This window comes from Oleiharenicola lentus (genome assembly GCF_004118375.1).
Lineage (GTDB): Bacteria > Verrucomicrobiota > Verrucomicrobiia > Opitutales > Opitutaceae > Lacunisphaera > Lacunisphaera lenta.
Genome location: NZ_SDHX01000001.1, coordinates 2,006,127 through 2,121,469, shown reverse-complemented (window position 1 = coordinate 2,121,469; position 115,343 = coordinate 2,006,127). Strand labels below are relative to the sequence as shown.

The 115,343-nt window shown below is 63.1% G+C and carries 75 protein-coding genes (2 of these 75 cut by a window edge); 43 read left to right on the top strand and 32 right to left on the bottom strand.

All coding sequences use genetic code 11. The features are described 5' to 3' along the window. On the top strand, window positions 1-1,144 hold the end of the coding sequence (gene uvrA / locus ESB00_RS08780; RefSeq protein WP_129047324.1) for an excinuclease ABC subunit UvrA. Its footprint begins 4,829 nt before the window's first position; the window shows 1,144 of its 5,973 coding nt (coding positions 4,830-5,973); the start codon falls outside the window, past its left edge; its stop codon occupies window positions 1,142-1,144. Window positions 1,145-1,211: 67 nt separating this feature from the next. Here the strand turns inward: uvrA and ESB00_RS08775 are convergent, their stop codons facing one another. The 8 genes from ESB00_RS08775 to ESB00_RS08740 all read right to left on the bottom strand — a co-directional run bounded on the left by ESB00_RS08775 (window position 1,212) and on the right by ESB00_RS08740 (window position 13,062). Further along, complete coding sequence (locus ESB00_RS08775; RefSeq protein ID WP_164976112.1) at window positions 1,212-2,636, bottom strand: S8 family serine peptidase; 1,425 nt, start codon at window positions 2,634-2,636, stop codon at window positions 1,212-1,214. Window positions 2,637-3,165: 529 nt separating this feature from the next. After that, window positions 3,166-5,427, bottom strand: coding sequence for a recombinase family protein (locus ESB00_RS08770; protein WP_129047323.1), 2,262 nt, complete (start codon window positions 5,425-5,427; stop codon window positions 3,166-3,168). After that, window positions 5,424-5,735 carry a winged helix-turn-helix domain-containing protein gene (locus tag ESB00_RS20235; protein WP_164976111.1) on the bottom strand — a complete coding sequence of 104 codons (312 nt, stop codon included), beginning with the start codon at window positions 5,733-5,735 and terminating at the stop codon, window positions 5,424-5,426. The genes ESB00_RS08770 and ESB00_RS20235 overlap by 4 nt, the downstream gene beginning before the upstream one ends. A 603-nt stretch (window positions 5,736-6,338) precedes the next feature. Continuing rightward, complete coding sequence (locus ESB00_RS08760; protein WP_129047321.1) at window positions 6,339-7,181, bottom strand: ribonuclease H-like domain-containing protein; 843 nt, start codon at window positions 7,179-7,181, stop codon at window positions 6,339-6,341. An 836-nt stretch (window positions 7,182-8,017) separates the two neighbouring features. Continuing rightward, complete coding sequence (locus ESB00_RS08755) at window positions 8,018-8,866, bottom strand: helix-turn-helix transcriptional regulator (RefSeq protein WP_129047320.1); 849 nt, start codon at window positions 8,864-8,866, stop codon at window positions 8,018-8,020. A 315-nt stretch (window positions 8,867-9,181) separates the two neighbouring features. Then, a complete protein-coding gene (locus ESB00_RS08750) occupies window positions 9,182-10,612 on the bottom strand; it encodes a 3-keto-disaccharide hydrolase (protein ID WP_129047319.1) in 1,431 nt (476 codons plus the stop codon). A 9-nt stretch (window positions 10,613-10,621) separates the two neighbouring features. Further along, window positions 10,622-11,257 (bottom strand): response regulator, encoded by a 636-nt coding sequence (locus ESB00_RS08745; RefSeq protein WP_129047318.1) that lies wholly within the window; start codon window positions 11,255-11,257, stop codon window positions 10,622-10,624. Further along, window positions 11,254-13,062 (bottom strand): sensor histidine kinase, encoded by a 1,809-nt coding sequence (locus ESB00_RS08740; RefSeq protein ID WP_129047317.1) that lies wholly within the window; start codon window positions 13,060-13,062, stop codon window positions 11,254-11,256. The genes ESB00_RS08745 and ESB00_RS08740 overlap by 4 nt, the downstream gene beginning before the upstream one ends. Before the next feature lie 330 nt (window positions 13,063-13,392). On the opposite strand from ESB00_RS08740, the gene ESB00_RS08735 reads away from it, so the two are divergent. The 10 genes from ESB00_RS08735 (at window position 13,393) to ESB00_RS08690 (ending at window position 29,331) form a co-directional block, all read left to right on the top strand. Then, entirely contained in the window at window positions 13,393-14,697 is a 1,305-nt protein-coding gene (locus ESB00_RS08735) for a sulfatase (protein WP_164976110.1), read from the top strand. 40 nt (window positions 14,698-14,737) lie between these two features. Continuing rightward, the gene (locus tag ESB00_RS08730; protein WP_129047315.1) at window positions 14,738-16,948 is read left to right on the top strand and encodes a GH92 family glycosyl hydrolase; all 2,211 of its coding nucleotides are present in this window, start codon (window positions 14,738-14,740) and stop codon (window positions 16,946-16,948) included. Window positions 16,949-16,966: 18 nt separating this feature from the next. Then, window positions 16,967-18,451: a sugar MFS transporter gene (locus tag ESB00_RS08725; RefSeq protein WP_218938715.1), complete on the top strand. Its 1,485-nt coding sequence runs from the start codon at window positions 16,967-16,969 to the stop codon at window positions 18,449-18,451. Continuing rightward, on the top strand, window positions 18,448-19,599 hold the full coding sequence (locus ESB00_RS08720) for a PfkB family carbohydrate kinase (RefSeq protein ID WP_129047314.1): 1,152 nt from the start codon (window positions 18,448-18,450) through the stop codon (window positions 19,597-19,599). The genes ESB00_RS08725 and ESB00_RS08720 overlap by 4 nt, the downstream gene beginning before the upstream one ends. Window positions 19,600-19,725: 126 nt before the next feature. Beyond that, window positions 19,726-21,276 (top strand): sulfatase family protein, encoded by a 1,551-nt coding sequence (locus ESB00_RS08715; RefSeq protein ID WP_218938714.1) that lies wholly within the window; start codon window positions 19,726-19,728, stop codon window positions 21,274-21,276. Between the two features lie 64 nt (window positions 21,277-21,340). Next, the gene (locus tag ESB00_RS08710; RefSeq protein ID WP_129047312.1) at window positions 21,341-23,626 is read left to right on the top strand and encodes a GH92 family glycosyl hydrolase; all 2,286 of its coding nucleotides are present in this window, start codon (window positions 21,341-21,343) and stop codon (window positions 23,624-23,626) included. A gap of 1 nt (window position 23,627) precedes the next feature. Continuing rightward, complete coding sequence (locus tag ESB00_RS08705) at window positions 23,628-25,055, top strand: sulfatase family protein (RefSeq protein WP_164976109.1); 1,428 nt, start codon at window positions 23,628-23,630, stop codon at window positions 25,053-25,055. Window positions 25,056-25,086: 31 nt separating this feature from the next. Then, the gene (locus ESB00_RS08700) at window positions 25,087-26,379 is read left to right on the top strand and encodes a glycoside hydrolase family 99 protein (RefSeq protein WP_129047310.1); all 1,293 of its coding nucleotides are present in this window, start codon (window positions 25,087-25,089) and stop codon (window positions 26,377-26,379) included. Further along, complete coding sequence (locus tag ESB00_RS08695) at window positions 26,376-27,788, top strand: sulfatase (protein ID WP_129047309.1); 1,413 nt, start codon at window positions 26,376-26,378, stop codon at window positions 27,786-27,788. The genes ESB00_RS08700 and ESB00_RS08695 overlap by 4 nt, the downstream gene beginning before the upstream one ends. 43 nt (window positions 27,789-27,831) lie before the next feature. After that, a complete protein-coding gene (locus ESB00_RS08690; protein WP_129047308.1) occupies window positions 27,832-29,331 on the top strand; it encodes an arylsulfatase in 1,500 nt (499 codons plus the stop codon). A 23-nt stretch (window positions 29,332-29,354) separates the two neighbouring features. Here ESB00_RS08690 and ESB00_RS08685 read toward each other — a convergent pair whose 3' ends face one another. Continuing rightward, window positions 29,355-30,476 carry an alkaline phosphatase D family protein gene (locus ESB00_RS08685; RefSeq protein ID WP_164976108.1) on the bottom strand — a complete coding sequence of 374 codons (1,122 nt, stop codon included), beginning with the start codon at window positions 30,474-30,476 and terminating at the stop codon, window positions 29,355-29,357. A gap of 397 nt (window positions 30,477-30,873) precedes the next feature. Between ESB00_RS08685 and ESB00_RS08680 the strand changes: the two genes are divergently transcribed. The 19 genes from ESB00_RS08680 to ESB00_RS08590 all read left to right on the top strand — a co-directional run bounded on the left by ESB00_RS08680 (window position 30,874) and on the right by ESB00_RS08590 (window position 58,952). Further along, window positions 30,874-33,867, top strand: a complete 2,994-nt coding sequence (locus tag ESB00_RS08680) for a TonB-dependent receptor plug domain-containing protein (RefSeq protein ID WP_129047306.1) — start codon at window positions 30,874-30,876, stop codon at window positions 33,865-33,867. A 145-nt stretch (window positions 33,868-34,012) separates the two neighbouring features. Further along, window positions 34,013-35,320: a glycoside hydrolase family 99 protein gene (locus ESB00_RS08675; protein WP_129047305.1), complete on the top strand. Its 1,308-nt coding sequence runs from the start codon at window positions 34,013-34,015 to the stop codon at window positions 35,318-35,320. A gap of 23 nt (window positions 35,321-35,343) precedes the next feature. Next, a complete protein-coding gene (locus ESB00_RS08670; RefSeq protein ID WP_129047304.1) occupies window positions 35,344-36,807 on the top strand; it encodes a sulfatase family protein in 1,464 nt (487 codons plus the stop codon). A gap of 51 nt (window positions 36,808-36,858) precedes the next feature. Next, window positions 36,859-38,280 carry a sulfatase family protein gene (locus ESB00_RS08665; RefSeq protein WP_129047303.1) on the top strand — a complete coding sequence of 474 codons (1,422 nt, stop codon included), beginning with the start codon at window positions 36,859-36,861 and terminating at the stop codon, window positions 38,278-38,280. Window positions 38,281-38,416: 136 nt separating this feature from the next. Further along, complete coding sequence (locus tag ESB00_RS08660) at window positions 38,417-39,967, top strand: sulfatase (RefSeq protein WP_129047302.1); 1,551 nt, start codon at window positions 38,417-38,419, stop codon at window positions 39,965-39,967. Between the two features lie 42 nt (window positions 39,968-40,009). Further along, window positions 40,010-42,268, top strand: coding sequence for a GH92 family glycosyl hydrolase (locus tag ESB00_RS08655; protein WP_129047301.1), 2,259 nt, complete (start codon window positions 40,010-40,012; stop codon window positions 42,266-42,268). A 204-nt stretch (window positions 42,269-42,472) separates the two neighbouring features. Then, a complete protein-coding gene (locus ESB00_RS08650) occupies window positions 42,473-43,792 on the top strand; it encodes a glucosidase family protein (protein ID WP_129047300.1) in 1,320 nt (439 codons plus the stop codon). Further along, window positions 43,776-45,515, top strand: coding sequence for a TIM barrel protein (locus ESB00_RS08645; protein ID WP_129047299.1), 1,740 nt, complete (start codon window positions 43,776-43,778; stop codon window positions 45,513-45,515). Before ESB00_RS08650 ends, ESB00_RS08645 begins: the two co-directional genes overlap by 17 nt. A 111-nt stretch (window positions 45,516-45,626) precedes the next feature. After that, on the top strand, window positions 45,627-47,156 hold the full coding sequence (locus ESB00_RS08640) for a sulfatase (protein WP_218938713.1): 1,530 nt from the start codon (window positions 45,627-45,629) through the stop codon (window positions 47,154-47,156). A gap of 78 nt (window positions 47,157-47,234) precedes the next feature. After that, window positions 47,235-48,341 carry a sugar phosphate isomerase/epimerase family protein gene (locus ESB00_RS08635; RefSeq protein ID WP_164976107.1) on the top strand — a complete coding sequence of 369 codons (1,107 nt, stop codon included), beginning with the start codon at window positions 47,235-47,237 and terminating at the stop codon, window positions 48,339-48,341. Between the two features lie 42 nt (window positions 48,342-48,383). Then, a complete protein-coding gene (locus ESB00_RS08630; protein ID WP_129047297.1) occupies window positions 48,384-49,715 on the top strand; it encodes a Gfo/Idh/MocA family protein in 1,332 nt (443 codons plus the stop codon). A 376-nt stretch (window positions 49,716-50,091) separates the two neighbouring features. Beyond that, on the top strand, window positions 50,092-51,267 hold the full coding sequence (locus ESB00_RS08625) for a Gfo/Idh/MocA family protein (RefSeq protein ID WP_129047296.1): 1,176 nt from the start codon (window positions 50,092-50,094) through the stop codon (window positions 51,265-51,267). 26 nt (window positions 51,268-51,293) lie between these two features. After that, the gene (locus ESB00_RS08620; RefSeq protein ID WP_129047295.1) at window positions 51,294-52,211 is read left to right on the top strand and encodes a sugar phosphate isomerase/epimerase family protein; all 918 of its coding nucleotides are present in this window, start codon (window positions 51,294-51,296) and stop codon (window positions 52,209-52,211) included. After that, complete coding sequence (locus ESB00_RS08615) at window positions 52,208-53,188, top strand: ROK family protein (RefSeq protein ID WP_129047294.1); 981 nt, start codon at window positions 52,208-52,210, stop codon at window positions 53,186-53,188. The genes ESB00_RS08620 and ESB00_RS08615 overlap by 4 nt, the downstream gene beginning before the upstream one ends. 37 nt (window positions 53,189-53,225) lie before the next feature. After that, complete coding sequence (locus tag ESB00_RS08610; protein ID WP_129047293.1) at window positions 53,226-54,707, top strand: CoA-acylating methylmalonate-semialdehyde dehydrogenase; 1,482 nt, start codon at window positions 53,226-53,228, stop codon at window positions 54,705-54,707. Window positions 54,708-54,720: 13 nt separating this feature from the next. Continuing rightward, window positions 54,721-55,767: a zinc-binding dehydrogenase gene (locus ESB00_RS08605; RefSeq protein WP_129047292.1), complete on the top strand. Its 1,047-nt coding sequence runs from the start codon at window positions 54,721-54,723 to the stop codon at window positions 55,765-55,767. A gap of 18 nt (window positions 55,768-55,785) precedes the next feature. After that, a complete protein-coding gene (locus ESB00_RS08600) occupies window positions 55,786-57,246 on the top strand; it encodes an aldehyde dehydrogenase family protein (RefSeq protein ID WP_129047291.1) in 1,461 nt (486 codons plus the stop codon). A gap of 19 nt (window positions 57,247-57,265) precedes the next feature. Continuing rightward, window positions 57,266-58,237, top strand: coding sequence for a class II fructose-bisphosphate aldolase (locus ESB00_RS08595; RefSeq protein ID WP_129047290.1), 972 nt, complete (start codon window positions 57,266-57,268; stop codon window positions 58,235-58,237). A gap of 193 nt (window positions 58,238-58,430) precedes the next feature. Beyond that, window positions 58,431-58,952, top strand: coding sequence for an NUDIX domain-containing protein (locus tag ESB00_RS08590; protein WP_164976106.1), 522 nt, complete (start codon window positions 58,431-58,433; stop codon window positions 58,950-58,952). A 260-nt stretch (window positions 58,953-59,212) separates the two neighbouring features. Here ESB00_RS08590 and ESB00_RS08585 read toward each other — a convergent pair whose 3' ends face one another. From ESB00_RS08585 to ESB00_RS08555, 7 genes are all read right to left on the bottom strand, one after another. Beyond that, window positions 59,213-60,331, bottom strand: a complete 1,119-nt coding sequence (locus ESB00_RS08585) for a Gfo/Idh/MocA family protein (RefSeq protein WP_129047288.1) — start codon at window positions 60,329-60,331, stop codon at window positions 59,213-59,215. A gap of 7 nt (window positions 60,332-60,338) precedes the next feature. Next, a complete protein-coding gene (locus ESB00_RS08580) occupies window positions 60,339-61,247 on the bottom strand; it encodes a glycyl-radical enzyme activating protein (protein WP_218938712.1) in 909 nt (302 codons plus the stop codon). An 11-nt stretch (window positions 61,248-61,258) separates the two neighbouring features. Continuing rightward, window positions 61,259-63,496, bottom strand: a complete 2,238-nt coding sequence (locus tag ESB00_RS08575) for a pyruvate formate lyase family protein (protein ID WP_164976104.1) — start codon at window positions 63,494-63,496, stop codon at window positions 61,259-61,261. A gap of 90 nt (window positions 63,497-63,586) precedes the next feature. Next, a complete protein-coding gene (locus ESB00_RS08570) occupies window positions 63,587-64,600 on the bottom strand; it encodes a glycoside hydrolase family 130 protein (protein ID WP_129047285.1) in 1,014 nt (337 codons plus the stop codon). Between the two features lie 172 nt (window positions 64,601-64,772). Further along, the gene (locus ESB00_RS08565) at window positions 64,773-65,822 is read right to left on the bottom strand and encodes a Gfo/Idh/MocA family protein (RefSeq protein ID WP_129047284.1); all 1,050 of its coding nucleotides are present in this window, start codon (window positions 65,820-65,822) and stop codon (window positions 64,773-64,775) included. Between the two features lie 31 nt (window positions 65,823-65,853). Then, on the bottom strand, window positions 65,854-68,148 hold the full coding sequence (locus ESB00_RS08560; RefSeq protein WP_129047283.1) for a TonB-dependent siderophore receptor: 2,295 nt from the start codon (window positions 68,146-68,148) through the stop codon (window positions 65,854-65,856). Between the two features lie 265 nt (window positions 68,149-68,413). Next, the gene (locus tag ESB00_RS08555; RefSeq protein ID WP_246026437.1) at window positions 68,414-69,547 is read right to left on the bottom strand and encodes an aldo/keto reductase; all 1,134 of its coding nucleotides are present in this window, start codon (window positions 69,545-69,547) and stop codon (window positions 68,414-68,416) included. On the opposite strand from ESB00_RS08555, the gene ESB00_RS08550 reads away from it, so the two are divergent. Continuing rightward, window positions 69,546-70,298: a sugar phosphate isomerase/epimerase family protein gene (locus ESB00_RS08550; RefSeq protein ID WP_164976103.1), complete on the top strand. Its 753-nt coding sequence runs from the start codon at window positions 69,546-69,548 to the stop codon at window positions 70,296-70,298. The genes ESB00_RS08555 and ESB00_RS08550 overlap by 2 nt on opposite strands. 123 nt (window positions 70,299-70,421) lie before the next feature. Here ESB00_RS08550 and ESB00_RS08545 read toward each other — a convergent pair whose 3' ends face one another. From ESB00_RS08545 to ESB00_RS08520, 6 genes are all read right to left on the bottom strand, one after another. Next, a complete protein-coding gene (locus tag ESB00_RS08545; protein ID WP_129047281.1) occupies window positions 70,422-72,623 on the bottom strand; it encodes a sodium:solute symporter family protein in 2,202 nt (733 codons plus the stop codon). Between the two features lie 153 nt (window positions 72,624-72,776). After that, complete coding sequence (locus ESB00_RS08540) at window positions 72,777-73,781, bottom strand: Gfo/Idh/MocA family protein (RefSeq protein ID WP_129047280.1); 1,005 nt, start codon at window positions 73,779-73,781, stop codon at window positions 72,777-72,779. A 23-nt stretch (window positions 73,782-73,804) separates the two neighbouring features. Continuing rightward, window positions 73,805-74,602: a sugar phosphate isomerase/epimerase family protein gene (locus ESB00_RS08535; protein WP_129047279.1), complete on the bottom strand. Its 798-nt coding sequence runs from the start codon at window positions 74,600-74,602 to the stop codon at window positions 73,805-73,807. 191 nt (window positions 74,603-74,793) lie between these two features. Continuing rightward, a complete protein-coding gene (locus ESB00_RS08530; protein WP_129047278.1) occupies window positions 74,794-75,825 on the bottom strand; it encodes a LacI family DNA-binding transcriptional regulator in 1,032 nt (343 codons plus the stop codon). 545 nt (window positions 75,826-76,370) lie between these two features. Continuing rightward, window positions 76,371-78,551: a tetratricopeptide repeat protein gene (locus ESB00_RS08525; protein ID WP_164976102.1), complete on the bottom strand. Its 2,181-nt coding sequence runs from the start codon at window positions 78,549-78,551 to the stop codon at window positions 76,371-76,373. 334 nt (window positions 78,552-78,885) lie between these two features. Further along, on the bottom strand, window positions 78,886-81,630 hold the full coding sequence (locus ESB00_RS08520; RefSeq protein ID WP_129047276.1) for a glycoside hydrolase family 95 protein: 2,745 nt from the start codon (window positions 81,628-81,630) through the stop codon (window positions 78,886-78,888). Window positions 81,631-81,741: 111 nt separating this feature from the next. Here ESB00_RS08520 and ESB00_RS08515 point away from each other — a divergent pair, with 111 nt between their 5' ends. The 4 genes from ESB00_RS08515 to ESB00_RS08500 are packed head-to-tail and all read left to right on the top strand — an operon-like array spanning window position 81,742 to window position 87,672. Continuing rightward, window positions 81,742-82,785: a galactitol-1-phosphate 5-dehydrogenase gene (locus tag ESB00_RS08515; protein ID WP_129047275.1), complete on the top strand. Its 1,044-nt coding sequence runs from the start codon at window positions 81,742-81,744 to the stop codon at window positions 82,783-82,785. Further along, window positions 82,782-83,573, top strand: a complete 792-nt coding sequence (locus ESB00_RS08510) for an SDR family NAD(P)-dependent oxidoreductase (protein WP_129047274.1) — start codon at window positions 82,782-82,784, stop codon at window positions 83,571-83,573. Before ESB00_RS08515 ends, ESB00_RS08510 begins: the two co-directional genes overlap by 4 nt. Window positions 83,574-83,587: 14 nt before the next feature. Continuing rightward, window positions 83,588-86,155 (top strand): glycoside hydrolase family 95 protein, encoded by a 2,568-nt coding sequence (locus tag ESB00_RS08505; protein ID WP_129047273.1) that lies wholly within the window; start codon window positions 83,588-83,590, stop codon window positions 86,153-86,155. 11 nt (window positions 86,156-86,166) lie between these two features. Further along, complete coding sequence (locus ESB00_RS08500; protein WP_129047272.1) at window positions 86,167-87,672, top strand: alpha-L-fucosidase; 1,506 nt, start codon at window positions 86,167-86,169, stop codon at window positions 87,670-87,672. A 12-nt stretch (window positions 87,673-87,684) separates the two neighbouring features. Here the strand turns inward: ESB00_RS08500 and ESB00_RS08495 are convergent, their stop codons facing one another. The 6 genes from ESB00_RS08495 to ESB00_RS08470 form a co-directional block, all read right to left on the bottom strand. Continuing rightward, window positions 87,685-89,046, bottom strand: coding sequence for a purple acid phosphatase family protein (locus ESB00_RS08495; protein ID WP_129047271.1), 1,362 nt, complete (start codon window positions 89,044-89,046; stop codon window positions 87,685-87,687). A 416-nt stretch (window positions 89,047-89,462) separates the two neighbouring features. After that, window positions 89,463-92,312, bottom strand: coding sequence for a TonB-dependent siderophore receptor (locus ESB00_RS08490; protein WP_129047270.1), 2,850 nt, complete (start codon window positions 92,310-92,312; stop codon window positions 89,463-89,465). Continuing rightward, a complete protein-coding gene (locus tag ESB00_RS08485) occupies window positions 92,309-93,160 on the bottom strand; it encodes a 3-keto-alpha-glucoside-1,2-lyase-like domain-containing protein (protein WP_129047269.1) in 852 nt (283 codons plus the stop codon). The genes ESB00_RS08490 and ESB00_RS08485 overlap by 4 nt, the downstream gene beginning before the upstream one ends. Next, window positions 93,157-93,861: a 3-keto-alpha-glucoside-1,2-lyase-like domain-containing protein gene (locus ESB00_RS08480; RefSeq protein WP_129047268.1), complete on the bottom strand. Its 705-nt coding sequence runs from the start codon at window positions 93,859-93,861 to the stop codon at window positions 93,157-93,159. Before ESB00_RS08480 ends, ESB00_RS08485 begins: the two co-directional genes overlap by 4 nt. Next, window positions 93,861-96,803, bottom strand: a complete 2,943-nt coding sequence (locus tag ESB00_RS08475; RefSeq protein ID WP_129047267.1) for a TonB-dependent receptor plug domain-containing protein — start codon at window positions 96,801-96,803, stop codon at window positions 93,861-93,863. The genes ESB00_RS08480 and ESB00_RS08475 overlap by 1 nt, the downstream gene beginning before the upstream one ends. A 269-nt stretch (window positions 96,804-97,072) precedes the next feature. Further along, window positions 97,073-98,173, bottom strand: a complete 1,101-nt coding sequence (locus ESB00_RS08470; RefSeq protein ID WP_129047266.1) for a GntR family transcriptional regulator — start codon at window positions 98,171-98,173, stop codon at window positions 97,073-97,075. Between the two features lie 131 nt (window positions 98,174-98,304). On the opposite strand from ESB00_RS08470, the gene ESB00_RS08465 reads away from it, so the two are divergent. Genes ESB00_RS08465 through ESB00_RS08450 form a run of 4 tightly spaced genes read left to right on the top strand, consistent with a single transcriptional unit; the run spans window position 98,305 to window position 102,503 of the window. Further along, window positions 98,305-98,739, top strand: a complete 435-nt coding sequence (locus tag ESB00_RS08465) for an RbsD/FucU family protein (protein ID WP_129047265.1) — start codon at window positions 98,305-98,307, stop codon at window positions 98,737-98,739. 3 nt (window positions 98,740-98,742) lie between these two features. After that, window positions 98,743-99,810: an aldo/keto reductase gene (locus ESB00_RS08460; RefSeq protein ID WP_129047264.1), complete on the top strand. Its 1,068-nt coding sequence runs from the start codon at window positions 98,743-98,745 to the stop codon at window positions 99,808-99,810. 11 nt (window positions 99,811-99,821) lie between these two features. Continuing rightward, window positions 99,822-101,081, top strand: coding sequence for an MFS transporter (locus ESB00_RS08455; RefSeq protein ID WP_129047263.1), 1,260 nt, complete (start codon window positions 99,822-99,824; stop codon window positions 101,079-101,081). Continuing rightward, entirely contained in the window at window positions 101,082-102,503 is a 1,422-nt protein-coding gene (locus tag ESB00_RS08450; protein ID WP_129047262.1) for a PQQ-dependent sugar dehydrogenase, read from the top strand. A gap of 57 nt (window positions 102,504-102,560) precedes the next feature. Here ESB00_RS08450 and ESB00_RS08445 read toward each other — a convergent pair whose 3' ends face one another. Genes ESB00_RS08445 through ESB00_RS08430 form a run of 4 tightly spaced genes read right to left on the bottom strand, consistent with a single transcriptional unit; the run spans window position 102,561 to window position 107,895 of the window. Then, entirely contained in the window at window positions 102,561-104,027 is a 1,467-nt protein-coding gene (locus ESB00_RS08445) for a glycoside hydrolase family 28 protein (RefSeq protein ID WP_129047261.1), read from the bottom strand. Between the two features lie 7 nt (window positions 104,028-104,034). After that, window positions 104,035-105,660, bottom strand: coding sequence for an alpha-L-fucosidase (locus ESB00_RS08440; protein ID WP_129047260.1), 1,626 nt, complete (start codon window positions 105,658-105,660; stop codon window positions 104,035-104,037). After that, the gene (locus tag ESB00_RS08435; RefSeq protein ID WP_129047259.1) at window positions 105,623-107,137 is read right to left on the bottom strand and encodes an alpha-L-fucosidase; all 1,515 of its coding nucleotides are present in this window, start codon (window positions 107,135-107,137) and stop codon (window positions 105,623-105,625) included. The genes ESB00_RS08440 and ESB00_RS08435 overlap by 38 nt, the downstream gene beginning before the upstream one ends. Further along, window positions 107,134-107,895 carry a hypothetical protein gene (locus ESB00_RS08430; RefSeq protein WP_129047258.1) on the bottom strand — a complete coding sequence of 254 codons (762 nt, stop codon included), beginning with the start codon at window positions 107,893-107,895 and terminating at the stop codon, window positions 107,134-107,136. The genes ESB00_RS08435 and ESB00_RS08430 overlap by 4 nt, the downstream gene beginning before the upstream one ends. 203 nt (window positions 107,896-108,098) lie before the next feature. Here ESB00_RS08430 and ESB00_RS08425 point away from each other — a divergent pair, with 203 nt between their 5' ends. The 4 genes in view from ESB00_RS08425 to ESB00_RS08410 are tightly spaced (at most 9 nt apart) and all read left to right on the top strand, a layout consistent with a single transcriptional unit that may run on beyond the window. Then, window positions 108,099-110,228, top strand: a complete 2,130-nt coding sequence (locus tag ESB00_RS08425; protein ID WP_164976101.1) for a glycoside hydrolase family 31 protein — start codon at window positions 108,099-108,101, stop codon at window positions 110,226-110,228. Further along, the gene (locus ESB00_RS19860; RefSeq protein ID WP_218938711.1) at window positions 110,225-112,855 is read left to right on the top strand and encodes a glycoside hydrolase family 88 protein; all 2,631 of its coding nucleotides are present in this window, start codon (window positions 110,225-110,227) and stop codon (window positions 112,853-112,855) included. Before ESB00_RS08425 ends, ESB00_RS19860 begins: the two co-directional genes overlap by 4 nt. Further along, complete coding sequence (locus ESB00_RS08415; protein WP_129047256.1) at window positions 112,855-113,823, top strand: sugar phosphate isomerase/epimerase family protein; 969 nt, start codon at window positions 112,855-112,857, stop codon at window positions 113,821-113,823. Before ESB00_RS19860 ends, ESB00_RS08415 begins: the two co-directional genes overlap by 1 nt. A gap of 9 nt (window positions 113,824-113,832) precedes the next feature. Continuing rightward, on the top strand, window positions 113,833-115,343 hold the 5' portion of the coding sequence (locus ESB00_RS08410; protein ID WP_129047255.1) for an outer membrane protein assembly factor BamB family protein. The gene runs 649 nt beyond the window's last position; the window shows 1,511 of its 2,160 coding nt (coding positions 1-1,511); it begins with the start codon at window positions 113,833-113,835; its stop codon lies off the right edge, out of view.

Sequence of the window (115,343 nt, the reverse complement as noted above, 5' to 3'; positions counted from 1 at the left end):
TCGGGAAATCCCAAACGCCAAAAAACAAACACCAAAGGAGCCAACGTTCGTCGAGCTCACCGGCATCCGCTACCGCAACCTGCTGAACCAGTCCCTCCGCCTCCCGCTCGGCCGCCTCATCATGGCCTGCGGCCCCAGCGGCGCGGGCAAGTCCACGCTCTTCCGCGACATCCTCCATCCTGCCGTCACCTGCGCCATCAAGCAGAAGAAGGCCCGGCTCACCGGCAAGGAATTCGCCAAGCTCACCGGATTCGAATCGGTCGATCCTCAGGATTCAGGCCTCAGGTCTCAGGTTTTCCCGTTTGAAATCCTGAGCGGAGCCCATGGGTTCAAGGGTGTCATTGAGGTGGACCAGGCCCCCATCGGCAAGACGCCCCGCTCCACGCCCGCCACCTACCTCGGGATCTTCGACCTCATCCGTCAGTTCTTCGCCACGCTGCCGGAGGCCAAGATGCGCGGCTACAGCGCCTCGCGTTTCTCCTTCAACACCGCCGGGGGGCGCTGCGAAACCTGCTCCGGCGCCGGCCGCATCAAGCTGGAGATGGCCTTCATGGCCGACTCCTATCTGCCCTGCGACGCCTGCGGCGGTTCGCGCTTCGGCCCTGAGCTGGTCGACATCACCTGGAAGGGCAAGAGCATCGGCCAGGTCCTGCAGCTCACCTTCGACGAGGCCGCCGCCTTCTTCGACTTCCACTCGCAGCTCTCGCAGGTCTGCCGGCTGATGGTGGATTGCGGACTCGGCTACCTCACCCTCGGCCAGAGCAGCCCCACGCTCTCTGGCGGCGAAGCCCAGCGCCTCAAGCTCGTCACCGAGCTGACCAAGGGCCTCGCCAGCTACCAGGAGCGCTCGCGCGGCATCGCCGTGCGCAACCTCTACCTGTTGGAGGAACCGACCATCGGCCTGCACCTCAGCGACTGCGAGAAACTCATCAAGGTCCTGCACAACCTTGTGAACCAGGGCCACACGGTCGTCGTCATTGAGCACCACCTCGACCTCCTCGCCGAAGCCGACTGGATCCTCGAACTCGGCCCCGGCGGCGGCCCCCACGGCGGCGAAATCCTCTACCAGGGCCCGCTCCACGGCCTCACCAAGGTAAAACGCAGTCCCACCGCACCCTACCTGCGCGATAAACTCAAGGTGTGATGCGCCAACCAAAGCGCCGGCTCCGTGGGGAAGCCGGCGCAAAGCCAGGTGGAATTTTGAGATGTCGTTACTCGGTGGCGGCGCGACCGGCGTTCACGCGACCGGCGCCGTAGGCATCATCATTGCCCGGTTTGCCGAGATCATCTGCCGAGGCACGCAACGCGGCCACCACGGCGGCCGGTTTCATGCTGCCGCCGTTGCGCCCGATGATGATGGCAGCCACAGCACTGACATGCGGCGCGGCCATGCTGGTGCCCGCCGACCAGGAATAGCGGTTGCTCGTGCCGATGCGGTTGCTGGGTGCAAACACCATGTCAAAGACCCAGGTGTATTGCGCGATGCCGCCCACGACACTGATATCATTGCCTGGATACATGAAATCGCCGCCGGGCGCGGCCAGGTCGATGCGTGACTGGCCGTAGTTGGAGTAACTGGCGAGCACATCGAGGTCGGTGCCGGCCTGGTTCAAGGCCCACCCGGTCGGACCGGTGGCGGAAACACTGACCACGTGAGTGCAATCGGCCGGCAGCACAAAGTAGCTGCCGTCATGGTCCCGATCGATGGCGGAGTTGCCGGCGGAAACGATGGTGGTCACGCCCTTTTGGTAGGCGTAGGTGGTGGCCCGGCTGGTCGCATTGATGAGGGCGGTGAGCTCGTTGGCGCCGACTTTGTAGTCATCGCTCGGATCGGCGGGCGTGCCGTTGTCGTCGATATAACCGCTGCGAGGAAACTCAGCGCCGAGGCTCATGTTGATCACATCGGCGCCGATGTCGGCGGCATAGACGATGCCCGAGATGATGCCACCGAAGGAGCCGCTGCCGCTCACCGCGGAAAGCACCTTGACCGACACGATCTCGGCCTTGGGCGCGACACCCACCGTGCCCACGCCGTTTGCCGCCGCGGCGATGATGCCGGCCACATGGGTGCCATGATTGAATCCCGTGCCGGTGAAATTGTAGGCCTCGCCCGGCACGAACGATGTGCACAGCGCGGTGTTCAGGTTGGGCGCGATGTCGAGGTGAGCGGAGGCGACTCCACTGTCGAGCACAGCGACGCGCACCCCGGCCCCGGTTTGTCCTGCTTGCCAGGCTGTGCCTGCATCCACCGCCTCGAGGCCCCATTGCAGTGCAGCCCAAGCATCGGTGACCAGCGTGGTGTGGTTGGCCGGCAGTGCCACGGCGTCCTCCAGGGCGAGCCCGTCTATGACCGCCGGCTGCGAGGGTTTCCATTGTGCATCGGGCAGCACCGCATCGAGACCGGCGAGCTTGCCCACATTGGCGACAAACTGCGGCGACGACGATTCCACGATGGCCACGCCGATCTGAGGCAGATGGCGCGTGATGGTGCCACCGGCCGCCGCTACCGCGGCCTCGAGCTTGGCGGGCAGTTTTCCGGCATTGCCAACGACCACGTAGGAACGGGCGTGGACTTGAGAGACGGCCAGCAGAGCGGCCGTGACGATCATCAGACGATTCAGGGTTCGGGAGATCATGTTCGTGATACCTGACTTCTTTGACGTTATGTTGTGTGTGGCGCTCGAACCGCCGGTTCATACGCCCGAACGGCTCGAAGTCGTGTCATAACGCCCTCACCCTGGCACCGCGTCAAGTCGCTCTAATTCTGTTAGTTACATTTCATCATGACCAGTCCTTTTGGCCCTACCAAGAATTAGTGTTTTATGCCCAGAAAATCCACCACCCGCAGAATCCTTGCATGAGCGATGGCCATCCGAGGTGCGGTTTAGCGTTCGAACCGGAACCGCTGGGTACACCCAACCGCGCGCCCTCTCTGGAGGTGCATTGGTTTCTTAAATGAGAACCCAATCGAATCAAATTCGGGCGGCCGCTCGGGTAGATGGCCAGGGGACACCCTCGATTTAAGTTCTATACCCGGCCTGCAAAGGCACCTCCTGTCCGGCGCTCTCGCGAAGCGAATTGCCGAAATAATGAAGCTTGATAAAACCCAACTTCAACAACGGAAGCCCGACATGCGCTTCCTCATCGTGCCGAGCGGAATCAACGCTACGCGTTGGTCGCTATATCGTCGGCCGGGGACTCGGGGTCCGACTTGATCAGCTTTACCGTCGTGTCCGTGTGCAGGGCCTTCCGGTAGGCTTCATCGAAAGTGGATTCCTGCAGTTTGGCGTCCATGGCCGCCATATTCATCAGAGAAACAAGCCCGAAGTGGCGCAGCACAGAAACGGGAGCCTCCTTGAGCTTCTGCTGAATGCCGGGCAACAGGCCGAGCAGGCGCAGGTGATAAGTAACCCACGGAGGCGTCTTGCCGAATTTGGCCGCAATCTCCTTTTTGAGCATCCCATTGGTCCTCATTTCGACTATCGTCTCCATGCGCCCGAGCGGATGCTGCTGCCGTTCGACTTCTTCCGCCGAGGTGTCCTTGGCAGGAAAGGCGTAGAGCTCGGCTTCGGTTGCAAAAGGCTCCAGCAGGCGGACCACGTTGCCCTTCGATCCGGCCTGCCGGATCTCCACGATCAGCGACGTGGGCACCAGTTTCGGCTTACCCCCTTTGGGTTTCGTGATTGTTGAGCCTTTGCTGGGGGAGTTGATCAAATGGAGGCCACACGGGTTCAGGGTGATATCCAGCTTCAGTATGGATGCGCTGGTCGACAAATGCCTGAACTGCGGCATGGAGCGATGCTTGAGCCGATGAACCACGATTTCGGCAACCAACGATTGGACCAGCTCCTTAACGGCGGACGCCGGAAGCTGAGCAGCCAGTTTCCCGAAATCAGCCAGCGCGCTGGCGACCACCTGTGCCGAGGGTGCCCCAACATGGGCGGCTTCGAGTTTCCGGTGCAGGTCGGCCATATCTAGAATCACGGACTCGAGCTTCGCCTGCGTCTCATTGTAGCGGAGCTCCATTTCAGTTCCGATCTTCTTGCCCTCAAACTCCAGCATTCGGTCGAGCGCATTCTTCTTGGACCGCTCCAGCTTCGCGTGCTCTTTCTCCAGGAGCGCAACGCGCTCCTCCAGTCCTTCGGTCAGCCCCGCCTTGTTCTTGGTGGCGAGGGCCGTGATCTCATGGACGATTTCGGGGCGCTTGGGGAGGTCGCTCAAGAAGCGCATGATCACGGTCTCCATCGCCTCAGCAGGCAAGCGACGAACCGAGCATTTCGACAGCGAGCCCAGCTGCTTGATACTACCGCAGATATAGTGCCGGATGGTCTTGCCACTTCCGGAGGTTGCTGCCCCCACTTGCATCGGCAACTTGCAACAACCGCACTCCAACAACTGCTGCAGCAGGTAGTTTGTGGACTCACGCCCCACCCGGAAATTGGTCCTGGCTTGGGCTTGTCGAATAGCTTGGAGCTTTTGCCACTGAGGCAGAGGAATTATGGCCTGAGGCTCCCACATGAAATACCGGCGACCATTTGCGAGCACCAGATCAGGCTTGAAGCCGGCGGTCAGATCATTGACCGCGCGAGGTGCGGGCACATAGCCGGCCATTATCGGATTGCGCAGCGCATGCGAGATCCAGCGCAGGGTGATCAGCCGCGGTTTGCCGACATTTTGAGGACGACGGGAAACGAACCTGCGTTGGGCGCGATCACGGTCGTAACACACCCGTTGAATGTCGGGCGCGAATTGGATCCCCTCCTTGTTCAGCTCCTTGAGAACCCCGAGATCAGACTTATGCTTCTCGTAAAGGGTCGCCATTTTCTGGAGCAACTCTGTGGCCGATCCCCTCACCGGCAAAAGAAAGCCGTTCTCCAAATCAAAGGGATAGGGTGGATCACCACCCTTCCACTGGCCATTTTGCGCCCGCTTGGTCTGGCCTTGAATTGAGCTGTCCCGGTAGATGCCGCACTCGGCCTCAGCGCCGGACATGGTGTCGGTGTAAATCTTCCGTCCCTTGGTCGTCCTGTAATCGATTGCAGGCTGACCGATGTCGATGATCTGGATGTTGGCCGCGGTCATTTCATCGAGGAATTCCAATCCCTCCTTCGCGTTCCGCCCCAAGCGCTTCAAGTCGCGCACCAAGTAACAGGCAATCTTGACCGTTGCCTTGTCCGCCCGCAGCCCGTTGATACCCGGGCGATCAAAAGTAGTCCCCGTGTGCCCGGGATCCTGGTAAATCCTGAATTCCCGTTCGCCGAAAACGTCTGGATGGGCGGCGCAAAAATTCCGGCAGGCTTCGATTTGGTTCTCAATGGAGTCACCCTTGGCCATCTCCTCGGTTGAGACTCGGGCGCCAATCGCAACGGCCCCTTCAGGAAGCTCGTCCTTCTTTAGGGCGCCGAGTTTGCTGGCGAAGGAGCTCATGCGGCTGCGGGTTGACTGGACTGGACCAGCCGGTAGACCCGGTCCCGAGTGCTACCTTGGCTAATAAGCATGCCCTTGGCGACCAGGCGATTCAGCGCCTTGGTGCAGGGAGTGCGCTGAAGACCGAGCTTCGCGCGCAACGCGGCGGGAGACGTGCTCCCGCATTCGCGCAATTCCTCGATGATCTGGTCATCGAGGCTGATGGTAGAGAGCGTGGCCCCGCTGTCTGTGGTATGCTTTGAATCGCCCTGAGTCGGGGCACAGGACAGGGAACCTTGACCCGTCGATGAAGGCAGGGTGCCGGCCATCATTCCGATGACGGCCTCGGCTAGTAAGGCACAAACCCGATCAAACCCAGCCGGGACGGCGGTCGCGATACCAGTGTCTTGATCGCGGTGCCCGGATCCTTGCCCCTTGCGCCACGTCCGCTGATCCGCTCCCGCAGAGGTTGGCGATGTTGTCTGCGCCGATCCGGCGGCCCCATCGTTCGCAGCGCCATGGTCCACCGCCTCACCGTTTGCCGGGGAAGAGGGGGTGCCATGGGCGACAGGATTCTGGGACTGACCTTCCATTATTAGGGTGGAGGGGAGATGGATTGAGCGAGGTGAGAAGCGGTGGATGGTGTTAGTATGCTATGCGGACCGATCGGACTGACTGGCGCGCGACGGTGAACGCCAGGCGATGGATAGGTTTGCGGGAGTGAGCATGAAAATTGGCGGTGTGGGCCGGTGCATATACTAACAATGAATTGAGCACTTCGCGGGAGAGGCCGCGCTGCGCGCCGCCGGGTGTGATGACCATTCGTCTGTATAAAACACGGAAAGCCTTCTATGGTATCATCTTGCTGATACCCTGATTTAGCGCGGGGTCATCTATGAGGCTACATCGACCGATTCGGCTGATAGGGCGCCTCACGAAGCGAATCGTTCAGGCCGGATGGGCGGGATGCGATCCGAGGGCACGAAGAACTGCGGGCGATCATCCCACACAGAGGGGCAACAACCGTTGGCGTCGGCCGCCGCAAGATGGCCGCACTCGCCATCAACCTCCACCGAGTAGTAGCGCTCACAGGGGATGGGTTCGTAGTTACCGACGAGAATCCGCAAGAGGTTCAAGGTGGTCGCCACACTCCATTCGCAATGGCGGGCAATCAGACGGTGTTCGCCACCGTGAAAGGCCGCCCAGAGTTTCTGGCCATTGAAATCGAACCCGGGCGAGGCCACGCCGGCCATGGAAGCGACAAGGCTGAGGGGCAGGCGACCGCCAGGACCGTGGTCGGCGTGGTATTCCGTCAGGTCGAGGTGCGGGTAACCATTCGGGCGATGCTGCGCGGCGAAATTCTTGTTGGCACAGTGCATCTCCTGCGCGCTCATGCGCGCGAGAATGAAGGGAACATCGAACGAGCGTCCCTTTGCGTGAACGAAGGTGTTGCCGTAGTTGGCGAGATGGCGGTTGAACTCCGTCAACTGCTCCTCCTCGCTGCCGGTGTAGGACTTCAGGCGCATCACCGGATCGCCATCCGCATTCTCAACGATATACCCGACGGAAATGCAGATGATGCGCCCGAAATCCGGATTCAGGGAGGCATACTGCTCGTAGGTCAGGCCCGGGAACTTGGACCGCGCCTGAGCGATCAGGCGGTTGATGTTGTCCTGCGCTTGCGGTTCGTAGTCGCAGAGCGCGAAGCGAGGCACCGTCTTGATGGCGAGTGCGACGTGACTGATCTGGTTCAGGCTAGTCAGTTTGGTTTTCATGGTTAGGAGACTGCGACGCCGCTGCGCCAATCGCTCAGCGCAGGGCTTTGCGCGCGGTGTAGTTCGAGTTCAGGGTGATTTTAGTCATGCAAAGAGATAGCGGCTCCTTAGGCGTGCTCCGCGCAGTCCACCGCTTTGTTCTCTAAATCTTCACCACCAGCGTTTTGCCTGGTTAATCAATACCTGGCGCCAGTATTGAGATGGCTTTACGGCCCAGCCCGGAGAGGACCAGCTTAAGCTCTCTATGCGGTCCGCTAATCCATGAGTGGTCGGATCTCGTTCCGATTGCGCGCAGGCATCTAGACAGCGAATTTTCGGTCCCCAATGATCGGGCCCTAACCTCCTATGAGATAAACGACCAAGATTACCCGCCGGCAGGTGATCCAAGCCTTCGACCTATGGATGAAACGACGCGCAGCGCTGGCGTGGAAGTATCCTTATTCGAATTATCACCGGACCGTGCCTCATGGCCCGCAGGTGACCAAGAAGGCACTCCCACCTGCGCTGACGATGAAGTCCATCGCCGAGCACTGTGGCATCTCATACTCCACCCTCCTACGACTGACTGAAACAGATTTCAGAGTTTCGGAATTCAAGCGGCTGAAACTTGTTACATTCGCAAATCGTCACTATCGTTCGTAGCGATCCCCTCCCGGTGGGGGGATTAGATTCCATGCCCCCGGGTGACCCTGCGCTTGATTGAGTGACGATAAAACAACCGCCCGATGGTTTTGCGATCTCGGGTCGGTGCATTATTGGCAAATGCCCCAAGTTTCGATGCGACTATCGCTGCCATTCAGCCTTGTTGCCGGTCTGATCGGAACGCTGTTTTTTCACTACAACGCCCGCGAGGGCGGATGCCCGAAATAGCGTCGGTAAACACGCGAGAAATGATAAGGATTGGCGAAGCCAAGCGCGTCACTGACCTCTTTCACCCGCTGTCCACGGTAACGCAACATCTCCTGCGCCCGACGAAGTTTTAACTGCAGAAGATACCGAGCCGGACCGGCCCCAAAATTATTCCGGCAAAACGACGTCAAATGGCGAGGGCTCATCTTGGCCTCGACAGCGAGATCTGCCACCGTGGGATTCGTTCGGAGGTGACGATCAAACACCACCTTGATCGCCTCTCGTCGGGCCTCGGCGTGAGGAAGGCAGCGAATTGTCTCGCTCAGGCTCGACTCAGGCAACCCGCGCACAAGACGCCAAAATAGTGCCTCTAGCAGGCTGTCTTGCACAGCCGCTGAATGCGGGGCCTTCTGTTGCGCCTCCCTGCGGAGTTCCCGCATGAAAAAGGTATCCCGCAAATAATTGCCCGTGCAAATCTGGCCCGCTGGGTGAGTATCATCCCGAAACAGCGAACGGGCAGCCTCCCCCTGGAGCATTCCCGTCAGGCGAAAATGCAAAACGTAGTGACGCTGCCCGTCGCACAGGTGGTCCTGATGCCAATCCCCCGGCTTGATCACAAGCACCTGACCATCCACCAGCGTGAGCTGCTCTCCATTGAGCTCACAACGATAAGGTCCGCGTTCGACCAGGATCACCTCGTAGTTGGTGTGCTGGTGCCGCGGGTACTCGTAATCACCCTCCATGCTCAGCAGGTGGAAATCCTCGAAAACCGGGCGGATCCGGGTGCCGTCATTGCCAGCCTGAGGCCGGCGGAAGCGCTGCTTGTTAACGCGCATGAAAGGGATTATACTGCGCGAAATAGGTATTCCTTAGGGGACGAGTGCAACTGCGAAAACGATATTCCGGAGCTCAGCCGCGACGTGATGAATGTGGCTCAATTCCAATAAGGCCTGGCAAACCATCCATCTGAAATGCATGGCCCGGTCCCCTTGCCACGCAATGCGACTGAGCGCACCTGATCTGTGCGATGGTACTGCGCAGACCGGGGAGATCGCGCCAAAGACCGCAAGGAGCAGATCAGCCAGCACCGTCTGGCCCGGTGCAATCCGGGCACTTTCCTGATGATATTCTAACGGGGTGCCGTGGAAAAATCAGGGCCCGACGATGGCGCGGACCTTGACGTTGCGGAACGACACGGCGTCGCCGTGCTCCTGCAACAGGATATGGCCACTCGGCCATTCGCCGAAGCCGGGAATGTTCTTGTACTTGCTCGCCGCCACGGCGGCGCGGAACGCCGGGGAATCACGCTCGTACTCCACCACCTTGGTGTCATTGAGCCAATGCTCGACGTGGTTGCCCCGGACCAAAACGCGGGCGGTGTTCCACTCGCCGATGGCGTTTGGTTGCTTGCTGGCGGATGCGGGGATAAGGTCGTAGAGGGAGCTGACGGTGCGGTTGCCGTCGCGGCCGAGCTTGGCGTCGGGGTGCAATGCATCATCCAGGATCTGGAACTCCAGCCCGATGGCCGAGCCGACCGCGGCTTTCGCGCCGGTGGCGGTGATGGCGGCCAAGCCGGGTTGGACGAAATACTTGATGCCGCTGTTCGCACCCGGGGTGAGCTTGAAGTCGACCAGCAGCTCAAACTCCGTGAAAGTCTCGCGCGTGATGATGTCGCCGCCACCGACGGCTTCCTTCCCACCGCTGTCGAGCACGTTCAACTGGCCATCTTGGATCAACCAGCCATGGGCGGGAAACTCCTCCCCCTTGGCGCTGCGCCAGCCCGTGGTGGTCTGTCCGTCCCAGAGCAGGCGCCAACCCGCGGCTATTTCCTCGGGGGTAAGCGTGTTTGCCGCGGATTTCGCCGGAGCCTTGACTTCCGTGATCGTCAGATTTCGCCAGCGCACCTGGGTACCGTTCTTCTCCACGTCCTTGCCGATACCGTGCACTTGCAGCGCAATAAAGCCGTGCGAAGTCATGGAGTCCTTCAACTCGGCGCAGGGCGTGCCGTTGAGCCAGGTACTGATGGAATCGCCGACCGCCTCGACGCGGACATGATTCCAGTCGTTCGGCTTGAAAATCTTCCGCCCCCGTTCGCTGAAGGCGCGGCCGTTCGGGCCGGTCTGGCCGTCGTCGGGCACGAGCCAAGCCCGCCGGGCCTCGTCGAAGATGCCCGCGCTCCACATTCTCTGCCGCTTCACGTCCGGATCGATCTCGATCTGGTAGCCATGCACCCGCTTGGCGGGGATCTGGATCGTGCGTCCCTGCCACTCGACGGTCTTCGCCTCGTCGAAGACCTCGCTGCGAATCTGCACGCCGGAGTTCAACTTCGGGTCCACCTTGAATTCGTATTCCAAGATGAAGTCGCCGTAGTTCTGGGCCGTGCAGAGAAAAGTGTTCCCGGTATCGAGCACCGATGTGCCAACGATTTCGTTGCCCTCGATGGCATAGGTCGCCTTGCCTCCGCGCTGCACCCAGCCTGAGAGGTCGCGGCCGTTGAAAAGCGGAACCGGGGTTTGGGCCTGGCACACCAGAGACAGTGCGCAGGTGAACAAGGCCGAGTTGATGATGGATTTGTGGTGCATGCAGAAAATTTACTCCGGGTGCTGGCGAAGGTATTTCACGATCGCCTCGGCGCGGCTGCGCACATGCAGCTTAAGATAGATGTGGTTCACGTGCGTCCGCACCGTTTCCAGACCTATGCCGAGTTGGTCCGCCACTTCCTTCAGAATCAAACCCCGTACGAGCAGATTGAGAATCTCGGTCTCACGAGGGGAGAGCCGTTCGGACTCCGCTGCCGGGGCCGCGCTCCGATGAAAAAACTGCACGACCTGACGGGCGATGTGCGCGGACATCGGTGCGCCGCCTTGCTGGACGTCTTGAAGAGCGCTCAAGAGCTTTTCCGCCGCGTCCCGCTTGACCAGATAGCCGTTGGCTCCCGCCTTCAGGGCCCGGAATACACTGTCGTCGTCCTCGTAAACCGTGAGCATGAGCACGAGCAGAGACGGCACGATAAGCTTAAGCCGCGCCACACACTCGATACCGTTCAGGCGCGGCAGATTGATGTCCATCACCGCGAGCTTCGGCTGCAGCGCCGGGATCTCACGCAACGCGACCTCCGCCGAACCGAAGGAGCCGAGCAGCCGCAGCCGTTCGTCCATGTTGATCAACGCTGCGAGATTTTCCCGCACCGCACTGTCGTCCTCCACAATGACTACACCGGTTCTCATAAAGCACTCTTAGGCAAGGGCACGGCCAGGTGGATGCGAGTGCCTCCGGCTTGCCGCGATTCAATTTCGCAGGTCCCGCAAATTTCCACCATACGCCGTTCCAAATGATCGAGGCCATTGCCACGTTTCACCGTCCCGGGATCAAAACCCTTGCCGTTGTCGGACACCGTCACCAGCAACCGGGAGCCATCGAGTTCGAGCTGCACGGATACCTCGGTGGCGTGCGCATGCTTTAGGGTATTGTTCAGCGCCTCTTTCACGGCCATCATCAGTCGATGCCGGAAACCACTGGGCAGGCTGTGTTCGGGCAGCGCTGTGGGAATGTCCAGCCGGCACCGCAGGTCGGCATCCCGGACTACGGCACCGGTGTATTGGGCGAGATAGTTGCCGAACCCCTCAAGCGTATCGTGCTTCGGGTTGGCGGCCCAGACAATCTCCTCCAAGGCAGAAGCCAGTTCTTTCACGGCCCCATTGATGCTGCGAATGGGCTCGCGCACTGCCTGATCGGCGGGAGCGGAGATCAGCGCGCGTCCGGCCAGCAGGGAAATTTGTGTGAACCGGGACCCCATTTCGTCATGCAGATCGCGGGCGAGACGGGTCCGCTCTTCCTCAACGGCCCGGCGTTGCTCCAGTAGCCGCATCTGCTCCTGCATCTTGCGCCAAGACAGATACCGCACCGCAGCCAACAGAGCCGCGGTCAAAAATACGGCGCCGAACATCCGAAACCAGGCCGTGGCATAGAAGGGCGGCCTCACCACCACGGGCACCCGCAGGGAAGGCCCCGTGGGGCGCCCCAACTCGTCGGTGGCCCAGGCGCGAAAGACGTAGTCTCCCACGGGGAGCGAGAGAAAGCTGACATCAGCATCGCGACCGCGACCAATACTGTACTTTTCCTCGACCTCCAGTCGCAGGTGCTGACCGGGCACGATCCGCGCGGCGGCGGGGACCATCTGCAACCAGCCTCCCGTGTTGTCCGGGCTGGTATCAAGCAGCGCGAGCACGGGCTCGGCAGGGCCGTCGTCTTCAAGGCGAGAATACAGGATCGGGATGTCGAGTCCGGTGCCATCGCGCAACCATCCATTGGGATTCCCCCGGGGGGAGTCGAGACCCAGTCCGCTCAGGGATTCAAGCTGATAGAGCTGGATTCCGGTTGGCGCCTCATTGTCCGCCGAGCGGACTGACAGGCGCAGGCGGCGCACGGCCCAGAAGCCGGTCGTGCGCGGCGTGCCGCCGGAAACCAGCAGAATCTGGACCCGGTGGGATCGTTCCGGCACTTCGACTTCGTTCACCTGACTGTGCCAGCGGGAATTTTGGGGCAGGCCGCCCCAGCCCGGGCTGTGGCCCTGACGTATGAACGACTCGCTGCTGACGGCACGGTTGTTCTCATCGATAAAACGCAGCACGAGATACATCTGGCTCTCATGGTCGCGCCATTCGCTCTCCCATCCTTCTAGGCGGGTGCGCAGGCGCACGATGGGAGGTTTACCCGGGGCCGCGGTGTCCAGGGCGAGGTTGAGTGGAAACTCCCCCCGGAGCAGCGAAATGCCCTCATAGCTTACCTCGCCGATGCCGTCCGCTTGTGGGGAGCTCTTCACCGGGACCGCCCGCCCGCCAACCACGATTTCCGTGATCACCGGCTTGGCTGAGTAACGGACCTTTTCATCCACGGCATGCAGCCGGGGCAACGTTCCGCCGGCCAAGAAGGCCAAGGCCAACAACGCCGTTGAGGGAAAGGGTGCGCGCACAACTCCCATCGTCCTCATCAGGACGTTGGTTCCGAGCCTAAATTCTTGGGCGAGGCGCATGACAGCACCCCGATCATAGCGGCTCGGTTAATCTCTGCCCATCCCCCTAACATGGGATGCGCAATGCGACCAAAATAGTGGATGATTGGGACTACTTGCCAGCCGGCCTCCTCGGGCTCGCCTGACACTGCCCACCCGGCCTGCCATGCCTCCCCAGACGGCTTCCTCCCGCCACAACAAACCAAACGCCCCCTTCGGTTGACACTAAATGGCCACGTTACCATGCCGCAACCCAAGCCCATCGGCCTCGTTCTCCCCTCCGTGAGATTTTTCGTCACCGTTTTAGGTTTCTCTCTCGGGGCACTGGCTTCGGCCGCGTCACCACCGCCCATGAATGTGCTGCTGATCGTCGCCGACGATCTGCGTGATGCGCTCGGCTGCTACGGCCATCTCACCGTAAAGACGCCGCATATCGACGCCCTGGCCCGACGCGGACAGAGATTCGACCGTACCTACGTGCAGTATCCAGTCTGCGGCCCCAGCCGGACTTCCTTCATGACCGGCTGGCGGCCGGAGCAGACCCGCATAATGGGTAACGGAACCTTCTTTCGCGATGTGATCCCGGACGTCGTGACACTGCCACAGGCGCTGCGCCAGGCGGGCTGGTATACCGCAGGCTACGGCAAGGTGTTCCACAGTGCCGGCGATCGCCAGAAGTGGCTCGATGCTGCGCACTCGTGGGACGAGGCCCATGAAGCCGTTGGCATTGATGACCGGCCCGCTTTCACCGCCCACCGCAATTTGACAGGCGACAAGCTCAAGTGGTGCGAATGGGGCATCACCGTCGGCGAAGGCGAGAACCAGCCCGACTACCTGACCGCCAGCGCCGCCATCGCGGCCATCGATCGTGCAGGGGAAAAACCGTGGTTCATCGCGGCCGGTTTTCACCGGCCCCACGATCCGTTCTTCGCCCCGCAACAGTATTTCGACCTCTACCCGCTCGCCTCGCTCACGCCGCACATCGATCCGCCGGGCCTGACGGCTGCGCCGAAGCTGGCTTTCGCCCCGGAGATGCACGAGGTGTTCAAGCAATTCACCGACCAGGAGCGGCGGGAGTATTTGCGAGCCTACTACGCCTGCACGTCGTTCATGGACGCCCAGGTCGGCCGGGTCCTGGACGCGCTCGACCGCCGCGGACTGCGCGACCGCACGCTCGTGATTTTCATCGGCGACAACGGCTTTCACCTGGGCGAACGCGAGTGGTGGAACAAAGTGACCCTCTTCGAGCCCAGCTGCCGGGTGCCCCTGATCATGGCCGGCCCCGGTGTATCCCAAGGATCCACCACTCGGGGCCTGACCGAGCTGGTCGACCTCTATCCGACGATTCTGGACTATTGCGGCATCTCTCCCGTGCAGGCCCTCGCGGGTACGTCGCTTCGCCCGCTTCTGGAAAATCCCGCCGGCCCGGGCAAAGCCGCCGCCTTCAGCCTGGTGACTCGCGGCACCCTCGTGGGCCGCAGCGTGCGCACCGCGCGCTGGCGCTACACGGAGTGGGATGGTGGCCGCGAAGGCATCGAACTCTACGACGAAACGGCCGACCCCGGCGAATACCACGACCTCTCCCGCGATCCCGCTCACGCCCAGACCATGACCTCATTGCAGGCCCTTTTTGCCGAACTCCCGCGCTACCCCTGATGCCTCGTCCCTCCCCTCACCCCACGGAAAAACTCAAAGCATGAAACTCAAGCTGTTCCTCTCCGTCCTCGCCCTGGCCTCGACCGCGCTGGCGCAGGTCGAATACGTCGATCCCACCATCGGCAACGTCGGCATCCTCCTCGTGCCAACCCGGCCCACCGCGCACCTGCCCAATTCCATGATCCGGGTGCATCCGTTGCGTGACGATTTCCTCGACGACCAGATCAACGGTTTCCCGCTGACCATGATCTCCCATCGTCTCGGCGAGATTTTCACCCTGCAGGCCACGACGGGGGCCATCGACGCGAAGAGCTGGACCACCCCGATCACCTACGACCACGAAAAGCCGACGCCCTACCACTACTCCGTCTGGCTTGAGGAGCCGGCGCTCAAGCTGGAGTTCGCTCCGGGCGAACGCACCGGCCTATTCCGCTTCACCGCACGCGACCGGGCCCCCGTCGTCCTGCTCGCCACTCGCAAGGAAGGCGAAATGGCCGTCGCCGGCCCACAAAGCGTCACCGGCATCGAGCGCTTCCACGGCATGCAGGCCTACCTCTACGGCGAGTTCGACCAACCGATGACCGTGACCGCGAGCAGCGTGAAGGAAAACACGGGCCGCCTCGCCGCCTCGCCCGTGGCCGCCACGGCCCGGGCCGTCCAGTTCCGCTACGCGATCTCGTTCATCAGCCACGAGCAGGCCAGAAAGAACCTGGCCCGCGAAATGAAAACGTGGGACCTCGATGCCGTGGCCCGGACCGCGCGCACCCGCTGGAACGACACGCTGGGAAAAATCCAGGTGACCGGCGGCACCGACGCGCAGAAACGCACCTTCTACACCGCGCTCTACCGTTCCCATGAGCGCATGATCAACATCTCGGAGGACGGCCGCTACTACAGCGCCTACGATCACCAGGTCCACGACGATACCCGCCCCTTCTACGTGGATAATTGGATTTGGGATACCTACCTGGCCCTCGAGCCCCTGCACGCCATCCTCAACCCGAAGATGCAGGCCGACAAGATCGCGTCCTACGTCCGCATGTATCAACAATCCGGTTGGATGCCGTCGTTTGCCGTGCTCTACGGCGATCATCCCTGCATGACCGGCAACCACGCTTCGGCCTGGATCGCCGACTCCTGGGCCAAGGGCATTCGCGATTACGATGTGCAGGCGGCCTATGAAGGACTGCGCAAAAATGCCCTGGAGGGAACGCTGCTGCCCTGGCGCAACGGACCGCGCTCCAGCCTGGATGTTTTCCACGCGGAAAACGGATTCATGCCCGCCATCCGCCCCGACGAAACGGAAACGGTGCCCGAAGTGCACTCCTTCGAACGGCGGCAATCCGTCTCGGTCACCCTAGAACACGCCTTTGCCGACTGGTGCCTGGCGCAGCTCGCCCGCGCGATCGGCAAAAAGGACGATGCGGATCTGCTCACCCAGCGGGGCAGCTGGTGGAAAAACGTCTTCCGCGCCGACCACGGCTTCATGTGGCCCAAGGACGCGAAGGGCGACTGGATCGAGCCCTTTGATCCGAAGTTCTCCGGCGGCCAGGGCGGTCGTCTCTTCTTCACCGAAAACAACGCCTACACCTACAACTGGCTTCCGCGCCACGACTTCGAAGGGCTCGTCGCTTCCATGGGCGGAGTGAAAGCCGCCGAGGCGAAACTGGACAACACCTTCCGCGACAGCCTTGGCCGCTCGAAATTCGAGTATTTCGCCACGTTCCCCGACTCCACCGGCCTGGTCGGCCAGTTCACCATGGCGAACGAACCCTCGTTCCACATCCCCTACCTCTACAATTATCTCGGCTCGCCCTGGAAAACCCAGAAGCGCATCCGCCAGCTCCTCGAGGCTTTCTATCCCGACCAGATTCACGGCATCCCCGGTGACGAGGATGGCGGCGGCATGAGCGCCTTCGTGGTCATGTCCATGATGGGCTTCTATCCCGTGACCTCGGGAGTGCCCGTCTATGTCCTCGGCAGCCCGGTTTTCGACCGGGTTGATATCAAACTGCCCGACGGCAAGACGTTCACCCTCACGGCCCGGAACACGTCGCGAGACCACAAATACATCGACTCCGTGAAACTCAACAACCAGGCACGGACCAAAATCTGGTTCACGCACGATGAACTCACGCAGGGCGGCCGGCTCGACCTCGAAATGAGCACGAAACCCAACCAGGTGCTCGGCACCCGCGACGCGGATCTGCCTCCCTCGCGCCTGACCCTCGATCCCGTCTCGATCAAGTAACCTCCACGCCCTTTCTCCATGGCCGCAACTCTACCCTCCACTCAGTCCACGTCCCAAGCCAACGGCAACGGCAGCGCTTCCCGTGGCGCCTTCGCCATCATGACGAGCCTCTTCTTCCTCTGGGGCTTCATGACAGTGTTCAACGACATCCTGATCCCGCGCTTCAAGGAGGCCTTCACGCTGGATTACTTTCGCGCGATGCTCGTCCAGTTTGCGTTCTTCGGCGCCTATTTTGTCGGCGCGCTGATCTACTTCGTCGTTTCGATGCTCAAGGGCGATCCGATCGCGCGAATCGGCTACAAGAACGGTGTCGTACTCGGCCTCCTGATTTCCGCGACGGGCAGCGCCCTGTTCTGGCCCGCCGCCTCGTTGTCATCCTATCCGCTGTTTCTGTGCGCGCTCTTTGTCGTCGGTCTCGGTTTCGCCATGCTGCAGATCGCCGCGAACCCCTATGTGACGATTCTCGGTGCGGAGAAAACCGCTTCCAGCCGGTTGAATCTCGCCCAAGGCTTCAACTCCTTCGGTACCACCACGGGCCCGCTGATCGGTGGTTACCTCATCTTTGAATACTTCGCCAAGACCGGCGCGCACGGAGCAGAATCCGTCAAACTCCCCTACCTGGGGTTCTGCATCGTCTTCATCGTGCTGGCGGTGGTTTTCTTCTTCATCAAGCTGCCCCATATCGGGGAAGGCAAAATTGAGAAAGGCAGCGGCGCGCTGCGCTACCCGCACGTCAAACTCGGCATTCTGGCGATCTTCGCCTACGTCGGTGCCGAGGTGGCGGTGGGCAGTGCGATCATCAGTTATCTGGCTCTGCCGGAGATCGCGGGCCTCACCGAGATCGAGGCCAGCAAGTATGTGGCGATCTTCTGGGGCGGCCTGATGATCGGTCGCTTTATGGGCGCCGTTGAGCTCAGCGAGATTGCAAGGGTCCGCAAACACGTGCTCATGGTCGTCATCCCGTTGGCGGCGTTTCTCTTTCTCTGGGCGGCCAAGAGTTGCCCGATCGACTACCTGCAGAGCCACTCCTTCGGCGACTTTGCCTCGTTTTGGAGTCAGCGGTTTCTCAGCGATTGGGCGGTTTTCCGAAACTACCTGCCTTTCATCGGCCTGTGCTGGGTGCTGTTCCGTTTGGGCAAGTCCCTGGCGGACCGCACGCTGACGATCTTCGCGCTGACCGCGGTGTGCCTGCTTGGCATCGCCATTTTGGTCGGAGGCAAGCTCGCGTTATGGTGTGTCGTTGCGGTGGGTTTGTTCAGCTCCATCGGCTGGTCGAACACCTTCTCCCTCGCGATCGAGGGCATCGGCCATCACAAAAGCCAGGCCTCCTCACTCCTGGTGATGGCGATTTTGGGTGGAGCCATTTTGCCTCCGGTGCAGGGTTGGGTGGCAGACCAGCTCAGCCTCCACGTTTCGTTCCTCATTCCTCTGCTCGGCTATGCCTACGTTGCCTTTTACGGGGCGATCGGCCACCGCGTCGGACGCAAAGAACTCTCCTCATGAGCAACACCCTATATCCTGACATTCAGTCGCTCGCCCCGGTCGTTGCCGGATTCAAGGCGGGTCTGCGCGCGGCCGCCCCGGAGCGGTTTTCCGGCCTGTGCGGGTTTGACGGTTTCATTGACACCTTTGTCCGCCTCCAATCGCCCCCTTCCATGGCTGAATTCGGCGCGAAAGTGGCGGCGGCCGCAGGGGTCGCCGCGTCCTATCCCGCCCGCCACCTCGGAGACAAATTCGGCGGCAACGGCCCGCTCTTTGCGGCCGCGCTCAACGACATTTTCGCCGGAAATATCGACGTGACCTATATCGGCGCCTTAGGGCATCCGGAGGTTTTGCCGATCTTCCAGGCCGCGCTCGGGGCCAAGACCAGGAAACTCTACACGCTGGGGCGGGCCGCCCAAACCACCTGCCTGGAATACACCGACGGCAAGGTCATGCTGAACGACATGTCGGCGTGCGCCGAAGTCACCTGGGAGAGCCTGCTCTCCTGCATCGGGGCGGACGCCCTGGATGCGGAACTGAAGTCGGCCCGTTTCATCAGCGCCGTCAACTGGGGCAAGCTGCCGCATGCCGGCGTCATCTGGAGCAATCTGGCGACCCGCCTAGGGTCGCTGGGTGTGGCCCCCAAGAAGGTCCTCTATTTCATGGATCTGGCTGAGTTCGAAAGCCGTCCGTTCGCGGACCGCGAGGAACTGCTTGGCCGCCTCGGACCGATCACGCGCCAGTGCGAAACGATCCTGAGCTTCAACCTCAAGGAAGCCTGGCAGATGGCCGAGGTTTTCGGCGGCGCCTATCAGGGCCACAAGGACGCCGCCACTGTGGCCGAGTTGACCGCCTACCTGCGATCGCACATCGACGTGGACCGGGTCATCGTGCACCCGAACAATGGCGCCGCCTGCGCCAGCGCCCAGGGCACAGTGTATGTGCCGGGTCCCTACTGCGCCGATCCGCTGATCTCGACCGGCGCAGGGGACAACTTCGGCGCCGGCTGTGTGGCCGCCGCCCTCCGGGGCGCCGACGACACGGGCATCGTGCTGGCCGGCAACTGCGCCAGTGGCCACTTCATCCGTTCAGGACGTTCTGCCTCGTTCGTGGACATGTGCCGGCTGCTCGATGCCTGGGCCGCGGGTACCCTCTCAGACCGTCTTTAGTCAGAACCCTTCTAGGGCTCACCTCTACCCAGCATGCTAACCTTCACATCATGCCATTCTGCTGCGAAGGCCACGGAGCGGATTTTCTCAAGTTTCGCCGTGATCTGCGGAGTCTTCGCCACGTCAATGCGTCGCCTCCTTCTCCCGGGTCTGGCGCTTGCCGGCACCGCCCTTGTTGCCGAGGTCGTGCCTGTTCCCACCGCCATCGTCCCCGAACGCATCGCCGGCGCCAAGCCGCGCAACGTCGTTTTCATTCTCTCAGACGATCATCGCTACGACGCCATGAGTTTCCTGGGGCATCAATTCGCCCTGACCCCCGTCATGGACTCGATGGCAAAAAACGGAACCCACCTGAAGAACGCGCTCGTGACGACCGCCCTGTGTTCCCCCAGTCGTGCGTCCATCCTCACCGGACTTTATACGTTTCGGCATCGTGTGATTGACAACAACCGCGCGATCCCGCCGGGCACCGTGTACTTTCCGCAGTATTTGCAAAAGGCCGGTTACGCTACCGCCTTCATCGGCAAATGGCACATGGGCGGCGAGAGCGACGAGCCCCAGCCCGGCTGGGATCGGTGGGTCAGCTTCCGCGGGCAAGGTGAATACCTCGCGCCCAACCCAAACTATACCCTCAACGTGGACGGCAAGCGCGTGCCGCAGAGAGGATACATCACCACGGAACTGACCGATTACGCCATCGACTGGCTGAAGCAGCAGAATCCGGCCGAAAAGCCCTTCTTCCTCTACCTGTCACACAAGGCCGTGCACGCCAACTTCACGCCCGAGCCCAAATACGAGGGCAGATTCAAGGAACTGCCCTTCCACCGCCCGGCGTCCGAGGCGAGCACTGCGGCCAACCGGCTCAAACCCCGCTGGCTGCGGGACCAGCGTAATTCCTGGCACGGCGTGGATTTCCCCTACCACAGTGAGCTGGACATCGAAAACTACTACAAACGCTACTGCGAAACCCTCTCTTCCGTGGACGATAGCATCGGCCGCGTCCTGCAACAGCTGAAGGACATGGGCGTCTATGAAGACACGCTCGTCATTTACATGGGCGACAACGGTTTCATGTTTGGCGAGCACGGGCTGATCGACAAGCGGGTGGCCTACGAACCCTCGATCCGCGTGCCCCTGCTCATGCAGTGCCCCGCGCTCATCAAAGGCGGCACCGTCGTGGACGAGATGGTCGCCAATATCGACATTGCGCCGACGGTCATGGAGGCGATGGGTCTGCAAAGGCCCGCGCACATGGACGGGCAGAGCATTCTCCCGCTGGCCGAGGGCAAGACCGTTCCGTGGCGCAAAGACTTTCTCTACGTTTACTACTGGGAGAAAAACTTCCCACAGACGCCCACGGTCTTCTCGCTGCGCGGCGACCGCTACAAATACATCACCTATTACGGTCTGTGGGATGCCGACGAACTCTACGACCTGCAGAGCGATCCCGACGAAACCCGCAATCTCCTTTATGATCCGCAGTTTCGCCCGCTGGCCCAGGAGATGGAAAACCAGCTCTACGCCAAGATGCAGCTCCTGGGCGGGATGGAGATCCCGCTCAATCAGCCGGCCGGCGGAATAAACAACAAGCGTCTACGCGGTCGCGGCGGTGACCAAGCATCGGACTTCCCGCTGCCCGCGGTGGTGGATCAACCGATCAACAAGAACGCCAATTGATCCGAAACACCAACCCAGTCCCCCGTCGCACCGCCCTTGCCGGCTGCGGTTTATCTCATCCGACATGAAACTCATCTCTTTCGCCTCACTTGGTGCAGTGCTTGCCGTGGCTGGAGTAAATCAGTCTCCGGCTGTTGATGCGGACGACATCTTGCAGCAGGTCGATCCATTCATCGGCACGGGGTTTCACGGCCACACCTTCCCCGGGGCGACCACGCCGTTTGGCATGGTACAGCTCAGCCCGGATACCCGCACGAGCGGCTGGGATGCCTGCGGCGGATACTACGATGCTGACGCAGAAATCTTGGGCTTCAGCCACACGCATCTCAGTGGCACGGGCATCGGTGACTATGGTGATGTGCTCCTGATGCCCTTCACGGGCGACATCAGCATCGGCTCGGGCACGCCCCAGAAACCGGAGTACGGGTATCGGTCCGCCTTCGACAAAAAGAAGCAGTTCGCCACGCCGGGCTATTACCGCGTCCTGCTCGACCGCTTTCAGGTCCAAGCGGAGCTGTCAGCGACGCCGCGCGTGGGTCTGCACCGCTATACTTTCCCGCCGGCCGCGAAGGCGGGCATGGTCATCGACCTGAAGCACAGTATCCAGAATCGTGAGATCCTGGCAGCGGAGATCGAAGTCCTCAACGAGCGTGAGATCGCCGGGTGGCGGCATGTGCGTGGCTGGGCGCAAAACCGCTGGATCTATTTTCACGCGGAGTTTTCCAGGCCGTTCACCGCCGAGCTTTTTGTCGCGGACAGCCTGCAGCCGGGAAAGGCCTCCGTCACCGGACAGAACGTCAAGGCCCGGCTCAACTTTGCCACGAACGAGTCCGACACCGTGCTGGTCAAAATCGGTCTCAGCCACGTCGATCGCGACGGCGCGAAGAAGAATCTGCGCGCGGAAGCGCCCGGCTGGGACTTCGACGGTGCCGTGAAGCAAGCCGCAGCGCTCTGGACCAAGCATCTCACGCAGATTCAGGTGCAAGGCGGCACGGACGAGCAGCGGACGGTCTTCACCACCGCGCTCTACCACACCGCCATCTGTCCCAATGTGGCCAGCGATGTGGACGGCCGCTACCGCGGCATGGACCAGAAGAACCACCAAGACACCGGCTACACTAACTACACGGTCTTTTCCCTCTGGGATACCTTTCGCGCCCAGCACCCGCTCTACACAATCCTCAACCCCGAGCTGGACCAGGCTTGGATTCGCTCCCTGCTCCGCAAACATGACGAGGGCGGCATCCTTCCGATGTGGGAATTGGCCTCCAACTACACGGGCTGCATGATCGGCTACCACGCCGTGCCGGTGATCGTGGACGCCTACGTCAAGGGGCTGCGCGACTACGATCTAGACAAGGCGATGGAGGCGGTCGTGTTTGCGTCGCGGTATGACGACCAGAAGCCGATTCCCTACAACTCGGACGATACCCGAGCGCGGCTCATGCCGAAGGCCAAGCTCTACAACGCGACCAAGGGCCATATTCCGGCCGATCTCGAAACCCGATCCATCTCCAAGGCGCTGGAGTTTGCCTACAATGACTGGACCATCGCCACGTTGGCCCGAGCTCTGGGCCGCGAGGAAACGGCCGCGGAGTATATCGGGCGCGCGGGCTATTACCGCAAGTATTTCGACCCCGCCACCGGCTTCATGCGGGCGAAGAATTCTGACGGCACCTGGGTGACGCCCTTTACCCCCACCGACACCGACGCCCGCGTCCTCGGCTATGTGGAAGGCAACGCCTGGCAATGGACCTGGTTTGTGCCGCACGATGTTCCGGGTCTGATGAACCTATTCGGCGGACGGGAGCCCTTCGCGGCAAAACTGAATGCCTTGTTCACAACCGACTCCCGCCTCACGGGTGCACACATCTCCAGCGACGTCACTGGGCTGATCGGCCAATACGCCCACGGCAACGAGCCGAGTCACCACACCGCCTATTTGTTCAACTGGGCGGAGCAGCCCTGGCGCACCGCGGACATCGTCCACCAGATCATGACCGAGTTTTACCTCGCCACCCCCGCTGGCCTGATTGGCAACGAAGACGCCGGCCAGATGTCCGCGTGGTTCGTGCTGAGTGCGCTGGGCATCTATCAGGTGGCGCCGGGCGACCCGAATTTCTCACTCGGCCGTCCGCTGTTTGACGAAGCCCGAGTGACGTTGCCGAACGGAAAGTTCTTTGTCGTGCGCATGAAAAACGGGACCGCGAATCACCCCTATGTCCAGCGTGTAACCCTCAATGGAGAGCAATTGAAGACGCCCTTCGTCACCTATGTCGACATCATGGCCGGCAAGGAACTGGTGTTTGAGATGGGCGCCGAAAAGAAAGTCTTCTGGAACTTACCCTAAAATGAAACTGACCGCCCTCCTTTCATCCCTTCTCCTCACCTGCACCGGCCTGCTGCACGCCGGTGCGCCTGATTCGGCGGAACGTCCCAACGTCGTCATCATCCTCGCCGACGATCTCGGTTACGGCGACCTCGGCTGTTACGGGCACCCGACCGTGAAAACGCCAAACCTCGACCGGCTGGCCGCCACCGGTGCACGTTTCACGCAGTTTAATTGTCCGGCCCCCTATTGCGCGCCCACCCGGGCATCGCTGCTCACGGGACGCTATCCATTCCGCCATGGCCTGACGGGCAACCCGGCTCCCGACGGGCAGCGCGCCGAGGAAGACAGCCTCCATCTGCCCACCGGCGAAATCACCCTGGCCCAGCTCTTCCAGCAGGCAGGCTACGCCACGGGGATGGTGGGCAAGTGGCATCTTGGCCACGCGCGCCCGGAGTGGCTTCCCACCCGGCGCGGGTTCGATGAATACCTCGGCATTTTGTATTCCAACGACATGCGCCCCGTGCAATTGGTCGAGAGCGAGCAGCCCATTGAATATCCGCTTGTGCAGGCCAACCTCACCCAGCGCTACACCGCCCGCGCGATCAACTTCATCAAACGCAACCAGTCGCGGGGGTTCTTCCTCTACCTCGCGCACGCGATGCCCCACAAACCCCTCGCCGCGTCCGAGGCATTCTACCGGAAGTCCGGAACCGGTCTATACGGCGATGTGATGACCGAACTCGACTGGAGCGTCGGCGAGGTTATGAAGACCCTCCGCGAACTCGGCCTCGAGGAGAAAACCCTCGTAATCTTCGCCGGCGACAACGGCCCCTTTTATGGCGGGAGCACGGGCGGGTTACGCGGCATGAAGGCCAGTTCCTACGAGGGCGGCTACCGCACACCCTGCCTTGCCCGCTGGCCGGGGAAAATCCCCGCTGGCCACACCAACCGCTCCCCCGCCGTCATGATGGACCTCTTCACCACCACCCTGAATGCCGCGGGCATCGCGCCGCCGGCGGACCGCGTCATCGACGGACGCGACCTCATGCCCCAGTTGACCTCTGACGCCGCCAGTCCCCACAAAGTGATCCTCGGTCAGCTCGGGCCACGCGTTGCCACCATCCGTGACGCCCGCTGGAAATTGCACGTGCTCCCGGCCTCGGATCAGCGCAGCCGAAGGGCGCCGCCCGGCGAACGCTGGCTCGACCCGCGCGGTCCTGACGGCGTCACTATTCTGGCTCCCGCCGAACAATATTCGCCGGACCATTATCCCGGCCTCACCAACGGCGACGCCCCGGCCCCCATGCAACTCTTCGACTTGGAGTCTGATCCCGGCGAGCAACACGATGTGGCCGCCGCGCATCCGGAAATCGTGGTCCGACTGCGCCAGCACTACGAAAACCTCATGCAGGCTGCGGCTGAGTCCCCTGCCCCGCCCCCTTCCTGAATTCTGCACCCAAACCCTCCTCCTTTTCCGCATGACCACCCTTTCCCTACCGCGGCTGCTAGCCGCCAGCACGCTACTCGCGGTGCTGTTCACCAGCTGCGCCGGACCGGGCACCAAGCCGGTCAACTCGTCCTCCCTGACGGGCAAGGTCATGGTCGGTTACCAAGGCTGGTTCAACGCCGAGGGCGATGGCTCCGGCCGGGGTTACAACCACTGGACTCGTGACGGCAAACAGCCGGCGCCGGACAACGTGCGAGTGGATCTCTGGCCGGATTTGAGCGAGTTCCCTGCCTCCGAGCGTTTTCCAACCAAGCTGCGGCATGCCGATGGCACTCCTGCGGAGGTGTTCAGCTCCTATCGCCGCCCCACCGTGGTCCGGCACTTTGCGTGGATGGAAGAGCACGGCATCGACGGCGTTTTTCTACAACGTTTCGTCAGCTCACTGGCCCGTGGCACCTCCCTCGCCGCCAACAACGCAGTCCTCGAAAATGTCCGGGCGGGCGCGCGCGCCCACGGACGCGTTTACGCCCTCATGTATGACCTCAGTGGCCTCCGTCCCGGGCATGCCGATGTGCTGATCGACGACTGGAAAAAACTGCTCCGCGACACCCGGCTCACGAGCGATCCGAACTACCTGCATCACCGGGGCAAACCCCTTTTGGCTCTATGGGGTTGTGGTTTCCTCGATCACGACAAACCCCGGCCCACGCTCGAGGATTGGCGCAAGATTCTCACGTTTCTGAAGGAGGACAAGACCAGCGGCGGCCTCGCCATCATGCTCGGCGTGCCCAGCCAGTGGCGCACGTTGACCCGCGACTCGGTGCCAGATCCCATGTTGCATGAACTCATCGCCCTGGCCGATGTGGTCTCCCCTTGGACCCCGGGCCGCTATCGCACGCCGGAGGCCGCGACCACCCACGCAGCCACCGTGTGGCAACCGGACATCGCCTGGCTCCGCGAGCGCCAGATCGACTTTCTCCCCGTCGCCTTTCCCGGTTTCAGCTGGCACAACATGAAGGACGCTCCACTCGATGACATTCCCCGGCTGCAAGGCCGGTTCTTCTGGTCGCAGATCGCTGCCGCCAAAGACGCCGGCGCCAGCATGCTGTATGTCGCCATGTTCGACGAGGTCGATGAAGGCACCGCGATTTTCAAGGTGACCAACACGCCGCCAGTCGGCAATGGCGCCAAGTTCGTCACCTACGAGGGTCTGCGAAGCGATCACTACCTTCGTCTGACCGGACTCGCCGGCAAGGTCATCCGGGGCGAACTCCCCCCCACCGCCGAACCACCCCTGCCTGTCACCACCGCCACCACTCCATGAGACCTTATCTGCTACTGTTTGCCGGCCTTACCGCCCTATGCTGCGGAGCCCCCGCCACGACGTCGGCGGGCAAGCTCAACGTTCTGCTCATCACGATCGACGATCTGCGCGACACTCTCGGCTGCTACGGCAATCCCGCCGTGCTGACCCCCCACATCAATCGGCTCGCCGCCCGCGCGGTCCGTTTCGACCGCGCCTACGTGCAATACCCCGTCTGCAATGCCAGCCGCAGTTCGTTCCTCACCGGCCTGCGGCCCGACCAAACCGGCGTCACCGACAACCACACGATTCTTCGGGAACGCCTGCCGGAGGTCGTCACGCTGCCCCAGTTGCTGAAGAACGACGGTCGCCACTCGACCGCATTCGGCAAGATTCTCCATCTGGGCGGCGGACGCGACGAGGCCTTGCGTGCGCAGTGGGCTGATCTGCCGCTGTCCTGGCACACCGCCCGGCCGTATGAGGCCACTCCGCGTGGCAGGATCAAGCTGGCCGGCCGCGATCTCTCGAACGGAAAATTGTCTTGGTGTCACTGGGGCGCCATGGACGGTGACGACGACGACCAGCCCGACGGACAGATCGCCCGCGCGGTCATCGAGGAAATTGAGCGGTGCGACGACCGGCCGTGGGTCATCGGTGCCGGCTTCATGAAACCGCATGATCCGTTTCTCGCCCCGAAGAAATATTTCGATCTCTACCCCGAAGGCTCGCTCCGCCTGACGCGCCCGCCCGGCGACCAAACGCCCGCACCGCCGCTGGCCGTCGGGTTCGGAGGGCTCGGTGCCGCGTTTGCCCAATTTGCCGACCGCGACCGGGAGGAGTTTCTGCGCGCCTACTATGCTTGCACCACCTATGTGGACGCCCAGGTCGGGCGCGTGCTCGCCACGCTCGACCGGCTCAACCTCTGGGAGAACACCATCGTGATCCTGCTCGGCGACCACGGCTATCATCTGGGCGAGCGCGACTGGTGGAACAAGGACACGCTGTTTGAGCGCACCTGCCGGGCACCGCTGCTCATCGCCGCACCCGGGATCAAACCCGGTGTCGCCCGCGGGCTGGTGGAGTTCATCGATCTCTATCCCACGGTCGCCGAGCTCTGCCGGCTCACCCCGCCGCCGAATCTTGCGGGTCAGAGCCTGCTCCCGCTCCTGCGCGACCCGAAGGGCGCGGGCAAACCCGCCGCCATCACGATCGTGGTCCGCGGCCGTTCGCGCGGTGATTCCATCCGCACCGACCAGTGGCGCTTCACCCGCTGGAGCGACGGAACCAGCGAACTCTACGATCACACTCTTGACCCCGAGGAGGACCATAATGTCGCTGCGGCGCATCCGGACCTCATCCGTGATCTGAGCGACCGGCTCTCGGCGGCGCTCGCCGCCGCTGGTCCCGGCCGCTCTTCTCCCGGCCCATGACTTACGGTCCCACCCGCGGCCGCTCTGGACTCCCGAAACCAATATGAAATTCCTGGTCTGGTTGTGCCCCCTGGTGCTTGCCTGCGCCCTTCCGGCTGCGCCGGTCAGGCCGCCCAACATCGTGTTCATTCTCACCGACGATCAGGGCTACGGGGACATCGCCGCCCACGGTCATCCGATCCTCCAAACGCCGAATCTCGACCGGCTCCACGCCGCAAGCGTGCGTTTCACGGATTTTCAGGTCAGCCCGACCTGCGCTCCCACCCGCAGCGCGTTGCTCACCGGCCGCCACGAGTTTAAGAACGGCGTCACCCACACCATCCTCGAGCGGGAACGCCTGACCCTCGACGCCACCACGCTGGCCGAGGTGCTCCGCACCGCCGGCTATGCCACCGGCATCTTCGGCAAGTGGCACCTCGGCGACGAAGCGGCCTACCGCCCCGAGCGTCGCGGCTTCGACGAGGTCTTCATCCATGGCGCCGGCGGCATCGGCCAGACCTATCCCGGGTCCTGTGGCGACGCCCCTGGCAACACCTACTTTGACCCCACGATCTATCACAACGGGAAATTCGAAAGGACCGTTGGTTACTGCACCGATGTTTTCTTCAATCAGGCCATGCGCTGGATCGACGTGGCGGCCGCGACTGGAAAACCCTTCTACGCTCACCTCGCCACCAACGCCCCGCACATCCCACTCCAAGTGCGGCCGGCAGACGAGGCCCGTTACGCGGGCATAGCTCCCGACGCCGAGACCGCCAAGTATCTGGGCATGGTGGCCAACATTGACGACAATGTCGGCCGCCTGCTCGATCACCTCAGAGTCCGTGGCCTCGAGCGCGACACTCTCGTCATCTTCATGACCGACAATGGCGGCCTCAGCGGCGTCCGCATTTGGAACCACGGCATGCGCGGCCAGAAAGTCACGCCCTGGCGAGGCGGGGTGCGCGCCGTCTCGTTCTGGTCTTGGCCGGGTCGGATCACCCCGGGCGAGGTCGCGGTGCCGGCCGCTCACATCGACTTCTTCCCGACCCTGGCGGAACTCGCGGGCGTGCCCCTCGCCGCCGAGACCCGCGCCCAGATCGAGGGCCGCAGCCTCGTGCCACTGCTGGAAAACCCCGTCGCTCCCTGGGCCGACCGCACGCTCGTCACCCACGTCGGTCGCTGGCCCCGCGGCACCCCGCCCGAAGCCTGGAAATACCGCAACGTCGCGATCCGCGACTCCCGCTGGCGCCTCGTCTCAATCAAGGGTGCAACCGAACCGGCGTGGCAACTTTACGACTACGTCAACGATCCCGGTGAACAGCACGACGTGGCGGCCACCCACCCCGGCGTGGTGCAAAAACTGGCTGCTAATTACGACCAGTGGTGGGATGAGATGCGCCCGCAGCTCGTCAACGAAGACGCCCCGCTGCCGAAGCTGAATCCCTTCAAGGAACTTTACTGGCAACAGTTCGGCGGCGGTCCGAACGCCACCGAACTTGAGGCGATGGATCCGGATACTTTCTTCAGCAAACAGCACCTCCCGGCAAAAACGAAGGGATGACGTGGCAGCTCGGCCCGGCCGGATCATTGGGATCTCGGGCGGAGCTCCGCGAGCGGGATGTCGCGGGAAAGCACCACCTCCCCCCCCAACCCGCAGACTTCCAGGCGCAGGGATGACGCGGCCCCAGCCCACTTGACCCGCAAGAGAGCGAAATTGGAGCCCGTGTAGGGACGCTCGTGGAGCCGATGCCGATTGGGTTGCGGCTTCGGGGGCGTTGGCCCGGCCTCAACCCCGGTCAGGGCTTTTGCCCGAGCCGCAGGTTCTTGCGCGATCGGCTGATTCAGACCGCTGCTGGTCAGATCGTGGAGCGGATAGGGCGCGCCGTCGGTCGGGGCCAGCATGGCAAGCTCCGCGAGATGACGGTCTCCGCTGATCACCACCACGCCATGGGCTTGGGTGCGGCGGAGCATCGCCAGAAATCGCGTGCGTTCCGCGGGGAAATTATCCCATTTCTCGGAACCGTGTTCCGTCGCGACCAATTGGATGCTGGAAATCACCACGCGGATCTCAGCCGGCTCGCGCAGGCGGCGCTCAAGCCAGGCCCATTGCCCGGCACCAAGTATCGTCGCGTCCGGGTCGGTGTTTGGCCGCGTGACCTTCGCGTTGCTCGGATCCTTTTTCAACGGCGAGCGGAACGTCCGCGTATCCAGCAGAATGAGCTGAACCCGCTTACCCGCCGGCCCAAACGTGACGCAGTCGAACACGCCCGGCGTAGTGCGCCGAGGCGAATCGCTCGGCACCTGGAAGAAATCGCAAAATTCCTTTTGGGCCGCCGCGGCACCGGGAAACCCGGCGCCGCCGTCATTGAGACCATAATCATGATCGTCCCACGTGGCGTAGAGCGGGGTGGCCTGGCGGAGCTGAGCGAAGCCCGGCATGGCGGCAAGCAAGGCGTATTTGACACGGAGCACGTCCGGGTCGGCGGAATCACCGTAGATGTTGTCACCGCACAGGACAAAGGCATCGCAATGCGCCGCATTGATGGCCTCCCAGATGGGCTGGGGCCGCTCCTGGCGGGCGCAGGAGCCGAACCCGAGAGTGGAGATGGTCAGTTCAGGTCGGACCGACACCCGATCCGACACGTCCGCGCTCGGCGGAGCCGGTGCCGCCAGGGAGAGAATCGGGAGCAACAGACCGTAGGGCACAAGCGGGAGAAGGCGTATATTCATGGGGATGATTGCTGTGCAGTCACACAAGCTGGGTTTGAGAATTGCGGGTTAGCTCCCGCGCGCTCTCCGGGCTTATTTTGCCCGACAAACGCCGGCGATCAGCGGATCATAGTGACCGCAACCGTCGCCCGCCATCCCCCGAACATGGGATGTTTGCCGCGTTGGGAATATGCGAGGCTAAGCCCAGACAGCTGCTAGGTCCGTGCCCAGCCCCCACGCTATCTGTAGTCCCAACCCCAAAACCCCTCAACCCCACCTGAATCTGACATTGTCGCCATCGGCCGGTCGCTCAGCGTCGCGCCGCAGACGGCCAAACACCACAGCCATGAAAACCCCAAGACCCGCCCCCGCCAGTCTCCCCCTCATAATGGGAATGAGTCTGATTTTCCTGCCTTTACCTGCGTTTGCCCAGACGGCTCCGACCGCCCCGGCGGGCCAGGAGCAGGAAACGATCGTGCTGAATCCCTTCGTCGTGACCGCGGACTCCACCAGCGGCTATTACGCGTCCGAGACCCTATCCGGGACGCAATTGAAGTCCCAGATCCGTGATCTGGCGAACCCGATCACGGTTCTCACGGAAGAATTCATGCGGGATATCGGAGCGGTGAACTACCAGGAAGCCCTGGAGTTCCTGCCCAGCACCCGCGAATTCAAGGGGGACGCCTCGGATACGGAGGGAGTGACCAACCGCACGGGCACGCCCTACATGGTTCGTGGTTTCCGTTCCACCGCGCTGACCAACAATTTCTTCACCAGTCGCATCAAGGTGGATAACTACAACACCGAGACGCTCACCCAATCGCGGGGACCGAACTCCTTGCTCTTTGGCCTGGGTTCGGTGGGTGGTGGCCTCGACGCCACGGCCAAGCAGGGCCGGTTCAGCACCAACAGTTATGGCGCAGAGGTCCGATTCGACTCCGAGGGATCCAAACGCATCAGTGTTGATACCAATCAGATCCTCATCCCCAAGAAGCTCGCGGTCCGCTTTGCCGCCCTCTCCACCGATCAACGCACCCCCCGCGACCTGCAATATGCGCGGCGGAATTCCGCCTATATCAATTTCACGATCCAGCCGTTCAAGAACACAACGATCAACCTGAATGCGGAAATGGGGCGGCTTGAAGAATCCGTCCCCAGGTCCTACCTGGCCTATGACAGTGTTTCCGCCTGGTTAAGCAGCCCACTGACCCCATTCAATAAGGCCAACCGGATCGACAATCTCCTCGTCACTTCCGGCAGCACGACAGCCCGCAATGCCGCCCGCAATCTTATCACCGGGGTCACCCAGGGATTCTCCACCACCAATTATCTCGTCTATATCATGAACGCCCCCGAGCTGGGTGTGCAGAACTTTAAGTGGAAATCTCGCGGATCGGAAGTCCGCGTAAATGGGAACAACCAAAACCAGACCAGCATTTCAGAACTAACCGTCGTGCCGGGGGTAAACTTCCCGCTGGACACCATGGTGCCCGGACCGTCGGAACACTTCGACACTCTCTACGACAAGTATTCGGCTTCCTTGCAGCAGAAGTTGCTGGAGAAGACCTACCTCGAGGTGGCTGGATCCTACGAAGACGTCTTCAACGAGGATTGGCAGCCCATCACCCGCGGCGACTACGAAGTCTTTATCGACCCCAACTACTATCTCCCAACCCAGCTGGCGTCGAACAATCCGGATCCCACCAAGCCGCTCAATCCCTATTTCGGCGTCCCCTATGTCGAGGGCAACGCCAAGCTCGAGCGCCGCGACACGGTGACCAAACAGTTCCGTGCAACCCTGACCCATCAATTCGACCTGAGTGGCATCGAGCCGATCAATGGGTTTGATCTCGGAAAATTCAGCGTGGTTGCATTTCATTACTACCGGTCGACAGACAGCTATTTCTCCCAGCCGGAGGAAATGACCAGCACCTCGCAGCTGACGACCGGCGTCGTTGGTGATACCCAAAATCAGATTCGTCGGCGTTATTACCTGCTGCCGGGGCAACCGGTCCACTTTCCCGCCCTCGACTATCGGACCGCCACAATCAACCAGACCGCCAACGCCTCGGTTCCAGGCGGCGTTATCCCCGCGATCTCCTCGGGTTTCTTGAACCGTCTGAATCCCGTTTACGCGCCCGAAACAACCAAATCCTATGCCGCCATCGGTCAATGGGAACTGTTCTCCCGGCGGTTGATCCTCACCGGGGGCATCCGGCAGGATGATATCAGCTCGAAGAATTTTGTCTTCACCCAGAATCCAGTCACCAAGCTTTTTAGCAACCGGGGCGAAGGTGCTTTCAGCCCGGCGACCGAGTCCTCGGTCAAGAACTACAATTTCGGCGCCGTGGTCCGGGTCGCCAAGTGGCTGGATGTGTATGCTAACACGGCCACGAACACCGTGGGTGCCGGTGGCACCAACTATAACATCTTCAACGAACGGCTGCCCGATCAGGAGGGCGAAGGTTTCGATTTGGGATTGCGCGGCTTTTTTTGGGATGACCGGGTCATACTCAAGCTGAACTACTTCAGCAACGAACTCCTGAACCGCGTCTCGGACCCCCTTCGCGATGGAGCCATCGGCATCGAAATGGCCCGTCAGAACGGTTACGTCGAAAGATATCTCGAAGGCATGGTCCTCAATGGTTTTGGAGACAAGGTGGCCGGATCTCCCCGCTTTGCCAATTACACGGGCAATCAGCTCTGGTCGGACGTGGAGTCGGACAAGACGGAAGGCTACGAACTGGAGGCCACCCTCAATCCCACCAAACAGCTCCGGATCTTGGTCAACGTCTCCTACAACGACTCCACCTTGAACGCCACTTACAAATTCACGCGGCCGTGGTTTGACCAATACGTCAAACCCTACGCGACTGATGCGGCGATCCGCGCGCCGATCGCCAATCCTACGTTCAACGCCACCCGGACCATCGGAGAGTATATTGACGGCATGGCCCGCCGCCTGAACTACCACGAAGCGCAGATCGGCGGATCCCGCATTCGGGGCAACAACTGGATCGTGAATCTGGTCGGCAGCTACGCCTTCGACGAAGGCCCGTTGAAGGGCCTGCGGGTGGGTGGGGATGTGCGCTGGCGCGATGCCAACACCATCGGGTACCCGGAGGTGGCCGGCACCTTCGACACGAAAAATCCCTTCAAGGGCGCGGAGTCGTTTATCACGAGCGCTTTCGCCTCATATTCCTGGAAGACCAAGCTCCTTGATCGAAACACCAACTGGTCGGTGTCACTGCGGGTGCGGAACATTCTGGACGACAGCGAAACCTATCCCAACAGCGCCGTCGATTACGGCAATGGCGTGCCGCACTACCTACAGCGGATCTACGTGCAGCCGCGCACCTACGAGCTCACGGCCGGGATGAGATTCTAAAGTCAGTTGGGCTCCGCGGCCGCGCTTCGGCCGGACGCGGAGCCGCCCAACGATCCAGCTGGAACCTTCTCCGAAGCGATCCAGCTGGATTTTTTATTTCTAAATTAGCCGCTTCACTTGGGGGCCTTCACCCCTATTCAAGCTCATGAAAACACTCCTGCCCCCACTCTTGGCGTTTCTATGCCTCCTGGCCTCCATTCCCGGTCTTTCCGCCGAGAACAAACACGGACCTTCCACCCGGCATCCCACCTACAAGGGCTTGGTGATGGCCGGCTATCAGGGATGGTTCCGCGCTGAAGGGGACAGCTCCGGCGAAGGCTGGGTCCATTATGGCCGGAACAAGAAGTTCGATGCGGAAAGCGTCACGATCGATTTTTGGCCGGATGTTTCTGAATACGAAAAGATCTATCCCACAAGCTTCACGCATCCCGGCGGCAGCGTCGCCAAGGTATTCAGCTCCGCCGACCGGAGCACGACGGAGCTGCATTTCAAATGGATGCAGCAATACGGCGTGGACGGGGTGTTCATGCAGCGATTCTTTCACGTCACGCGGGGCCATCAGAAGTCGGACAAGTCCCAGGACCATATTCTGCGCAACGCCCTGGCTGCCGCCAAGGCCAACGGCCGGGCCCTGGCGGTGATGTACGACCTGTCAGGCCTGAAAACCACCGGAGAGGACTGCTCTTCGGTCATCGAAGACTGGAAGATGCTGGTCGACGAACTGAAGGTGACCAACCAGGGAGCGGACCAACCTTACCTCTACCACAACGGCAAACCCCTCGTCGCGATCTGGGGGGTGGGGTTTCCCGATCGCAGCTACAATATCCGGAATATCGGGATCAACCGACTCATCGATTTTCTCAAAAATGATCCGGTATATGGCGGGTGTTCCGTGATGCTCGGAGTGCCCACCTACTTTCGGGATTTGGACAAGGACTGCACGAGCGCCCCCTATCTGCACGAGCTGATCGAGTCCGTGGATATTGTCATGCCTTGGATGGCCCAGCGCTGGACTCCCCTGGTCCACAATCCGATCGAGCACATCAGGGATCACGTCCTGGCGGACATCCGATGGACCAAGGAACGGGGGGTGGACTACGCGCCCCTGATCTATCCCGGTTTCAGCTGGAGGAATCTGTCGCTGGGCAAACCGGATCTCGCCCGCTACACGGCCTACGGTGCCATCCCCCGGTTGGGCGGACGCTTCTACTGGGACCAGATGACCACCATGATCAGCGCCGGCGCCGAGATGATCTATGTGGCCATGTTTGATGAGATCGACGAGGGCACCGCCATCTTCAAGGTTTCAGACAACCCACCCGTAAGTGATCGGTTCCATTTCGTCGGCAATGACGGCGTACCTTCGGATCACTATCTCTGGCTGACGGGCCTCGGGGCCAAAATGCTGCGACGGGAGATTCCTCTCAGCCTTCAGATGCCGGAAAGAAAATAGCAGAATTGTCTCCAGTTGTTCCCGTGCGCCACCTCATCCGTACCGTCTTCGCCGCAAGGCTCATCGGGCTTTCCCTTGCTCTGCCCGGTGCCATCGCGGCGGAGCCGCCTGCCCGGCCCAACGTCCTCTTCATCATCACCGACGACCAATCCTACGACGCCCTTTCGATCGTCCAAAGGGAGCAGGGCGCGCAGGGTCGTTTCCCCTGGCTGGATACGCCCAACTTGGACCGGCTCGCCTCCGAGGGGGTGCGTTTTCGCAACGCTTTTGTGACCAATTCCCTGTGTTCTCCCAGCCGCGCGGTGAACCTGACCGGTCTCTATAATCACGAGGATGGCAACGGCATCGCGTCCAACTTTCGACCCTTTGCCGCCAGCAACGTCACGCATGCCACCTTGATGCGTGAGGCCGGCTACACGACGGCCTACGTTGGAAAGTGGCACATGGACAACCAGCGGGAACGGCCCGGATTCGACCATCACGCCACTTATTTGGGGCACGGACGTTACGAGAACTGCCCCTTCATCGTTGATGGGAAGGAAACCTCCTCCACTGGGTGGGTCGACGACGCCGCCACTGACTACGCGATCGCCTTTATCGAAAGACAAAAGGCCTCACCCAAACCCTGGTCGCTCGTTCTCGGCTTCAAGACACCGCACCAGCCCTGGGAGCCCCCGGCCCGGACCAAGGATTTGTACGCCGGGGCCGTCGCCCGGACCGTGCCCAATTTCAACACGCCGCCTCCCTATCTGCGCGCCCAGGGCAAGAACCGCAGCAGTCAGGCGGTTCCGCCCACCGCGACCACCAACCTCGGCTATTTTCGCTGCCTCAAGGCCATGGATGATTGCGTAGGGCGCCTCCTGGCGGCGCTCAAGCAATCGGGAATGGCGGAAAACACGATCGTCGTCTTCACCTCAGACAATGGGGTTTATCTTGGCGCGCACGCCACGGGCGACAAGCGCAGTGCCTACGACGAGAGCTTGCGGGTTCCCTTTCTCGTACGTTTCCCCGCGCTGGGGCCTGCGGCCCGGGGCCGTGTCGTGGATGAGATGGTGCTCAATCTGGACCTGGCTCCTACGCTGCTGGATTTCGCCGGCTTGGCGGCGCCGGCGATGCAGGGCCGAAGCTGGCGGCCGTTGCTGACCGGACCGGCGGCATCCTGGCGGCAGAGTTGGTTCTACGAATACTTCACGGAGAACCAGAATAACACCCGCGTGCCGGACCTGACCGCGGTGCGCACCGTCGATGCCAAATTGATCAAGTATCCCGGGCACCCGGCCTGGACCGAACTGTTCGACCTCAAAAGCGATCCCTACGAAACCCAAAACCTCATCGATGATCCCGCCGCCGCCGCGCTGAAGGCGCGGATGCTCGCGGAACATAACCGGCTGGCGCGGGAGGTGGGCTTCCGCGTGCCGCGTTTCGTCGATCGCCCACCGGATTGGGGCCAGCCGGGTAGCCTGGCGGGAGAACTCTCCCCGCCGTAGCTCTGCCGGATCAACAGACCGCCTCCCCCGCACCCCTCCCTCTCCTCCCTCATGAAATCACGGCTCAAACCAGGCAAGGTCCTCGGGTCTGCCTTTGCCCTGTGGTTCGCCACCGCTGCCTTCGCCCAGGATCGCCCCAATGTCGTCATCGTTCTGGCCGATGACCTCGGCTACGGTTCGGTTGGTGCCTACGGCGCCGATCCCGGTCTCGTTAGAACACCGCATATCGATCAACTGGCCAAAGAAGGCATCCGTTTTGACCGGGCCTACACGACCGCATCGGTTTGTTCGCCGACCCGCTATGACTTTCTCACCGCCCGCTACTCCTGGCGCACGCACCTCAAGCACGCGGTGGTGGACGAATATGATCCCCTGCTGATTGAAAATGGGCGGGTGACTTTGGCGCTCTGGCTGAAGCAGCGGGGTTATCAGACCTCTCACTTCGGAAAGTGGCACCTGGGTTATGGCGCCGCCCCCTTCCAGAGCCTCGCGGATGCGGCCGCGGTCGGGCCCAACTGCGTCGGGTTCGACCATCATTTCGGGGTGCCGAACAACATGGACGATGTGCACAAGGTCTATGTCGAGAACGACGGCATCTTCGGCCTGAGGAGCAAGCGCACGTCCCCCTACGGCAAGAGCTACTACGGCAAGCAGTATGCGGGCTACGATGCGCCGCAGAGGAACGAGCCGGAAGTCATGAAGGTCATCACGGAAAAGGCGATCGCCTGGATCGACCGACGCGATCGAACCAAGCCGTTCTTCATCTACTTCGCTCCGGTGGCGGTGCATCACCCCATCATGCCCTCCGAACGCATGCGAGGAACGAGTTCCGCCGGCGCTTACGGAGATTTCATCCACGACCTGGATTACTCGGTCGGGCTGTTGGTGGACGCCCTGAAGGTGCGCGGCCTGGATCAGAATACGCTTTTCGTCTTCACCAGCGACAACGGCGGCGACATCCCGGAGGATGGAAAGACGCCCGAGCGGCAGGCCATAGCCGCCGGTCTCAAGCCCAACGGCGATCACCGGGGCGACAAACACCAGATCTACAATGGCGGCTTCCGCGTGCCGATGGTGATCCGCTGGCCGGACAGACTCACGAGCGGGGCCGTGGCGACAGGCACCGTGTCCACCATCGACCTGTTTCCCACGCTCGCCGAGGTGATCGATACGCCCCTGCAAGACGAGCAGTTCGACGGTCGAAGCTTCCGAGCATTGCTCACCCATCCGGGCGAAAGATATCAGCGCGAGGATCTCGTGTTGCGCGATGTGAACGGTCGCCGCGCGCTCGTCGCAGGGGCGTACAAGTACATCAGTGATCAATTTCCCCCGAGCGTCAAGGGGCCCAAGGTCGAGGAGGAACTTTACGATCTCGGAACCGATCCCGGCGAAACCAAGAACTTGGCCGGCGCGAGACCGGAAGTCGTGGCCAAATTGAGGCAGAGACTGGCGCATATCTCACGTGGCGACTGACCGTAGTCCTGCGCGTCACCCGAACCCTAGACTTTATCCCCTTAACAGGGGATGCCTGACAACGGAAGAGCCTGATACTCTTATTCACTCAGCATCGGACACCGCCACCCCACCTTGTCGCAACCATTCGCTTCGCATGAACACCCCTACAATTCTCTCTCGCTCGAATGGTCTGATTTACCTGACCCTGTCGATGTTCACGGCGCTGGGTTGCGGCGGGCTGGTTCAGGCCGAACCAACTCCGACTCAAAAGCGACCAAACGTGTTGTTTGTGATCAGCGATGATCTTAGCTCGCGTATCCGGCCGACAGGCTATGAAGGTGTCATGACCCCGGTGCTCGATCGTCTGGCCAAGGAGGCCACGACTTTCCAGCGCAGCTACTGTCAGTATCCCGTCTGCGGGCCCTCCCGCGCTTCCTTTCTGAGTGGCATGTACCCACAAACCACGGGTGTTTTGGACAATGAAGCCAAGTTCGCCGAAGCCCTCCCCGGTGCGGTGTCGCTCCCCAAGGCCTTTCGTCAGGCTGGATACTGGACGGCGGCGGTGGGCAAGGTGTTTCACCGCCCCCTGGACAACCCGGGCAACGATACCTGGGACCAGACGCTGGCGTTTGAGAACGATGAGATGGAACTGGAGCGGGTCGCGCGGGTCGCGTTTGAGCGGGAGCACGGTCCGATCACCACGCCCAAGAACCGCAGAGCGTGGAAGGATCACCTGCTCACGATTGCCCCGCAGACCCGTAACCAGGGGGTCAAAGGCCTCGGGCCGGGGTTTGGACCCACGGGACTGCGCGACGACCAACACGCCGATGGCAAGAATGCCCGGCAGGTCGCCGCCTGGATCAGTGATAACGCGAGCGGCAACCGACCCTTCTTCATCGCCTGCGGTTTCCACAAACCCCACATCCCCTTTTTGGCGCCCGATGCCTATTTCGCGAAGTATCCGGTCGACTCCATCAAGCTGAGTCGCTCACCTGCCGACGACTGGAACGACATTCCGGCACTGGCGAAGACCAACCAGTATCTGGACTACGGGTTCCCTGCGCTCGGGCAAGAGGATGAGGCCCGTCGTCGTGGGTTCATGCAGGCCTACTACGCCTGCATCTCCTTCATTGATGCCCAGCTCGGCCTCATCATCGAAGCCCTGCACCAGAGCGGTCAGTGGGAGAACACCATCATCGTGTTCGTCGGTGATCACGGTTATCATCTGGGCGAACACTTTATGTGGGGCAAGGTGACACTGTTCGAGGAGGCGGCCCGGATGCCCATGCTCGTCAGGGTTCCGGGCATGACCAAGGGCAACTCCAGCAAGGCCTTGGTGGAAATGGTCGACCTCTTCCCCACGCTGGTCGCGTTGAGTGGTTTCACGCCTCCGTCCAGCTTGCAGGGGCGTTCGTTCGTACCGCTGCTGAGGGACTCCACGGTGGCAGGAAAGGAGTGCGCCTACACGGTGGTCAAACGGGGTGAGCAACTCGGTCGTGCCATCCGGTTTGATCACTGGCGCTATACCGAGTGGGGCTCGCCCGACAAGGCGGAGCTTTACGACTTGGATGCCGATCCCGGGGAATTCACGAACCTCGTAAGCAACAAGGATCACGCCGCGGTGCTGGCCCGGGCCAAGGCGTTGCTGGCGCAAGCCGAGCAAAACGCAAAAGGGTCGACCAACCCGAACCCGAAGAGCTCCTGATCGAGGTGCCGGGCATTTTCGACCCGCTCCCTCACCTCCTCCATGCGTCTTCCCTCGCTCTTGGTTTGTCTGGCCCTGGGCGTCGGTCTGGGCCATTCGGCGTTTGGTCAGGATTCCACGCAGTATATCGATCCGCGCATCGGCAATGTCTCGATACTGCTCGTGCCGACCTATCCGACCTTCAGCCGGCCGAATCAGATGCTCCGGATTGTGCCCGCCAAGACGGATTACATCGACGATCAGGTGGCCGGCTTCCCGTTGCAGGTTGGCGCCCATCGCCAGGCGGGCGTCTTCCCGATGAAGATCGTGCTCGGCTCGGTCACGACCGATTCGTGGAAAAGCAAGATGCCGATTGATCACGATCTCGAGGTCGTCCGTCCGTGGCACTACTCCACCTACCTAATCGAGAGTGCCGTCCGGGTGAGTTTCACGCCCGCCGCCAAGGCCGCGATCTACCAGATCGATTTTCCCGCCCCTACGACCACAGCACGGCACCTGCTGTTCACCGGCAGCGAGCAGTTGAAGGTGACCTCCGCCGGTCCGAATGCATTCACCTTCGAGGACGAGTTCAGCTTCACGAACGGCGGCGTCACGCCGACGGTGCTCAGTCAGACGGTCTATGCGTATGCGGAGCTCAAGGACGAGAGCGGCCGGCCCATCGCAGGCACGCAACTCGACACCACCCAGCGCAAAGCCGCCCTCGCTCTGCCGGCCGAGGCCCCCGCCCGCGTATTGCTCTGCTACGGCATCTCCTACATCAGCATCGAGCAGGCGAAGAGGAACTACGATCTCGAGGCCGGAGATTCCTCGTTTGCGACGCTGCTGGAGCAGGGACAGGCCGCCTGGGCCAAAGTCACAGAACAGATCGCGGTCGAGGGCGGCACCGAGGCACAACGCCGCTCCTTCTACACCGCACTCTATCGCACGCACGAGCGCATGGTCGATATCAACGAGCACGGCCGGTATTTCAGCGGCTATGACCGACAGGTGCATCGCAGCGACCGTCCCTTCTACGTCGATGACTGGGTCTGGGACACCTACCTCGCCACGCATCCCCTGCGCACGATCCTCGACCCGCAGATGCAAAGCGACGTGCTGAACTCCTACACGCTCATGTATCAGCAAAGCGGCTGGCTGCCGACCTTCCCGCAGGTTTTCGGCAACCGGATGTGCATGAACGCCTATCACTCGGCGTCGCTCTTTCTGGACGCCCACCGCAAGGGCATCACAGGCTACGACCTGCAGGTCGCGTACGCCGGTATCAAAAAGAACCTGACCGAAGGAACCCTCCTCCCGTGGCGACAGGGACACGCCAAGGTCGGGTTCGACGACTTCTTCTATGCGCAAGGTTACTTCCCGGCCCTGCACCCGGGCGAAAAGGAGACCGAACCGCTGGTGGATGGCTTTGAGAAACGCCAGCCCGTCGCGATCACGCTCGGCGTGGCGTTCGACGCATGGACGCTCGCGCAATTGGCCAAGGATCTCGGCAAGACGGATGATTTCGAATCCTTCTCCCTCGTGGGGGGATTTTACCGGAATCTCTGGCATCCGCAGGAGCGGCTCTTCATGCCGAAAGACGACAAGGGCGAGTGGATCATGATCGATCCGAAGACCGCCGGCGGACCGGGCTACCGGGAGTATTACGACGAGAACAACGGCTGGACCTATGCCTGGCAGGTCCAGCACGACATCCCCGGGTTGGTCGAACTGCTCGGGGGGGCCAAGGCGACGGAGGCCCGGCTCGACCAGCTGTTCCGCGAGCCGCTCGGGATGCCGCGCAGGCTGTTCTATGTTGATGGAGCGAATTCAACCGGCTTGGTCGGCCAGTTCGCCATGGGCAACGAGCCGTCGTTCCACATTCCGTTTCTCTACAATTATGTCGGAGCCCCTTGGAAGACCCAGAAGCGCACCCGCTTCCTCCTGGATGTGTGGTTCAAGGATAACATCTTTGGCATCCCCGGTGACGAGGACGGTGGCGGCATGTCGGCCTTCGTCGTTTTCACCTCGATGGGGTTGTATCCCGTCACCCCAGGACTGCCATATTACACGATCACCAGTCCGATATTCACGCGGACCACGATCCATCTGCAAAACGGCAGATCGTTCACGGTCGTCGCGCCCGGCGCCAGCCGCGAGAAGAAGTATATTCAGAAAGCCAGGCTCAACGGCCGACCGCTGGACACACCGTTCATCAGCCACGCGGCGATCATGCAAGGTGGCACCTTGGAATTGGAACTGGGCGAATTACCTGACAAAATCTGGGGCCTCGGCCAGCCTCCGCCCGGATACCCGTCGCCCTGATTTCGCCCGTCGTCTGGCTGCGCGAGGCGCCGCGCATCCCCTGTTAATGGGATGCCCCACCCCGCCTGGGCCTGATACTCTCATCGCCTCGCTACCTGCCTATCCTCGCCTCCTGGTCGGCCACGCCCCTTCTGCATACCCGTTCCTCGTCTGGCCTCGCCCTCCATCGGTCTGTTCCCCCCTCCCCGCTCGCCGTTCACCGTCATGAAACCGCCCCCCCAACGCACTATTCTCGCGCGAGCGGTCACCCGCTTCCGCCTGGGCGTGCTCGCCACCGCGATGACCTGCTCGCTCCCGATTTCCCTGCCGGCCGCCCTCCCGGCCTTTGTGCCCACGGACGCTGAATTTCAACAGGACGCCCGATGGCTGCAAACCTACACCGCCGGCTTGGTGGCCACGAACCGCGCCACCTACAAGGACGGACGCACCGTCTTTTATACTGATGCGCTGAAACACTACGGTCTGCTCTTTACCCGCGACTTCGCGTATTTCGTCGAGTTCGCTGGTGATCTCCTGTCGCCCCAGGAAACCAGCGGTTACCTGGAATTCCTGCTGGCCGGGCAACGGAAGGACGGTTGCATTCCCGACCGGGTCACGGCCGCCGGCAAACCGATTTACAGCCCGGGAGGTGAACGCTCCCCCATGGCCGACCACGCGCTGGAGAATGCCGCGTTCCTGGCGAGTGCGGTCTGCCGTTACGTGGAACGAACCGGGGACCTCGATTTTTTGCGCCGGCATGAACGCGCCCTCCGCCGCGGACTGGACCACATCAACCGGGCGGAAAACGGCCTGGTCTACAACCGGCCGGACAACCCTCAGTGCGTTTATGGCTACACCGACATCGTGCGTCAGACCGGACATCTGCTCATGTGCTCCGCCCTCTACTACGAAGCTTGCAGCCAGATGGCCCGGGTTTGCCAGAAGGCGGGCGTCGGCGAGCCAGACGAATACCTGCGCCGGGCCGAACTCATCAAAAAGAATATCGGGCGGTTGTGGGACCGGGATTCGGGGGCTTTCTACGCCGCGGACGGCCTGTGCCGACAATACGACGTGTGGGGTACTGCCTTTGTGATCAGTCGCAATCTGGCGACCAACGAACAGGAGCAGAAGGCCCTCAATTTTCTCGTCAACAACTACGACCGGTATGCGCAGAAAGGGCAGATCCGTCATTTGCTCACCTATTCAACCTGGCAATCGACCTTTGAATACCGTCCCGAGGGCGTCTACCAGAATGGTGGTTACTGGGCCACTCCGCTCGCCTGGTTGGTGCCCGTCCTCGCCCGCCGCGATCCCACTCTGGCCCAACGCGCCCTGCGGGACTGCCTGGCCGACTTTCGCGAGCGGGGCATCCATGAATGGATCAACGGCGGCGTTACCGTCCTGCCCGACTTCTTCAACAGCGCCATCAGCGTCTACTCGCTACTGTCCGCGGAAAATACCGCTGAACCTACCGCCCGGTCGGGTTTTCCAACTGCTACGTCCACCCCGACAACACCCTCGCAACCCCATGAGTCTTCCCGCTAAAAACCCTCTCCATGCCGTCGGCAGGGCGCTGCTCTATCTCGCGTCATTCCTGCTCGCCTGGTCGGGTCGGGTCGAAGCGAGTCCCGCTCTTCGCTATGACTGGCCCTTGTTCACCTACAATTTTGGCGGACTGGAAAAATTGCCCGTCGCAGAGCAGGTGAGCATGCTGCGCCGCCACGGTTATGCCGGCCTGGCCGTGGACATCGGGAGCGCGGCCAAATTGGCGAACTTGTCCCAGTATGAAGAAGCCGCCCGGCAGGGAGCTGACGTCAGGATTTTCGCCGCGTTCTACGTCCTCGGCTACGACCCCCAGACCGGTTTCAGCCGCGACTGGGTGCAAGTGGTGGATCGGCTGGCCGGGACCGGCACCGACCTCTGGCTGATCACGGGCAAGCCGCAGGACGGAATCACCCCCGATCGGTTGGAAACAGAAATCCGGGCGCTGGTCGAATACGCCTCCGGCAAATCACTCAAGGTCACCCTCTATCCTCACAGCAAGAACGTGATCGCCACGGCGGAGGAGGCGCTGGTTTACGTCAAAAAGATCAACCGCCCGAACTTCACTCTGGCTGTGCACACCTGCCATGAGATCCGGGCCGGCAACGCGGATCGCATCGAGCAGGTGCTGGAGAACGTGAAGGATCATCTGGGCTACGTCACGATTGCCGGAAGCGACAATCTCCCCAGTCAGGTCAACGGCAGCGAGTGGGAATACTCCACGCTCAAGCCTCTCTACCGGGGCAATTTCGACCTGACCCGCGTGCTGAAGAAACTTCGCAGCCTCGATTACCGGGGGGCCATCGGCTTCATCAACCACCGGATCGCCGAAGCACCGGACGTCTATCTTCCCCTGTCAAAATCCACTTACGGGAAGTGGATTCAGGATTTGAACGCCTTGCCGGCGCAGCCGTTTGATGCGCCGGACCAATGCACCTGGCACGCGCCGAGCAAGACGTGGTTCGTCTCGAATCTGGGCGGTGGCATCTCGCTGGCCAAGGACGCCTACGGCTGGATCTCCCGGCTCGACGCCACCGGCAAGGTCATCGAGCCCTTTTGGATCGGCCTGACCGAGCGGATGCACGCGCCGTCCGGCATGGTGGCGACCGACCGCTTTCTCTACGTTGTCGACCGGGAGGGTGTGCACCAGATCGACATCGGGCGGCGGACGATTTCGCGGTTCTTCCCCATCCCCGAGGGAAAGTTCCTCAATGACATCGCCCTCGCCGGCAACGGCGACCTCTACGTCTCGGACTTCTTCGCCAACCGGATCTACCGGATCGTGCCAGCATCCGGCGCAGTCGAGGTCTGGCTTGAAACCGATCGCTTGGAAGCCCCCGATGGACTCACAATCGATGCGGGCAAACTCATCGTGGCCTCATGGGGCGTTTTGAGTGAACCCGGAACCTTCAACACCTCGAAAGTCGGCGATCTTCTGCGCATCGACCTGGTCACGCGGAAAATTGAGACGCTCTCCAGGGAAGCCGGAAATCTGGAGGGAATCACCAAGGCGGGCGACAGTTATTACGTCACTGATTGGGCCGCCGGCAAACTGCTGAGGATTCATGCGCAAACCGGCCGGGTCAGCGTGGTACTTTCCGGTCTGCGCAACCCGACCGACCCGGGTTTCTCGCCGGAACTGGGCGTGTTGGCCTTTCCGCAGCACACGGGCGACCAAGTCTTCTTCCTCTCAGTGGACAATCTTCCGCCATCCTCCTCGCGGTGAGGAAAACGGGCCGAGAACCCAAACGTAAACCCCAGCGCAACCAACCCGGGCTCAGATATGAATCTCCTACTCGCATCGCACTTGGGTGGTTTCCGCATTAGTCCAAGGACTGTGATCATCGTGCTGGCGGCGATGATCATCTCCCCGCTGATGGCGTCGGCTGCCTCTCCCAGCAAGGCGCCCAACATCATCTTCATCGCCACGGATGACCTCAACGCTTGGGTCGGCCCCTTGGATTCGCCCATCAAGGCCAAGACACCCAATCTAGATCGCCTGGCGGCCCGCGGGGTGACGTTCATGCACGCACAGGCCTGCGGCAGCTTCTGTGCGCCTGCGCGTTCCGCCTTGTTCACTGGGCGGCATCCCTCGACCACGGGAGCCTATACTACTCAAGTCTACTGGCGCGACCGTCCCGACCTTCGGCCGTTGCAGGTGGCCTTCCAGCAGGCGGGCTACCAGACGTACGGTACGGGCAAGGTGTTTCATCACCCGGCCGGTTTCGTGGATGTGCGCGGCTGGACCGACTTCCATGTCCGCACCCAGGCCCAGCGTGAAAGCGGGTGGCCGGTGGACAGTTGGCGGCAAGGCGCGCCGCTGCCGACCCCGCTGCCTTTCAGTCGTTTCACGCGCCAGCAGAATCCCGGCACCGATCGGTCCTTCATGGAATACGCTCCGCTGCCCAACGAGGTGGAAAAGGACATGGCCGATACGCAGCAGACCGACTGGGTGATCAACGTCCTCCAGCGCCAGCACGCCCAGCCCTTCTTCATCGCCTTGGGCCTGTACGCCCCGCACTTCCAGAACTACGCGCCGCAGAAATACTACGACCTGTATCCGCTCGATGAAATCCAGCTTCCCCAGATCAAGGAGGATGATACGGCTGATCTGCCGCCGGCCATTCGCAAGTTCTACGATCACCGCAAGGCCTCCATTCACGACAAGCTCAATGAACTGGGTATCATGAAGGAAGTCCTGCGGGCCTATCTCGCCTGCACCTCCTATGCCGATGCGCAGGTGGGCCGCGTCTTGGATGCCTTGGAGGCGAGCCCGGAGCGGGACAACACCATCGTCATCTTCTGGAGCGACCAAGGCTACCACCACGGAGAGAAGGGCCAATGGGGCAAGCACACGCTCTGGAAGGAGACCGCCCGCATTCCCTTCATCTGGGCCGGACCGGGGATCGCGCGCCCGGCCAAGGTCGACACGACGGTCAGCGCCATCGACATGTATCCAACCCTGGTTGATCTCTGCGGTCTTGCTCCGGACTCGGGCCTGGAAGGGAAGTCACTGGCTGCAGTCCTGCGCGATCCCGCGCAGGCCAGGGATCGCGAGGTGTTGCTGTGCGAAATCAAGCCGGGCGGCTACACCGTCGTGAACCAGCAGTGGCGCTACATCCATTACGCGGACGATACGGAGGAACTCTACAACCTCACCGAAGATCCAAACGAGTGGAACAATCTCGCGCCCGCCGGCGGCCATCAGGCCGTGATCGAGCGGATGAAGGCGAGCGCGCCGAAGTCATTCGCCCCGGCCGGACCGGAGACGAACCAGCTGCGCCTGATCACCGAGGGCGAGAGTTTCCGCTGGGAGCCCAAGCCGCCCGGCGGAAAGAAAGCGAAGGGCGCCGCGAAGAACGACTAACCCAGAGATTGCACACGCATGAAAGCTGCCCCCACCGAAATGTCCGTCCGCCCGGATCCCAGCCCAACGCTTCCTCCCATGACAGCTTGCTCCCCATCATCCGGCCTGCCGCGCCGGGAATTCATCCGCCTCACCGCCATGGCGGCGGCGAGCTCACTCGCGTGTTCGCTTCGGGCCGCGTCCCCGGGAGCGGGAGGCAACGTACCGCTCGGCATGGACGCGTATTCGCTGCGGGCCTACAAGTGGCCGGCCAGCCGCCTGATTGCCTACGCTGCCGAACAACGGCTCGATGCCGTGTTGTTCAACGGCCTGAAGGCGTTCGAGCGGCTCGATGATGCCTACCTGACCGGTCTGCGGCAGGCGGCCGCGAGTGCAGGCATTCGCCTCTATGTCGGGATCGGCAGCGTCACTCCGGGAAGCACAACCTTTCTTAAGGACTACGGCAGCGTGGATGATCTGCTCACGCTGGGCGTGCGGGTGGCGACGGCGCTGGGCTCATCGGTGGTGAACTGTCGGATCGGCAACCTAGCGGATCGTTCCACTCCCGGTGGAATCGAGGCGCGCATGGCCGAGTTGATCCACGCCCTGCGGTCCGTGCGGACGCGCGCGCAGGACGCCGGCTTGAAGTTCGCGGTGGAAAACCATGCCGCCGACCTGCGCACCGAAGAAATGTTGCAGGTCATCCAGGCGGCCGGAGCCGATACCACGGGCGTCATGCTGGATCCGGGCAACGCCCTTTGGGCCATGGAGGATCCCATGCGCCAGCTCGAGCAGCTCGGCCGCTACGTGGCCTGCACCAGCATCCGCGATTACATGGTCTGGCCGACGCCGGAGGGAGCCATGTTTCAGTGGACGGCGGTCGGCGAGGGCTTGATGGATGTGCCCGCGTATGTCGCCACGATGGCCCGGCTCTGCCCGGACGTGCCCTTGCTGCTGGAGACCATCTCCAATTCGCCCCGCCCCATCCCGTACCTGCAACCTGACTACTGGAAAGTCTATCCGGCCGTGCGCGCCGCCGACATCGTGGAATTCCTGGCCCTTTGCCGGCGCGGGCACGCGATCCCGACTGTCCAGGCGCCCGCAGGCGCCGATCCGGAGGCTTTCGAACAAGAATACCAGCGCGGCGAGCTTGAACGCAGCCTGGCCTATCTGCGGGCCCACGGCCCGGCTGGCCGAAAATCCTGAAATGATTCATTTCTCCCAACGCCATCAACCCATATCCTGACCATGAACCGTCGCAAATTTATCCATCAATCAGTCGTGGCCGGCATCGGCCTGGGCCTGCTTCACCGCTTTTCTCCCTCGGCACGTGCCGCTGCTCCGGCCTCCGCCAACAGTCGCCTGCGGGTCGCCATCGCCGGTCTCAACAGCCGGGGCATCGCCTTGATCCAATGCTTCGCGTCGCTGCCCAACACCGAGATCGCCTACCTTTGCGATGTCGACGACCGGGCCCTCGCCAAAGGGCTCGCTGCGACCGCCAAGGTCCAGACAAGCGTGCCCAAAACCATCAAGGATTTTCGTCGTGCCCTCGAAGACAAGGACGTCGATGCCCTCGGTATCGCCACCCCCGATCACTGGCACGCGCCCATGACGATCATGGCGCTGGCTGCGGGCAAGCACGTGTACGTGGAGAAGCCGTGCAGCCATAACCCACACGAGGGCGAACTGTTGCTCCAAGCCGTCGCGAAGTACGGCCGTCTCGTGCAGATGGGCAACCAGCGCCGTTCGTTTCCCGCCATGCAGGAGGCGATCGCGCAGATCCACGCCGGCGCCATCGGTCGCGCCTACTTTGCGCGTGGCTGGTACACCAATGCCCGCCCGTCCATCGGTCGCGGCAAGCTCGCGCCGGTGCCCGCCTGGCTCGATTATGAACTCTGGCAGGGGCCGGCTCCACGCCGCCCCTTCAACGACAATGTCATCCACTACAAGTGGCACTGGCACTGGCATTGGGGCACAGGCGAGGCTCTCAACAACGGCACCCACGAGATGGACGTCTGTCGCTGGGCGCTCGGCGGGACGCATCCCACCAAGGTCACTTCGTCGGGCGGTCGCTATCACTATCAGGACGATTGGGAGACACCTGACACGCAGGTGATCGGTTGGGAGTATGCCGACGGGAAAAGCATGTCCTGGGAGGGACGCAGCTGTAACAGCTATCCCATCGAGGGCCGCTCGCGCGGCGCCATGGTGCACGGGACCGAGGGCTCCGCGCTGCTCGACGGCGAGTATTACGCCTTCTACGACCCGAAGAACAAGCTCATCAAGGAAGTGAAGCCCGGGAGCGCCGTGGATTCGACCAACACGCTGAGCAGCACCGGACTCGAGGCCGACAAGGCGCACTTCCGGAACTTTGCCGATGCGATCCGCGAAGGAGCCAAACTCACATCGCCGATCTCCGAGGCCAATCCGAGCGTCACGATGCTGCACCTGGGCAACATTGCCGCCCGCGTCGGTCGCACCCTCCAGTGCGATCCGACCAACGGACGCATACAACACGACGCCGAGGCCGCCAAGTTGTGGCGCCGCGATTACGAGCCGGGTTGGGAGCCAAAAGTGTGAACCAGCAAAGTCTCTGATCCAATCGCGGTCGAGCCACCTCGATCGGCGCCTCTGCCACGAGGTTTCGCATTTTGGAGCTGTGCCGCCCTCGCGCAGGCTGGCTACAGTGCCGGCAGGCTCTTGTCCGCAACCCAGATATATATTGCTGCGCCAGCTTTTGGCGTGCAGCAGCAATCCTTACCTGAGTACGGACAGGGGCAAGAGGCCACCTGCTCCCCCGAACTCCAGGCCTGCTCCGGTCGTCTCAATCGTGCGCAAATAAGCATGCCTTTGCCGCCACAGACATGGCTGCTCGCGGCAACAAAGGCTATATTAAGCGCGTTTTCGCCCGGTTCGTCTCACCCAACCTGATGCTGAAACCGATATGGATCACACCATGCCACGGCCAACTCCTGCCTCTCCCACTGCTGCCATCGTCGGCACCGGTTTCATCGGCCCAGTTCACCTCGAGGCCTTGCGACGCCTGGCGATTCCCGTGCGCGGAATTCTTGGCTCGACGCCAGAAAAGTCCACTGCCGCCGCGCGCAGCCATGGACTTGCTGTCGGCTACGCCTCCTTCGCCGAAATCCTCGCCGATCCAAACGTACAGGTCCTCCACCTCACCTCCCCCAACCGGCTCCACCACCGGCAGGTGATCGACGCCCTAGCCGCCGGCAAACACGTGATCTGCGAGAAACCGCTCGGCATGACCTCGGCGGAGACAGCCGAACTGGTGGCGGCGGCCGCCGCGAATCCGCACCTGATCTGCGCGGTAAACTACAACATCCGCTTTTATCCCTGCATGCTGCACGCCCGGTCGCTTATCCAGCGCTGGGAACTGGGCGAGGTGTTCCACCTGCACGGCAGCTACGAGCAGGACTGGCTGCTCCTGCCGACCGATTTCAACTGGCGCGTGCTCGCAGAGGAGGGCGGCGAACTCCGCGCCGTCGGCGATGTTGGCACACACTGGCTCGATCTGGCCCAATTTGTCACCGGCTTGGAGGTGGAGGAAGTCTGCGCGGACCTCCGCACGGTCCACCCCGTGCGCCAGCGCCCCGCCCAAGGCTCGGTTGAGACTTTTTCCGGGAAGAAAGGCGCCCCACCCCCCGCGGTTAAACCCGTGGCGATCACCACCGACGACTACGCATCGATCTTGCTGCGCTTCAAGGGTGGCGCGCGCGGCTGTGTGACGGTTTCCCAAGTCACAGCCGGCCGAAAAAACTGTGTCCGCCTGGAAGTCGCAGGCTCCAAACAGGCCCTGGCTTGGAACAGCGAGCGCCCTGATGAGCTCTGGCTGGGCCAACGCGGTGCGCCCAATCAGCTCATGTTGCGTGATCCGTCGATGCTGAGTGCGGATGTCGCCGCCTATTCGAACTACCCCGCCGGCCACGCCGAGGGTTTCCCCGACGGCTTCAAGCAACTCTACCGGGCCATCTACGCGGACATCAGCGCCGGGCGCCGTTCCGCCGAACCGCTTTATGCGACTTTTGCCGACGGTCACCGCGAACTTCTGCTTTGCGAAGCCATCGCCCGCAGCCATCGCACCGGAGCCTGGGTGAAAGTCGGATCCTGAAAAACTGTTAACCCCATCCCTACCCCATGAAATTAGGATTCGTTTCCGCCATTCTGCCTGATCAGTCCCTCGACGAAGTGCTGGCCTTCGCCAGGGCCAACCGTTTTCAAACAGTTGAGATCATGTGCTGGCCCGTCGGCAAGGCCGAGCGCCGCTACGCGGGCGTGACCCACATTGATGTCACGACCCTCGACGCCGCCGGCGCCGCCGCCATCCGGGCGAAATTCACCGCCGCCGGCATCGGCCTTTCGGGACTTGGTTACTATCCCAACCCGCTCAGCCCTGATGCAGCCGAAGCGGCCGTGTACATCGAACACCTGAAGAAGGTGATCTCTGCTGCCGCCCTGTTGGGCGTGAATCAGGTCAACACCTTCATCGGCCGTGACCCGGCTCGTTCGCTCGCCGACAACTGGCAGGTGTTCGAGGAACGCTGGCCGGTCATCGTTTGCCATGCCGAGCAAACGGGGGTGCGGATCGGCATCGAGAACTGTCCGATGTTCTTCAGTCAGGACGAGTGGCCCGGCGGGAAGAACCTCGCCACCTCTCCGCGCAATTGGCGGGAACTCTTCCGCCGCATCCCCAGTCCGGCCCTCGGTCTAAATTATGATCCGTCTCATCTGGCCTGGCAGATGATGGATCCGATCAGCCCACTGCGGGAGTTCGCCAGTCGCATCTTCCATGTCCACGCCAAGGATGTTCAGATCGATCGGGCAAAGCTGAACGACGTCGGCATCATGGCCACGCCCTTGGAGTTTCACCAACCGGTGCTGCCCGGCCGGGGTGTGGTCGACTGGCCCCTCTTTTTCCAGACCCTTTCCGCCATTGGCTACCAGGGGCCCGTTTGCATTGAGGTCGAAGACCGCGCCTATGAGGGCTCCCTCGAATCCCGGCAAAGGGCGCTGCGCGAAAGCGGGGCATTCCTGCAGCCGCTCCTGTCCAGATGAGCCCGGATAAGAAGAGACTGTTTGCCGGCGTCGATCTCGGTGGCACCAACTTCACCGTCGGTTTCGGCGACGCCAGCGGCCAACTCGTGGCCGAGGAAAAGCAGCCGACGGCGAGTCATGAAGGTCCGGCGGCCGTGGTGGAACGCATCGCCGATACGATCGACCGCCTGGCGGCCCGGGCCGGACAACGGCCGGCCGCGGTGGGGCTCGGCGTGCCCGGTCTGGTGGATGTCCCCACCGGCGTGACTCGTTTTCTGCCCAATTTGCCGACCCAATGGCGCGATGTGCATGTGGGGGCGAATCTTTCCGCCCGACTGAAATGCCCCGTGTATCTGTTGAATGATGCCCGGGCGGCGACCTTGGGTGAATTCATGTTCGGCCACGGACGGGACGTCCAGTCCATGATCTTGTTCACCCTGGGCACCGGTGTTGGCGGGGGAGTGGTCATTGACGGACAACTTCGGCTGGGCCCGTTGGGAGCGGCGGGTGAGCTGGGCCACATTTGCGTGCAACCGGACGGCCCGTGGTGCAGCTGCGGCAGCCAGGGTTGCTTGGAAACGCTGGTGAGCGGACCGGCCCTGACCGCCGAGGGCATCCGCCTCCTTCTCAGTGGCAATGCCCCCCGCTTGCACGAGCTCTGCGCCGGTGATGTCGCCCGGGTCAGCTGCGAACTCATGGGAGCGGCGGCGCGGGCCGGCGATCCCGGCGTGCAGGCCGCCCTCGACCGCGCCGGCAGCTACCTGGGACAGGTGGCGGCGGGCGTGGTGCTGACCCTGCATCCTGAGCTGATTGTCCTCGGTGGCGGCGTGGCGGCGTTGGACGACCTGCTGATCGTCCCGCTTCGTCGCACTCTCCTGCAGCGGGTGAAAATGTTTCCCCCCGACGATATCCGCATTTTGCGCTCCCAACTCGGAACTCGCGCCGGCGTCTTGGGCGGTCTCGCCGTCGCGGTCCAAGGCGGCGTGCGCCGAGCATAGTAACTTCTCCCGCAATCAACCTTTTGATCCCAAATCTATGAATCCATCAGCTTCCACGGCCCCGACGCTCAAGGCGGTCGATCACTACATTGGCGGTCAACGCCTGCCTAGCTCCGGCGCGGCCGGCACAACCTTGAATTCCCCGGTGGATGGCAAGCCTCTGGGTCTTCTCCATCCCGCCTCGACCGCCGAGTTGGACCAAACCGTGGCGGCGGCTCAAAAGGCCTTCCTTGAGTGGCGCGCCACCCCGGTGAAGGAACGGGTGCAACCGCTCTTCCGCTTCAAGCAGCTCGTCGAAGACAACATCGCCGAACTCTCGCAACTCGTCACAGCCGAGAACGGCAAGACCCCGGCCGAGTCCGAGGCCGGCATTCGCAAGGGCCTTGAGGTCGTCGAGTATGCCACTTCCCTGCCGCAGCTCATCACCGGCGAACTCCTGGAAGTGAGCAGCGGGGTCGACTGCTACACGCGCAGCTACCCGCTCGGCGTCACCGCCGGCATCACTCCGTTCAATTTCCCGGCCATGGTCCCCTTTTGGATGTTTCCCTTGGCGATCGCGACGGGAAACAGCTTCATCCTGAAGCCGTCTGATCAGGTTCCGTTCACTCCCTTGCGGCTGGCCGAGTTGCTGAGCCAGGCCGGACTGCCTGCCGGTGTTTTTAACGTGCTGCAGGGCGGTCGCGAGACCGTCGAGGCGCTGCTCGATCACCGCGGTATCGCCGCCGCCGCCTTTGTCGGCTCCACCCCGGTGGCCCGCACGGTCTACGCCCGCGGCACCGCCGCCGGCAAGCGCATGCTGGCCCTCGGTGGCGCCAAAAACCACCTCGTCGTCATGCCGGATGCCGATCCGGAGGTCACGGCGCGCAACGTCGTCAGTTCCGCCATGGGCTGCGCCGGCCAGCGCTGTATGGCCGCCAGCGTGCTGCTCGCCGTCGGCAACTGCGACCATATCATCGAAGCCATCATCAATGTGGCTCGCGGCATCCGCTTGGGCCAGGACATGGGCGCCATCATCAATCCGAAGGCGCGCGACCGCATCGTCGGCTACATCGACCGCGCTGCCGCCGGCTCCACCAAGGTCCTGCTCGACGGCCGCGGCGCCAAGGTGGCGGGCAAGGAGGGCGGCAACTACGTCGGCCCCACCATCATTGACGGCGTGGTGCCCGGCCAGGAATGGGCCTGCGACGAGATCTTCGGACCGGTGCTCTCCATCCTGCGGGTGAAGGCCCTGGACGAGGCGCTCGCGATCGAGAACGCCAGCCCCTTTGGCAACGCCGCCGCCATCTACACCAGCGATGGCGGCACCGCCGCCTACTTCGAGGCCCGGGCCAACGCCGGCATGGTCGGCATCAACATCGGCGTGCCAGTGCCCCGCGAACCCTTCGCCTTCGGCGGCTGGAACGAATCCCGTTTCGGCATCGGCGACATCACCGGCCGCGATGGCCTGGCTTTCTGGACCAAGACCCGGAAGGTCACGAAAAAATGGTCCGCCGCCTCCGCCAAGAACTGGATGAGCTGAACCCAACCTTCCCATGAAAGCTGCTGTCTATCTCGGAAAAGAACAACTGCCCGTCCAAACCGTCGCCGACCCGACCCTCGACGATGGGGAAATGCTGCTGGCCATCGATTCATGCAGTGTTTGCGGCACCGACCTGCGCACCTATCGCCATGGTGACGCCAAAATCAAGCCGCCGCGGATCCTCGGCCATGAGTTCTGCGGCCGCGTGGTCGAATCACGAGCCCCCGACTCCCCCATCAAGGTCGGTGATCGGGTTGTCATGTACATCGTGCTCGTCAGTGGCACGGACCGCTATGTCGAGGCGGGACGCGCCAACCTGACGGCGAACCGCACGACCATCTCCTATCATCATGACGGGGCCTTCGCCCCGTTCATGAAGGTCCCCGCCCTCGCCGTCCGTCAGGGCAATCTCTTCAAGGCCACCAACGATCTCCCCTCCGATCACCTCAGCGTGGCGGAGCCGCTGGGCTGTTGCATGAACGCCCACAGCCGTCTCGGCATCGGCCTCAAGGACACGGTCGCCGTCATCGGTGCCGGTCCCATTGGCATCATGCATGCCACGCTTGCCCGCCTGCAGGGCGCGCAACAGGTCATCGTCCTCGACAACAATCCGCGCCGGCTCGAAATGGCCCGCGCGTTCGACCTCGACGCCACCGTGCTGGTCAAGCCTGACGGCTCCCACCGCGAGGAAGTGGCCCGCCTCACGGGCGGCTTCGGCCCGGATGTCGTCATCGTCGCGGTCAGTGCGGCCGCCGCCCAGAACGACGCCCTCGAAATCGCCGGCAAGGCCGGACGCGTGAACTTCTTTGCCGGCCTGCCCAAGTCGGCTCCGACCGCCACGCTCAACGTGAACACCATCCACTACAAGGAACTCGAGATCAGCGGCTCCTATTCGGAGAAGAAGAGCGATTTCCAAGCGGCCTTCGCGCTGATCAACAGCGGCCGCTTCCCCGCCGGCAAGATCGTCACCCACACCCTGCCGCTTGCCCGGATCGAAGAGGCCTTCGGCCTGATGGAGTCCGGTGAAGCCCTCAAGGTCTGCATTCATCCGCAACTGTAATCCGATTCCTTTTTCGCCATGCCACTTACTGAAACCATCCACGAAATCCGCAACCTCATCGACGGCCGACCGTGCCCCGCTGCTGATGGCGCGACCTTCACCATCAAGTCTCCGGCCACCGGTGAGCCGATTGGCCAGATTGCCAAGGCCGGTCAAGCGGATGTCGACCGGGCCGTCGGCTCCGCGCAAAGCGCGTTTCCCGTTTGGGCCGCACTTACCGCCTACGAGCGCCAGAAGATCATCACCAAGGCAACGGGCTATGTGCGCACGCGCGCCGACCACATCGGCCGCCTCATGGCGCTGGAGCAGGGTAAACCGCTCGCCCAGTCGGTTTCGGAGATCGGCGGCTCCTGCGACACCCTGGACTACTACGCCGCCGAGGGCGTCCGCATCGAGGGCGTCATCAGCCCCACCGAGGATCGCGCCTACCGTTCTTCCATCATTTATCAGCCGGTGGGCGTCTGCGCCCTCATCACACCTTGGAACTACCCGGTCTCCCTGCTGAGTTGGAAACTCGGCCCGGCCCTGGCCACAGGATGCACGGTGGTCGTCAAGCCCACGACGGTCACGCCGATGTCGCCGACCGCCTTCTGCCAGACCCTCGTCGAGGGCGGCATTCCGGCCGGTGTCATCAATGTGCTCAACGGCCCCGGCGCCTCGCTGGGTGAGGCGCTCATGCAGCATCCGTTGGTCAAGAAGATCGCCATGACCGGGTCCAGCGAAGTGGGTAAACGGATCATGCAGGTCGTCTCCCCTTTCCTCAAAAAGGTGTCCCTCGAACTGGGCGGCCACTGTCCGGCCATTGTCTGCTCCGATGCGGATCTCGACCTCGCCGCGAAGATCATCGCCTACAAGGGATTCAGGAACTGCGGTCAATCCTGCAGCTCCGTGAACCGCGTCTATGCCCATCGCTCCATTCACGACGCGCTCGTCGCGAAATTGAAGGCCATCGGGGAAAAGATGACGATTGGTGACGGCATTACCGATCCGAAGGTAGACCTCGGGCCCATGGCCACCGCCAGCGGCCCCAAGACCTCTCTGGCTCATGTGAAGGACGCCGTGCAGAAGGGCGCCAAACTGGTTACCGGCGGCCAGCGTCTCACCGGCGCGGCGTTCGCCGCAGGCCTCTATTTCCCGCCCACCATCCTCACCGGTTGCTCCGCCGACATGCTTGTCATGCGAGAGGAGACTTTTGGCCCGGTGATTCCCTTCCAAGCATTCGACACCAACGAGCAGGCCATCGCGCTGGCCAACGACACTTCCTATGGCCTCGCCGCCTACCTCTTTACCAAGGACCACACCGCCACGGTGAAGATCTCGGAAGCTTTGGAAGCTGGCACCGTCTGCGTGAACCATGGCGCCGTGAACACCAATTACGGTCCCTACGCAGGCTGGAAGGACAGCGGCTACGGGGTCGAGCTGTCCCGCAAAGCGGTGTTCGAATATCTCAAAATCAAGCACATCAAAACTGCTATCTAGAGTTTAGGCGCCACCTATCATGCTCCTCACCCCCACCCAAACCCGGGAGCTCATCGCCGATGCGCTCCAACACAAATATGCGGTGCTCGCAGTCAACGCTGACAGCCCCGCCTCCGTATACGACGTGCTCGAGGCCGCCCGCCAATGCGATGCTCCCATCATGATCGAAACCAGCCTTTGGCAGTTGAAGGGGCGCAGCTTCGGTGCCGGGGATGCCCTGCTCGGGCTCTCCCGGTATCATGCCGAGCTCAACGTGCTGGCCAACCACGCCACTTTTCAGCAGGTGCCCGTGGTCCTGCATACCGACCATATCAAGGGGCCCGAAACGACCGCGATTCTGGAATCGGCGATGCCTCGTTTCTCCTCCCTCTCGCTCGATTCCTCGGAAATGACACCGGCGGAGAACATCGCGGCCATTGGCAAATTGTGCGCCAGCGCGACGCAGAGGAATCTTCCGCTGACGCTCGAGATGGAGGCCGGCGTGGACGCCGGCGTGTCGCCTTTGACTGATTGCGATACGCTCTTCGGTGCCGCCGAGAAAAACAATCCGGGCTACCTCGCTTGGTGGGCCCCCGGCGTAGGCACGCAGCACGGACTCGGTTCCGATGGCTACCCGACCTTCAGCGCCGAGGCGGTTGGCGCGCACCAGAAACGGGCCACCGCGTTGGCGGGACGCCCCATTGGCATAGCCTTGCACGGTTCTTCCGGGTTGCCCGTCGCCAGCTTGCAGGCCGCCGTTCAGGCCGGGGTGTCCAAAGTCAACTGGTCCAGCGAGTCCCTCTTGCTCAGGTCGCAAGCGGCCCAGGAATACTTCTCCGCCCATCTCGCGCAGCTGGACAAAAAGCACAAGGATTGGAAAAACACGGCGATGGACAACGGACTGCAGGCGTTCGTCGCCTCCCGCTATGTGCCCAAGGTAGTTGATCGCATCAAACTGCTGGGTGGATTCTGTGCCGGGACTCGATTCCTCTCCACACTCGGCCGTAGTTGACCCGGATATTTCACACCTTGATCCAAAACCTATGACAAAATACCCGTTTTCTTCGACGCTGAGTCGAAGAAAAGCGACCAGGTCGCGGTTAGCCCCGACCGAGTCGGCCCGACAGGGCGAACATTCCACACCAGCAGGTGTGAAATGTTCGGGCTAAGTTGTTTCGGCTTCCTGTAACTGCGACTTTGTGTCCGTGACTCCCGTACTCAAATTCTGCCCGCGCTGCGGGTCACCGAATTTTCCGGCAAGATCGCCCAAGCATCACGTCTGTAAGGATTGTGCGTTCGAGTGGTTCATCAACCCGGCCGCGGCGGCGGCATGTTTCGTCTTCGACGATGCGAACCAAGTCCTGCTGATCCGGCGGCAGAATGACCCCGGCAAGGGCATGCTGGCTCCTCCGGGCGGCTTCATCGATGTCGGCGAAACCGCCGAAGACGGCCTGCGGCGCGAACTACGCGAAGAAACCGGGCTCGAGATCAGGGATATCTCCTTTCTCTGCTCCCAACCCAATACTTACGCCTACGGCGGCTACCGCTATCCCGTGCTGGATCTTTTCTTTCGGGCGCGCGTCCCCAGCTTCAGCGGTGCGTTTGCGGGTGAAGAAACCACGGCCCTCGTGATCAAACCTGCTACCCAGATTGATCCCGCGGAGTTGGCCTTCCCCTCGATGCAGTCAGCGTGGCGCCACTATCGTAGTAACGCAGCCCGAGAATAATTTTGCGCAGAGAGTGGGCGGGCGCACTTCGACCAGATCATTCAAGATCGGCGAGGCATGATGTCGGATTCGCACCGCCTATTCGCTCCGGACAAAGTTCCTATCCCGGATTTTTCACCCATTGATCCCAAACCCATCACAAAATATCCGTTTTCTTCGACGCCGAGTCGAAGAAAAGCGACCAAGTCGCGGTTTGCCCCGACAGAGTCGGCCCGACAGGGCGAACAATTCACACCAGCAGGTGTGAAATGTTCGGGCTATCACCCACCCCGTGGCAATCTGAAGCCGCGCGAGTTCTTGATCCGCTGCGCCAACTCCCGGGCATATCTTTCGCCATCCAGCGGCAAATCGACCGCGCGATTCTCCCAGGCCGACAAGATCATCGCATTCGCCAACTCGAGCGAATGGGCCCCCTCGTGCAGCGCCGCGATCAATGGCCCCCCGTGCCGAATCGCCGCCACGAAGTTGGCCATGACATCCGCATGCCGACCACCCGTATCAGCGGCCAGGTGTGGCACCGTCGCGCAAGGCAAAGTGGCAAAAGGCGCCGACGCCTGACGGGAAAAGACGGTCATGTCCGACGCATTCTGCTGATGCTGCAACTGGCCATTCTCGTAAACAAGCCGTCCGCGCTCCCCGACAATTTCCAGGCGATTGGTACCAGGTGACTCGCCGGTTGAGGCGATGAACACCCCGGAGGTTCCGTTCTCGTACTCCAAATAGGCGGTTACGTCATCCTCAACCTCGATGTCGTGATAGCGGCCAAAGCCACAAAAGGCCCGGATTCGGCACGGCCTGCCGAAGATCCATTGCCAGAGGTCGAGTTGATGCGGGCACTGATTCAACAGCAGACCGCCCCCCTCCCCCGCCCAGGTACCCCGCCACGGGGAAGTGGCATAGTACGCAGCCGGCCGAAACCAATTGGTCACAATCCAGTTGAAACGGCGAATTTCACCGAGTTCCCCACCCTGCACCAGGGCCCGGATCTGCTGGAAGATCGGATTGGTTCTCTGCTGAAACATGACCGCCATCACCTGGGAATCGGAGCGCCTCGCCTGCAAGATCGCCGCCACATCACTCTTCTGGATGCCCACCGGCTTTTCCACCAAGACGTGCAACCCCGCTTGCAGGGCCCGAATGCACAGATCTTTGTGCGTCGGATGAGGTGTGGCCACCAGCACGGCATCCACCGCGGCGGACTCAATCAGCGCCTCCGCCGATGGGAAACAACGGGCCGATGATGACCCGAGGAAATCCGCCGATTCACATTTGGCCAATGCGGTCAGCTGCAGACCGGGAACATGCCCCGCCGCCACACTGGCCGCATGGGCTTTGCCCATCACGCCAAGTCCGATGACGCCAAGACGAATGGCTTCCATGCCGGCCTTATCCGATGCGCACCTTCTGACAACCGAGCCCGTTCAGGGCTTCGATCCACTGTCCCGGTTCGGTCGCGGTCGGAACGCGCAGCTGCGAAGATGCCTCGGCGATTCCGATACTCGGCCGCTTGCTGTTCCCGAAATCATGATACGGCATCAGCTCAATGCCGCGTATGCGCGGGTATTTTTCATCCAGCGCCCTGATTCCCGCGAAGTGCTCCGCGGTGTCGTTCAACCCCGGCACGATCGGACATCGGAGCAGGATATCATTCCCCCGCTGATAGGCGGTGTCGAGGTTCGCCAGAATGAGCTCGTTCGAAACCCCGGTAAACGAACGGTGATCCTCATCTTTCGTGGCCTTGTAATCGAAGAGCAAAAGATCCACCGCGGGCAGCACGGCCTCGAACTTCTTCGCCGCGACAAATCCCGAGGTCTCGACGCAGGTGTGGATGTTCATCTGTTTGGCGCGATTCAACAGTTCCAGGGCGAACGCCTGCTGGTAGAGCGGTTCCCCCCCGCTGAGCGTCATCCCGCCGCCCGAATTGCGATAGAATTCCACATCGGCCAACACCTCCGCCATGATGGCATCCGCGTCCATCTCCTTGCCGACGATCCTCAAGCCACGCGCATTGCATTCATCGACGCACCGCGAGCAGGTGGCACATTGCCCGAACTCGATCGCATGGTCGGATGGCCCGACGTGATGGACCCCGTTGGGACAGACCGCCTCGCAGGACCCGCACGCCACGCAGCGCTCTTCGGCAAAGAAGAGCTGCGGTCGCGGTGCAATCGCCTCTGGGTTGTGACACCAGAGGCATTGCAACGGGCACCCCTTGAGGAAGATCGTAGTCCGGATTCCCGGGCCGTCGTGCAAGGAGGCCCGTTGGATATCGGTTACGATGCCCCGTTTGCTCACAGGCGAGGGCCTCAGTAGGTCTTGCGGCTCAGGATCTCAAGCTGCACATCCTTGGGCAGGTCGATATAGCGGGCGCTAAACCCGCCGATCCGGACGAAGAGATCCTGGTACTTTTCGGGCTCGGCGAGCGCGTGTTCGAGATCCCCCTTGTTGATCACCGTGATCATGGCCTGCGCCCCACCCTTCTTGAAGTAGGTGGTCAGGGTCGCCTCCAGCTTGGCCTTGTCCTTGCTGAAGAAATCATACCCGAACCGCATGTTCTGGACCGCCCCGGCGTGGATCGCGTGGCTCGGTTTGACGATCGAGTTGATCAGGGCGGTGATGCCCTTCTTGTCGTTTCCGCCCGCGGGGGTGTTCGCATTGGCCATGGGTCCACCCGCCTTGCGTCCATCGGGTGTCGCTCCGACCCAGCGTCCCAGAATGGTGTTCTGCTTGTTGTTGATGAGCACGTTCAGGTACCAATCGAGGTTCGTGCGCTTTCGCTGGTCGCGCACGGTGTTGCAGATGAATTCGTGCAATTCCACCATGATATCATCCGCATAGGCATCGTCGTTGCCATATTTCGGGCAGTCGATCATCAGGCGGCGCTCTTTCTCGAAGCCCACGAAATTGGCGTTCAACGCCTGGATGAGCCGCTCGGCGGAGATCACCTTGTCATCGAAAACCAGTTTCTTGATCGCCGTGAGGCTGTCCGCGGCATTGACCGTGCCAAAGGACTCGAGCGAGCCGCCCAGGTACTTGATGCCTCCGGAGAAGATGGCTTTTCCGCGCGGCAGGCAATCGTCGTAGAGCAGGCTGAGGTAGAGATAAGACGCCTGCTTGCCGGATTCGACATACTCCAGCTCCTCATGGTCGGCCAGAATCTCGATGAAGAATGCCAGCTGCTTTTTGAAGGCGGCGAAGAAATCTTCGAAGGTGCGGAAATCGCGCAAATCACCGGTCGGCAAGCCCAGGCGCTTGCTCATGATGTGATCGACGCCATCACGCATGGTTACATCCAGGGCCTTCAACACGTTGAGGGAGCCGCTCGGGGTACCAAAACCAACATGGTCCAGAACGATTTCCCCGCAGCCCAGGGGCATGTACTGCTCCGCCTCCTCGACCGTCACTTCGTAGGCATGGGCCACGCCGGGAACCAAAACGTCGTCGTTATACAGCAGCGGGAAGGTGTGACCGGCGCCGATCAGCTCAAGGGAGCGTTCCATCAAGAGGGGATTCATGCCCTCATAGAAGCGCAGGGTCAGCTGCGGCAGAATCGCCCGCCCGTAGGTCCGCGTTGTCTCGAGCGCCAGCAGGGCAAACCGGTCGGCATTGGCCTCGTTGCGCCGGCCCCGGCCGCCGATGATGATCCGACCATCGACATCGCGGAACAGCTGGTTGATCAGCTTCCAGAGAGACTGCATCAAGGACAGCGCTTCCGGTTCCGTGATGATACCCGCCTCGAGGTCGTGCACGTAGAGATCGCCGAGATAGACGTCCATCCGGCCCAACTCCAGCGAGCCGCTCACGAGCGTGTAGAGCCATGACAGCTGCAAGGCCTCGTAGAACGACTCCGGCTTGCGCACGGCATTCCAACCCAGGACCGCGGCCAACTTTCTCAACTGCTCGGCCCGGACCGGATCCGAACAGGCCTGCGCCTTGGCCTCGGCTTCCTTTTGGAAGTGGAGGGAGGAGTCGACCAGCACCTGGATGGCCATGAGCAGGCCCTCGAACAGCAAATGGTCGCCCTGTGAGGCTTTCGCCTTGTCGCGGTATTCCGTCACTTCCTGCTTGAGTCCGGGCAGACCCAGCCGAACCAGCTTCTCGTAGTCGACGAAGACGCCCGCCATCCGATAGATCGGCTGGGCGATCATCGGCTTGAAATTATAAGGGAGCGGCACGATCTCATCGCGGAAGAGCACCGGCAGCATCTTCGGGGTGAAGGCCGACTCCACCTTGGCCTTGGAATTTTCCTTCTTCCAGAAGTGGAGCATCTCCATGACCGCATCGCGTTGGGCGATCGGGATGTTTCCGCGCTCGACGGCATCGATGATTTTCTGCTCATGGCAGAAATACCCATAGGCGCAGTTCGGCGGGGCATTATGGGGGGAGAATCCAACCCAGCCCCAGTTGGTGCGACCGGCCAGCCGGTCGCCGTCCTGAATCGTACCCAAGGTCGCGGGAAATTGAACCCGCAGGCAATTTGCCTCCCGGATGGCAACATGGGATTGCATGTTGTTGCGGTAGGTTTGGGTGAACTCCAGTTCCATGGAGAAATCGTCAATCTTGGTCATGGCAGTAAGTGTCTTTGGTTAATTAATTCGGCCTGGTACTGGCCGGCTTGAAGAGTGTCCGGGTGATTACTTGGTGGCGTGCTTCTTTACATACGCGACGAGTTCGTCGGCTTTCGTGTAGGCCACCGCCGTGCAGGTGTCGGCCGCGCCATAGTAAATGGCGATCCGTCCGGTGGCGCTGTCGGTCAGGGCCGCCGTGGGGAAAACGACATTTCCGACATACCCGGCGGTCTCGTAGATCACCTCGGGTGACATGATCGGGAATTGGCAGCGATAGAGGACCTTCCACGGTTCATCGAGATCGAGCAACGCGGCGCCCATGCAATAGACGAAGCTGTCGCAGGTGTCGGAAACACCATGATAGAGCAGCAACCAACCCTCAGTCGTTTCAATCGGCACGGGGCCGGGGCCGATTTTCACGCGTTCCCATTTGCGCGGTCCCCGGGTCATCACGATGCGGTGCTTGCCCCAATAGGTCAGGTCCGGGCTATCGCTATAGAAGATATCGCCGTAATTCACCGCCATGCCCAGGCCCATCGGCCGGCTCAGCATCGCGTACTTGCCCCCGATCTTCTTGGGAAAGAGGACGCCGTTGCGGTTATAGGGCAGGAACGCGTTCTCGAGCTGATGAAAGGTCTTGAAGTCCTTGGTCCACGCCTGGCCGATCGTCGAGCCGTAATATGAGTTGCACCAGGTCACGTAATACTTGTCCCCGATCTTGCAGAGGCGGGGATCATAGGCGAAGGTCGGTTTGCCCAGAAGCGGATCAGCCCCCTCGAAGCGAATCGGGGTGGGATCGAGCTCCCACTTCAATCCGTCCGGGCTCCGGCCGAGGTGCAGATAAGGCGTCATGCACAGCCAATCGACGCGGAATACTCCGATGAAGCCACTCCCCCACGGCATGGCACAGCTGTTGTAGGCGCTGCGCGCGTTCGCAAACGGATGCAGGTCGATGATCGGATTCCCACTATGCCGCCAGACCAGGGCGTTGGAATCAGCCGGGCGCTCCTCCCAAGGAATATTGGGCAGGGGTTTCCCCACCAAGATGCGTTTATTGACCGCTACTTTTTTCGTTTTCATGAAGGGCGCGTATGATTCTTACTCTTTGACGGAGTAAATCGCGGTGTCGGGGCCCTTCTTGCCGGGCCCTGGCCCGGTCTAAGTCGTTAGAGTCACATAAGAATTGCTGTTTCGTTAAGAAACGGGGTTCTGAGGTTAATTTCGTGCGGGTGCTTGCGCTGACCGTGCCGGCTTACGAGATGAACTCGGCCACGGATCGCACTTTCGCGACTTGCCCGGTTCGGATGGATTCCTTCATGGCCTCAACCACGCATTGGGCCTGCAAGGCGGCCTCCAACCCACACGCAGTGGCCCGCTTTTCAAGGATGCAGGAGACAAACTCACGGAGGTTATAACGCATCAGCTGGAATCGTGGCGGGGTCTCCCAGGATTGGGAGCTGGGCGCCTTGTCCGTACGGGTGGCGAAATTGATCGCCTTGTACTGCCAATCCCGGCCGGTGACGATGGCCTCGCCGTTTCGACCAAACACATGCATCGACATCGGTTCGGCCGCCATGGCGTTGGTGCCGAGACCCCCGCCATTCAAGACCGCCACCGAGCCATTTTCATACCTGATCGTAAGAACGGCGGAATCTTCGAGTTGAGTCGTGCCAAAATAGTGGCGCCCCACGGCGTACACTTCCACCGGCTTACCACAGACGAAGTTCGCCGAATCATACAGATGGATGATGGCCTCGTTTAGCAGTCCGTTGCCATTCGCCGGATCCCAAGCCCAGTGCCCTTCCGGCGGATTCCAACCTGTCTGCAATTCCGCATTCAGCGAGAGCACCGGACCCACGACCCCGGTATCGATCAACTCACGCAGCTTAACCATCGGCGGCATGTAGCGCATCGGGTACTCCATCATGAAAAAGATGCCCGACTTCTTGACGATGCGCGCCATGGCGATCGCATCGTCAAGATTCGCCGCCATGGGCTTTTCCATCAGGACCGGCAGGCCCTTCCGGGCCGCCGCCTCAAGGAGCACGAGGCGGTGCTTGGGCGTGACGGCCAGGCTGACCGCATCGATGTCCCCAGAGTTGATCATTTCCACGGCGTCGCGATAGAGCTTGGCACCCGTCGTCGCCACAAACGCGTCGGTTGCCATGCCGTCGCGCCTGAGCTTGAGGGCGTTCTCACCGATCGCGGCGAGGGTAACCCGCTCGTCCAGTTGAAAGCACTCAACTTGTCCCCGGCCGATGCCGAGTCCAACCACCCCAACCCTGAGTTTCTTTGCGGTCATGTTATGATTCTTGTATAAGCGTCGGACGTTTTCAGAAGGAGTAGGTCAGGCTGGCCTTGATATTGCGCGGAATGCCCACGACTACTGAGTTCCGGTTCAACGATCCGGCGAGATAGGTCTCGTCCAGAATGTTTTCGACGAAGGCGTAAGTGCTCCAGCTCTTGTTGAAGCGATAAGACAGGGCCAGATCCACACGGACAAAGGAGGGCAGGAAGAACGTCGGCTGTTTGATGACCGGCTTTCCGGCAATCACACTCGCCTGCGCGAAACCGGTCTGGGAATCACCGGCCCGCTGACCGGAGTGGGAGATACCCAAACCCGCACCAAAACCGGCAAGACTGGAGTCCTTGGCCGCCGTGTACTTGGCCCAGACGGCCGCCGACTTTTCCGCCGTGCCACGAATCGGCGACCCGTTTACGTCGCGATTGCGAAAGGTCGTGTAATTGGCGATAACCGAGATCTCGTCATTCAACTCCATGTTCAGCGAATACTCCCACCCGCGGGCCGTGCGATCCGAGAGGAGGCCGGGCAACGGGGGAACGGGAGCAGGAAACAAGAGGTTCGCGGGGTTGGGCACCGAAACGTTGCTCTGCGCGACATCAAAGTAACCGGCCGTGACCGTGGCCTTGTTCTTGAGGAACCGATAACGCACACCCGCCTCCCACTGCCGGCCAATTTGGAGCAGCGGATTGGTCGAGCCGACATCGGGCGGATTCATCGCGGCACTCTCCGAGTGGCCATAGTAGACCACCAGATCGTCCGCCGCCTTGACCACCACGCCGTAGGACGGAAACAGCTCTGTCTGGCTGACGGCTTTGACGCCGTTCTTCGTCACGCTGGCAATACGCGACCGGTAGACGTTGTTGGACAAGCCGCCCGTCAAGATCACGCGATCAGATAGAATCGAAAGGTTTTCCATCAGATACATCTGGGTGACGCTGGTCTTGCGCTTGCCGGCGTTCGAAACGCCATTGTCCACCGGCGCAACGTAAACCAACGGATCCAGGATGTTGTACGCCGGAATGCTGAAGTTTCCGTTCTTGTAGTCGGCTTTGTTCTTCAGCCAAGAGAATCCGACCGTGGTGGTGCTGGAGTATTTCTCGCCCTTCAGCTCATAGGCATAGTCATTCTGAAAGTCATACTGCTTCGTCGTGGTGAAGTCCGAGAAGGAGCTGCGATTGAAAATGTTGCTCGGTGTCGGCGCCGGTGTGGCCGTAAAGGTCGGCGCCCCACCCCAATATTGGGTCGGATCGAATACGCCGGTGAACGGATTGATGTAGGCCGCAGTGAGCACCGGCTGGCCGTTAACGTTCGCCGAGTTGTTCGAATATTGAATCGCATCATGCCCGTCATTCAGGAAGTGACCGGCGACGCGGACGCTGAGGCGATCGCTAATGCGACCGGAATAGAGGAACTGGTAGTGCTCGCCGTGTTCGTTGCGGGGATTGTTGTCATCCGCGTAGACCTTCCGGTCCCCGGTAATGCCCGGCCAGAGCTTGGTCGTGACATTGGTCGGACTGGCCAGCGGAGAAATCGGCACACCGCCAACAAACGTGCGTTTGGTCTTCTGGAAAATTCCCTGGAGCGTCAGCGTCTGGGTCCGTCCCCAACGAAACGTGGCGCTCGGCATGAAATTATAGGAGCGATTGGGATTGTCGTAGTATCCGCGATCCCGGATGGCGGCGCCCACCAACCGAATGGCGACGTTCTTGTTCACCTGGCGATTGATATCCAACATCACCTTGTTGGCATCATACTGGCCAACTTGCATGATCACCTCGCCGCGATCGGCAAACTCGGCCTTCTTGCTGACGTAGTTGACCGTGCCACCCGGCTGACCTGATGGGTTCAAAATCGCGTTGGGTCCCTTGACGATTTCAACGCTGTTAATCAGGTAGGGTTCGAGATGGTTGTAGGGGCCGGTGCGCGCGAAGCCGTCCATGATCTGCCCGTCGGTCTGGAAGCCGCGCACCGCCATGCGGTCGCCGCCCACCGGTTGAGTCGACTCGGCGATACCCGGAACGAACTTGAGCGCATCGAGGACTTTACCCGGGCCCGTGTCGCGCAGGAACTCCGGGGTCAGGACGCTCACCGTGGAGGACGAGCTAAACAAATTCGTGCGCACGCGGGCTGCGGATGTCGCCTCATCCGCCTGATACCGCGAAATCGTGTCGGCACCAACCGTGAATGCTGGCAGCGTGACCTCCATTTCAGTCTGGGTCGCAGCGGTGGCCGGTTTCTCAGGCGCCTTTTGGGCGAAAACAGCGAGCGGGAAGCACGCGAATAGCAAACGCAAGGGAACGAAACGACGGGAGGATAGGTTCATAGGGGTAGTGGGGGTTATCGAACTGACTCCAAGCGAATGCGGCCGGCCACTCCCTATGGCAAATCAGTCAATGATATTATCGAAAACTAAAACAATGATCCGGGCCGGGCCTCGGCTGCGGCGCTCCCATTTCTCCGCTGTCGCCGCGTGAAGGCGCCCACCAATCCACGCCCGCTTCGGCGGCCGGCACGGAAAATCCCCTCCCGACGCCGGGTCGGCCAACGCCTCCGCCCGCGCCAGACCCTGGTTTGATCAAGCGACCGGGCTAGCGCACATGCGGCCTGAATCCACCCTCGTAATAGGGCGACGTGTGTGATCCCGGAGGCACGATCGCATTGATCTCCTTCAATTCCTCGTCGGAAAAGCGAATCGCCAAGGCGGTCAGGTAATCGTCGAACTGATCTCGCGTGCGTGGCCCCACCAGCACCGTGCTGACTCCTGGCTGCTGGAGGACCCAGGCCAACGCAAACCGGGAAAGCGTCAACCCTTTGGCGACGGCGAGCGGCTTGAGCGCAGTGATCCGGGCAAGCGACGCCTCCGTCCAGCGGCTCGCGGTGATGGGATTCGTCGCCATCGCGGCAAATCGCGTTCCAGGCGGGATCTCCTGCACGTTGGAATACTTCCCGGTCAACAAGCCCCCGGCCAGCGGGCTCCATGGCATCAGCGCGACGCCGAATGTCTGGCAGGCGGGAACCAGCTCACGCTCAATTCGCCGGTCGAGCAGATTATACGGCGGTTGTTCGCAAGCGATCCGGGTGAGGCGTCTTGCCTCGGCGCACCACAGGGTTTCGACCACCTCCCAGGCTCCGAAGTTGCTGGTACCAACATACCGCACTTTGCCGGACCGCACCAGATCATCCATGGCCCCGAGCGATTCCTCAATGGGAGTCGTGGGATCCGGACGGTGCAGCTGGTACAGATCGAGATAGTCAGTCTGCAATCGGCGGAGGCTCGCCTCGCACTGTTGGATGATGTGCCGACGGGAACTCCCGCGCATGTTCGGATCACCCGGCTGCACCATGCCGTTTACCTTGGAGCAGAGTATGACCTGGGCACGCCGCCCATTCCGGCGCAGGGCCTCGCCGACAAACTCTTCGCTGCGGCCGCCTTGATAGACATTGGCCGTGTCCAGAACATTGATGCCGTGGTCGAGCGCCCGAGCCATGATCGCGCAGGTGTCGACTTGGTTCGTTTCTCCGCCAAACATCATGCAACCGAGTGCCAAGGGGGAAACTTGCAGACCAGTGCGGCCGAAGGGGCGGTATTCCATCGCGCGCAGCGTCCCCGCGGTCGCCCTGCCGTGGCAATGGCAATCGTCTGCATCCGCCAGCTCCCAACTTTTCAATAACAACTTCCCGGCGATTGCCACCTCCCGGATGCGCGCTAGCACCGCGCGCATGTCGCTTACCCCCCCCTTGCGCCCCGTGCCGCTGGCCTTGCAGCTTTGGTCGGTCAAGGACTCCGTGGCCAAAGACTTCGCCGCCACCGCCGCCAAAGTGGCCGCGCTCGGATTCAAGGGCGTCGAGCTCGCGGGCTACGGCGGATTGGACGCACGCGGAACCAAAGCCGCCTTGGATGCATCCGGCCTTCGCGTGGCGGGCATGCACATCAACCCGGCCAAACTCGGCGAAATCAACCAGATCATCGATGACGCGCTGACCTTGGGCTCGAAGCATGTGACCTGCGCCTTCTGGCCCCGCACGCACTATGTGTCCGCTGCGGCCTGCGAACGCATCGGCCTGCGCATGGCAGAATTCGGCGCCAATCTCCGGGCGGTCGGACTGCAGTTCAGTTTCCATAATCATGATGCGGAACTGGCGGTGCACGATGGTCGGTCGGTTCTGAGCTGGATTCTCGGCGCCGCGCCCCCTCGCCTGCTGGCGATGGAGCCCGACGTCTATTGGCTCCACCATGCAGGCTACGACCCCGCCCGTTTTCTCCTGGAGCAGGGTGCACGATGCCCGCTCATTCACCTGCGCGATGAGGCCGAGATTGGATATGGTCCCGTCGATTACCCCAAGGTGTTTGCCGCGATCGATGCCGTGGCTGTAGCCGAATGGCTGATCCTGGAGCAGGACCGCTTCAACTATGAGCCGTTCGAGTCTTTACGCCGCGGCGTGGACCGATTGGCCCAGTGGGGTCGCGCCTGATTGCGAAGGTCGGCGCCGTTGTCCGGTGGCGATCGGTTTGGTTGGCCAGCGCCCCACCCTAGCCCGGATAGAGTCGGCCCGACAGGGTGAACCTTTCACACCAGCAGGTGTGAAAGGTTCGGGCTAGCGGCCAAGGCTCACCACAAACATCAACAAGAGCACCACGCTCACCGCGGCGCCGATTGAACCGAGCACGCCGGTCCAGTCCTCGCGGTTCCACCGACGGAATTCCCAATTCGAATTTGGAAACATCTTCAGGTGATTGAAGCGGTTCGGATCCGCCCGGGTGAGCTCCATCGCCTGTTCATCCTCCTCCGGTGAGTGCCCGAGCACCGGAGTGCGCATTTTGCCATAAAACTGGTCCAGCAGCTCCTTGGCCTCGGGCGTCGTCAGGTAGGCGACCAGCATGAGAATCAGGAAGGGCGGGATGATGCGAAAAACGAAGGTCAGTGTTTCGTTCAGCGAATACGAATTGCGGCCCAGGTCCCAGCCGAGGCGGTTTAACACCACCAGTTCGACTTTCAGATACCCTCGCCCGGAAACCTTACCTTCAGAGACAGAAAGCCCATCGCTCCAGAAAACCGACTTCTTGGGCAACAGGACGCTCTTCTCATACTTTTCCCCGGCGCGCAGCATGGCGGGCCGTTCGCCCTTCGCCTGACCGCTGGCCTTGGCCTTATCCCACGAGGCAATCGCGCGATCACGTTCACTGACATCCATGGCCCGGGCCGTATAGGTCCGGGTGACGGTCAGGGCCTGCGTGGTCTTGCTCAGATACGCCGAATCGCGGATTCCCGGCAGCAACGGCAGGCCGAAAGGCAGAACGACCGTGGCGACAAACATGAACACCATCGAGGCCCAGGCACCCGCGCGGTTGGACCGACGCCAGAGCATCCCCATCCAAAAGGCCGCCGCGAGGATACTATTGAACATCATCGTCATCTTGAAGAGTTCGAACAGCCCCTTGGATTGCGCGGCGACGTAAACGGAAACCAACATGTACACGGCGCTGAAAATCCTGCCGACCCAAACATAGTGATCTTCGGAACACCGCGGCCGAAACGGGCGGTAAAGGTTGTTCGTGATCAGCGCCGCCGCCGTCAGCATGAAAGCCGAAACCGAGGACATCAATGCGGCGATCAGGCAGGCGATCATCAAGCCGACCAGCCCCAGGTTCACCGGGCCCAGCAAGTCACGGGTCGCCAGCCCCCACGCGTAATCAGGGTCGGAGATGGAATTTCCGTAGAGCACGACGGTCATCAGCGCGACGACCCCCCACATGACATTCGAGTAGCGCTTGAGCAGCACGCCGGCCACAAACCCGTAGCGGGCGACGTAATCGCTTTTCGCCGAGCCGCAGGCCGTCATCTGGTTGGCCTGAACCGCGGTGGTGATGACAATCATGATGGAAAAGCCCGCAATCCAGAACCAGGAAAACTCAATCAGGCTTGGTGAACCCCAAATCTGCATGAACGAATCCGGCAACACCTGGTGCATCGTCGCAAACGCGCCGAGAATCCCGTTGCCCCCGAAGAGCAAGTTTATCTTCGCCATCGCGAAGGGTATCAGCATCAGCGACAGAATGATGATGAAGATCCCCTGCACGAGATCGACCATGAAGGCGGCCGTCAGCCCACCTTTGCTCGCATAGATGAAGGACGCCACCGCCACGATGATGATGAGCCAGTTTTGGTTGAAATGGGAGTATTCCTTCTTCGGGTTCAACGTCTGTAGCTCCTGCAGCCGCGCCTTTTGCTCTCCGGTCAGCAAAGAAAAATCCCCCGCCTCCAGGGACTCCCGCTCCACCGCCATTTCATACTCCACGCGTTCGATTGAGGTCAGTTCCGCGACGGGCTTGGATGCGATGGCCGAAACGGTTTTGGCCATAGCCATAAACCCGATGGCCGCGATCAATACAAAGTAGATTGACTGGCAGGCCGCATAGAAGGCCGCCATCCGCTTGGAACCATATCGCTCCTCAAAGAAGTCCCCCAGCGTGAGCAGTCTTAAACGCCGGTACCAAATCGAGGTCATCCAAAACACCGGCAGGTTCATCAATCCTCCGGCCAACATCGCCCAGATCCCCGAGGCCCCATTGGTGTTAACCATGGTGGTGGTTGTGGAAACATGCTCGACCGAGGTGGCTTGGCCGAAGGCTGCAAAAGTCTGAATCAACTTACCGAAACTTCTTCCGCCCATGAAGTAGTCTTCGCGGCTGTTCATCTTTCGGGCCGTCCGGACCGCGATGACAACGACCAAGGCAAAATACACGATGATCATCGCCATATCGAACAACGACAGGCCCCAGTAGGTGTAAGTAAGCATGGAATATTGGGTTTTTAGGAAATGCTCCGGAGCCCGCTTTTTGCACCAGAGGTCACTAAGCTCCGACCCGGCTGTCGATTCCGGGATTGTATGCAACAGTGCGATCGACCCATAAGTTTCGGCTCCGTGATGCGCGAATCTGGCGAGCACCCGTCATTTGAGCAGTTCCGCTATCTCGATCGGCCGTCGTTGCTCATGTGACATGACCGCGGCCGTCACGATGCGAAAACTCCAGAGGTTGTCTTCGAGACTGCAGGCAGGCGGGCGCCGCTCATCAATCGCGGCGGCAAGCTCCCGTAGGATGCCGATCCGGTCGAAGCCAGGAAAACCGACCGGAGCCTGCAAGCTGATGCTCGCATCCTTGCGGGGGTGGAGGGTTACCCCGCCCTGCTCGCTGCCATCCCAGTCGATGGTGCCGTGTTCCGCGCGAACCCGCCAACTGCCGGCCCAAGTCGTTTTGAATCCGCGGGTCGACCAGGATCCATGATAATTGAAGCGGGTGCCATTGGAGAACTCCACGAGCACATCGGCGTTGTTGGCCTGGCCGCTTTCATCCCAACGATCGGCCCACGCCGAGGTGAATACCTGGGTCGGGTTCGCGCCGACAATGAACCGCGCTTGGTCCGCCTGATGAATAAACACCTCTTCCAACAGGCAACTCACCCGGTTGTTCTTGGCCACTTTGTTCAAATAATCGGCGTATTCTTGGATCATCTCCACCCGCATGGCGGAGATGGGCCCCAAATCGCGGCAGGTAGCCCGCAACTGCCAGAGTGGTTCCCGGTAGCGGAAGTTCTGCGACACCATGACCATGCCGGAGGTCTCGCGCGCGACCTTGGCCAATTCCAGGGCTGCGGTGTAGCTGTCCGAAAGCGGTTTCTCGACCAGCACTCGCTTGCCCGCCCGCAGCGCCTGAATCGCCAACGGAACGTGAACTTGGTGCGGTGCCGAGATGATGACGGCGTCGTAATCGCCTTTGAGGGCTTCCGCATAGTTGGTGTAGCTCTGCATCGCCCGTCCATGCTTGAGATGGAAAGCGTCCAATGCCTCCTGCGAGCGACTGACCACCCCGCCCAGTTTCCAGGCCCCCGATTTCTCATAGAAAGGAACCCATGAGGAAGCCCATCCCGCGGTACCAACTTGTAAGGCGATTTTCATGGGATTGGGATGCAGGGCTGGGTTCAGGCAATCATGCGCCGGATCGCGGCGATGCCGATTTCGGCTTCCGACTCAGTTTTCACCTTCTCGAGAATCAAATAGGCTTGGGGGCAGTTCTGTTTGATGACCTTCAACACCGGGGCCCAATCAACGTGTCCCTCCAGAAACGGGACTTCGTTCACATGGATGTGCGTGCCGGGCTGCGCACCCAGGTTCTTGAGATGCACCGACTCGTAATGCCCCTGCAGCTGCTCACAGATTCGCAGCAGCCGGGCCGTCGGATGCCACAATTCCGAGAACGCCAGGAAATTGCACAGATCGAGCGTGACCATCAGTCGCTTCGAGCAGAGCCGGCTCTTCAACTGCAGGAACCGCTCCGGGGTGTTGATCGCGCATTGCACATGCGGCTCGATCGTGAGGTTCACGCCCGCTGCCTCGCAGAGGGCCACCCATGGCTCCAACTTGACGGCGATCTCGTCCAGGACGGATTCGGTGAAATTGTCCGGATGGCTGCCCGCATAGCCCGAGGGATGCCGATTGCCACCGTTGATCACGAGATCGCGGCAGCCTGTGGCCGCCACCAACGGAATAGCGGCCGCGAGTATCTTCTCCTGATTCGATCGCTCCGCCGCATCGGTGAGCAACGGATTGAAGCCATACGCGGCAATCTGGCAGGGTTCGAGTTGGACGGAACGCAGGGCTCTCAGCTTTTCCTGACCACCTTCAGCCGCCAGATCGCTGGCATTGAAGGATACTCCGTCCACTTTTAGCTTTTGGGCAATCCGGATGGAGTCAGGGCCACAGACAAGTCCTAGTTTCATAGAGCAACGGTAAATGAGACGCCGCGAAGATGCGGTTGTTAGCAAGCGGGGTTAAGGGGAACAGCGGAGACACCAATAGGTTCGCGCCGTTGAGGGATAGCGTGGGTGCGAACATAGTGTCCGCAATGCCACGGACCATTTTATTGAAAAGCTGGGTGTGCTCGTCAGGTTTTCCAAATCTGCGCCGCGTCTTAGGCGGGAGGGCGCTCCCGCATTGAATTACCGGCGGTCCAGGCCGCGGCATCCACATAGGTGGTGGTCGGTTTGGCAGGTAAGCCTCGCTCATTGTGCTCCACCATGCTGATCAGCTGGCGAGCAGCGACCTCGCCCACCGTAACCGCATCAATCTGCAGACCGCTAAAGGATTTCGTTCGCGAGTCTTTGGAATAGAGTGCCACGCCGATCTTGTTGCGATTCGCCAACCCGCATTTATCCAAGGCGATCACGACCTGATAGTCTCCGGTGACAATTACATCCGGCTTGTAGCGGCGGAGCCAGCGCAGGAACTTCTCTTCGGTCAAAGTGTTGTCGTCGAAGAACAGTGGCGGGATTTCCGCGAATGACGGTTTCCGGGTCCGCTGAGCGAGAAACGCACCCAACCGTTGGTGGTTTGTCCGATCATCGACCGACTCCCGCATTACCAGCGCGGGCCGTTGATATTTCAGTCTGTCCAGTTGCGCCATCATCGCCGTAATGCCAGCGGCATGGTCGTCAATCACCCGATGGACATTCAACGCCGCATGCGAATAATCAAGGCTCACTACGGCAAACTTCTCCCAATCTAAATCCAACGTAGGGCTCAGCGGCATTGGCGCGATGAGGACGCCCTGCACGTTTTGAGTCCAAAGTATCTGACTGAGGCGGCGGCCTGACAGTCCTTTCTCAAAAATGTTTACCGCTTCAAAAAGATAGCCCCGGTTGTAGGCAACCTGTTGCGCTCCGCTGAAGCAGCCGGTTGTGTAGTTTGCGCTGACCCAACGGGTGGGGTCTTTGGGATTGTCGTGCAGAAAAGCGATCTTCGCCCGCGCTTTAAGCAGATTCTTCCTGCGGCGTTGCCTCATCAGGGCCGAAACAAGCGGATCGGGTCGGTATTCCAGCTGCCGTGCCACCGCCAGGATTCTCTGTTTGGTGTGTTCCGAAATGATTGGCGAGTCACGCAGAGCCAGTGACACAGTCATCTGTGAGACCTTGGCGATTGAAGCTATGTCTTTCTGGTTACTCATGTATAGTATTTAAGAGTTCAATCTCACGCTACCCGTGCGCCTCCTTGTTGAGAAGTAGCCTGTAGACGCAAGGTCGTCGATATACTCCAGCAGTGCACGCGCATGCATTTGATTTCGGGTCTTAAGCAAGGGCGCTCGAATGGCTTAATCGGAATCTTCACAAACGCATAAACATGACCCTTGGGTAGAAAGTGCGCGCGTGAAATTGCGATGGGGAGTGCGACCTGGATGTCACCTAATCGTTCATCAGAGTGTTTACTCACATACCCTGGACAACAGGATTCGAGCAGAGTGGTGATAAATCCAGAGGGTCAAGTCACCTTGCGATATCAGAATGCATAGTCAGGCGTGCTACTCCCATTCGTGGAAGAGAAGTATTATGTCCCGCGCGTGTTAGTGGCTCTTACTCAAATTTCTCATCCAATGCGTTATGGCATCCATGAATTTTCAAACTATTCCGGGCCTCAGTCGCTGGCCAGGTCTCTGAAACTGAGGCTGGTCTGGGCACAGCCAAGCATACCACCACGACTCCGAACGACCGGACATTAGCGCACCTCCTGTATCACCTGCCGGGCACCGGCATGCGCCGGGTCGATCCGCAGCGTCCGTTCGGCGGCGGTGCTGGCTCCCTGCCGGTCGCCCTGCCGCAGCAGCACCGTCGCCAGCGCAAACGGATAGTCGGCTTCGCCAGGAGCGGTGTCCGCGGCTGAGCGCAACTCCAACGCGGCTTCCGGTAGACGGTTTGCCTGGGCCAGCAGCAGGCCTAGATTGTAGCGTGCGCGATGAGCCTGCGGATCCAGCCGTATCGCCAGCCGGAACCCGCTCTCCGCCTCAGCCAGACGGCTGCCCTCGGCAAAGGCCAGTCCGGCGCGCAGGGCCATAGGAGCTCCCGGCCCGGAGCCCGCCAGTTCCGCGGCGCGGTAGAAGGCATTCCCCGCCTCCGTGAGCCGGCCCAGACCGGCCAGCACCATCCCCTGCGAGTCGCGGATGCCGGCCGAATAAGGATCCCATTCCACCGCCCGAGTAATCTCCCTCTCCGCACCGGTCAGATCACCGCGATTGGCGAGATCCTGTCCCAGACGCAGACGTCCGGCAGGTTGATCGAGCGTTAGCTTCAGATAGCCGTCGAGCTCCCGGCGGATGGCAGAGCCAGGGGGCAATTCGCCCGACAAGGCCCAGGCTGCATCGAGTCGGACCAACCGCACCGGATCGGCGAGCAGTGGCGTCAACCGCCGCGAGGCCTCGGCCTGGCCGGAAAAGAACCGGACCGCCGCCGCGCGTTCCATAGGATCAGCCGCGCTCAAGGCGGCTTCGGCCACCGGAAGCGCCGCGGTCGCGTCTGGGAGCCCAGGCAGCAGGGAAAGGTAGGTCGCCCGCCAGACGGGGATGTCCTCGTCGTGCAACAAGGCCAGCAGGCGCTCGGCCGCCTCAGTATTCCCCGCTTGGGCGGCGGCGACGGCCCGCGCCCGCGCCCGCTGCCGGGAGTCGAGCTTCGGGCCATGCCATTCGTCCGCCTTGGCGATGACCCAGTCCAGCCCCTCCTTTTCATGGCACTTGCTGCAGGCGTTCGGAATGCCGAGCTCCTTCGTCAGCAGCGGATCGGGCTTCAGCCAGCCGTGATCGTGGCGCGGCGAACGCTGCATGTAGGTCGTGACCGGCATGTGGCAGGCCACGCAGCTGTTACCCGCGCTCCCGGGCTGGTGTCGGGAGTGCGCCAGCGGATCGATCGGCGTAGCCCGAATGCCACCAGTCATCACCCGCCCCGGCGGAGTGTGGCACTGCTGGCACAACTGGTTGTCAGAAGTCGGCAGGATCGTCTTCGTCGTGTGCGGATCATGACAGTCGAGACAGGTGACTCCGGCGTGGCCCATGCGGCTGAGGAGCACGGAGGTCCAGTTGAAGTCCTCGTCCCGCTGCTGCCCGTCGGGATAATAGATTCCCGGCTCGACCGGCAGCGTCACCCGGTAGTGGTCATGATAATTGTCCCCGGGTTGGAAGTCCTCGGTCAGCTTCTCGTTGCGCGCATGGCACGGCGCGCAGGTCTGCATCATCTTCGTCCGGTCGCCGTGAAACGGCGGCTTGGGACCGGCAGGCGGCGGCTTGTTCTTGTCGCCGTGGCCGGGCGCGGTCGGGCCGTGACACTGGATGCAGCCTACGCCGTGCTCGACCCAGGTGGAGGCGTAGGAGTCGGTGGCGGGATCATAGCGGCGCTGATAACCCGTCATGTGGCAGTGCGCACACATCGAGTTCCAGTTCATGCCCCGGCCGGTCCAATGACCCCACTCGCCAGCGCGGCGGTTCTCCTCGCCGAAAACGTTGAAGAATTCGCGCTTCGCCGGATCGAAGGCCTGCTCATGCGGCTGCCACCGGCCGCCGGGAGCGGACACCAGCGGCTGCCACGAGGGCTTCTGGCCCAGCACCAACTCCGGCCGCGCCGAGTCAGGCGCCGCGAGCGCGAACAACCGCAGCGCCTCGGCGTCGCGGACGGGATCGATCGACCGGTTGGCTTGCGCGTGATCGGTGGGCGACCAGGCCGCGTGGATCTCCAAGTGGCATTCGCGACAGGACTGCGAGGTCTGGGCGACAGCCTGGGCGACCTCAAGGCTCGCCAAAGGCCGCTCAGCTCGTAGGCAACCTGCGACCGCCGTGAGCAGCAGAGGTAAGGACAATCCTGCCATCAGTCCGCAGAAGGTGCGGCCATGGACGGATAGGAAGGAAAACGACATCAGAAGACGAAAAGCGCACCGCATTCAACTGACTTTGCCAAGACCAGACATGCTCGCCTTTCTGAGCCTATGAATTCGCATTAGGTAGGCCTCTTCAACTGGAAAAGGTCGTGTCATCTGCGCGCATTACCGAGTTGATCACGGAAGGCAGACGACTTTCGCCCGTGCCATAAATCGCCGCTTGCACGCGAAAGTCCCGCTGTCCCCACAGCGGGACGCGAGTGCAATGACGGAATCCGGGCTAAAAGGATGCGCTGACTCGACGGCACGCGGCCCTTCGGGCGTCTTTCACCAACAAACGGCCGATAATCACGGGGCCAGATGAGTTGAAGCCTCAGAGCCCCACAGGGGCCATCACCGAGCTTACGCCTTTCCCCGATGAAAATTGAAGTCCGAGACCATCCACGAGCGTCACCTCGAAGCTGTCGCCCGGCGCGGTGGGCACATCCAAGGTGAAGGATTCAGGACTGGTCGGCACCGTCGGAGGAACGGCCAACATCCCTTCACCGACGCCTGCCGCCGTGGTCCGGAAAAGCGGATTGCGATTGAGCCCGGACGCAACTTGTGATCCCGCCACCGCCAAGCGGACGGGCGAAGGCAAACGCAGGCGAAGGTTTCCTCCGAGGGTCGAGCGGATGCGAGCCCGCGAGAGGGACCCACCCTGCCAAACCAGATCGACCACAAAACCGCCGCGCGACCGCAACCCGCGCACCTCTCCCCCAGGCCAGGCCGATGGGAGCGCCGGCAGGAGATGTACAAAACCGGCGTGGCTCTGCAGGAGCATTTCGGCTACGCCGGCCGTGTAGCCGAAGTTGCCATCGATCTGAAATGGCGGGTGCGCATCGAAAAGATTGCGATACAACCCGCCGCCGCGCATGCCCGCCGCAGCCGGGTCGACTAGATGGAAGAAACCCCGAATGATCCGGTACGAGCGGTCGCCGTCGAGCAACCGCGCCCAGAGGTTGATCTTCCACCCCATTGACCAGCCCGTGGCCTCGTCGCCGCGGAGGTCGAGCGAGCGGGCGGCGGCGGCGTACAGCGCCGGCGCGTCGTGGGGGTTGATCTGGTTGCCCGGGTGCAAACCGTAGAGATGCGACACGTGCCGGTGCTCGGGTTCAGCCTCACGATAATCCTCGCGCCATTCCTGCAGTTGGCCGCGCGCGCCAATGCGGTAGCCGGCGAGCCGCGCCAGCTTTTCCTTCAGTTCGGCGGTCAAGGCCTGGTCCACACCCAGCCGCTCCGCCGCCTCCACGGTCCGGGAAAACAACTCGCGAATCAGCGCGAGATCCATGGTGCATCCCAGGGAGACCGACGCGACGCGACCATCGAGCGCGATGAAGGCATTCTCCGGTGAGGTGCTGACCGGCGTGACTAGCATCCCGTCGGCATCAGGCACGAGCCAGTCCGCGTAGAACTGCGCGGCGCCGCGCATCAGCGGATACGCTGTCTCGCGCAGGAAGGTTTCGTCGCCCGTGAAGAGCCAGCGCTCCCAGAGGTGGCTGCACAACCAGGCCGCCGTGCCGTTCCAGAAGGAGGTGCGAGCCACGCCGTCGACCGGAAAGCTGTCCCGCCACAGCGACGTGTTGTGGTGCACGACCCAGCCGCGGTGGCCATACATGTCCCGCGCCGCGGTGGCGCCGGTGACCGCGAGCTCGCGCATCATGGCGAAGAGCGGGTCCTGCAGTTCGGACAGGCCCGTGACCTCAGCCGGCCAATAGTTCATCTCCGTGTTGATGTTCACGGTGTAGCTGCTCGCCCACGGGGGAATCACCTGATCGTTCCACTTGCCCTGCAGATTGAGCGGCTGCGAGCCGGGTCGCGAACCGGCGATCATAAGGTACCGGCCGTAGTCGAACAGCAGCGCCGCCAAACCCGGGTCCTCCGATTCGCGAAAGGCCGCGACCCGCGCATCGGTGGGCAAAGAGGCCTTCTCCGGTGAACCGTCCAGACGCAGTGCGACCCGGTCAAATAGGACTCGATAATCCGCCACGTGCCGCTCCCGCAACGCCTCGAAGCTCCGGCCCTGCCCCAACGCCAAGTCCTCTTCCACCCGCCGGGACGGGTCGACACCATCGCGGCTGGGGCTGCGATCGTAGCCATTGAAACTGCTGGCGGCCGCGATCCGCAGCACGGCTTGGGTGGCACCCGTAACGCGCCAGCCGCCCTCCGGCGTGGCGGCGAGCCGGCCGTCGGTCTCCACGACGAGCGCGGCCTCGAAAAACATTCCGCGCCCCTCGACCGGCGCGCCATAAAGCACCTGCGCGGCGTCCGGCTTGCGCCGGCCGTCCGGCGTGAAGTTCTCCGGGTACTTGGCCTGGTCACCCCAGGCTTCAACGGTCTCGAGCGGGCGGCGACCCACGTAGCCGGGCAGCTGACCCCGCAGGACGAGCCGTGCCCCATCGACAACGCTCCGGGCCGTCGGGTGTGGCGACGTGAACCGCACACCGAATTCGAGCGTGCCCGGCCGGCTGACCCGGAGGCGCATCACGAACGCCCGGTCCGGATAACTGATGAACGCCTCGCGTTCCTGCCGCACCCCGTCGCACTCGAACACCACATGCGTTGTGGCCGTAGCTAGATCGAGCCAGCGGCGATATCCGATCGGATCGCCCGCCGCGGGAAAATCGAGCCTCAGGTCGCCCATGGGTTGGTAGCAGGGCTGGTTTCGGCCGAGCCAGTGCTTGGAGATCAGCGTGTCCGCCTCCGCATTCCGACCCGTTGCCAGCATTTCCCGGACCTCGGCGAGCCGGGGCCGGATATCGATCGCCCGGTAGTCGGTGGGCGGCTCGCCCGAGGTAAGCGTGTCCTCATTCAGAGCCACCCGCTCCGATCTTGGCTGACCAAACACCATCGCCGCGAACCGGCCGTTCCCGAGCGGCAGCGCGTCCGTCCAATTCTCGGCGGGCGCCGTGTACCAGAGCGTGGCGCCCGGCGTCCCGGGCGGTTCGACCGCATCCGCTGCGGGTAGCCCCGCACCCCACCCCAAGGCCAGCGCGCGCACCCAGGCCACAATCGCGATGTGACCGGGAAATTTGGGCACAAGGCGCATGCGCCTGCGGTGAGAGAGATTGGTCGTCATGACTCGAAATTAGCTAAATCGAATCGATTCCCATTGACTATATATCGCTTGATATATCGGTTGTCGTCAACCCTTGATGTGCCCTTCGGCCTGCCACCCACGATTCACCCGATGCAAGCTTTGATCCTGACCGACGCGATGAGGTTCAATCTGGAGGATATCCCCACGCCGAAACCCGGCCCGGGTGAGGTGCTCGTGGCCATCAAGGCCTGCGGCATCTGCGGCAGCGATGTCCACGGCATGGACGGCTCCACCGGCCGGCGCCGGCCGCCGATCGTGATGGGGCATGAGGCCGCCGGCACCATTGCGGCCGTGGGCCCGGGCGTCACCGCTTGGCAGGCGGACGAGCGCGTGACTTTCGACTCCACGATCTACTGCGGGCAGTGTGAGCACTGCCGCCGGGGCGAGGTGAACCTGTGCCACCATCGCCGCGTGCTGGGCGTCTCGTGTGAGGATTACCGCCAGCCGGGCGCGTTCGCCGACTACGTCGTCGTCCCCGAGCGCATCCTGTACCGCCTGCCGGAGAATCTGTCCTTCGCGGAAGCGGCGCTGATCGAGCCGTTCACTATCGCCTTCCACGCGGTGCGCCGCCACGCGGCGCAGCTCAACGACTCCGCCCTCATCATCGGCTGCGGCATGATCGGGCTGGCCCTCCTGCAAACCGCCCGCCTGGCGGGCTATGGTCGCATCGTCGCGGTCGACACGGCCCACGACCGGTTGCAGCAAGCCAGGAACCTCGGGGTGGACGACGCGGTGAATTCCGCCGACGGCCACTCGCTTGACGTTCTGCTTAAGCTGACCGGCGGCCGCGGTTTCGATCATGTCTTCGAGGCGGTCGGCGTGGCCGCGACAGTCGACCTGGCGCTGCGCGCGGCCCGCAAGGGCGGCGGCGTCACGCTGGTCGGCAATGTCACGCCTCAAGTGCCGTTGCCGCTGCAGGTGGTGGTCACGCGCGAGCTCTCGATCTACGGTAGTTGCGCCTCGGCCGGCGAATATCCGGCGTGCCTCGACATGATGGCACGCGGCAAGATTTCCGCCAAGCCGCTGCTCAGCGCGGTCGCCCCGTTGCGCGAGGGCCCCGCGTGGTTCGACCGGCTCTATCGGCGCGAACCCGGCCTGCTGAAGGTGATTCTCACCCCCGACGCTGCCTCATGAACTCCCCCCTGTTCGACCTCACCGGCAAGGTTGCGCTCGTCACGGGCGCCACCCGCGGCCTCGGCCAGTATTTCGCCCGGGCGCTCGCCCGCGCCGGGGCCGATCTCGTGCTCACGGGTCGCGACGCGGCCAAACTGGCGCCGTTCATCAGCGAACTGGCGCCTTTGGGCCGCCGCGTCCTGCCGCTGGCGCTGGATGTGCGCGATCCCCGCAGCATCACGGCCATGGCCGATGCCGCCGTCGCCCACTTTGGCCGGATTGATATTCTGGTGAACAACGCCGGCTGCAATATCCGCAAGCCCGCGCTCCACGTCACTTGGGACGACTGGAACACCATCCTCGACACCAACCTGCGCGGCACCTTCTTCGTGGCGCAGGCCGTCGCGCGCCACATGATTACGCGGCGATACGGCCGGATCATAAACATCGGGTCCGTGACCTGCGTGGCGGGCTACGCCGGTCTCGCCCCCTACGGCGCGAGCCGCGGCGGCGTGAAGCAGCTCACCATGAGCCTGGCCGACGACTGGGGCCCGCATGGAATCACCGTCAACTGCCTCGCTCCCGGCTGGTTCAAGACGGCGCAAAACGCGGTGATGTATGAAAATCAGGAGTGGGTGGATTACCTCTGTGATCGGATCCCGCTCAAGCGCCCCGGCCAGCCCGCCGACCTCGACGGCGCCGTCGTGTTTCTTGCCTCCGACGCCAGCGCCTACATCACCGCCCAAACGCTGCTCGTGGACGGCGGCATTTCCGGCGGCGCAACCCGCGCCCTACCGCGCAAATCCTGACCCATTTCCCCGCCATGATGCCGCCTGCCCCTGCCCTCCTCCGGCGGAGTGCGCTCTCCTGGAGCCTCGCCGCCTGCGCCCTCGCCACCCTGCTGCCCCCGGCCGCCGCCCAGAATGCGACGCCCACCGAGGAGCAACTGGTCGCCCGCGCCATCGCCCACGGCAACCCGGAAAACTTGCCCGGAGATGCGCGGCTGAGCGGCCAGGCCACGCCGCCGGCGCAACTGATGAGCTGGTGGTATCGCACCCCCGCCACCCGCTTCTGGGAGGGCGTGCCCATCGCCACGGGCCGCTTTGGGGCGATGCTCTACGGACGAGTGAAGGACGAGATCATTCCCTTTAACGACGAGACCCTCTGGACCGGCTCACCCTACGACGCGGTGAACCCGAAGGCCCTCCCCTCGCTGCCCGAGATCCGGAAGCTGATCGCCGAGGAGAAGTTCGGAGAGGCGGCCGAGCTGGCGGCCAACCTGTTGAGCCATCCCCTGCCCTTTGTGCAGACTTACCAAGCGATGGGCCGGCTGCACCTGCGCTTCGACGGCCACGACGAAGCCAGCGATTACCGGCGCGACCTCGATCTCGACGAGGCCGTGGCCCGCGTCACCTACCGCATCGGCGGCACCACCTACCGTCGGGAGGCTTTCGCGAGCTACCCCGACCAGGTCGTGGTGATGCGCCTCAGCGCGGACCAGCCCGGAAGCCTGACCTTCACGGCCGGGCTCAGCAGCCTCCATACCTCCACGACCGAGAGCGCACTGGGTGAAGACACGATCCTCATCCAAGGCGGCGTCTCGGAGCCGAATCCCGAGGTTCCCAGCCGCATGCGCTGGCAGGGCCGGCTGCGCGTGATCGCAGACGGCGGAACCACGCGCATCGTGCGAGATGCCAGCGGGACAAGCGTGCGGGTCGAGCAAGCCGATGCCGTCACCCTCATCCTCGCCGGCGCCACCAATTACGTAAATTGGAATGATATCTCGGCCGACCCCGACGCCCGCTGCGCCGGCTACATCCGCGACGCCGCCCGGCGGTCGTTCGCCGAATTGAAGCAACGGCACATCCTGGACTATCAGCCACTTTTCCGCGCCTGCCGCCTCGACCTCGGTGGAACCGCGGCCGCGCAGGACGACACGACCACGCGCATGGACCGCATCCGCGCCGGCGCGGCCGATCCGCTTTATACCGCCCAATACTTCCAGTTCGCCCGCTACCTGCTGATCGCGGATTCCCGGCCCGGCACAATGGCGTTCAACAACCACAACATCTGGCTCGATGACCTCAAGGGCCGCTGGCGCGGCCGCTGGACGCTCAACATCAACATCCAGGAATGCTACTGGCCCGCCGAAACCACGGGCCTGCCCAGCACGGTCGAGTCCCTCTTCAGTTTTATCGAGGACCTGGCGGCCAGCGGTGCGCGCACCGCCCGGGGCAACTATGGCGCCCGCGGCTGGACGGCCCACCACGGCACCGACGTCTGGATGAACACCGCCATGACCGACCGCGTCTTCCATGGCATGGCGCCCCTGATGGGCGTCTGGCTGACGCAACACCTCTGGGAGCACTACCTCTATAACCCGGATCCCGCCACCCTGCGGCGCATCTACCCGCTGCTGAAGGGCGCGGCAGAATTCGGCTTGGACATGCTGGTCGAGGAGCCGACCCACCGCTGGCTCGTCCCCTCGCCGTCCGGCTCCCCGGAAAACGGCTTTGTGCTCGTGGACGGACGCGCGCTGCTGCACGACGGCCTGCCGAATCCAAAGGAGGGCGTGCGCAACTCCATCACGATGGGCTGTGCCATCGACAACCAGTTGCTGCGTGATGTCTTCACCTGGACCCTCGCCGCCGCGCGGGAGCTGCAGGTGGACGATGCCCTCCAGGCCGAGCTCAACGCCGCCCTGCCGCGCCTCCCCCCGCACCTGGTGCGCGCCGACGGAACGCTCATGGAATGGCTCAAGCCCTGGAAGGAGTTCGACCCAAAGCATCGCCATGTGTCGCACCTCTATGCCTTCTACCCCAGCAACCAGATCACCCGACGCGGCACACCCGAGCTGGCCGAGGCCGTGCGGAAAACGCTCGTGATCCGCGACGACCCCGCCGGCTGGACCGGCGCGTGGAAGATCAACCTGCACGCCCGCCTCGGCGACGCCGAGCGTTGTTACGAACTTATCCGCCACCTCCAGACCAGCATTTCGAAGCACCCCGCCCCGGAGGACAGCGATCGCGTGCCCTCCATGGAAGGCAACCAGGCCATCCAAGGCATCGCGGCCGGCATGGTCGAGATGATCATGCAGTCGCACGCGGGCGAGATCGAACTGCTCCCCGCGCTGCCCCGCGCCTGGGCCACCGGCTCGCTCCGCGGCCTCCGCGCCCGCGGCGGTTATGGCGTGGACGTCGCCTGGCGCGACGGCCGCCTGGCCTCCGCGGAAATCCGGGCGTCCCGCGACGGCGTTTGCCGCCTGCGGACACCCCAGCCCGTCATCATCCGCAACGACGGCGAGCCGGTCACCACGCGCGCGATCGCCGCCGGGGTCATCGAGTTCGACGTCGCCGCGGGCGCCAGCTATTCCGTCTCGCCGCACAACTGACTCGTTTCCCCATGCAATCCCCTCACGCCCCCCTCCTCGTGACGGCCCTGCTGGCCGCCAGCCTCACCGCCTCCGCTGCCTCCGCCGACCGTGAAAGCACTCTGCGGTTACCCGAGAGCGTGCGCCAGGGAAATGCTTCCTACGTCGAAGAGGTGCCCCAGTCGGATTACCGCCACGCGTCCGCCGCGGCCCACCAGGAGTTTCGCAACATGAAATACGGCGTGCGCATCCACTGGGGCCTTTACTCCCTGCTGCCCCACGCGCGCGAATCGTGGACCTTCCTCGAGCAATCCGACGAGGAGCGGCAGAAGTGGCTCGAGTCCCACCAGCACTGGAACCCCACGAAGTTCGACGCCAACGGCTGGATGGAATTCTTCCAGCGCGCCGGCTTCCAGTGTTTCGCCATCACGACGAAACACCACGAGGGCTTCTCGCTCTGGGACACCAAGACCCGCGTGAAACAACGGCCGAATTTCAGCATCCCGGGGAAACCTTTCATAGAAGACTGCGATGTGGCCTACAGCGTGATGGAGACGCCTTTCAAGCGGGACATCATCCGCGAACTCACCGACGCCGGCCGCCGGCACGGGCTGAAGATCAACCTCTATTTCTCCCACTCCGACTGGTATGACGTCTCGTTCCGCCCCTATGGACGGCACCCGATTCAAAACGTGAGTTCCAAGAGCGTGAAATCGCTCGAGGAGCGACAAAAGCGTCCGGCCGTGCTTTTCCCTGACCCCACACCGGATGAGATCACGCACATGATGGCGCGCCACCGTGAGCAGTTGCACGAGTTGCTGACGCAGTATGGCAAGATCGACATGCTCTGCCTCGACATCCAACTCGGCGGCGAGGTCTGGCCACAGTTGCGGGAAACCATCAAGCTCGTGCGCCAGTGGCAGCCCGATGTGATGATCCGCAATCGCGGCATCGGCAACTACGGCGACTACTACACCCCTGAGCGCACCGTGCCGTCCGAGCAGGCCACCGGACTGCCTTGGATGGTCATCTACCCGCTCGGCCGCAACTTCTCGTGGGAAGGCGACGCCGCCCAACACAAAGGTGCCAAATGGGTCGTGGACAACCTGGTCGACTCCGTCGCGAAGGGCGGCAACTTCATGGTGGGCATCGGCCCCAACGGCGCCGGCGAGTTTCACCCCGAGGCCATCCGCCAGCTTGAGGAGGTCGGCGCCTGGCTGAAGGTAAACGGTGAAGCCATTTGGGACACCGACATACGCCGCGGCGACCTCTGGAAGGAGGGGGAACACGTGCGCTTCACCACCTCACGCGACGGCCGCCACGTGTATGCCATTCTCCTGCGAAAACCTGACAGCGCCAGCTTCCAGCTGACCTCGGTCGCCGCCAAACCTGGGTCGAAGATCACCTTGTTCGGCCGAGCAGAGCCGCTGGAGTGGCGAAACGAGAAAGGGGTCCTCACCCTCGAACTACCGGCGCTGGACGATGCGCTCGCCCACGTGTTGCGCATCGAAACGCAGAGTCAGAGCCCCTCCGAATAAACCAACGCGCGCTCAAGGTGAGCGATCGGATTGTGGCGGCAGATGCTCGATCAGCTCGTTTGCCTGGCCGGGGCGCTTTCGCAGGGTGAAGGCATCGTGCAGGCGGTTGACGGCGGTGCGCGCCTCAAACCGGAGTTCATCGCCGTTGACCGTGACGACTTGGAACAACTGCGTGTTCTCGGCGGTTCGCACCGCCCACTCCCCCCCGGTTAGCTTATACATCTTGGGCCCGCTGACCGACACCACGTAAACTGTGCCGATGGCGGGATCGTAGATCTGCTGGTAACCCGGCTTGGCGTTAACCGTGCCGACTGGGATGCGGTCACCGAGGTCGCCACTGCGTGCGTAGGTGTGATCGTGCCCGGTCAGGACGAGATCCACCTTGAACTCATCGAAGAGGGGCTTCCACGCCGCCCGGAGGTTGGCGTGGTCGCGGTCGCGTGCCGGCGAAAAGATCGGATGGTGGAAAGTCACGATCGTCCAGCGCTGGGGATTCTGGCTCAGCACTTCCCGCAGCCAGGCCTGCTGCTCGGCCTGGCGGGTGTTTGAATTGAGCGAAATGATGCGCGCGCCCTGGTAATCGAAGAAGTAGGTCGTCTCAATTAACTCGGGCACGCCGGCCGGGCCATTCTCCGGCAGGGCAAACTGCGGACGCCAGTGCCGGCTGAGGACCCGCGGGGACTTCTCATCCCGTTCATCGGCACGGCGGTATTCGTGATTACCCGGGGTGGCAACGACGGGAATCGTCGCGTTGACCCAGGCGGGGGCCCCGAACCATTCGCCCCATTGCTCGTCATTGTTGCCTTCGCTGACCAGATCGCCGGCGTGGAGGGTGAACGCGGCCCGCGGCGCCTCGCGAAAGGCCTCGCGGAAGACGCGCGACCAATGCGTCTTGATGTCATTCTGCGCGTCGCCGAAGTAAATGAAACTGAAGGGCCGGGCCGTCCGACTCGCGGTGCGAAACTGAAACCACTCGCTCCAGTTGGCGCCGTCGCCCACGCGATAGGCATACAGCGTGTCGGGCGTGAGGTCGGTGAATTCCGCGGTGTGGAAATTCGCCGGACCGAGATTGGATTCGAATTCCGTCGTGACCGCCGGCACCGCGCGCGCCCGAAGCTCGCGCCCCTGTTCGTTGGCCAGAGCGATTTCAGCCACGCCTTGGACTACCGAAGCATCGGTGCGCCACGTGACGGCCTGCGTGGTCGCGGGGTCCTGACGCCACGTCAGCACGATCCGATCCGGGAGCGGCCGCGGCGCGTGGGTCAGCCGGTCAGCGTAAGCCGTGGGCCGCCACGGTTCGGACGCGGGAGTGTTGTGGGCGAAGCCAGCCGTGACCGACGCTATTCCGAGCAGAGAAGAAGCGAGCAATTTCATGGGGAGCAGTCGTCGTGCGATTCAGCAAACCAAGCTGGTGGCAGGTCACGAAAGCCTCGCGGCGCTCCCGTGCTGATATTCATCGCTGTAAATCGTGGTACGCCGAAAACCGTGGCACCCGCGAACGTAAAGCAGCCCTCGAATCCCAAGGTCAGCGTCGGCGAAGGTGTTGCCGTCCCCCTGTAGGCCGCATTGCGGCAACTCCGCTCCGATGCGACGCGAGGTATACCCTCGCCCCGATACGCCGGTCCAGAAACAAGGAAGAGGGGAGGCGCAGCAGGCCTTTCGGCTGCCACTCCTCCCCTCCCCCAAACGATCCTGGGCGGCGCTACCCTGTATAATAGGACCATCCGGATCGCAATTGTGGTCAGATTCGCGGCCCGGTCAGCTCAACCGGGCGGCGGAATTTATGCGGATTAGAAATCCCACGTGACCGAGAGGTCGTACATGGGTGGCATCACGTACGAGAAGCGGTACGCCACATCGCCGTTGCTCAGCGTGCCGAAGCTGGTCTTGCGGTAGTCGCCGTTTTCGAGGTCGGTCAGGTTCTTGACGCCCAGGCGCACGCGCACCTTCTGGCCCCAGAGCTTCTGGTCGCGCATGATGTAGGCATTGACGAGGTGGGTCTGGCCACCCTCGACGTCGAGACCGCTGGCGGTGCGGCCGAGCAGGTAGTTGTCCCGCCAAGAACCATTCACGCCGACACGCACGCCCCGCAATATCCGGCCGGCGTCGCGCGAGAATGAATAGTCGGCCACCCACGAGGCAGACCACTTGGCCGCGCGCGCGCCCGTCGGGCGATTCGGCAGGTCGATCATTTCGAGCAACTGCTTGACGTCCGCGAGCAGCACCGGGCTTTCGTTGCCCCGGGTCACGGCGGCATCGTAGTAGCCCCGCAGCGAGCCCAGATCCGGCACACCTTTCACGTCAGCCATGGCCAGCGTGAGGCGAAGCTGCAGGCCGTCCAACGGCCGCGCCATCAGGGTGACGTCGAAGCCCTTCGAGCTCTCCGTGGAGAGATAGTTGCGCGAGGCGCTGTTGCGGTCGCGCATCGCGCCCTTCCATTGGGGATCCGTCGGAAGGAGGTTGTTGGGATTCATTAGATCCTCCAACTCGTCGGCATTCAGGTCGGGACCAACGCCATCGAAGCTCTTGATGGAGTTGACGCGGTCGATCTCAAACATGCCGAAGGTGACGGCCAAACGGTCGTCCCAGAGGTTACCCTTGATGCCGATCTCCTTGGTCTCGCCCTGCGCGGGTCCGATGCGCACCTTGTCGAAGGTGAATGCATCCTGAAACAGGAACGATTCCGAATACGTGCCGTAGAGGTTGATGTTGCGTGTGAGACGATACGTGAGGCCCGTGGAGATGCTCGTGGTCGCAGTGCGGAGGTTCTTGTTTTCCACGTAGTCTCCGGCTTCGGCCTTGTTCTTCACCACGGTGAAGACGTCCTCCCGATACGGTCCTTCGCGGCGGGGCGATTTCCAATCCCACACGCGGTTGAAGTCGCGGCGCAGGCCGACCAGCGACTGAAGCTTCCCGCCGAAGTAATTGCCGGACATGGAAACCGACGCGGCAGACGCCTGGCGCCAGCGCGTGCCATCACCGGAGCGGGCGTCCGCGGAGATGAAGTCCTGCCGGCGGATGGGCTTGATCGTGACCAGGCCCGGGAGCGTGGGCATCACGGGGGCCTTGAGACGGTCGAAGAGTTCGCGCGAGTAGAACTGCGGGTCGTCAAGATACAGGCGGATACGGGCACGATCCAGACTGCTAAGATCGGTCGCCAGCCCCTGATCGACGAATGCGGTGTTGGCGTAGATCCAGCGGTTGTTGAGGACGTTGTCCTCCAGATACTCGGCGGAAACCACGATCAGCTGCTGGAAATTCTTGAAGTGATCCCAGTTATAGACCGCCGTCGCGCGGAACGCGTGCGTCAGGGTCTCGAAAGTCTTGTTGTCCAGCGTTGATTCGATGAACGGACGCCCGTTCACCTCCACGCCGATGGTGTTGGAGAAGACGTTGTCCGTGCGTTCCTGCTGCTGCGCCTGGCGGTTGTAGGCGAGTTCCAGGGCGACGTCGCCGATCTTTTGTTCGATCGTCGTGGTAAAGGCGGTGAACGGCCGGCCTTGCCGGTCGAAGGCACCACGGATGTTGTAGTGCTTCGGCAGGCCGTCGAAGCGCTTCACGCCCACGTTTTGGCCGGCCGCATTCCGCATGATGACATCGATGTAGCTCCCCTCGAGCAGCGACAGGGTCGCGCCGGACGGACGATTGCCCGAGGCGAGATCCGGGTTGGAGGAGCGCAGGCGATAGACCGTCACGCCATTCACGGCCGGGTGCGTGAAGTCGGTGTTGGGCACCAGCGGGCGCGACGTGGCGGCCGAGTAGAAGTATTCGTTGTCCGAGGTGTAGGTCACGCCGCCCTGAAAGGCGCGGGAGCGGCCGGAGATTTCACGGATGCTCACGCCGGCGTAACCACGGGAACTCTCGAAGTCGCCCTTCTCATACTCGACGCGGATCTGCGTGTCCTTGAACGGTTCCCAGGTGACGGTGCCCGTCATGCCACTGAGGCCGAACTCAGAGGCATCCTGGAAGGTTTTCTCGATGCGCTCCACCGCGTTGAACCGGACTGCGAGGTTGTCGCGCAGCTTGCGGTTGACGTCCAGCTGCACGCGATAGGCGCCCTCGTCGTTCACCTGCATGAACAGCTTGCCGAAATTGCGGAATTGAGCGCGTTTCGTGAAGACGGTGCCCTGGCCACCGGGCTCGCCTTCGCCGAAAATCAGCGAGTTGGAACCCTTGCCGAAGTCGATACGTTCCACGTTGTAAGTGTCTGACGGCGCATACCAGCGAAAATAGTTGCGACTGAGATTGCCGCGTTGCGCCAGACCGCGAAAGGCCAGGTTGTCCTGCTGATTGTCATTTTCCATCAAGCCGGGGACGAAAACGCCGGCGATGAAGCTGATCACCTCGTCCGCCCGTCCGATGTTCAGGTCCTCCATGAAGTCGGCGGTGATGGCGTCGATGTTGATCGGCACATCCTTCAGGGCCTGCTTCGTGCGGGTGGCGGAGAGCGTCTCATTGGCAGACCAGCCCGATTCCGCCTCGACCACGAAGGGGGAGAGCTGCACGACTTCGTCATCGGGCGTCGAACCCGCGGGAGCCGGAGCGTTGGAGGTTTGGGCAGTCAGCGATGTGCCCAGCATGAGCAACAGGCCCAGCCCGAGAGGGCGATGGCTGCGTGTGATTTGACGATACGTATTCATGGTTTCGTTTGGGGTTGGAAATGGGCCGCTGACTGCGGCGGCGCGGCCAAGGAATCCGAAGCCGGCGATCGGGTCACGGCCACCGTGACGGGCAATTCCGAGTGGGGAAGGCCGGCACCGCTTATGCCGTTGAGCGGGTGCGCGGCCGCCGATCCGGCCGCGGGTCGCGCGGCATAAACGCGGAGCCGACGCAACTCATGCGCGCTGAGTCCGGTGGCCAGCCAGAGGGAGTTTTTTGGGCCGGCGAAAGTCGGGAAGCTGCCCTTGATCTCCTTGCCGTCGAGGGAAGCGGTGGCGCGGTCGCCGACGATCGTGAAACGTAATTTGTGCCAGGTGTCCGGCGTGATCTCCGTCATCGTGCGCGCCACCTGCGTGACCGTGCCGGACCACTGGTCATGTTCGAGAACGAGGCCCACGGCGCGCGAGTGGTAGTCGACGTTCGCCCACACCGACGCCGCATACGAGCGAGGCTGGAGCTCGGTATGCGTGGCGGACACGCGGCAGGCGGCCCATTTGCCGGGTTCGGCGCGATAGCGGAACTCCAACTCGACGACGACGTCACCGAATGATCCCTCGACTACCAGCACGGGCTGGTGTCCCGGCGTCTCGAGGCTCTGCACGCCGTCGGGCGTCCGCGTCCAAATCCCGTGGGCGACGCGCGCCTGCCAGCCGCGGTTCAGCGGAAGCCGCTCCCTGGTGTAAGAATCGTGGCGGCGGAAGTCCTCGGCGAGCAGCAGTTCGCCGGGCTCGACCGCCTGGGGCATTGCGCTCGGCACGAGGCAGAGGCCTGCCCCCAGCCACGAGGCGAGGCGGAGCGTCTTCGCAAAAGGAGATAGGGAAGGGCTCATGGCGTGGTGGCCGCCGGCGCCGAGGGGATCGGGCGCACCGCATAGACGCGCAGGTTGCGCAATTCGTGCGGGCTCTGGCCCGTGCCGAGCCAGATGGTCGTCTTCGGCAGATCGAAGCGGTCGTGGGAACCGGAAACGCGCACGCCATTGCAAGCGGCCGAGCCCTTCCGCCCGATCAGCCGGAGTTGCAGGGTGTGCCAGACATCCGGGGCGAACTCCGCCTTCTTGTAGGCCACGCGGGCAATGGGCCCGCTCCAGACGTCGTTTTCCAGCACGAGGCCGCGTCCCCGGGACTTGAAGTCCACGTTGGCCCACGCCGACGCCGCGTAGCCGCGGGGGAACAGGACGGGGTTGGTCGCCGACACGCGGCACGCCGCCCATTTCCCCGGCTCGGCCCGATAGCGGAAATCCACCTCGATGATGCAGTCCCCAAACTCGCCCTCCAGCACGAGGACCGGACTGTGTCCCTTTTCCCATGTGCTCTGCACGCCTTCGGCCGTGCGGGTCCAGGTTCCGTGAGCCACTCGCGCGCTCCAGCCGGGTTGCAGGGGCAGCGGCTCCTTCGTGTAGACGGCGTGGCGGGAGAAATCCTCCTGCAGGATCAGCTCGCCCGGTGCGGCCCCCTGGCCGCGCAGGAGACCGGCGGCGCCCGCGAGGGCGAGCGCCGCGACCAAGGGAAGTTTGAACCGGGACCGCGTCATCAGAACGACAGGGTGTTGGTCCACGCCCAGCTGCGCGGTTCCGTAAGATAACGGGCCGTGCGCGGATCGCCCGTGTTCTCGTTCGGGAGGATCACGATGCCGTGGTCATCCAGCACATTGCTGACGTTTAGCTGCGTGACCCACTCGTAGCGCTTGCCGAGCTTGATCCGGTAGGAAACAAAGGCGTTCACCCGGAAGGAGTCACCCAGCGAGAGCATGCGCCGCTCGGTGCCGGTCGCAACCCCGGCGGCGTCGCGGATCACCTGCGTGTAAGCGTATGTGCGATCGCCGGCGCGGAACAGGGCGCTGCCGCCGACCGTAAGCCCGCGTAGCGGCCCTTCGGCGAAACGGTAGCTGTTGCTCAGGTTGGCCGAGTATTGGGCGTAGCCTGAGGTCGGCTCACCGGCCTTGGCCACCACGAGCACGCCCCCGTTGCCGTTCGGATCAGTGAAACGGAGCTGGTGCGCGCTGAGAGACAGGCCGGTGCGCCCGGTGCCGACCGTGGCGCCGGCCGCATTGGTCGTGTTGAGGCGGAGGGCGGCGGCATTGGTGATCCGGCCGCTATCGGGATCAAGCACGGCGAAATACGGGTTCGCCGGGTCGTTCATCATCGCGATCGTCAGCTGCGTGCGCGGGGCGGTCGCATTGGCCTGCTGCGACGGGTCCAGCGTGACCAGAAGCGGGGAACCATCCGAATAGGTCACGCCACCGCTGCCGTTCGTGTGGAACTGGTCATTGTAGAAAATCGGATACGATTTGTCCGAGCCGACGGTGCCGTCGGTGTAGGACAGTGTCAGGCGCGAGTCCCAGTTCCGCGCTGGCTTGGCGGTGAGGATGAGCTCGGCGCCGCGCGAGGTGCGGTCGACGTTGATCCAGTTCTGGGTCGGCTGATTTTCGCCGTTGATCCCAGGGGGATTAACATCCTGCCGCACATCGGTCGGGATCGACACCTGCTCATCTTGGGAGTCGACGGAGTAAAGGCTGAACGAGCCGGAAAACCAGCCGGACGGCGGGGTGAATTTCACGCCGAGTTCATGCCCCACGCTTTTTGATGTGCGCGTGACTTCTCCGTCGGGGCCAAACTGCACAATGTCGGGCGGATTGTAGGCGTTGGAATAGCCGTAATACGGCCGCAGGCTCTCGTTCAGCTTGAAATTGAACCCCAGGTTGATCGAACCGGGGTTGTTGACCGAGCGTTTGAAATCCGTGCGCTCGTAGCGCTTGTTCTCGACGTTGTTGCGCCGGTAGCCCAGCAGGCTGGTGAAGCGGTCGCCAAACCAGTCGGTCGAGAACGCGGCGAAATAGGAGTCCGTGTAATTATACTGGTCCCAGAACGAACCCGTGCCGCGCACGCCGAGCGGGTTGTTCTGGGTCTGCGGCAGTTCGCCCAGGAAGACGCGTTCGGCCAGGATGTATTTCTGTCCGTTGGCCAGCGCGATCTCGGGGGCCCGGCGCGGAAACGGCATCGTCGCCTGCGGACCATCGGTCAGGGCAAACCACTGCACGGGGATAATGGTGCGGCCGACGTTGGCGTTGTTGATCTGGGCCTGGTTGACGATGATGGCGCCGCTGGCGTCCGCCAGGAAGTAGGTCTGCTGGCGGCGGCGGTTGTAGACGGTCTCATACTGCGCACCCAAGATCGCCTGGGTCTTGGCCTTGCCGTCGAACAGCTCGAACTCGGCGACAAAGTTGCCGCGGTAGCCGCGGCGCCGGAAACTTTCGTGGGTGTTGGCCGGGGTGTAGCCGATCGCCCACGCGTTGTGGGGATTGTTGTTCCGCAGCGGCGCGACGAGATTCGTGAAGTCATTGGTCTCACCGCGATCCATGGAGCTAAGGTCCATCATGGCCGCCAGCTCGAGGGTGCCCCAACTGCCGAAGCGATGCTCGACGGAACCCTCGTAGCGGACGTTGTCGCGATCCTGGCCGAAATACACGCCCCGGAAGCTGTCGGCGTTGTCCCAAGTAACGTTGCCCCCGAGGATATCGCTCACCTGGCCCTGGGCGATCAGGAGCCGGAGGCGCTGGCCGTTCCGCGGGTCGGCGGGCAGGCGCACGCCGTTGATGGTGGCCGCCGGAGCGTTGAGCGTCGTGCCGGTGCTGGAATTCACCGTGTCCGACTTCTTCATCGCCGCCTCCACGCGAAGCGTGGTCGCGGGGGTCGCAAGCACCGCGATCTGGCCGTAATAACCCTCCGAGCGCGTGCTCAGCAGCGTGCGCGAGTAGCGCATGTCCTCGTTGAGTGCCGCGAGCCGGATGGCAAAGCGCTTCGTGCCGAAGCCATAGTCGGCCACGCCGCGCAGCGAACCGTTGTCGTCCGTCCGGATTTGGAAGCGCGCCAGGCGCGACTCGAAGCGCGCCCGCTTGGTGACAGAGTTAGTGACACCGCCACCGCCCACTCCGCCGTTGAGCAGCGATTGCGGGCCCCGCACCACGTCGACCCGCTCGACCGCGAACGTGTCGTCGATGCCACCGGCGCCGAATGAGTTCACGCGCATCTGGCCGGAATCGAGGCCGCGGATCTTGATATTGACGTTCGCCGCGCGATCGCCGGGGCGGTTGGCCTCCGCGGTGCCCGACGGGTTGGCGCCGCCGATACCCGTGCCCGTGCCATACTCCACCACCATGTCCTCAATGGAAAGCGCCGCGATGTCTTCCATGAATTTTTCCGTGAAGACGTCGGCGGAGACCGGCAGCTTGGCTAGTTCCGAGCGGAAGCGGGTCACGGAGTTGGTGTTCAGCGCCGTGTAGCTGTCGCTGCCGTCCGCCGTAACCGTGAAGGGGCTTAGTTGAACGACCTCCTCCCCCGGTGCGGGACTCGCCGGGGAAGAGGCCGGGCGGGAAGTCTGGCCGACGAGGTCGGGCCATCCCGCGAGAGCGGCGGCAAAGGGCAGGAGAAAGGAAGCGCGCAGAAAACGGCGGGAGGATGCGTGGTCGCGAAGCATACTTCTGGGTCGGCCCGGGAACCGGGTGCTAACCGGAGCGCAGGCCGAAGGGAGGTTCAGGGGTGGGGCGGAAAACGGGTCCGGGGGACCGATCTTCCCCCTTTGCGGCTTGGTCGCGGAGAAGATCGGCACCCTTGACCCGTTGGGTGTTAATAGACCGATATATATTCTGATATACTATTCAAGCCATTTTTTCAAAAACGGCCATGGCTCCGCCCGCTCCCGGGTCGGGAGGGAAGTGAACCGCAGGGGCGGCCGCAGCCTCCGGCTTAGGCCGGTCGCGCGGCGGTGGTGTCGCGCACGACGAGGCGCGGGGCGAGTTTGCGCTGCGCGGCGCCGGACCTCCGCCCTTCAATCTCGTCAATCAGCAACCGGACCGCCTCCGCCCCGATCTCGGCCAGCGGCTGATGCACCGTGGTGAGATTGAAGAGCCCGGCAGCCTCCAAGTCATCGTAGCCGACAATCGACAGGCTCTCGGGGATCGTGAGCGAGGTGTATTTGGGCAGGCTGAGCAGGTGCAGCGCCACCCGGTCATTGACGCAAACCAAGCCCGTCAGGCCGCCAATGCGCCGGAGAAAGGTTTTTGAGATCGGGGCGGGACGATCCTCCGGTCGGGCCAACCAGTCGGCCTGAACACGGGGGCCGGGGGCCAGTCCCGCCTCGTTGTGCGCCTTGATAAAACCCAGCCAACGCTCCTCCTCGAAGCTGTCCGCCCCCTCGCTCTTGGCCGACCGGCCCACGAATCCGAGTTTGCGGTGCCCGAGGGCAAGGAGGTGCTTCGTCGCGATATACCCGCCCTCGAAATCGTCGTCCACGACGTAGCTGACATCCTGACGGTAGCGCGCGTCTACGCGCATCACGATCACGAAGGGCACCCCGTGGGCTTTCAGCAGATCGACCGCCTGTGATCCCTCGTTGCGGGTCGGCCACACGAGGATGCCGTCACACTTGCGCTGGGTGATAAGGTCCTCGATGGCCTGGCGCTCGAGTTGGGGATCACCCAGGTGCGGCCGCAGGATCACGTCATGCTCGAACTTGGCCGCCTCCGCCTGAATCCCCTCGACCAGCTTCGGGTGCTGGCCGCCAAAACCATAGCTGAGCCCGCCGAGCACCGCTGCGATGTTCCGCGTGCGCGTGCGCTTGAGCCGGGTAACGAAGGTTCCGCGCCCGCTCTGCTTGTCCAACATACCCTCCTTGACCAGCGTGGCCACCGCCTTGCGAATGGTCAGGAAATTCACGCCGAATTCCTCCGCCAGGACCCGCTGGCCCGGAATCTGGTCGGCATATGCCCCGGAGAGGATACGCTCCCGCAGCTGGGCGGAAATCAGATGGTGCTTTTTCGCGGTCTTCTCGGGTTGAGCGGCCTTCATGGACCGATGTATACCGGTGCGCGCACCCGGCACTCAAGGCAACATTCCAACACGGACGGAAACCCGCGCCCGGAGCGGCACGATAAATGGCTTGACCCGATATATATTATGTATATCGGTGTGTATATCAGATGCTCAGAACTCCCCTCCTCCACCCCGAGATCCTCCGCGCGCTGGCCGCGGCCGGCCACGGCTCGCGCGTCCTCATCGCGGATGGCAACTATCCGCTGAGCACGGCCACACCGGCGACCGCCAGCCGGGTCTACCTGAACCTGCGACCGGGCTGCGTCACCCTCACCGAGGTCCTGGCCACGCTCACCACCGTCCTGCCGATCGAGTCGGCGCTGGGCATGCAGACCCGGGACGGTCTGGCCGCGCCGATCCACGGCGAGTTTGCCCAGCTGCTTGGCCCCGGCGTTACCCTCACCTTCAAGCCGCGCCACGATTTCTACACTGAGGCCCGGTCTGTTGACACCGCGCTGGCGATCGCCACCGGCGAGCAGCGGCGCTTTGCCAATCTGCTGCTGACCATCGGTGTCGTGCGACTGCCGGACGATCACTCCTGAGCCATGACGACGTCGGAGCTTTCCCTGGCCGCGCGGCCGTGCGGGCTGAGCGGGCTGCAGTTGCCCCTGCTCGGGCTTGGCACTTGGGCCTTTGGCGGCGGAACCTACTGGGGCCCGCAAGACCAGCATGATGTGGACGAGGTCGTCGCGCGGGCGCTCGATCTGGGAATCAACTATTTCGACACGGCCGAAATGTATAATGCGGGCACCAGCGAAACGTCGCTGGGCGTCGCATTGCGCGGCCGGCGCGACCGGGCCATCATCGGCAGCAAGATAAGCCCCAGCAACACCCGTCCAAGCACGCTCCGCGCGTGCTGCGAGGCGAGTCTTCGCCGGCTCGGGACCGACCATCTCGACCTCTACATGGTCCATTGGCCGATCCATGCCAATTCGATCCGCCACTTCACCGATGACCCCGAATTGATCGCTCATCCCCCGAGTGTCGCCGAAGCCTTCCAGACCCTCGCCCGGCTGCAGGCCGAGGGGAAGATCCGGCACATTGGCGTCAGCAACTATGGCGTGCGCCAGATGGAGGAGGTCCGTGGGCTCGGGGTCCGGCTCGCCGTCAATGAACTGCCCTACAACCTGCTCATGCGGGCCATTGAGCCGGAGATCGTGCCCTATTGCCGCCAGCAGGGCATCGGCATCATCGGCTACATGACTCTCATGCAGGGCGTGCTGGCCGGCGAATTCGAGAGTTTCGACGCGCTGCCCGCCATGCGGACGCGCACCCGCCACTTCACCGGTCGCCGCCCCGGCTCCCGTCACGGCGAGCCCGGCTGCGAGGCGGAGACATGGCTGGCCATCGAAAAGGTGCGTCAAATTGCCCGCGAGGCCCAGCTCCCGCTGGCGGACGTGGCGATCGCTTGGGCCCTGCACAATCAGGACATCAGTTGCGTGCTCGCCGGGTGTCGCACGCTGGCCCAGCTCGAGGAAAACGCGCGTGCCGTCCAGCGCACCCTCACTCCTCACACCCTCAGGCAGCTCAACACTGCGACCGCACCGGTTCTCCACCTGCTTGGGACCAATCCCGACTATTACCAGGCGGCGTCCGAGTCGCGCTCGTGGTAAAGCCCTCGCTCTTGTCCTCCACGCCCGCCATCTCCGCATCCCTGCGCCTGCGTTGGATCATGATATCCTTCGCCTTCAGCGCCACCGTGCTGAACTATCTCGACCGGCAGATTCTGTCCTTCGTCAAGGCGTCGCCGGAGTTTCAACAGGCCGTGCCGGTGTCGGACGAGTTGTTCGGCATCCTCAACGCTTGCTTCATGGGCGCCTACGCGCTCGCGAACGGCCTTTCCGGCCCCTTGATCGACCGGGTCGGGACCAAGATCGGTTACGCGGCCTGCATGGTGTGGTGGTCCTTGGCGGGCATCGCCCACATCTTCGCCCGCGGTCCTTGGTCACTCGGTGCCTGCCGCGTGGCCCTCGGTCTCGGCGAGGCCGGCAACTGGCCCGCCGCCGCCAAGCTGGTGGGCGAGTGGTTCCCCTCGCACGAACGCGCCCTGGCCTCGGGCATCTTCAACAGCGGTGCCTCCATCGGCGCGATTCTTTCCCCCCTGCTCATCGTGTGGATGGTCAACTCCTGGGGTTGGCGCAGTGCGTTCGTCGTCATGGGCGGCCTCGGGCTGGTCTGGGCCGCCGCTTGGTGGCTCGTCTATCGTTCACCCGCCGGCGCTGACGCCGGCCCGCGCGAACCGCGCATCCCGGCCGGCCAGTTGCTCCGCACGCGCTTCATGCTGACCTTCACGCTGTCGAAGTTCTTCATGGATCCGGTATGGTATTTCATCGCCTTTTGGTTCCCGTCCTTCCTCAGCGAAGTGCATGGCGTGCGGTTCACGATGCAGGATATGGGCTGGAAGGCCATGATCCCCTTCATCGCGGCCGCGGTGGGCAACGTCGCCGGCGGAGCTGCCACCGGCCAGCTCATCCGCCGCGGCCTGCCCGTCAACCACGCCCGCAAGGCCGGGGCGGCGCTCTTCGCGTTGCTGATGGTCGGCATGATTCCGGCCATCCTCACTTCGCATCTCGGGCTCGCCATCGCGCTCGTGTCCTTGGCGGCGTTTGGCTACGCCGGTTACACGGCCAACACCCTCGCGTTCCCTCCGGAGGTGTTTCCGAAATCGGCCATTGCCTCCGCTTGGGGCCTGGCCTCCGTCGGCTCCGGGCTCGGCGGCATGCTCTTCAGCTACCTGTCCGGCTATCTGGTCCAGCGCGTCGGCTACACGCCCGTGTTCATCGGTTACGGGATTTTCCCGCTGATCGCGCTGGCCCTCGTGCTCTGGGGCCTCGGTCCGCTTCGCCCCCACCCGCGCTTCTCCGCCTCAGCCTCCACGCCCTGAATGCCTCCGCCCCGCCGCCTCGCCTTTCTCGCCTTCGCCCTCAGCTCCCTCGCTTCCAGTCCCGCCCAGCAATGGCGCACGGGCCAGGTCGCCGAACTCTACACCCAGCACTGTGCGAGCTGCCACGGCCTGAATCTCGAGGGCGGATCCGCTCCGTCAATGCTGGACGACGAGTGGCTGCACGGCGGGGATGACGCCAGTCTCGTGCGCAGCATTTTACAGGGCTATCCCGAAAACAGCATGCCGGCCTGGAGCACGCTGTTTTCCGAGAAGGAGGCCCGGGCCCTCGTGAATTACATCCGCGAGGTCCGCGCCCGGCACCGTTACAACCAAGTCCCGCCCGCGGCACCCCAGGACGATTTCACCGTCGCCACCAAGCACCACGCCTATCGCTTCAACACGTGGCTGGACGGGCTGGACGAGCCCTGGTCCCTCACCTTCCTGCCCGGCCCGGGCAACCGGGCGATCGTCACCGAGAAACGCGGCCGTGCCTGGCTGATCGAAGACGGGAGGCGTGCCAGCCGGCCCCTCGAGGGCTTGCCCGGCAACATCGAGTCCAACGGCCAGGGCGGCCTGTATGATGTCGTCCCTCACCCGGCCTACCTCCAAAACGGCTGGCTCTACTTCGCGTTCGCCGAGCTGACGGACGCGGGCAGCATGACCCGCGTGATGCGCGCCCGCCTGCGCGACGACGCGCTCGTGGACCAACAGACCGTCTTCGCCGCCCGGGCGGACCAATACCTCAAGGGGCGCGCCCACTTCGGCGGCCGCCTGGCCTTTGACCGCGCGGGTTTTCTCTATTTCACCATCGGCGAGCGCGGCCAGCGCGACCACGCCCAGGACCTCACCCGGCCCAACGGCAAGGTGCACCGCCTGCACGACGACGGCCGCATCCCGGCCGACAATCCTTTCGTCAACCACCCGGGGGCCGTGCCCAGCATCTGGAGCTACGGACACCGCAACCCGCAGGGCCTCGCCTTCGAGCCGCAGTCCGATGAACTCTACGATCTCGAGCACGGCCCGCGGGGGGGCGACGAACTGAACCGCGTGCGGCGCGGGGCCAACTACGGCTGGCCCGTAATCACCTACGGCATCGAATACAGCGGCGCTCCCATCGCCGAGTCGACGCATCGCGAGGGGATGGAGCAGCCGGTGGCCTACTGGACACCCTCGCTCGGCGTCTGCGGCCTGAACTTCTACACGGGTGATCGCTTCCCCCTCTGGCGTCATCACCTCTTCTTTGCCTCGCTCTCGGGCGAGGAACTGAGGCGGCTGGAGCTCAAGGACGGTGAAGTGGTGGACCAGGAAATCCTCTTCAAGGGGGTCGGTCGCATCCGCCACGTGATCAGCGGCCCCGATGGCGCGCTCTACGTGCTTCTGCCGCGGCGCATTGTTCGACTCACCCCCGCCCCAGCCGGCTAAGCACCTGCGGACCGCCGCCTGCGTCGCGGAAGCCAACCTCACGGCACGCCGCACCGGTCACGCACTGATCTCGGGCCGGGCCTGCACCGCCGGCGTATCGACCGGCTCCGCGGGCAGCCGCTGGCCATTGATTTCGACGTCGTCGAAACGCACGCCCCGCGTGTGACGCAACCAAAGCGGCTCGCCGGCCCGCTCGATCTTCACGCGCCGCAGCCGGACGTCCTCAATCGGCGCGGCGGGTTGGCCGTCGAGACTCACCCCCAGCTTCTCCGACTCGCGGCACAGGAGGTCCGTGATCTCGAACCGGCGGAACACGGGCGGAAAGTTTCCGCCCCGATAGCCATGGTAGGTCGTGCCAAAGCGAATCACCGCCTCGCGCGCCTTCTGCACCGTGATGTCACGCGCATGAAAATTCTCCACGACCCCGCCGCGATCAAGGTTGGCCTTGAAGTAGAAGGCCGAACTGGCCGATTCCACGGTGCAATTCTCGACCCACACGTTGCGCACGCCACCGGACATCTCGCTGCCGATGCACACCCCCGCATGCCGCGAGCCCATCACCACGTTGCGGATGACGATGTTTTCGGACGGTCGGCCCACGGCCCATCCGTCCTGATCGCGCCCGGACTTGATCGCTATGGAATCGTCGCCCGTGCGGAAAATGCAGTCCTCAATCAGCACATCCGAGCTCGAATCGGGATCGCAGCCGTCATTGTTGCCGTTCCAGCTTTCCACCGTCACGCCGCGCACGGTCACGTTGCGGCAGAGGACCGGGTGGATCACCCAAAACGGCGAATCGACGACCTTCACGCCTTCGATCAACACCTGTTCGCATTCGAGGAACTGGATCATGCTGGAACGCAGCCAACGTCCCTCGCCGAAAACGCGCCCGGCCACCGGCACCCCCTCCGACCCCATTTGGCGCAGGGTCCCCGACCCCGCGCGCCCCGGCGCGTCACGCATCACGACCAGGGAGTCGCGCCCATTCCCGTCGATCGTGCCGCCTCCTGTGATCGCCACATTCCGCGCCCCGCGCGCATAGATCCGGGGCGAGTGCCCCATCAGCATCGTACCCTCGAACCGGGTGAGCACGACAGGCAGGTAGGACTGCGGAAGCACGCCAAACACGATCGTGGCCCCGCGCTCGATGTGCAGGTTGACGTTACTCGCGAGGTGAATCGGCCCCTCCACATAGTAGACTCCCGGTGCCGGCACGACCACGCGTCCGCCGCCGGCCGCGGTGCAGGCCGCGATGGCCTTGGCAAACGCCTCGCGCGCGTCGAAACGCCCCAGCGGGCTCGCACCAAACGTCTTCACGTCGAAGTCCCGCGCCGGGAACGTGGGCGCCACAATGCGCGCGAGCACGGCATCCCGCGCCGCCCACCCCTCGGCCGGGGCGTCGGCCCCGAGCAGGCGCATGCTCGCCAACGCGAGGATTGCCAGGAGGGACCGGGCCGGCCGGCCGCGGCCCGCCGCAGCCATCACCCGCCCTGACACGCGCACGAGGACTGGCGGTGCGATCATGGAGAATTCAGCGGATGCGCAGGACGTAGGCATGCTCACCCTCCTGTGCTCGGGGAAGGATCACCCGTAGCGCACCTTCAGTTTGGCGGAAGGCCAGCTTTTCCGACGTCGCGAGCATTTCCACGCTCGTCACCGGGCGCGCGGTCTCGCCGGCGCGCAGGGAGCTGATGGCCGCCTCGGCGTCGTTCCCCGGCCAGCCAAGCAGGATCGCGTACAGGGTGTCGCCCTTGCGGGTGAACCGGATGTCCTGCGCGGTGTAGGCGGACTTCGGTTCGTTGAAGTGTCCGGCCTTCACCTGGGTCGGGCCCTCGCCGTACACTTTCCAGGGTCGCGTGCCGTAGATTGCCTCACCGTTCAGCTTAAGCCAGCGCCCCACCCCGACCAGGGTCTGGCGCTGGTTGTCGGGAATCGTGCCGTCGGGCTTGAGGCCGATGTTAAGCAGGAGGTTGCCGTTCTTGCTCACGATGTCGGCCAGGTTGGCGATCACCACCGGCGTGGTTATCTCGAGCTCCGCCCGATGGTAGAACCAGCCGCTGATCAGCGTCGTGTCTGTCTGCCACGCGTGCTCCAGCATCTTGTCCGACTGGCCCCGCTCGATGTCGAGAACGAAGGCCTTGGGGTTCGGGCCGCGTTTCAGGTTCAGAACCGCTTCGTTGCGGCCGTGGCGCGCGATGCTCCTGTTGTAGAGTTCCGCCGCAATGTTGAGCCCGTAGTCGCCGAACGGTAGCGCGCCGTCGAAATAAAGCAGGTCCGGCTGGTACTTCGTCACGATCTCGCGCGTCCGCTGGTACCAATGCTGCTGCCATTGCTCGGGCGTCACTCCCTTGAGGTAGAAATCCGCGTAGCGGTCATCGGCCCCGTCGTAGGGCACGCCCGCCATCGGGCCGTCCGTGTCCGCCCGGTGCGACATCTCGAGGAAACTGGGCGCGCGGTCGAGGTGCGAGGACGTGCCAAAGCGCAGACCGTGCAGGAGCGCGGCCTGTCGCCACTCGCCCAGAATGTCGCGCTTCGGTCCCATGTCCTTCGCATCCCAGCGCGTGAAGGAGGAGTCGTAGACGTCGAAATTGTCGTGATGGACCGCCACCGGCACGATGTAGCGCGCGCCGATCTCCTTGTAGAACGCGACGAGCGCGTCGGCGTCGAATCGTTCTGCCCGCCAGAGGGGGATGAGGTCCTTGTAGCCGAACTGCGACGGGTGCCCGTAGCGCTGCACGTGCCAGTCGTAGATGTCCTTGCAGTGCGGCGGCGCGCCCCGGCCGTGCTGGCAGTACATGCCGCGCGCATAGTGGCCCGTGCCGAACGGTCGCGTTTCGTCGGTCACCGCGGGGATGCCCCAGTGCATGAAAATGCCGAATTTCGCGTCACGAAACCAGTCCGGCGTCTCGTAGGCGGCCAGCGATTCCCAGTTGGGCGCAAAGGGACCGGGCGTCAGCGCCTCGACGCGAACGCGGCCGGCATTTCGCTCATCGCTGGCCTCGATCGTGTCGGCGGCGTCGGTTTGCTTCGGCTCCGCGGCAAACAGGCTGACCGCGGAGGTCAGCAGCAGCAGGCGAGCAGGAACAGGGAGGAAGCGCAGGCTCATGATGACGGGGGCATCAGAGGTTTCGGGCTTGGATGCGCAGCACCACGGCATGGCGCGTCGGGGCCTGCGCGGGCAAGGTGACCTGCAGGCCGGCTGAGGTCTGTTTCATGGCGAGCGCGCCGTCCTGCCCGAGGAGCGTCACGGTTTGCACCTGGCCGGACCACTGGGCCGGCGCGAGCGCGGTCAGCGTGATCTCGGCCTTCGCGCCGGGCCAGCCAAGCAGGATCGCGTAGAGCGTGTCGCCTTTGCGCGTGTAGCGGATGTCGCGCGCGTCGAAGTGCGTGTTCTTTTCATTGAAGTGACCACCTGCGACCTGTCCCGGGCCTTCGCCGAACACGCGCCAGGGCCGGGTGCCGAAAATCGCCTCGCTGTTGACGGGCATCCAGGCGGCGAGTTCGTCGAGGATCTCCGACGCCTTGGGCTCGAGCGTGCCGTCGGCATACTGCGTGAAGTTGAGCAGCAGATTGCCGTTCTTGCTCACGACGTCGCAGAGCAGGTGGATGACCTCCGCCGCTGTCTTGTAGCGGTAGGAGGGGCTGGGAAACCAGTCGGCGACCGTCGTGTCGCACTGCCAGGGTTCCGTCGCGATCTCCGTCATTGTCCCGCGCTCCAAGTTTTCGACGGCCGTGCCGTCGACAAACTCGCCGTGGGTCCCGCCGGTGCGACGTTTCACCGTGTAGACAACCTCCTGCCGGCCGTCGTGAAGGCGGAGGCCGACATTGTAGTAATGCGCCATGAGTTCGCGGCCGTAACGACCAAACGGCACGCCCCCGTCGGTATAGAACAAGTCGGGTTCGTAGCTGTCCAGCAGGTCGACCATGCGCCGCTGCCACTGTTGCATCCACCATTCGGGCGCGTTTTTCGGGTATTGGAACCCGGTGTCGTCGTGCGGAGGATGATAGAGATCGACGAAGCGCGGATCGTTGCCGTCGTAGGGCACCCCCGCCTTGGGCCCCGACTGGTCGGCGCCCTTGTTCGTGTTGAACCAATTGTAGCTGCGCTCGAGGTGCTCGCTGACGCCAAACCTCAGCCCATGCTTGCGCGCGGCCGCGGCCCACAGGCCGACGATGTCTTTCTTCGGTCCCATTTGCACGGCGTTCCAGCGATGGTGCTTCGAGTTCCACAGGTCGAAGTTGTCGTGATGCACGCCCATCGAGACGAAATACTTCGCGCCGGCTTTGACGTAGCGCGCCATCAGCGCGTCCGGATCGAACTTTTCCGCCTTCCACAACGGGATGATGTCCTTGTAGCCGAAGACCGACGGGTGCCCGTAGTGCGCGACGTGCCACTCGTAGGCCTTCTCGCCCTCAATGTACATTTTGCGCGCATACCAGTCGCCCTGGCCGGGAACCGCCTGCGGCCCCCAATGCGACCAGATTCCGAACTTGGCGTCGCGAAACCACTCAGGGCACTCGTAGCGTTGCAGCGACTCCCACTCGGGAGTGAATGGCGCCGTCTCCGCCCGGGTGCTGCCCAGGAAGGACAGCAAGGCGACGGCGCGCAGGAGGGGGCGTAGGAGTGATTTCATGGCGAAGTTGATGGGGGCGGCGCCGCCGGCGGGCGCCCGTCCCGAAAATGGCGGACCCGGCGCCACTGCACCCGCGCGCTTTCGCCGCGGAGCGTCCCGTAAACGCCGTATTTGTGGTAATTGCGCCCGTCGTGATTCGTGGCCCACTCGTCGTCGGGAAACTCCAGCCGCAGCGCGCCATCGACGTAGACGAGGAACCGGTTGCCCGCGTCTTCCTGGAGATGGATGATGTTCACGCGCACCTCCCGGCCCCTGACGCCCGAGGCCACAACCGGCATGCCCTTGACCGGCCGGTTGGCCACCCGCAGTTCGCCCCCATTTGCCGCGAAGGCACGCAGCATCAACTGGGTCGCCCCCTCGTCGCTGCCCCACACCTGAAACACGGACTGGTCGTCCGTCGGCGCATAAAACGTCACGTAGCCCTCGAACTGCCGGGCCCCTTGGCCATATTCGTTGAGCAGCCGGATTTCTGCGCGATTCGCCCGGTGGTCATGCAGGATGAAGGTCTCGACTTCACTCGTCGCGTCGCTCGCATAGCTCGAGGCCGGCGTAGGCCCACCCACCGCCGCCGCCGGCCGCCAATCGAGGGAACTCATGCCCTTCCGCAGCGCCTTGTTCTCGAAATCCACCAGGTGAATCTTCCTCTCGGGGCGATACTCGACCCATCCCTCGCCCACTTGCGCCGCCAACGGCGTGAGCCAGCTGCCGGCTTGGGCGAGAAACAACAGGGCAAGCGAACGGTGGCTGCGAGGCAACATGGGGATCGAGGTGAAGCGGCGACAATTGACGCGCGTACACAACCTATGCTTGCCGACCGGGCAATGTCGAGCACTATACCGGTATGCATATCGTTTTACTTAACAGGGCCGTCGCGAGATTGGGTGCAGCCGCTCTGCTCCTGTCTGCCCTGGCGTCAGGGGCGCAGTCCGCACCCCAGGCCGTTAACCCCTCCTGGCAACAGGTGGCGCCCGGAGTGTGGAAGGCATCGCTTGGCCAGCCCGAGGATCTCAGCCTGCTCTCCGCGGCGGGCGTCCAGCCCGCACTGACGCGACTGGCCTCCCTCCCCGCGGCGGCGTTCCCGTTGGACGCAGCGGAGATCGAGGTACGCCAGATGGATTGGAAGGTTGCGCTTCGCCTTCCGCTCGCCGCCAACGAGGACATTTACGGCCTCGGCGTGGACTTCAGCACCGTGAGGCGCAACGGCCAGATCTTCGAACTCCACGTGGACCACTGGAACCGGCGGGCCCCGACGCCGGGTCGCACGCATGCGCCGGTCCCCCTCTACATCTCGAGCCGGGGCTTCGCGGTCTTGTTCGACAGCGCCCGCTATCTCAAGGTCTCGGTGGGACACGGTGTCCGCCTAGCGGCCAAACAAAAGCCTCCGGTCGTCGACCGCACCACCCGCACGATCCGTCCCGCCACACCGGGCACCGCACCGATTCCGGCGCCGTGGATCTCGGCGCTCCCCTCGGATTCGATCGAAGTTCTGGCCAATGCCCCGGGGTTCGATGTCTACGTCTTCGCCGGTCCCTCACCCATGGATGCGCTGCGGCGCTACAACCTGTTTTGCGGCGGCGGCTCCCTGCCGCCCAAATGGGGCCTCGGGTTTCTGACGCGCCTCCCGACCAAAGCGACGGCCGCCGACGTGCTCGCCGATGTGGCCGCGTTCCGCGAACACGGCCTGCCGCTCGACATGATCGGCCTCGAACCCGGTTGGATGAGCCACGCCTACCCGTGCTCGCTCGAATGGGACCCCACCCGCTTCCCCGACCCAGCCGGCCTCCTGGGTGAACTCGACCGGCTCGGCGTGCGCGCAAACCTGTGGTTCAATCCCTACATCGGTCCGCCGCACGGCAAGCTTTACGGCCGCATGCTGCCTTTCGCGGGCTCTCACCTGGTCTGGAACGGCCTGGTCCCCGACTACACCCTGCCCGAGGCGCGCGCCACCCTCGCGGGACACCTCCGCGACGAAGTCCTCCGGCTGCACCCGCGAGCCGTCGGCGGCTTCAAGGTGGACGAGGTGGATGGGTACGATCGCTATCTCTGGCCCGAAACCGCAACCTTCCCGTCCGGTCACCACGCGGAGCAGCTTCGCCAAACTTACGGACTGCTGGTCCAGCGCGTGTTGCTCGAGGAGTTTCGCGCCCTCGATCGCCGAACGTTTGGCCAGGTGCGCGGCACCAACGCCGGCGCCTCGTCCTTCCCGTTCGTGATCTACAACGACAACTACGACTTCGGCGAATACATCACGGCCGTGGTCAACAGCGGTTTTGCCGGCGTGCTCTGGTCGCCCGAGGTCCGCGGCAGCGACAATCCCGAAGACATGCTCCGGCGCATTCAGGCCGTGTGCCTCTCGCCCCTCGCCCTGTATAACGGTTGGGCGTCCCCCCAGAAGCTCTGGACCCACCCCTCGGCGCTGCCGGGCATCCGGGCGGCGCTGCGCCTGCGACTGCAGTTGCTGCCCTACCTCTACCACACCTTCGCGCAGTACCACCTCGACGGTCTCCCCGTCATCCGTCCGCTCCAGCTCGTCACGTCGGCGGCCGCCACGACGGCGGGGCCAGGCGGCCAGCCCGCGCTGGACGCCACCACCAATCCGTACGAGGCGCCGGCCGCCCTCAAGGAGATCAAGGACCAGTACCTGCTGGGCGATTCCCTGCTGGTGGCGCTGCTTGCCCCGGACGCCGCCTCACGCCCGGTCGTGCTGCCGCCGGGCCGCTGGTACGACTTTTACACCGGGCGACTCGCCGGCGAGGACACGACCATCTACGTGACGCCGCCCGCGGACCAGCTGCCGCTCTTCGTGCGCGACGGCGCCATCATCCCCCGCCTGGCCGGCGAGCCGCTGCGAGCCCCGCGCACCGGGGAGCTTCCCAGGCTTGAGCTGTGGCACTACGGCGAGAAACCCGGCGCGCTTCGTCTCTACGACGACGACGGCGAGACTTTCGCCTACGAGCGCGGCAACGTGAGCTGGACCGACCTGCGCGCCGAACGATCTCCCGACGGCACCTGGCATGGCACCGCGATTACCGTGGCCGGCACCCAGACCTGGAGCTACTCAGACCCCCGCTGGTTCTTTATCACCCCATGAAACTGCCCTCTCTCCTGTCCGTGTTCTCCGCCATCGCTGCGGTCGCCTGTTCCGCAGCGCCCGCCCTCGTAAACGCCCGCCCCGATGGACGGCTGGGCTATGCCCCATACAACGCAGCCGGCGACACGATCCTCGACTTTTCCCATTGCGGCTACGGAGGGGGCGGAGTGCCCCTGCCTGACGCCTTCGAGCAAGTCCGGCTGCGGCCGGCGGAGTCCGGCGACGACACCGCCCGCATCCAGGCGGCGCTCGACGATGTCGCCCGCCTCCCGCTCGGGCCCGACGGCCTGCGCGGCGCGGTAATCCTGGAACGCGGCGTCTATCGCGTGGAGGGCACGCTGCGGATCGGCGCCAGCGGCGTCGTGCTGCGTGGCGAGGGTCAGGGCGAGAACGACACGCGCGTCATCGCCAGCGGCACGAAGCAGCGGGTGCTCGTGGAAATCGCCGGGGCGGCCCCCGCCGAACGCGACGTTCGCCGTGCAGTGCGGATCACCGACGCCTACGTGCCGGTCGGCGCGCGCAGCTTCACCGTGGCGGACGCCTCCGGGTTGAAAGCCGGCGCAACGGTGTTTGTGGATCGCATCGGAAACGCCGCCTGGATCGCCGAGCTTGGCATGGACCGCATTCCACCGGACGCTGACGGCACCCCCTCCACGCCGTGGTCGCCGTTCACCCTGGCCTTTGACCGCGTGATCACCGCCGTGGACGGCAACCGGGTCACCGTCGACGCTCCCCTGGCGTGCTCGATCGACGAGCGCTGGGGCGGCGGACAGGTCGTGCCTTACACCGATGCCGCGCGCATCACGAACTCCGGGGTCGAGAACCTCCGGGCCGTTTCCGCCTTCGACCCCGCCGTGCAGGAAAGCTACCGGGGCCGATTCAACTACGCCGCCGACGAAGCGCACGCGTTGCATGCGGTCAGCTTCAACCACGCCAAAAACTGCTGGGCGCGCAACCTCACGGCCCTCCATTTCTATCATGGCGTGTCAAAGGTTCATCCCGGAGCCAAATGGATCACCGTGCAGGATTCCCGCAGCCTCGCGCCCGTTTCCCGGATCACCGGCGGCCGGCGCTACCCCTTCGACCTCTCCGGCCAGCTCAGCCTCGTTCTCCGCTGCTACTCCGAGGATGCGCGGCACGCTTTCGTGGTCGGATCCCGCGTCCCGGGGCCGAACGCCTTCGTTTTCGGCGTTTCCCGCAACGAGTTCGGCCACAGCGAACCGCATCATCGCTGGTCCACCGGCGGCCTCTATGACAATGTCGAGTCCGACATCGCGTTCCAGGACCGCAGCTCCATGGGCAGCGGCCACGGCTGGTCAGGGGCGAACTACGTTGCGTGGAACACCCGCGGTGCTCTGACCGTCCAACAGCCACCGACGGCGCAGAACTTCTCCTTCGGTCACGTGGGGGAACGACGCCCCGGCGCATTCCCCCGGCCCCAGGGTCATTGGGAATCCCTCGGACAGCCCGTCGCGCCACGGAGCCTCTACTTTGCCCAGCTCCGCAATCGGCCGGGTCCACCCGCACCGCTGGCTCAGGTGATCGACGGTGCCTTGCAACAGGCCACCCGGCAGTACGAGTTCATGTTGCGGGAAATCGAGGGCCAGCCCGGACTGCCGCGGTCGGTCGATGGCAGCGCCCGCAAAATGTCCGAGCGCGACTGGACCATCGGTTTTTTCCCGGGCGCGCTGTGGTACCTGTTTGAAGCAACCGGCGACGTCCGATGGCGGGACGCCGCGCAACGTTACACCGCGCGGACCGAGTCGTTCCAGCACAACCGCGGCACGCACGATGTCGGCTTCGTGCTCTACTGCGGCTATGGCAACGGTCTGCGACTCACCGGGGATGATACCTATCGCCGTGTGCTGCTGACCGGCGCGGCCTCGCTGGCCACGCGCTTCAGCCCGGTCGTCGGTGCGATCAAGTCCTGGGACCGGCCCGGCCGTTGGGACTTTCCCGTTATCATCGACAACATGATGAACCTTGAGCTGTTGCTGTGGGCGGCGCAAACCGACCCGCGCTACCGGGAGATCGCGCTCAAGCATGCCGATTCGACGCTGCGCGAGATCATCCGACCGGACGGCAGCCAGTTCCATGTCGTCGAGTTCGACTCTGCGACGGGGCAAGTGAAGCAGAAGTTCACCCATCAAGGTGCCGCCGACGACTCCACCTGGTCCCGCGGCCAGGCGTGGGCGATTTACGGCTACACCATGATGTATCGGTTCACCCGGGAGCCTCGCTACCTGCAACAAGCCCGCGCCTGTGCTGACTATGTTCTTAATCATCCGAATCTGCCGGAGGACATGGTGCCCTACTGGGATTTCAACGCTCCGCAGATTCCCGCCACCGCACGCGACAGTTCGGCCGCCGCGGTGATGGCGTCCGCTCTCTACGAACTGGCCGACTACTCCGGTCCGGACAGCGCGCGCTACGCGGCGTGGGCGGAGGCCATCCTGCGCAGCCTCACCTCCCCCGCCTACCTCGCCCCGGTGGGATCTAACTACGGTTTCCTGCTCGCCCATGGCACCGGCTCCTATCGTTCACACTTGGAGGTCGACGCGCCCCTCATCTACGGCGACTACTATTTTCTCGAGGCCCTGATCCGCGCCCGCGCGAGGCTCAAGTGATGGACTGGTCCCGCCGCCGTTTCCTCGAAACGCTCGCCGCGGGCGCCGCGCTTGCGGCCGCGCGCCTGTCTGTTCGCGCGGCGAACGGGTTGACCGATCAGGCGCATGATTTCGACATCGATGCCGTGCACGTATTCGCGAAACCGTTTCGCGCGCTTGATTATGCCTCCGCCTCGGCCTTGATTGCGGAGGCCGGCGGGACGGGCATCGATTTCGCGGTGCGCCGCGGCGGGCACGTCGAACCTGCGCGCGCGAGCGAGGATCTCCCACGGGCCGTAGCAGCCGCCCGCGCCGCCGGCCTGCGCACCGCCACGATCAGCAGCGATATCGTGGCGGCCACCCCCGAAGCCCGTCGTTTGCTCACCGCCGCGCGTGACGCGGGCATCCGCGTGTATCGGCTCGGCCACTTCACTTTCGACGCCTCGGTCGGACCTTGGGCGACCCTGCAGCGGCTGAAGCCCCAACTGGAGGCCCTTGCGACGCTCAATGCGGAGATCGGCATTCACGGCGCCATCCAGAACCATAGTGGAAACGGTCGGGTCGGCGCGGCGGGCTGGGACCTGCACGAGCTCGTGCGCGATCATGACCCGCGGTGGCTCGGTTGCCAGTTCGATATCCGCCATGCGACCGCCATCGGCGCCACCTCCTGGGGCACAACTTTCGACCTGCTCGCACCGTGGGTCCATTCCATCGTGCTCAAGGATTTCCGCTGGCTCCAACACCCGGGCGAACAGCGGATCGAAGATGTTCCCCTAGGCGACGGCATTTGCGACCTCGCCGGATTCGTGCGGCGCGTCGCCCGGCTGTCGCAGCCGGTCACGTGCTCCCTGCACTTGGAGTTCGAACCCTTCGAACCCGCACCCGCCGCCGTCTCCCCCCAACTGCGGACCGAACTTGTCGGCGGCCTTCGGCGCGAGTTGGATACCCTGACATCCTTGCTGCGCGGACTCGACCGCGTGGGCGGCTGAACAAGTCCGATGGCGCGGCGCAACCCACTCATTCCTTCACTGCTGCTCGCCTCCGTCGCGGTGCTGCAGGGCGCGGACGACCCGACGGCTCGCGCCGCCCTACCACTCTATCAGGTCATTCCGGCCGCGCCGGCCTCAGCACTCACTCCGACCGATGGCGGGCCGGATCCCGCAAAGTTTCGCACATGGACGGCCTCGCACGGTGACCCCGGTGCGCGCCGCTACTCCGCGCTTAGACAGATCAATCGGGAAAACGTGCACCGGCTGCAGCCGGCGTGGATCTACCGGTCAGGCGACGGCGCCCGTAACGTCCAAGCCAATCCGATCGTGGTAGACGGCGTGCTCTACGGCCCGACCGCCGGCCGCGCGATCGTCGCGTTGGATGCCGCGACCGGCAGCGAGCGCTGGCGCTACCAAGTCGAGGCTCCCGCGCAGCTCGGACTTGAAGACGCTCCCGCGCGCCGCGGACTCGTCTACTGGCCCGGGCGCGACGGCATTCCACCGCGCCTGGTGTTCGCGAGCGGCCGCTGGCTTTACGCCCTCGATCCCGCCACCGGCGAGCCGCTTGCCTCGTTCGGCGAGGGCGGGCGCGTCCCGCTTCCGACCGGCGGCACCGCGGTCGGGACCATCTTCGCCGACACCTACATCGTGCCCGGCCTATGGGGCGACGTTTTCAGCTTCGACCTCGTCACCGGCCGTCAACTGTGGCGGTTTCACACCATCCCCCGGGATGGCGAATTCGGCGCCGATACCTGGCGTGGTCCCGTGCGCGACGGCGCTCATCCATGGGGAGGCATGGCGCTCGATGAACACCGCGGGATCGCCTACATTGCGGTCGGCGCCGCCCGGCCGGACTTCATCGGCGTGGACCGGCTCGGGGATAACCTATTCTCCAACTGTCTGGTGGCGCTGGATGCGCGCACCGGGAGCAGGCTCTGGCATTTCCAGCATGTGCGGCACGACATCTGGGATCTCGACAATCCGGCTCCGCCCAATCTTGTCACCGTCGAGCGCGAAGGCCGGCGCGTCGACGCCGTAGCCTGCCTGACCAAGGAAGGCGGCACCCTGCTACTCGATCGGGTCACGGGCGAGCCCCTGTTCCCCTTCCGTCTGCGTCGTGCGCCGGCTTCCACACTGCCTGGCGAGCAGACCGCCCCCTATCAGCCCTTCCCGGAACTGCCCGAGCCCCTTTCCAGCCCGGAGGTGAGGCTCGAAGATATCACCGACCGGTCACCTGAGGCGCATGCCTTCGTGCTGCGGCAGGTGGAACGCTCGACCTATGGATGGTTCGAGCCACCGCGACTGGGCGTGCCCATGCTCTACCGCAGCTCGCGGGGCGGACCTGAATGGACCGGCGCCGCCGTCGACGTCCCGACAGGCCGGCTGTATGTTAGCACGAATCACCTGCTCGGCCAGGCAACGGTGCACCTTTCGGACGAACAGGATCGCGACCCCGCTTTGCCGCCCTCGAGTGGCGAGACTGTCTTTCAGCAGCTCTGCGCAGCGTGCCATGGCGACAA

Coding starts and splice junctions, on each gene's coding strand:
- ESB00_RS08705 (WP_164976109.1), top strand. CDS start 23,628: ATGAAACTGACCGCCCTCCTTTCATCCCTTCTCCTCACCTGCACCGGC.
- ESB00_RS08535 (WP_129047279.1), bottom strand. CDS start 74,602: ATGAAACTAGGACTTGTCTGTGGCCCTGACTCCATCCGGATTGCCCAA.
- ESB00_RS08645 (WP_129047299.1), top strand. CDS start 43,776: ATGAGTCTTCCCGCTAAAAACCCTCTCCATGCCGTCGGCAGGGCGCTG.
- ESB00_RS08565 (WP_129047284.1), bottom strand. CDS start 65,822: ATGACCGCAAAGAAACTCAGGGTTGGGGTGGTTGGACTCGGCATCGGC.
- ESB00_RS08465 (WP_129047265.1), top strand. CDS start 98,305: ATGCTCAGAACTCCCCTCCTCCACCCCGAGATCCTCCGCGCGCTGGCC.
- ESB00_RS08495 (WP_129047271.1), bottom strand. CDS start 89,046: ATGAAATTGCTCGCTTCTTCTCTGCTCGGAATAGCGTCGGTCACGGCT.
- ESB00_RS08540 (WP_129047280.1), bottom strand. CDS start 73,781: ATGAAAATCGCCTTACAAGTTGGTACCGCGGGATGGGCTTCCTCATGG.
- ESB00_RS08605 (WP_129047292.1), top strand. CDS start 54,721: ATGAAAGCTGCTGTCTATCTCGGAAAAGAACAACTGCCCGTCCAAACC.
- ESB00_RS08775 (WP_164976112.1), bottom strand. CDS start 2,636: ATGATCTCCCGAACCCTGAATCGTCTGATGATCGTCACGGCCGCTCTG.
- ESB00_RS08690 (WP_129047308.1), top strand. CDS start 27,832: ATGAAATTCCTGGTCTGGTTGTGCCCCCTGGTGCTTGCCTGCGCCCTT.
- ESB00_RS08735 (WP_164976110.1), top strand. CDS start 13,393: ATGAATGTGCTGCTGATCGTCGCCGACGATCTGCGTGATGCGCTCGGC.
- ESB00_RS08500 (WP_129047272.1), top strand. CDS start 86,167: ATGCAATCCCCTCACGCCCCCCTCCTCGTGACGGCCCTGCTGGCCGCC.
- ESB00_RS08555 (WP_246026437.1), bottom strand. CDS start 69,547: ATGCGCGCGGTGCTAGCGCGCATCCGGGAGGTGGCAATCGCCGGGAAG.
- ESB00_RS08700 (WP_129047310.1), top strand. CDS start 25,087: ATGACCACCCTTTCCCTACCGCGGCTGCTAGCCGCCAGCACGCTACTC.
- ESB00_RS08760 (WP_129047321.1), bottom strand. CDS start 7,181: ATGAAAACCAAACTGACTAGCCTGAACCAGATCAGTCACGTCGCACTC.
- ESB00_RS08560 (WP_129047283.1), bottom strand. CDS start 68,148: ATGAACCTATCCTCCCGTCGTTTCGTTCCCTTGCGTTTGCTATTCGCG.
- ESB00_RS08470 (WP_129047266.1), bottom strand. CDS start 98,173: ATGAAGGCCGCTCAACCCGAGAAGACCGCGAAAAAGCACCATCTGATT.
- ESB00_RS08655 (WP_129047301.1), top strand. CDS start 40,010: ATGCGTCTTCCCTCGCTCTTGGTTTGTCTGGCCCTGGGCGTCGGTCTG.
- ESB00_RS08415 (WP_129047256.1), top strand. CDS start 112,855: ATGGACTGGTCCCGCCGCCGTTTCCTCGAAACGCTCGCCGCGGGCGCC.
- ESB00_RS20235 (WP_164976111.1), bottom strand. CDS start 5,735: ATGGCCGGCACCCTGCCTTCATCGACGGGTCAAGGTTCCCTGTCCTGT.
- ESB00_RS08755 (WP_129047320.1), bottom strand. CDS start 8,866: ATGCGCGTTAACAAGCAGCGCTTCCGCCGGCCTCAGGCTGGCAATGAC.
- ESB00_RS08740 (WP_129047317.1), bottom strand. CDS start 13,062: ATGCGCCTCGCCCAAGAATTTAGGCTCGGAACCAACGTCCTGATGAGG.
- ESB00_RS08510 (WP_129047274.1), top strand. CDS start 82,782: ATGAACTCCCCCCTGTTCGACCTCACCGGCAAGGTTGCGCTCGTCACG.
- ESB00_RS08750 (WP_129047319.1), bottom strand. CDS start 10,612: ATGCACCACAAATCCATCATCAACTCGGCCTTGTTCACCTGCGCACTG.
- ESB00_RS08665 (WP_129047303.1), top strand. CDS start 36,859: ATGAAATCACGGCTCAAACCAGGCAAGGTCCTCGGGTCTGCCTTTGCC.
- ESB00_RS08600 (WP_129047291.1), top strand. CDS start 55,786: ATGCCACTTACTGAAACCATCCACGAAATCCGCAACCTCATCGACGGC.
- ESB00_RS08720 (WP_129047314.1), top strand. CDS start 18,448: ATGAGCAACACCCTATATCCTGACATTCAGTCGCTCGCCCCGGTCGTT.
- ESB00_RS08550 (WP_164976103.1), top strand. CDS start 69,546: ATGTCGCTTACCCCCCCCTTGCGCCCCGTGCCGCTGGCCTTGCAGCTT.
- ESB00_RS08625 (WP_129047296.1), top strand. CDS start 50,092: ATGCCACGGCCAACTCCTGCCTCTCCCACTGCTGCCATCGTCGGCACC.
- ESB00_RS08490 (WP_129047270.1), bottom strand. CDS start 92,312: ATGAATACGTATCGTCAAATCACACGCAGCCATCGCCCTCTCGGGCTG.
- ESB00_RS08520 (WP_129047276.1), bottom strand. CDS start 81,630: ATGACGACCAATCTCTCTCACCGCAGGCGCATGCGCCTTGTGCCCAAA.
- ESB00_RS08715 (WP_218938714.1), top strand. CDS start 19,726: ATGCGTCGCCTCCTTCTCCCGGGTCTGGCGCTTGCCGGCACCGCCCTT.
- ESB00_RS08575 (WP_164976104.1), bottom strand. CDS start 63,496: ATGGAACTGGAGTTCACCCAAACCTACCGCAACAACATGCAATCCCAT.
- ESB00_RS08745 (WP_129047318.1), bottom strand. CDS start 11,257: ATGAGAACCGGTGTAGTCATTGTGGAGGACGACAGTGCGGTGCGGGAA.
- ESB00_RS08460 (WP_129047264.1), top strand. CDS start 98,743: ATGACGACGTCGGAGCTTTCCCTGGCCGCGCGGCCGTGCGGGCTGAGC.
- ESB00_RS08610 (WP_129047293.1), top strand. CDS start 53,226: ATGAATCCATCAGCTTCCACGGCCCCGACGCTCAAGGCGGTCGATCAC.
- ESB00_RS08650 (WP_129047300.1), top strand. CDS start 42,473: ATGAAACCGCCCCCCCAACGCACTATTCTCGCGCGAGCGGTCACCCGC.
- ESB00_RS08430 (WP_129047258.1), bottom strand. CDS start 107,895: ATGTTGCCTCGCAGCCACCGTTCGCTTGCCCTGTTGTTTCTCGCCCAA.
- ESB00_RS08630 (WP_129047297.1), top strand. CDS start 48,384: ATGAACCGTCGCAAATTTATCCATCAATCAGTCGTGGCCGGCATCGGC.
- ESB00_RS08445 (WP_129047261.1), bottom strand. CDS start 104,027: ATGATCGCACCGCCAGTCCTCGTGCGCGTGTCAGGGCGGGTGATGGCT.
- ESB00_RS08515 (WP_129047275.1), top strand. CDS start 81,742: ATGCAAGCTTTGATCCTGACCGACGCGATGAGGTTCAATCTGGAGGAT.
- ESB00_RS08505 (WP_129047273.1), top strand. CDS start 83,588: ATGATGCCGCCTGCCCCTGCCCTCCTCCGGCGGAGTGCGCTCTCCTGG.
- ESB00_RS08710 (WP_129047312.1), top strand. CDS start 21,341: ATGAAACTCATCTCTTTCGCCTCACTTGGTGCAGTGCTTGCCGTGGCT.
- ESB00_RS08675 (WP_129047305.1), top strand. CDS start 34,013: ATGAAAACACTCCTGCCCCCACTCTTGGCGTTTCTATGCCTCCTGGCC.
- ESB00_RS19860 (WP_218938711.1), top strand. CDS start 110,225: ATGAAACTGCCCTCTCTCCTGTCCGTGTTCTCCGCCATCGCTGCGGTC.
- ESB00_RS08435 (WP_129047259.1), bottom strand. CDS start 107,137: ATGAAATCACTCCTACGCCCCCTCCTGCGCGCCGTCGCCTTGCTGTCC.
- ESB00_RS08530 (WP_129047278.1), bottom strand. CDS start 75,825: ATGAGTAACCAGAAAGACATAGCTTCAATCGCCAAGGTCTCACAGATG.
- ESB00_RS08615 (WP_129047294.1), top strand. CDS start 52,208: ATGAGCCCGGATAAGAAGAGACTGTTTGCCGGCGTCGATCTCGGTGGC.
- ESB00_RS08660 (WP_129047302.1), top strand. CDS start 38,417: ATGAACACCCCTACAATTCTCTCTCGCTCGAATGGTCTGATTTACCTG.
- ESB00_RS08585 (WP_129047288.1), bottom strand. CDS start 60,331: ATGGAAGCCATTCGTCTTGGCGTCATCGGACTTGGCGTGATGGGCAAA.
- ESB00_RS08595 (WP_129047290.1), top strand. CDS start 57,266: ATGCTCCTCACCCCCACCCAAACCCGGGAGCTCATCGCCGATGCGCTC.
- ESB00_RS08480 (WP_129047268.1), bottom strand. CDS start 93,861: ATGACGCGGTCCCGGTTCAAACTTCCCTTGGTCGCGGCGCTCGCCCTC.
- ESB00_RS08725 (WP_218938715.1), top strand. CDS start 16,967: ATGGCCGCAACTCTACCCTCCACTCAGTCCACGTCCCAAGCCAACGGC.
- ESB00_RS08570 (WP_129047285.1), bottom strand. CDS start 64,600: ATGAAAACGAAAAAAGTAGCGGTCAATAAACGCATCTTGGTGGGGAAA.
- ESB00_RS08695 (WP_129047309.1), top strand. CDS start 26,376: ATGAGACCTTATCTGCTACTGTTTGCCGGCCTTACCGCCCTATGCTGC.
- ESB00_RS08485 (WP_129047269.1), bottom strand. CDS start 93,160: ATGAGCCCTTCCCTATCTCCTTTTGCGAAGACGCTCCGCCTCGCCTCG.
- ESB00_RS08770 (WP_129047323.1), bottom strand. CDS start 5,427: ATGAGCTCCTTCGCCAGCAAACTCGGCGCCCTAAAGAAGGACGAGCTT.
- ESB00_RS08680 (WP_129047306.1), top strand. CDS start 30,874: ATGAGTCTGATTTTCCTGCCTTTACCTGCGTTTGCCCAGACGGCTCCG.
- ESB00_RS08620 (WP_129047295.1), top strand. CDS start 51,294: ATGAAATTAGGATTCGTTTCCGCCATTCTGCCTGATCAGTCCCTCGAC.
- ESB00_RS08635 (WP_164976107.1), top strand. CDS start 47,235: ATGACAGCTTGCTCCCCATCATCCGGCCTGCCGCGCCGGGAATTCATC.
- ESB00_RS08440 (WP_129047260.1), bottom strand. CDS start 105,660: ATGCCGTGGTGCTGCGCATCCAAGCCCGAAACCTCTGATGCCCCCGTC.
- ESB00_RS08475 (WP_129047267.1), bottom strand. CDS start 96,803: ATGCTTCGCGACCACGCATCCTCCCGCCGTTTTCTGCGCGCTTCCTTT.
- ESB00_RS08730 (WP_129047315.1), top strand. CDS start 14,738: ATGAAACTCAAGCTGTTCCTCTCCGTCCTCGCCCTGGCCTCGACCGCG.
- ESB00_RS08545 (WP_129047281.1), bottom strand. CDS start 72,623: ATGCTTACTTACACCTACTGGGGCCTGTCGTTGTTCGATATGGCGATG.
- ESB00_RS08525 (WP_164976102.1), bottom strand. CDS start 78,551: ATGTCGTTTTCCTTCCTATCCGTCCATGGCCGCACCTTCTGCGGACTG.
- ESB00_RS08450 (WP_129047262.1), top strand. CDS start 101,082: ATGCCTCCGCCCCGCCGCCTCGCCTTTCTCGCCTTCGCCCTCAGCTCC.